Genomic DNA, 109,186 nt, shown 5'->3' on the forward strand with positions numbered 1-109,186 from the left:
GCGTTATAAAGATGTTATTTTAGGGATTGAATTGAAAGTGTGGCGGGATAAAAAACGCGATCCTCAAGGTGATGGAATTGAACAATTAGAATCTTATTTAGCACGTTTAGGGTTAGATTTTGGTTGGTTATTTATCTTTGATAGACGGAAAAATGCTTTACCAATGGAAGAAAGATTATCAACTGAGGTGGTGATGACAGAAAATCAATGTAGAATTACTGTGATTAGAGCATAAATGTTGATCTATTCCAACACCTTAAAGCTACGGAAAAGTATATAAAATCCATTTCACAGTCTGTATTGTCTCTGTGATTACCTCATCACCCCAAAGTTGTTTCATTATGGGGATTAAATTGTTAATTTCTTCCAATAAAGATTGACGATTATAAGAATATGAAGAGATTCTTGCTCTCCATAGATAATAGAAATACTCTGCATAATTACCTGCTATTTCAGGAACAATGGAGCTACAAAGCAACGCACGTTCTTCCTGTGAAATTCCTTCCATAGATGCAACTGCTTCTAGAGTTCTTAAGATTAAGTTTTCAGGTAAAACACGGGCTAAAATTTTAAGAACTTCTGTTTTTATATATTGTTTTTTTATACCCAAAGCAATGTCAAGAGCCTCTGATTTGAAAGTTTCTGGTAGGCGTGGGGCAATTTTTTCATAGGCTACTTGTTCTCGTCCATTTTCAGAAAATAACTTCAAAGTTCTAATCATTAACTTTTCTGGAACATATTCTGCAAAAGCTCCAAAATTAAGTTTCATTATAAAGTTTTTCTTCTCTGAATCATCAGTAAAATTTCTCTGTTCTAAATCATCAAGAAGCTGTTCAAACAGATTGCTAGACAGATAGGGTAATACTATCCCTGTATTAATTACGGCTTTGTTATCTTTGTTGAGTAAGGTTAACTTTAAAACTTTTGGAAGTAATTGCTGACGAACAGAATTTGATAAATAGGGTAATAGTTTTTCCAAAACTCGCTCTTTTCTGTTCATATCTGAAATATCATTAACGATCTGAAAAACGTCATTTATTAGCTGATTGCTCTGCTCATAAGGAACAAGTTCAACCAAAGCAAGAGCGCGTTTAACCCTATCCTCAATACCTAACGCAATTTCTAACATTTCTTGACGCAGACTAGGAGAAAATGATAAGAATTCAGTCAAAACTTTGACTTTCTCAGAAACGTTTTCAATTAGGCGAACATCTCTAACAGCTTCACTCCAAACATCAGGGGCAAAGTTGGCAATTTTTCTCAGTAACTTTGCTCTAAACTTAGGCTTCTTAAATGAGCGAACAATCAATAAAATTTCTGTGAGATATTTGGGTAATATTTGACCCTTTAAAGAAATAATAACTTCGTTCAAAGCTTGGCATTTATAATATTCATCATGGATTTTATCAATCTCATTTAAGAAAAGAGGAAATAAATCAATCGGTAGATGAGGACACAATAAACAAATAGCTTCTTGTTTATCTGAATCTTCATAAAGAGTAGAAAATAAATCAAAAATCTCAGGTGTAAATTCTTGTGGCGCATGAACAATCAAATTTTTGATAATAGTTAAAAAAGCTAAGTGATCGTTATTTATAGCTCTTGCTACAATTAATATTTCATCCAAAAGATCAGCACTAGCTACAGGTATTAACTTATCTAAATTTGGATTGCGCCAAATTTCTTCCTTTTGTCTTTTAACACATTCTAAGGCTTCAGGAACTAAATGGGTAAAGTTTAAAGCTAATTCTACTAATTGTTCAGTTTTATCTTTGTAATCAGTGCTTATACGAATCTCGTTTAAGGCTTGATTTAATAACTCTTGATTATTAGGATAAGCGATCGCCAAGTCTTTCAAGCTACTAGCAAGACTACTATCATAATTTAATACGTCAGGTAAAATTTCAGGATATCGTTTAGCTACTATTTTGAAAGTTAGATCTTTAATGCTTATTTCATCTATGCTGTTGGCAACTTCCCTTGTCTTTTCTTGTAGTTCATCAGGTAGAAGATGAGCAATTTGTGCAAAAACATAGTAGATCCAAAATTGATTGGGAAATACCTTAATAACATCCAATAATTCAAACCATACTTCTACAGGTAAGACTGAAATTTTAACGATATGCTTGATAAACTCGTAAATTCTGCCAAAGGTTTCAAATCCTTCTTGAATTTCTGCTTCTACCCCATCCACTCTAGGAAGACGAAGGAGTAATTCTAAGATGCCAGGTAAATTATTAGCAGAGATATGGTCACGAACTGCCCATAAAACTAGAACATTTTCTTCAATATCGTTACTAATGGCTAAATAATCAAGAAGTAACTCATTAGGTAGGTACGGACCTATCTGTATAAGTGCCTTGGCTTTGTGCTTAGGCTCTGGAATCAATGAAACCATAGACAATGCTTGAGCTAAAATATTAAAGCGTTCTTCTGCTTCTGGTTTTCTATTGCAACTCTCAATGGCTAGAATATTAGCAAATTGAGATGCCAAGTAAATCTCGTCTTGTCCAAGATCCATACTATTAGTCACTTCAGTAATAAATTCAGGAAAAAAGACATCATCAACATAGGGAAGGACTTTTTCAATACTCTCAATTTGTAGCGATAAGTCTGATAATTCTTTAATTATTTTTAGGATATTAGCAATTACAATAAGACTTTTTGGAGCAAGAGAGGCAATTTTTTCTAAAGCACTTACACGCTCTAATTCTTCTTTAATATCGTTAACTTTTTCTAAGGCAAGAAGTAAAATATCATCAGAATCGGGAATCGCTTTAGCCATGCTAGTCAATGCGTCCACCTGATAATCCAAGTCATTGATTAAAGAAAGATTATCCAAACATAATTGTTTTAATCTCTGATTCTCAGGGAAGTGAGTCAGCAACTCAATAATAGCCCATACTTTTGAGTCACTGTCAATTGATTCTGCTAACTTTAATACTTTGGACAATAACTTTTCTGGATAATAAGGAGTAATTTTTGCTAAGATTTCAAATTCTTGATCATCATTACGTCGTTGAGATATGTAGGCAAGACATTGTTCTGCTTTCCAACGCTTATTCTTTGCTAAAAATACCAGTAATTCATCGGAGTAGTCATTGGCAAAAGTCCTAAATGAAGAAGTAATTAAGGCATAACGAAGTTGAAGAGCAATTGCTTTTGACTTTGATAGATACTCACCGTTAATGTATTCCTTTTCTACTTCTTCCCAAGCTGCTATTATATTGTCTAAAAAACTATCTTTTCTATCTTTTTCTAAAAAACTATTTGCACAAACAGCAGACTCTACAGCAGACTCCAAAGCTTCTAGGTAAGCGTGCTGTCCTTTTTCGGTTGTTAATGAAAGGATTTCATGAAGTTCCTGTTTATATGGCGTTTTTATAAAATGGAAAGCTAACTTTACCAATTGACATAGATCAAATTCAGCCAAAGGATTGTTTTGAGAAACTATCATGCTTTCCTCCTATGGAGTTTATTTAACATATTTTCAACAATAAGCATATTTGCTTGTGTATCAAAACTTGTTATATCGTCAAAGTGTAATTTTCTTTTTAAGAAATCATAAAAGCTTCGATGATAAATACGATAGTGCTGTTTATTGTTTTCTATTATTTCATTAAAACAATTACGCCACAGGTTAATAATTTCTGATACTGTATTGGTTGGGAATTTACTAATTTCCGCAATGTATGAGATAGAAGCAGGTGTGTGGAGAGCAGCGATAATTCTGATAACCTTTTCATCTATTTCTCGGAATCTATCTTTATAAGATTTTTCCATAAAATCCCAATGCTTATTGTAATATCCATTCAGTCCTTGCGGTAAATCATGAATACTATCCTTAATATCTTCTGAGAGTTTTTGCTCTTTAATATCTGTCATTACATAGAATAAATACATGAAGTTGCCTTCACTTTTTTTAGTGATCTTTTCGACAAAATCAGCATCACTAACCTGCCATTTCTCGATTTGTTGCCTTACACCAGGATCATTTAAGTAACTCTCGACATATAGCCGAACATCGTTGAGATTATCTTCATCATCATCCTTGATATCTATTCGTTTATTATTATTCACATAGAAATTCTGATCGTCTGCTTCACGGGAAGTAACAATGAAAAACACACCTTGAGGTAAGGCTTTAGGCAAACCAAGAATATTAAGCTCCCCATCTAACGGACTTCTCTTTGCTTCATCTAAAGCATCCACTAAAATAACTACTGTGTTATCTTCTTTGTTATCTTTCACTTTTTCTATTGCTTGTGGCAATAGATCTTCATCTATAAAATTTCTGTAAGTAAGTATTCTTTGTTCTGGTTGACATTCAGGCAATTTTGAATAAGGTAATTCATATTTAACAATCAGTTGAGAACAAATACTAGCCAAAAAACTTTCGGTTGAATCAGTTCCTTCAGTGACAAAATGATGAATCCACTCTCTGTCTTCGACTAATTTCGCCATCAATGCTGTTTTACCAATACCAGGCTCACCTTTAAGAATAATATAGCCTGAAGGAAAACTCTCATCTTTCAAATATTCATCAATTTGATCATAGATATATTCCCTTCCGACAAATTCCCTTGTCTTGTCATCAACAATATTTTTGAAAATCTGTCTAGGAATATGTTGTTCAATTTGATTAAATTCTCCTGCTGGGTTATGAGGATTAACGGGATTTTGCAGTCTATTCCATTCGTCTGGATCGACTACTTCACTAACTGTTACTCCCAAAAAATCACAAACATCTTTAAGATTCGCTCGATCAATGTTGCGTTTCTGAAATAGTCGTTCTATAGTTTTTTCAGATAAATAACATTTTTGAGCCAATTCTGTCTGATTAATACCTAGTTCTTTGAGTCGTCTTTTTAATAGTCTCCTTCCTTCATCGGTTATCCCAATAGATCTAGGCATGGTTAATTGTTCCTTTCTTTGAAAATACGTTCTTTAGAAATACGTCACGAAAACTTTGACTGATTGAAAAAAGTTTAACTTGAGATTGAGTCAACGAGAGTCTGACATCTTGTATCAGCATAGCGCAATTCTGGGAGAGTACGTTTTCTCTCTTTCAAAACTAGCGCCGAAGGACAGAGTAACTGTTCACACTCCCCCCTATCTTTAACGAGAGATCAAGGGTTTCGATAATTTTAGAGGGGGGGAGTGAATAACTACAGGACAGAGTATTCCAATATGTCGAATCTGTCGAATCTGTCCTTTAACCTGTCGGAAGTGGTTCTTCTCAGCCTGACAGGGGGAAACGCATAATGGGGCTATCAAAACAACATTCTCTCTATTGGGAGGAAAAAATATGTCAGAAGAAAAGTCATGGGCTAATGTAGCAAAGCTCGTCGGCTTATGTGCTGCTACACTGGGCGCACTGGTTGCAGCTGGTCGTTCTACGCCACCACCACCACCGCAGCCACCAAGAAACGAATCCAAACCCTAAACTCAGTAAACCAATTTGAAACTTAAAGAGGGAGTGGTTATTCTCCATTCTCTCGACTTCACAAGCATCTCAATTCAATCAAGGAGGAACAATGGCTATTCACTTATTACCCTTCATTGGGAAAGTAACATTAGGTGTTGGGAAAGTAACAGTAGGTTTTTTTACTGCTTATATCACTATTAAAGGCTGTGAAGCCGCTGCCAAGAAGGCTAATAAGATTTTAGACGAACATTATCCTCAGGTAAAATTTCGCCTTAATGCAACAATTGTTGATTGGGGGGTTAAGTTAGTCCAATCCACTGTTTCTTCAATGGTGGCTGAGGATAAAAAAGGCGAAGTGAAAAAACAGATAGATAATTTAACTACTGATGCCCTTTTCGAGTTGATTTATCGTCTTATCAAAGATAGCTTCAATGGAGGTAATGCACCCAATGGAACAGACTCAAAGGATTCCTCGGAAGAAGAGACCATTATTGAAGCCATTGCCTATGGAGCCTACAGCTACTTCATGGAACAAACAGCTTGACGGTGATAGCTGAAACTGACTAACTAAGTTGAAACTTAAAGAGGGAGTGTTTATTCTCCATTCTCTCTTTACCCAAACCCTAAATAAAAAATAAAATGACAGCGATCGCTTACTACCCAAAGGCGATCGCTTTCACAAATTGGAGTTATGGTGATAAAAAAAATCTTAAAAAATCAACATTATATATTGTTATGTTGATTCAATAATTTTTATCCCTGCTCTAAATTCTCGCAGTGCTTGAGCATGATTTTCTATACCAATACAACGCATCAATAAACCTACATCTAAACTCGGTAAAAGTTGCGATTTACTAACAGCCTCATATCCCTCATTTCCTAAACTATAAAACAATAACTCATCATTCATCCAAAACCAAACTTCAGGAATTTTTAACCGTTTGTATGCTTCCAGTTTATTAATTCCTCCACTACTAACAACCACCTCAATTACTAAATCAGGATGCTTTCTATTTGCCCCCAACTCATAGGATTTATCACCTTCTCTTTTAACCTTTTCAAATTCATTTTCTAAGGTGACAGAACCAGTAGGAGTAAAATCTAATCCCAAAAATTCTAAATAAATTTCTAGTAAAGCACCAATACGTTCTTTGATAGTTTCGTGTTTTTTACCCGGCATTTTTCTAATCTCCAAAACTCCATCTAAAAAAGATAACCTTAACCCTGGGCGATCAATTAGCTGTTCAACAGCTTTAAATTCTCTCCAGGTTAAGTCACTAATTAAAATTGGTTCTGCTTCTGGTTCAATGAGTGTAGTTATCATAATTTAAACCCAAATTTAGAGAGTGAATTTTGTTCAATATGATATCATCTAAAAATATATTATCATAAAAAATATCATGCAAGTATAGAAACCGAGAGTAAAAAATGATCAATTTGGTAAATATGAACTAAGCTGTTGTGCATTTAATTTATATAAGTGGAACAGGCATCTTGCCTGTTAAACAAGAGTTTAGAATATTAGGATTATACAATTTAGCTGTGTAACAGCTTACCATTCCAAAATACGGCGCAGTTATCAGTTTCCAGCATCCGTAATTTTTTAATGGTAAATAACCGTTGTCTTCACTGTAATATCAACATTAAGTTTTTTCCGCAAAACATTGAAAATAGCCGTCAAATTATCCATCGTCGGATTACATTTTATTGTCCTCATTTATAATGCTAATTCCATTTTGCCAAACGGTAAATTTAGACGGCTGAATTTTGAGTTATCGCCTAGAAAAACAAGGTTGCTTTGAAACTATTACGGAAAATGGCGTTCATTACGGTGTTGAAGTTTTTGGCAAAATTTTCGACAATCTTTCCCCACAAGGACTATACCCAGATGACTGGATTCAAGATTTTACATCTCTATCTAATGAGTTTAAAATAGAAGTGATAGAAGAATTTTGAAAATTTTAATGGAGTTAATCTCAATGAGCGCATTATTTAATTTACTCGAAAAAATTAAAACCAACCCAGGCTTATATTTGGGAATAGCATCTATCAGTAATTTACGGATGTTTATTTTGGGATATCGCTTTTCTCGTTCTGAATTAGGTATTACTAATACTGAAACTGAAAGTGATTTTTATAAAAACTTTCAAACTTGGCTACAAAACCGCTTATCTATCCATACTGTTAACGCTTGGGATAAAATTATTTTACTCACCTGTATTGATGAAAAAGCTGCATTTGATTACTTTTTTCAATTACTAGATGAATTTATCCAAAGAGACAAAAGCCAAGATATTGAACCAAATCTAGCTGAACCATCCTCTAAAAATTCTCAAAAAGCTGCCTGAAGAATAACAGTGAATCTTAGTGTGTTTGGTGTACATTTGGCTCGTTATGCTGCTCATGATCGATCGCTTGTTGCGGGAATTTTAAGATGTACCAATGCTTTCTGTAACACACTGGGCTTAACACTCAACCAAATTTGATGGCGCTCATCTTCAGTATACCCAACAACAATAGCCCCAATAGGTGAACCAATATCTGGATACATTTCTGGAGTCATATCTCCACTATCAACAAAATCAGTAATCTGAACAAGACCCTTCACTACTTCATCATCTAAACTAACAAAAATCCCAAATGGCGCATGATACTCGACTCTACCGTGAATCAGTTCACCTAACCGATATTTAGATTTGATTTTTTGCCAAAACTGATCGCTCATAGCACTACCTTGGTTTTAATACTCTTGGATATTGGTTGAGGATAGGAAACAAATGATGAGGAACTGGTAATTCAAATTTATCTGTGCCTTGATAGGGTTTTTCCAGGGCTTGGAAATATTGTTCATAGATTTCTGAGTCTATTGTAACTTCCAAAATCTCATCTTTGTAATACCGATGATATTCCTCTGCTAGACTCCTACTATTGGGTGCTGCAAAGTAGCATTTGCCGTCAGCAGTTGGAGGATGGTAGGGAAAGTCATCATGATGAAATCCGTGTTCTACAAGATTTTGTCCTTTGCCTTTTTGAGTAGCTTTATAAATTGTAATAGTGTTTATCGTATTCAAACAGAAGAAAATTTATTAAGTAGAAGATTTTTTTGTAATTATAATAACATATAGCAATTTTCATAACTATTCAAAATTTTTGATCAGTAGCGATCGCTTCCCTATCCGTAAACATCGCATTTAATAATAGTTAAGGAAGTACAAAAAAAGGAAGTAGAGCGATATCGCTTTTCTCAAAGATGTTTAACAGTGAAATTATTGGGTTTTTAGCAGAAATACATAGTAAGATTAGATAAGTTAGCAGAAATTCACTCGCCACATCATGAATTACAGAGATTATATCACAATCGAACCCAATAAACGCGGTGGTAAGCCTTGTGTACGTGGCTTGCGAATTACAGTTTATGAGGTGCTTGAATACCTAGCTTCTGAGATGACGGAAGCGGAAATTCTTGATGATTTTCCCGATCTAACGCGAGAAGATTTAAAGGCTTGTATTGCTTATGCGGCTGATCGTGAACGTCGGCTGATGATTTCGACTTTATCAGCATGAAATTACTATTTGATGAAAACTTATCCCCCAAATTATCCACCCGTTTGAGCGATATTTTTCCAGGCCCGCTTCATGTTCGGGATGTAGGCATGAAAGCAACAATAGACCCGATAGTTTGGAATTATGCAAAAGATAATGATTTGATAATCGTCTCGAAAGATGCTGATATGCACGATTTGAGTTTAGTGTTTGGGAATCCTCCAAAAGTCATCTGGCTTAGACTGGGAAACTGTTCTACCTGACAAGTTGAAAATTTACTGCGTCGGGAGTTCAGTACAATCAAATTATTTTATGAAGATGAAAATTCATCCTTACTTGCTCTCTCATAATCGCACTTAAACCACAACTAGCGATCGCTTCCCTCGCCGTAGGTATCGCACTTAGTAATAGTTAGGGGTTGCTGAGAAAGTCTTTCCGTGAGGGCATAGGAGTCAGGAGTCAGGAGTCAGGAGTCAGGAGAAGATTTGAAAATTTCTTTGCCATCTCTTGAAATCCCAAAAAATGCACACTTTTTCCGGTATACCCTTCAAAACCCTTGCACTAATTTCTGTGTTTATCAGCCTCTAACCTTTGATATATCAAGGTTTTAGGTTTATTCAGCAAACCCTAGTTAAGGAAGTACAAAAAAGAAGTAGAGCGATCGCACTACCATCTATGAAATTGACTTAGTATTGAACAATTTTCATCCGAGACAAAAATTAGTCTATCAAGTTTCTCTTGAATTAGAACAACCTTACCTTTTATAGTTTACAGGTTGCCCATCTTCGAGGGTGTAAATGTCCTCTTCTGGATCGTTGAGGAAAGTAAAGCTAGGGTTGGTTGAGACTGCATCTAACCAGGTTTGTTCGTTGAGATCATCCTCCTCTGGCATTAGCAGGATAATACGCACCCGACTGGCTTTGTCTTGGGGAAGGGGATGATCTAGCTGAATTTGTCCTTGTTTATTTAAGATACCTGTGGTTTCAATCGCACGCATGGTTTCAGGCACAAAACATCATTGGGTTCAATAGACATCTCCACAACAGAATGTATTAATTTGTCATAAATTGTAGGGGCGAAGCTTATGGGCGATAATTTAACGGAAAAATCAGAGATATAGATATCCCATAAGCTTCGCCCTGCCCCCATAAATAAGTTCCATAATTTCTTTTCTGGAGATGTCTAATTTTAACACTTTCTTCCGTGCAACCAGAAGGTAATTAGGTGGAATATATTAAGAAATTAAGGTGCGTTACATTTCATTAACGCACCCTATAGAATTGGCAAACTGGCTTACCACAACGGGCTAATTTAAAAGACTTTCATATTCATCGTGATTACCGATCCAAATCCAATAATAATCGTCACCCTTTTTTAAGGCTAAGGCTCTATATCCACCAGTGACACGGGCAGACCAAAGATTTTTACTGACTTTTTTGAAGTGCAAAGAGGGATGAAGTGAGTTTTCCTGCCAAAGCTGATAAGCCTTCCGCGCTTGCTCTTGCATCTCAGGTGACAAATTAGCATAAGTTTTCCAAAACTCACTCGTTGCAAAGGATTTCATCAAGATCCCTCACGTTGTTGGCTGCAATATCTTTTTCTGCCTGAGCAATAAGGCGATCTAATTTCCCTGATGCTAAATCTGCCTCAATTTGCCGATCCCACATCTCATCAATATATTCTTGAAGCCACTTTGCCAGATCACGAACTTCACTCTCTGGCAATTGCTTGATTGCTGATTCAACTTCTAGGAGAGTAGTCATATAAGATTTTACATTTCAAGAACTTTTCTATATTATTACCAATTATAGCATTGAAACGCTATTGAGATGGTAGCTATTTGACTGATCCCACTTATTAAAGATGTTTAATGGTGAATTTATCAGGTGCATTACATTTCATTAACGCACCCCACAGAATTGGTGATCGCTTACTCATGAGATCGCAGTTAATCACAGTTAAGGAATCACAAAAAAGGAAATTGAGTGATCGCTTCTTCTGCTAAAGCCTCCAGTTTGCCGTCTGCGATGTCTTGTTCTAGCTGCTCATCCCAACGCTGGTAGTCTATGTCTAAGATCCATTGCCGGAGTCGCTGAAACTGCTCTGGTGGAAGCGTCAGAATAGCTGCTTCAATTTGTTCAATGGTTGACATTTCAGGTTATAGTTTTTTGACTTCAATCACATTATAGCTTTGTAGAGAGGAGTAATTCTAATTTTTACCTCACAGATCGCTTATAATCAATGTATTATTGTATATCTAAAAATTTAAAATATGTCACTCGCTGAGTTAATTCCTCTAGTCAATAATCTGAGTCAGTCAGATAAATTATCACTCTTGAAACTCCTAGCAAAACAAATCCCAAATGCTGAATTACAAGTGATCTTTTCTGCCTCAGAGTATCCAATTTGGTCGCCCTACGACTTAGTAGTTAACGAAGCACTAGAAAATAAAGATTGAGCGATCGCTTTTCTCAAAGATGTTAAACAGTAAATTTAGACGGCTGATATTTATAACTTAATTCAAGAGCATTGCAAAAGCTATTTAGTTGATTAAGCAAAGCATTATAGTAACTGTAAGCATCCTCTTGTTTATCTTGGAGATTAGCATATAAAGTTAACTCTGGTTCTGGTGCTAGGTGATCTTTAGGGATATCTAAACCTGCTTCAGATAACCGTGTTGAGGCAATTGCAATTAATAATGCTCCAATTGTATTAGATTCACCATTGTGAAGATCATTCAGTCCAGGTAATATTGTTTCTGCACCTGGTAATTCATTAAGATTCATGATTGATTTTCCTCCAGGTTATTTTCACAACGTTCAATAAATTTCTCAATTCTACTTCTAAGGATATCAGGGTTTAGAGAGGGAAATCTGATTAGTTCAGGTGCGATCGCTTCAAAGCAATTCCGTAAATCATTCAAAGAGAATAATTTCTGTTTATACATGGCTTCAATATCTTTAATATCACGGTCAAATCCCCTGGATAGTTTAGCAAGAGCTTGGGCGGTAAAATCATAGTGATAAAACGAAATTTGACCTCGTTTGCCAATGAATACACTTCTATCACGCCATCCAGGAAGAGGTGGTAAGAAATCCTGGGGAGATGCTAATTCGATATTAATGTTTAATTCTTGTTTGAGTTTGGCAATAGCTTGAAAAATGCCTGGTGGTTCAGGATCTAGACGAAGATCAACATCAACTGTGGAGTTACGCCATCCAATTAGTAGCGCACTAGCTCCTCCTGTAAAGTAGATGCAGCCTGAACCCTGAGCTTCTCTACCTAAGACTTGCATCAGACGTTCTAACTTTTGAGTGTCAATGTTTTCACGCATATTTTTATTGATTTATTTGTTTGGAAGTTGAGCGATCGCTTCCCTATCCGTAAACATCCCATTTAATAATAGTTAAGGAAGCACAGGAAAAGGAAGTGGAGCGATTTCTCTTTGCAAAGATGTTTATTAGATTTATTGACCTCGCCCTGGCTTACAGTCGGCAAAACTTAATGCCTCTGTGTCTAGAAAGCTGGCGATTCTCTTTCAGAGACACTACGTGAACGCCATCTCAATTATTGCTTCAACGGGATAATCAATTTCATTAGCACGAGAAATCAAGGCATCCTGAATCCAGTCTGGTAAGTGTTTTAAAATAATTTCCGCATCATCGGATGAAATTTGCTCCGAAGGTTTCACTTGCATGGGTTAGGACTCGATATGGATTTTAACATTATATGGTGGCTCAGTCGCTCTCAAAATGATCGCCTCTAGTTCTAATAGTAACGCAGGGTTTTTCGAGTAAGGTATTGTCTGCACCGCAATTCTTACATCTTCACTTTGATCCTGAAACAAGAGCAGCGATAAATACAATTATTGTCAGAGCTAACAGGATGATCGTTCCGACAACCAGATCCGGTTGCGGATTAAAATAGTTGATTTGGAAAATTCGATCAATCCCGATCAATCCCCAAGAGATCACTAGAAAACCGAAGACAGACCATGCTAGTCTTTTACTTAATGGCTCGTCGATATCCTTCCATTCCTCCTCAATCGTCCGGTGGTTCGCTAAAGTACCGTAAAACATAAAGACAAGATAAGAAACAATAAGTGTGACGAAAGTGATCGAAGATATCCAGGGATAAGTTCCAGAGATTCTAATCGCTGTGAGTCCGGCCAGCGTGTTAATACTCAAACCCCAAATGATTAACAAAACCCATTGTAAGTAACGCCGTCTTAGATTCGACTCTAGAGAGATACTGATCTCGACGAAAACATTCCAGACCAATCCACAAAATGGCATAATACTATAAAAAATAAAGACGATAATCGAAATTAGACTTATCACAATAGTAGTCAGTATTATCCTCCCTTGACAAAATAGAAAGCATAAAAAGTTAAGCACAATCCGCAGGCTTGAAATAAGGATACGAATAGTTAGCAGAATCGTTGTAATTGAAATATCGGCAACCGCGAGGGAGATCAAAACAAGTGGGTTGCGAGAGCGAAGCGATACAGTATATTTTCTCTCAGTAAAAAGTATAACTTTTTCGGCGATCAAATTGTTTACAAACATGGCATATTCAAAAGGAGTATCAAGCCATTTAAGCCCATTGAAAGCAAAATCGCTCATCCTCTCAATGACCGATAAGACAGGAGTTTCTACCAAACATCTATGGATTATATGAAATACCATCACGCCAAGATAAACTACCAAACTTCCAACCAAAAAATAATGATAATAATCTTTGATTCGGCTTGAAATCCAGAAATTCACAACATAAAAGATTGAGGCTTGAAGTGAAATAACAAACAAAAATCGCAGTGTGTCCCTAGAGGATTTCAGGGTGATTTTTCTAATGTCGAACGGTATCTTAAAGGTGGATGAATTCAAAAATATTCTCAGTTTATATTTTAAAGCTATATCTTCTTGATTTTTCATCTTTTTAAACCATAATTCCATCAATTTATCGACAGGAAATGATTGAATTTGAAGCTTTGAAGATTCTTCATTTAAAAAATCAAGAATATGAGAAAAACTCAAGTTTTCATATTGTTCTCGTAAGATTTTTTCAATTTCACTTTGTGAGCTACTGTTGATTTTTTTTATTCTTTCTAATTGTCTTTTAATTTCTTCTTTAAATTCTTTTTCTTCCAAGGAGAATAATGAACTTGTTCTATACTCACTATATCTATATGATGAACTTGTTCTACTATTTCTGTATTCATTTAGTAATTCTTCTTCAATTTCCGTTGGTGATTCTTCGTATATTTTTCCTACCATTTCTAATTGTGTTTCTATTTCTGCCGGAAAAAAAGAAGGCACATATAATAATTCATTACTAATATTCCTATTACTTATTCTTGAAATAAGTTGGCCAAATGAAGGAATGAATAAAATACTTAACTCTTTTTCCTTAATAATTGCTAGATTATATTTGTGTTGTAAAGACGCTAAATCATTAGCTATTGAATCTTCTGCTGCTTGCAAGTCTTCATATTGTTTGTTCAATTCTTGAATACGCTTTTTAGTCCAATATTCTCGAATTTCTAATTCTTTATTATATTTTTGCTGATAATCGTACTGGATAATCCCCCAAGCTACGCACCATAAAAGCAGGAATGCTGAGGGAATTAATCCATTAGCTGTCTCGACTGGCAATAGATCGAGGAAATACCCGCCTCCGATCGCAACGAGACTGGCAATAGTAATTTCAGTGGGTGTTAACTCTCGAAATTTGGGATTTACGAACAGTAGTAAGGGGATAACTAAAACGACTCTAATGATTGGTATATTAGATCGTAGGAAAGCAAAAAAATATTGTACCGATGACGCGGTAGACACGGGAAAGCGATTAAACACTACACCAACAATATCATTGATACCGATGGATAAAATCGCAACGACCAAGCAGAGAGTTAGTGCGGGAACAGTCAAAATAAATCTAGATATAGAGTAATCCACCCAAAATTCAATATCGAGTAAGGATATTTTCTTGTTTTCCTTTTGCATAGTTCATCTTTCCCCTTCCGTGAACCAATGACTCTGTTCTCTGATTGATCCATATTATACAGCATTGCCTGACAAATAAAATAGGGAGAATTCAAAGTTAAGCTACACAACCACCATGATTTATACCCAAATTCTTAATCGTGGTGATAAAGTTGTTTGCACTCCTCTACATTTTTATTCTTGTATTCCCCAACAATTTCCACCTTTCCACCTCCAACCTTAACCTTTCATTCTCCATCCTTAACGCCAAAATCTCATTCTTCTGCAACTCAATTAACGACCTTTGACTAATTACCTCACCAAAGGCTTTTTTCCGGTTTTCAATCCCAAACCATCTTTGATAAGTCTTTGTATGTTCATCAACAGTATGACCTAAATTATCTGCTGCTGCTTTAATTGGTATTCCCTGAAGATGCGCTCTAATTGCACAAGCATGGCGTAAATCATAAGGTTGAAATTCAATTCCCACTTTTCTAAACCATCTGGATATATCTCTTCGCATCCAATTAATATTTTGTACAGAAGCAATTTTTTCAAGTTTTTTTGCTAAAATATTTAATGGTTTGGGATTTTTTAAATCAAATAATTCCACCCATTCAGTCACAAAAGGAATAACTTCTCTATATCCAGTCTTTGTATTTTTATTCACCTTCCAAGTATGATCTAGATTTTGGGGAGACATCCACCAATTAATATCCGGTTCTACAAATAATTCCCTTGGTCTTAACCCATAAGTTGCCAACATTCCATATACCCATCGCCACATTTCCCAAGTGTCTATTTCATCAGTAATATTTGTATTTTTGCGGTTGACGGCGAATTTTTCAAAGAGTTCAAAAGCAGATATAATTTTTTCATCATCGGGTATTTCTCGATAAGCAGGAGTGACATGATCTCGTTTAACATCCAATTGAAATCCTAAATTAAAAGTTTTTATCAAAACTGAACTTACCGCAATTAATTCATTTTTTTTATTACCATTAACTGAATTAATCACTTCCTCAAAATTTTCTTTAGTAGCTAAAGTTGTTAAATCAAAATTTCTTTTAATCACAGATATATAGTTAGCAAAAGTATTTTCACTGGTGATGGTTTTCTGACGAGTTTGATAATATTTTTCCTCAAAGGTATCTAATAATTTCCCAATTGTTTTGATCTCTTGCTTCTCTCTAGATTTAATTCCTAAATACTTATCATTCCACTGGAAAGTATGACGAGCAATTAATTTACCCAACTCGTAACTTTCCTCAATTGCAGTTTTTAAACCCTCTAAATTTGCGGGTATTCCTAGAGATAAATCATACTGTTTTTTCTGTTTACCTACACTTTGATCACCTGGTTTTAAAGGTAATGTAGCTCGTAATTGCAGAGAATTTCCAGTTTGTTTAATACTAACTTTAATTCTCTCTCTTTTTAAATTACTATTAGCTTCAATTAACTTCTGTTCAAAAACTGCTTGATACTGTAATTCTGTTGCTTTTATTTTCGCCATTCCCTATACCTACCGTCTGTAGTGTTCTGCGGTTCAAAATCTATACAAAATCTGCAAACATATCTGCGAACCAGTCCCCGGAGTCTGTATTTGCATCCTTATGTAGAGATGGGGGATAGGTTTCCGATATTAACTTTTGGCGATGCCTGCGGCGGGCTGCGCCTACGCAATTTCCCTGATTTTACTGACTTATTCCCTAAATATTCACTTATTTATAAAAGCTGAAATAGTGAAAATAAAATGTTATGACTGAGCAAAATTACCTGAAAAAATAAGTTCTTTAGTAACATTTTCAGCATATCACCTGTTCCCATAGCAGTTATATGGTTCCTGGTGGTGTGATGTGCGCCCCCACCTTAACTGATATTACCCGTGCTTGGGGGATTTTAGAATATTTCCGCACCAATTGGTTAGAACCAGTTTGGTTAGGATGTTCTTTAGAAAGATATGAGGAAATTCAATCTTATGAGGATTTCCAAAAATGGTTAAATGAAGATATCAAACACCGAGAATCTGACTTAGGTTTATACTGGCGTATGGGTCTAGATATCGGGTTAGATAGATATGGTGTAGGTGTGGGTAAATTTGTCACTTGGGGATATTTACCCCATGAGGATAGATATAATAAACCTACCATTGAAGGACGTAACGCTGCGGTAATTATGAAAAGCGGTGTTTACGATGGTTGTAAAGATACTCATAGATTGATGGATCAGGCTTTTGCACGGGAAAATTTAACCCATTCTTGGTATAATGAAGGTACTCAAGATTGGCATCCGAGCGATCGCAAAACGTCCCCAACTATCAAAAACCAAAAAGATTTTGAAGGTGCATATTCTTGGTCAAGTGCAGTATTACACCAAGACTTAGGAAGATTAGAAGCTGGACCTTTAGCACGTCAATTAGTTGCAGGTGGAAAACATGGAGAGTCATGGCAACATTATGACCCATTTATTTTAGATGTCTTCAAAAAAATGGGCGGTGCAAATGTTCACCTCAGACAACTAGCGAGAGTTCACGAATTAGTCAAATTATATCGGCAAGCGGAACGTTGTTTGAAGGAGTTCAAATTAAACGAACCCTGGTATATTAAACCCCAAGAAAAAGACGGTAAAGGTTGGGGTGCAACAGAAGCAGCAAGGGGCGCTTTGTGTCACTGGGTGGAAATAGAACAAGGTAAGATTAAACAATACCAAGTTATTGCCCCCGGAACTTGGAATATTGGACCCCGTGACGGTGCTGGTAAACGTGGACCTGTGGAAGAAGCGTTAATAGGTACACCTATTGCTGATCCTAATGATCCTGTAGAAGTTGGCCATGTTGCCCGTTCTTTTGATTCATGTTTGGTGTGTACTGTTCACGCCCATGATGCTAAAACAGGAAAAGAATTAGCCCGTTTTCGCACTGCTTAATTTATGTTTTGAGTTATGTTTTATAGGGTGGGTTTTTCCCACCTGATTTAACTTTGAGATTGATTTATTTTTTGCCGAATAGCCTATTATATTTCTATCAATTTAACACATTTTTCAATGTAACATCTCTAGTATGTGTTTTATAGTCCCCAAATTTTACTCAAGTTACACCCATCTAATCAGAATTTTCCCCATCTCTACGCCCTAGTTCATAAATACCCGCACCCATACATGACAGTATACCTGTGCTAATTCCCCAACTCTCACCTAAACTGATTTCTAAACCCCAGTTAGATAATGCACCAAAGATGAAAAAAGGTACAATGCTAAAAAGTGAAGCGTAAAAAGCATTTTGTGATTCTCTGGCTTTGCGGGTTTTTTCAAATTCTGTTTCACTGGTGTAAAGGAATCTTTCGGCAAAATTAAACCAGCGATTTAATTGATCTATTACCCATTCTCTGGTGGATGCTAAAGCTAAATATAAAGCTAAAGACCATAAACAAGCTCCAGCGATCGCAATTTTATCTAACTCAAATCTAAAGGGCAATATATCAAACATGGTATCAGGTAACTTGGCAATAATATTTAATATTACCTCTTAATATTACCTTAAATTCCTGGGTAAATCTACATCTTTGCAGCTTTTAACCCCAAAGTTGCCCTCAAATGACTACTTCTGTCGCTGGGTGGGAAGATGAGGTGATAGGGCGGTAGGGGAAGTTAATAACCCTATCACCAGTCACCAGTCACCAATTACCATCTACCATCTAGATTTGCTACTGTAGAAGTAGTGCAAATTATGAAAATTCTTATCAGAGCAAAAATTATGACGGTATTTGAATCTAACAACCCCCGTTCCTACAGTCAAGAACAGGTGCAGCAAATTCTACAATTAGCGATCGCTCGTCAAACCGATGATCGTGATCAAGAATTTTCATATCAGCAAATTATCGAAATTGCTGCCGAGTTACAAATTTCACCAGAAGCAGTTAAACAAGCGGAATGTGATTGGATAGTCCAACAAAGCGAAGTACAACAACGCAAAGCTTTTGATCTTTACCGCCAAGGTAAATTTAAAAAGCGTCTGGGTAATTATGCAATTGTTAATAGTTTTTTCATACTTGTAGATTTGGTTGGTGGTGCTGGTCTTTCTTGGTCACTATACATTTTACTATTCTCTGGACTCACCATTGTACTTGATATTTGGAACACCTTTCAAAGCAAAGGTGAAGACTATGAAGCTGCTTTCCAAAAATGGAATCGTAAGCATCAAATTAAACAAACTATCAATACAGTTCTAAATAAATGGTTTAAAGCATTACAAACACATTAAAATTGGTAATAGGTAATGGGTAATGGGTAATTGGTGAGTGATTACTGCATTTAGTAGTATTGGTTTCAGAAATCAATAACATATAAATCAAAGATTGTCATGGCAATTTGACATGATTTTTGATTGAGCTTGCGGTATGATCAAAAGATATAAATAATGGCTCTTGTGGTTTTCCCATCTTCAGGAAAACAGAAGACATTTTAAAAACTTGGAATATAATAAGTAATTCCTCAATCCCTCACCAGGTTGATCTACCATTTCAGTCAGCAAGAAGCCATGAAATCAAGGGAAAATGCGGAAATAACTTAGCATTATTTATCATGCAGTCACTCTTCTTTGATCATGATATGCTGCTTAAATCCTGATTGCAAAAATCCTCAAAATCCAGAAGGAAAAGAGTTTTGTCAAACTTGCAATACTCCCTTAGTACCACTTTTAAGAAATCGTTTCCGTGTGATTCGGGTGCTTTCCGATGAAGGAGGTTTTGGCAGAACCTATTTATCAGAAGATACAGATAAATTAAATGATTGTTGTGTCGTTAAACAGTTAGCACCAAAATTTCAAGGAACTTGGTCACAAAAAAAAGCAATGGAGTTGTTTTGTGAAGAAGCAAAACGACTGAGAGAACTGGGAGAACATCCACAAATTCCCACTCTCTTAGCTTATTTTGAACAAGATAACTGTCTGTATTTGGTACAACAGTTTATTGATGGACAAAATTTATTACAGGAGTTGCAATTACGGAAAAACTACAAAGATTGGGATATTCAATCTATTTTGTTAGATTTGTTGCCTATTCTCAAATTTATTCACAGTCGTGGAGTTATTCACCGAGATATCAAACCGGAAAATATTATCCGCCGCAAAAGTGACGGAAGATTAACTCTCATTGATTTTGGTTCTTCTAAACAATTAACAGCTAAAGTGCAGAAAAAACATGGAACTTCTATAGGTTCACATGGTTATTCTGCCATTGAACAAATCAGAGATGGTAAAGCGTACCCTGCTAGTGATTTATTTAGTTTGGGTGCTACCTGCTTTCATTTATTAACGGGAATTTCTCCTTTTCAGTTATGGATGGAACATGGATATAGTTGGTTAAATAATTGGCAATCTTATTTGCATTCTCCTCTCAGTTATGAGTTAGCAATAATTATTGATAAGTTACTACAAATAGATATTCGGAATCGCTATCAATCTGCTGATGAAGTGATTAGAGATTTAAGTAAACAGTACACACATCTACTAGCACCAGCTAGTAATTCTTTATTATCAGCACCAGCAAAGAAAGCTAATGTTTATCCTCAAAAATATATTTTGCTGAGAAATTCAATTTTAATAGTAGGAACAATAGTATTTTTAGGGTTGGGAGAATTTGGTTATAGACACTTTCACCAACTACAAACAACTCTTTTTTCTCGCTGGAGTCCCCTGCAAAATAGGAAAAGTCAAACTAAGAGTGATACTATTGTTCAACAACCACCACAGGAGTCTTTAGAAAAAATTTCTTTATTGAAAACTATCACAGAACCAAATGAATCAATTTCCTCTGTAGCTATTACTCCAGATGCTCAAACTATTGCTAGTGCTGGTAATCGCATTATTAAACTATGGAATATTACCACAGGTCAAGAGATTTATTCACTGCAAGGACATACACAAAAAATCAATGTCGTGGCTATTAGTCCTGATGGTAAAATTTTGGTCAGTGGTAGTGATGACAAAACAATTAAAGTTTGGAATTTAGCAACAGGTCAGTTAATTCATACCTTAATTAGTCATACTGATTCAGTTCATGCTTTGGCTATTAGTAAGGATGGGAAAACTTTGGTTAGTGCTAGTGATGACACAACTATTAAAGTTTGGAATTTAGCAACAGGAAAGCTAATTATTACTCTCAAAGATCATACTTATTGGGTACGTTCTCTGGCTATTAGTCCTGATGGTTTTACTTTAGCAAGTGGTAGTTTTGATAAAAGTATTAAACTGTGGAATATCACCCAAGAAAAATCACCAGAAAAATCACCAGAAAAATCAATTCATTCATTAACTCCTAATTCCCAAACTGTGACATCTTTAGCTTTTAGTCCAGATGGTAAAATTCTCGCTAGTGCTAGTCGCGATCGCAAAATTAAACTGTGGAATCTCAATACAAAAACGGAAATTCGTACTATAACTAAACAAGATTATAATGTCACATCTTTAGCTTTTAGTCCAGATGGTAAAACTCTTGTTAGTGGTAATCGAGATTGTATAGAATGTCATCCAACTATTAAACCTAATATTAAACCTAATATTAAACTATGGGATGTGGCTACAGGTGAGGAAATTTCCTCTATTACTGGACATACTAACACCGTCACATCTTTGGTTTTTAGTGCTGATGGCAAAACTTTAGTTAGCAGTGGAGAGGATAATAAAATTAAGATTTGGCGTTTTTCACAATAATGTAGGAACTGGGTAATTGATAATTGATAATTGATAATTGATAATTGATAATTGATAATTGATAATTGATAATTGATAATTGATAATTGTTTGATGCCAAGTTTAAAACCTTTCCTTTTAATGAGAAAAAGATGTAATTGTCAATTGTCAATTGTCCATTATCAATTGTTATCGTCTATCTCTTTCCAAATCATCAATTACTGTTTGTAAATACCACTCCTCCGACATACCTGGATAAAAATCTTGCTTTTGCTCAATTAATCTTGCGGCTATTTCCCAATGTCCTCCAACCATGCGTAATAGTCTTTGACGTAATAAATTATAGGTGGCTTTGTTGGTTGCTGGGATAGATGATTGAATTTTTTGCAGACTATTTAAAACTAGTTGATAATTCTCCCAGTCTTCTTGTTCACAATAGATACTAGCTGCTTTTTGGTAATCTTCCACAGCATTGGGCATTTCTTCTAAACAAGTGTAGGCAATACCACGATTATAGTAAGCTAACGGATGCTCAGGATTCATTTGTATTGCTTGAGAATAATCTTGAATTGCTGCTAAATAATTGCCCATTGATTGATAGACATTACCTCTAGCAATATATACTAAATTGTCTTGGGGTTGTATTTTCAAGGCTTGATTGATATCAGCTAAAGCCCCTTGATAATCTCCTATTTGAGAACGAGCTTTTCCCCGATTACGATAAACAATAGCATCTTGAAAATTTAAATTTATTGCCTGATTAAAATCTGCGATCGCCTCTCGATATTGACCCATTTTACAAAGTACCACCCCACGACAGCAATAAGCTTGGGCATCTTGAGCATCAGCTTTTAATATCCAATTTAAATCAGCGATCGCCGATTTTGTATCTCCCTTTTCTGCCTTTTCTAATAATTGTGTGAAATAATCTTGAGTAGATATAATTGCTGCTGATTTATTGATTTCTTGATTTGGTTTTGGTTCAGCTTTGGGTTGTAGTTGTTTAATCTTCTCTAAACAAAGACACGCATTTTCTTTATCTTTTTGTGCTAAATATAATTCTGCTGCTTTTTTAAAATTAGCGATCGCCTCTAGAATATTTCCTTGTTTGCGCTGCACTATCCCCCGTAAATCATAAGCACCAGCATCATTAAATTTAAACTGAATCGCTTTTTCTACATCTTCTAAAGCACCAGGAAGATTTTTTAAAGTTAATTTTGCTAACGCCCGAAAATAATAAGCTTTGGCATTTTCTCCATCCAGCTTAATAGCTTCATTATAATCAAAAACTGCTTGTAAAGTCGCACCGGATTTATAATAAGCTAAACCCCTTTCTATGTAAGCTTTACTAAAGTAAGGATCTAGCTGTATAACTTGGTTAAAATCTTCAATAGCACCAGCATAGTTTTTTTGTTTCGCTTTTTCTAAGCCGCGATTGTAAAATTCAGAAGTCATAATTTAGTTTTTTCTATGAACTCGATTTAAATTGATTTAAAACAATATTATATCACAAATTTTATTATATCACAAATTTTTGTTGTTGTCGTGTTGTAGGGGTTTAGCAATGCTCAACCCCTACGGAAAATGTGATTTTTCGATATACTTGTCATCAAATATAAAGTGGATATATCCCCGACTTATTTAAGAGATCGGGGATTTGAGTATTACGTTTTTTAAGGTTGAATTAAACTGGGAGAAGTCAACACGAAAACATCCCTAGTTCCCGGTGCTGGATTTTCAGACTTAATCGGGCTAATAAAGTGGAAAAACTCATGATCATTAACTAAAAGCAGTTCTCCGGGCTGGAGTATTTTATGAAAAACTGGTTTCTCTTTTTTAGCAGTATATAAATGTGTTTCTCCACCTTGAATATTGTTCCTACCAACAGAAAAAATGCCAATAAAATCAGTTCCATCTTGATGAATACCTTCAGGTGCGGGATTTCCTAAATGACCTGGTGAACAAGTAGTTCTGATTTGATGAATACCAATTTCTGCTTCTGGATGGAGTTTGCAAGAATCAATAAATGCTAAAACCAAATTCTTAAAAATTTCCAGTTCTATCAGTCCATCTTCTAATTCTGCGAACTCTCTTTTGACATCACCCAATAAAGGATTATATTCTCGACTTTGGCACAAATATCCATGAGAAAGTTTAATTAACTTATTCTCAGCAACCATTACTCTTGATAACCTTCTAGAGCGATATTTGCCCTTAATATAAGGATCAACAGGTAAGTTCTCAAAAAATGGCTGGAAACCTTGAGTATTAATAGAATTTACCTTTCTCAGAGTAAACAGAAAAGCATATTCTAACCCCGTTACAGAAGATACTTGTTGCATAGGATTTTTCTCCTTGCATTTTATAATTATTCAGCCAGCAAAAACTCCATTTTCCAGGTAGTTTTAGCTGACTGCTGACCGCTAATAGCTGAATGCGAACTGGATTTTTAAATTCCTCCCATTTTTTACATGAGAGGTATGTAATATCTATTATAAGCAATTATTTAGTAATTGTTGTAAATGTGACTACAAAATTTATTAAGTTGGAATATTTAACAAGAACTCTAGCTACTCACTTTCCTATTCCTTATTCCCTATTCCCTATTCCCTATTCCCTGTTCCATTATCTATTCCCTGTTCCATTATATAGTTACTCATCTGGGAACAAAAATATTTTCCCAATATTTTCCCAATATTTTCAAAGCTCTCATTTCTCATTCCTCCTGCTAACCTCTTTTATCGTATATTTACTATTAATTCAAATTTATAATTTACCTAGCAGAATGAATAACTGGCTGTATCAATACCCTAAATTATACACTGGTATTTTACTCAAACGCTACAAGCGTTTTTTTGCTGATATTCAACTGGACTCCGGGGAGGTTGTAACAGCACACTGTCCCAATACAGGACCCATGACAGGAGTTTCCAAAGTAGGTAGTCCTGTACAGTTATCTAAAAGTGATAATCCTAACCGCAAATTAGCTTATACACTGGAATTGATTCAAGTAGATGATTTAGCACCAACTTGGGTCGGTGTCAATACTGCTTTACCTAATCGAGTTGTGAAACAAGCTTTAGAGAAACATCTTTTCCCAGAATTAAGTGAATATACACAAGTTAAAGGTGAAGTTGTTTATGGAAAAGATAAAAAAAGCCGGATAGATTTTTACCTGACCGGAAAAGAAGGACAACGCCCCATTTATTTAGAAGTAAAAAATACAACTTGGTCGCAGGGAACTTTAGCCCTGTTTCCCGATACAGAAACCACCAGAGGACAAAAACATTTGCGGGAATTAATGGAAGTTTTACCCCAAAGTCGGGCAGTAATGTTGTATTTTATCAATCGCGGAGATTGTACACAATTTGCCCCAGGAGATAGCACAGATCCTGTATATGGTAAATTGTTACGGGAAGCAATTAAACAAGGTTTAGAAGTTCTCCCTTGTCGGTTTGATATTTCTCCTGAAGGTATCCGTTATTTGGGGTTAGCAGAACTGAAAATTTAAGCATTTATCAGCCAGCCAAAAATGAAAGCAAAGTGCATCATTATTTACACACAAACTTTCTTTCAAGAGAATGCTAATATGAATACAAAGATTGTTCCTCACGTTTCCACAAACAGCAAAGATAAACTTCCTATTTTTGATCAGCAGTTTTTGTTGGATAAAAACAACAAACAGCAGGAAACGTGAATGATCTGAGTCATCATATCAGATTGCTATATGTTAGAAACTCTTGCGACTGAAACCACTGTGGAAATGCCACCCACCCAGGCAGAACTTCCTTATGATGACGGTATTCCGATGGAGACACAAAGACATAAATTACAATTGGATATTTTAATTGATACCATTCAGCCTTGGCTAGATCAAAGGACTGATGGATATGTAGGGGGCAATATGTTTGTCTACTACAGTTTAGCGCAATTAAAAAATCAGGATTTTCGTGGTCCAGACTTCTTTACCGTCTTAGGAGTTCCCAAAAAAGAGCGTCTTTCTTGGGTAGTTTGGGAAGAAGGAAAATCACCAGATGTAGTAATTGAATTACTTTCAGAAAGCACAGCTAAAAATGATAAAAATGAGAAAAAACTGATTTATCAAAATCAAATGCGTGTTTCTGAATATTTTTGGTTTGATCCTTTTAACCCAGATGATTTTGCAGGTTTTCACATCAATAGTGGTGTGTATGAACCGATTGCTTTTAATGAAAAAAATCAGTTAGTAAGTACAGTTTTAGGTTTAAGTTTAGTACGTTGGCAGGGTAATTATCGCGGTGTCAATGCCACTTGGTTACGCTGGGCAAATAAGATCGGTGAGTTATTTCCTACTTCTTTAGAACTTGCTGAACAAGAAAAACAACGGGCTGAACAAGCTGAAAATAAATTAAGACAAGTGGCAGTTAATTTGTTAAATAATGGAATGCCTATAGAACAAGTCACACAGTTAACAGGTTTAGAAGCAAAGCAACTTATCGGAGAGTAACCCAAATTAAATAATGGACAATTAACAATGAACAATTAACCGGCAATTTTAGATTTTACTGCCATAATCAGATTTTCGTCAAATTATATATTGTAGGGGTAATTCATGAATTGCCCCTACGGAATAGGGCAACCTCAAATAAAATCAGATACATAGGGCTTGCTGATGGCTGAATGCTTACGCTAAATCAGCCATACCCAATCCCCAATCCCCAATATTAGAGATAATTAAAAAATCAATAGTTTTAAACTGTCTATCAATAGCAGGAAGACTACAAATTTTTGCACCAATACTCAAATAAGCTTGTAAAATTTTCGGAATTTCTACATTATAGATATCTGGACAATTAGAATTAATTTCTATGGAATATTCTGGATGAGGATTCACTAAAATATGAGAATGTAAACAATGATTATAGAGAAAATAATTATAAGCACAAACAGCTTGTTTATGACATTGAGTTAACAAAGATGCACAACCGAAAAAATATTGATTACCAGTATAAATTAAATAATTAGCTAAACCTTGCCAAAGTAATAAAAGTGTATAACTATTGCGATATTCTTGAGCTATGCAAGCACGACCAATTTCTACAGAAGACTGCAATATAAAATCAGGAATTTGAGCAAGATTAAATATATCAGCAGCATCAAAACCTAAATTTTTTGCAGCCATTGTATAAGTTTGCATTCTATAAGTACCAATAGTTGCACCAGTCCTTTTACAAATCAGCAATAAATGATCACAAAAATAATCAAACTTATCCCGATCCATTTGAGAAAAATTAGAACTAGAAAAACCCAAATCCAACTCTTGATTAAAAACCTGAAACCGTAAGCGAAAAATAGATTCTAACTCTGCATCAGTTTTAGCCAGTCGCAGGATATACTTTTCACTTTCCAAGACCGGAAAATCAGTAAACTGTACAGATGAAAAAGATGAAGTGATAGGATTGTAATACATTTACATCCAGGTTAATACTTAAATTTGTGAAAAATTCTAAGAGGATTTAATATCTAATTATGAACATTTTGATCACTAAAATCTGGCAATAGAATACAAATTTTGTAATTACACAATTTATTTTTTTTGTCAATAACAAAAGCCCTAAATAGTAATAGATCCCGGACTTCTACAAGAAACCTGGGATCTTGGTATTGAGTTTTTTCAGGTGAATTGACTTTTAGCCTCAAAAGCCGACGGCTGATAGCTGATGGCTGAATACTTATTTTTAATTGTGCTGACCATGATTAGTGTAGCGAACCCTAGTACCAGCCCAAAGTAACTTTTCTCGCAGAGTTTGATAATAGGAATTATTAGCCCGCAAAACGATAAATTTAGCACGACAGTCAGCCATCCGCACATCAACACGATGATTAGGCCAAATGGAAGTAGCCAACACCCCATCCATCCATAATTTTGTAGTTAAATCATAATCCCCAAACGGCCAAACACTGACCACAGAACCAGGAGGTAAAACTAGGGGACGACTAGAAAGACTCATCGGACAAATAGGAGTAATGGTAATAGCCTCCATCCCATCGTGCATAATTGGACCATTAGCCGAAACCGTGTAACCTGTAGAACCTGTAGGAGTAGAAATAATTAACCCATCACCCACATATTGATCAACCACCTCACCATCAATTTCCATTTCCAGAATCGAGGTGATCATCCTATCAGCAGAAGCGGGTTTAATACAAAACTCATTTAAGGCGAGGTAATGTTCTGTAACTGGTTCTAAATTTGTCCGATGACCCTCATAAATAGCCGCTTGTAACATCATTCGGCGTTGGAGAGCATAGCGATCTTCAAATAACCGATCCCAAACTCGTTCCGGTTCTTGAAACTCATCCATTGACTCAGTTAAAAACCCCAAATGGCCACCCACATTTACCCCCAAAATGGGGATACCAGCCGGGGCTAAATGTCTAGCACTGGTTAAAACCGTACCATCACCACCAAGGACTAAAGCTAAATCAATTGGTTGGCTGGCAGATGCCAAAAACACTGGATAGGGGTTGTCTTTGGGTCCACTAGGTCCAACCAAAACTTGACATTGGCGGTCTTCTAATTGTTTAGCGCAGAGTTCAGCCCAGCGTTTACTTTGGGAGTCTCGCGCTTTGTAAGCTATGATTACCTGCTTTAATTGCACGTACTGTTACCACTTGAGGAGATTAAACTGCTCCATGTCAACGGTATCACGGTTACGATAAATAGCCAGTACAATCGCTAACCCTACCGCCGCTTCCGCAGCTGCCACAGTAATCACAAAAACAGTGAAAACCTGACCTTTAATTAATGTTGAGTCGAGAAAATTGGAAAATGCCATTAAATTTAGATTAACAGCATTTAACAGTAACTCAATTGACATGAGTACACGGACGGCGTTACGGCTGGTAATTAAACCATAGATGCCAATGCAAAATAAAGCTGCTGCAAGTAGTAAGAAGTATTGAAGTTGCATAGTTTGGTAATTGGTAATTGGTAATTGGTAATTGGTGATTGGTAATTGGTGATTGGTAATTGGTAATTGGTAATTGGGCATTGGGTAAATTCATATTCCCAGTCACCAGTCACCAGTCACCAGTCACCAGTACCCTAGTCCTCAGTGCCACTAGATACCAATTCTCTGGGGCGTTCTGGCAAGGTTAAGATGGTTTGTGGCAGTTCGGAAGGGGTAACTTGATCTGGTAAATATTCCCGACGTGCCAAAATAATTGCTCCTACCATTGCCATTAGCAACAATACGGAAGCTAATTCAAAGGGGAGCAAAAAGTCCGTGAAGAAATGCTCACCTATTAAAACTATGGAATTTTTAGCTGCTGGGGATGTAGAGGTATTAGCCCAAGGTGTTGCCAGTACCATTGTACTTAATAGAGCAAATAGTCCCAGACTAACTACACCGGTAATGATTTTCCGTAAACCAGCACTGGGTAAAGGGTAAAAATCCTGACGTTTGTTTACCAACATAATGGCAAACAAAATCAAGACGTTGATCGCACCCACATAAATCAGAATTTGTGCTGCTGCGACAAAATCACCATTTAGCAATAGGTAAAGTCCGGCCATGCTGATGAATACACCACCCAGCAAAAAGGCGGAATAAACGATGTTGGAAAACAACACTACTCCTAGTGCTGCGCCAATCATCATTACACCTAATATGCCAAATGAAACAGATTGTACTCCTTCGGCTAAATTCACTTTTTTCGATCCTCTTGATGTTTTGATAAATGCTGATCGGTAATTGGTAATTGGTAATTGGTAATTGGAAAAAACGATTTATTACCCATTACCTATTACCCATTACCCATTACCACTTTCAACTAAGTCTTCTGGACGAGAACCAGCACGGGGAGCATCTGCGGGGACTCCGTGGGGTTCAAGTACGCCTTTAGGTAGATAAACCAGTTCGCGCAGTGGTGTCACCATTGGATCGTCTGTCACCTTGTAGGGCAAGCGTCCTAATGCTACGCTATCGTAGTTCAATTCGTGGCGATCGTAAGTAGAAAGTTCGTATTCTTCTGTCATGGATAAACAGTTTGTGGGACAGTATTCCACGCAGTTACCACAGAAAATACAAACTCCGAAATCTATACTGTAGTGTTTGAGTTTTTTCTTCTTGGTGGCTTTGTCCATTTCCCAGTCAACTACAGGGAGGTTAATGGGACAAACACGCACACACACTTCACAAGCAATACACTTGTCAAATTCATAGTGAATCCTACCCCGAAACCGTTCACCAGGAATCAGTTTTTCATAAGGGTATTGTACGGTAACAGGGCGGCGTTGCATGTGGTCAAAGGTGACGGATAACCCTTGTCCGATATAACGCGCTGATTGTACTGCTTCTTTGGCGTAATCACCAACTTGTTTGAGGAACTTTAGCATTTTTTGTGTCTCTTCTCTAATCTTGTCAGGTGATTGGTGATTGGTGATTGGTGATTGGTAATTGGTGATTGGTGATTGGTGATTGGGTTATTTACCTCCCCATCTCTCCACTTTCCTATGCCCTACACCCTCTTTACTGTCACCTGTCACCTGTCACCTGTCACCTATTAACCACCGAAAGCGACGGGAAAGGCCAGTTTTAGTGCTGCGGTTAATAACAGGTTAACCAAGCCAACTGGTAGTAAGAACTTCCATCCTAAATCTAGCAGTTGGTCAATCCGTACCCGTGGTACTGTCCAACGAATCAGGATGGCCAGAAATACGAGAAAATACGCTTTAAGTACGGTCATTGTGATACCTAAAGCAGCTGTGATTACTTGTAAGATGGGGTTGGTTTCACTCATTCCCAAAAAGTCACCTATCAAGCTGACGGGAATGGGAAAATGCCAACCGCCCAAATATAAAATTGCTACGAGTAGGGAAGACAGGATCAGGTTGATGTATGAACCTAAGTAAAATAAACCGAATTTCATCCCTGCGTATTCGGTTTGATATCCTGCTACCAGTTCTTCTTCCGCTTCGGGTAAGTCAAAGGGTAGACGTTCGCATTCTGCTAGGGCGGCGATCCAGAAGATGATGAAACCTAGTGGTTGTCTCCAAACGTTCCAACCCAAAATCCCGAAGTTAGATTGTTGGTTTACGATGTCAATGGTGCTGAGGCTGTTAGACATCATGGCGATCGCTAATACACTCAACGCCAATGGTATTTCATAACTGATTGATTGTGCTGCTGCCCGCAAACCCCCTAACAGGGAGTATTTATTATTAGATGCGTAACCAGCCATTAATAAGCCTATGGGCTGAATACTGGATAATGCAATCCACAAAAATACGCCCATACCGACGTTAGTAATCACGATATTCTCCCCAAAGGGAACAATCAAAAATGATAAAAATACCGGAATTACAACTATTATTGGACCAATGGTAAACAACCAGGGATCTGCTTTGGCTGGTACGATATCTTCTTTAAAGATCAGCTTGAGACCATCGGCTACAGGCACTAACAAACCAAATGGACCTTGATATTCAGGACCAATCCGTTGCTGTGCGGCCGCAGAAATTTTCCGTTCTAGCCAGGTTGCAACCAGTACACCTACTGTTGCCCCAATCAGCATCAGGATCATTGGTAATGGCATCCACAGGGCTTTGGCTGCCCCTGCTGGTATGCCCAAATCCTTGACGGATTCAATAAAAGTTCCTTGAAGGTCAATTCCTGCATTCATGTTTGCTACTCTGTAATTCGTCAATTCGTCTACTCATAGTAAATTCACAAATATTATTTAATTTAATATCTGTAAATTTACTGTTGAAGAATCTCTATTGAGATGATGCGTGATTGTAGAATTGTAGATTTGTTGCTAATTCCTGAGTTTAGTATATCCTTTGATGGTTTTACCCTTTTGATCCCAGATGACAACTTCTGCTTATGGTTGAGATTGAGATTGGTGATTAGGGATTGGTGATTGGGAAAAACCTCTTTCCTACTCCTCTTCCTGTTCTCTTCTTACTGTCACCTGTCACCTGTCACCTATTCTTCTGACAAGACTCTGACAAGACAAAGTTACCGTCCCCAAATTGGTAACGGTTTTCTATTCTATGCAAATTGTCTGATTTTCCTGTACAGCAGGTTGTGATGACAATGCCAATTCCAGATTATCCATGTAAATTCGAGATTTTTGATTGTCAACCTCATCAAGCTGACAGATGACACTTATCAATCTGTCCACTTGAGAGCATCAATCTAGAATCTCAAATCTAAAATTGGGTATTTATCACCTATTCCCAGGAAAATACCTCATAACTGTCACCTGTCACCTGTCAACTTTTACCTGTCACCTTCCCAGGTAGTTAACGCTGCTCAATGGGAGTATAAGGAACTTCGTGAAGACCGTTATAGACTTGAGTGGGTCGGAAAATCCGGTTTTCTTCAAGTTGTTCTTTCCAGTGTGCTAACCAACCTGCAACACGGGCGATCGCAAATACTGGTGTAAACAAATCTGTGGGAATTCCCATTTTCCTGTACACTAAACCAGAATAAAAGTCAACATTAGGATAAATTCCTTTACTGCCAACTTTTTCGGCCATTACCCTTTCTACTTCCTGGGCAATTTCATAAAACTTGTCGTAGCCGAATTTCTCGAACAATTGCACCGCTAAACGTTGTAATATTGTCGCTCTAGGATCTTTTACCTTATACACGCGGTGTCCAAATCCCATGATTTTGGCTTTTCTTTGTAGACGATCTTCGATATAGGGGCGAACGTTATCTACAGATCCGATTTCTTCTAACATCTGTATTACTTCTTCGTTTGCTCCACCGTGCAATGGTCCGCCTAATGTCCCTACTGCACTAGCTACAACTGCATAGGGATCGGTTAAGGTGGAGGCTGTGACTCGCGCACTAAAGGTAGAAGCATTCATTGTATGCTCAACGTGCAGAATTAAGCAGATATCAAAAATCCGCGCTGCTAGGGGGTCAGGTTCTTTTTCATTGAGCATATACAAGAAGTTGGCGGCATAATCTAAGTCATCCCTTGGTTTTACAGGATCATTTCCTTTCCGCATCAACTGGAACGCTGCTACCATTGTGGGAATTGTGGCTACTAACCGGACTACAGAATTACGAATGTAGACAGGATTATGTAAGTCACGACGAGAATAAAATAAACCCAAGGCAGCAGCAGAGGCTTGGAGAGCATCCATTGGATGACCACTTTCGGGAAAACATTTCATCATGTCCCGAATACGATATTTTATCCGTCTGTGAGCGTTAACTTCACTCTCAAAAGCTGTCAATTCTTCTTTGCTGGGCAATTTTCCCCAGATTAAAAGATAAGCAGTTTCTAGGAAGGTACTTTTTTCTGCTAATTCTTCGATCCGAATGCCCCGATACTCTAGTATTCCCTTTTGCCCGTCTACATGACTAATGCTAGACTGGGCTGCGGGAATGCCTTCTAAACCAGGCTTATATTCGCACACCGTCATGGCTACACCACTTGCTTTGTGAAATATCTGAACACGCTAACTTACCAGAGATTCTTTTCACTATAACAGTTGCCGATTTAACAACTATTTTATGCGAAAGCTCGAAAAACTGTTATAGTAGGTACTTGGGAGGTGTCAACCAGAACATTTGACTACGACCCACAGGAGAACCATCATCTGGTACTTTTATTCCGATCATACCTGCTTTTTTAAGGACGAGTTGTTCTTTTGCTTCACCCCAAAGGAGAATTTCAGCCCAATTAGTTAAACAGGGTTCATGTCCCACCAGTGCTAGTTGGGTATTTTGAGGATATTTTCTCGGTTCTAACCAGTCTCTTAGCCACCATTGAAGATCGCCTTCAAAGCTGAGATAATCTGAGGTTTCTAACTGAGAACTTAATCCGGCTGCCATGAGTATTTCTGCTGTTTGTTGGGCGCGGACTAGGGAACTAGTGAGGATTAAATCAAATTTAAACCCAAGTTTTACTAATCTTTGGGCTACTTTTGCGGTTTTTTGTCTGCCTTCTTGGGTGAGCGATCGCGCTTCATCTTTTAGCCCTAGTTGATGTTCTTCGGCGATACCGTGACGGATTAAATATAGTTCCATAAATTTTCTACGGTAATCACCGTAATCACTGTAAAAATCATTAAAATTTCCTCAGAATATATGTCAATATATTAATATGCAGAATCAATATATACAAAGTTAAACCCAAAAAACAGCAATGACCTATTTAGAAACCGCAGCCCAATTTTACAGCGAAGTTGCTCAAACACCAGAAGTAGGACTTTGTTGTGTCCAAAGTACACCCCTGCAACTACCAGGATTAAAAATTCCTTTAGTCATGCAGGAAATGAATTATGGCTGCGGAACTACCGTTCATACTAACGAATTAGCAAACCAACCTACAGTATTATATGTTGGTGTTGGTGGTGGTTTAGAAGCTTTACAATTTGCTTATTTTTCCCGTCGTCCTGGTGCTGTCATCGCAGTTGAACCAGTAGCAGAAATGCGAGAAGCTGCGACAAGAAATTTAGAAATTGCTGCCCAAGAAAATCCTTGGTTTGATCCTAGTTTTGTGGAAATTATTGCCGGGGATGCTTTTAATTTACCTGTCAATGATGCCTCTGTTGATATAGTCGCCCAAAATTGTCTTTTTAATATCTTTGAACCTGCTGATTTAACCTGCGCTTTAAAAGCAGCATATCGAGTTTTAAAACCCAGTGGTAGATTACAAATGAGTGACCCCATTGCTACCCGTCCTATTCCCCAACATCTACGACAAGATGAAAGATTAAGGGCAATGTGTTTATCCGGTGCGCTCACTTATGAAGAATATACACAATTAATTATAAATGCTGGATTTGGACAACTAGAAATTCGCGCCCGTCGTCCCTATAGATTATTAGATAAACAAACTTATAACCTGGAAGAAAATCTACTTTTGGAAAGTCTTGATTCCGTTTCTTTTAAGGTGCAAATTCCTGAAGACGGTGCTTGTATTTTCACAGGTAAAACAGCGATTTATGCAGGTTCAGAATCATTTTTTGATGATGGAGCAGGACATATTTTACAAAGGGGTATTCCCGCCGCAGTTTGTGATAAAACGGCTGCTAAATTGGGAGATTTGAAACCAGAAGAAATCATGATTACTGATTCTACTTGGTATTATGATGGTGGTGGTTGCTGTTAGGGAATTTTTTATAATTATATTCTCTGTTTTGTGGTTTGGTGTTTGATGATTTTTCAGAGTATCGAACCACAGAGAGACACAGAACGCAGAGAAAGAAAAAGTAGGGGTAATTCATGAATCACCCCTACGCAATCATCGGAAAGTTTTAATATGAGGTTTTTTAGGTATTAATGATGGTAAAAATAGCGGTTACTCCTTTTCACAAACAACTTAATTCAGCTTTAGTTAAGCAAAAAATTCAGGTTTTACAAGTCAATCTCGGTAAACGTTGTAATCTTGCTTGTTCTCATTGTCATGTGGAAGCAAGTCCTAAAAGAACTGAGGAACTTTCCCCAGCAGTTTGTCAAGATTTAATTGATTTTATTCATAAATTTCCTGAAATTAAAATTGTTGATTTGACTGGGGGCGCACCAGAGATAAATTATGGTTTTAAACCATTGGTGGAAGCTGCGAGAAAAGCAGGTAAACAAGTAATTGTTAGATCAAATTTAACAATCTTTTTTGTGGAAGGTTTTGCAGATATTCCTGACTTTTTAGCTAAAAATCAAGTGCGTGTTGTTGCTTCTCTTCCCTGTTATTTAGCTGATAATGTGGATAAAATGCGGGGTCATGGTGTTTTTGTTCAGTCTATTCAAGCTTTACAATGGTTAAATAAATTGGGTTATGGTCAAGATGCAAATTTAATTTTAGATTTGGTTTATAATCCTCAGTTACCAAAGGATGAAAATTTTTCTTTAACTCCAGATCAAAAAAATCTTCAACTAGCTTATAAAAATTTCTTACAAGAACATTTTGATATTGTCTTTAATAACTTACTGACTATTACTAACTTACCTGTAGGAAGAACTAAGTTATATTTAGAAAGTAAACATCTTTATAAACAATATTTGCAGTTTTTAGAATCACATTTTAACCCTGACACCGTTGATAATTTAATGTGTCGTGAGGAAATTTCTGTTGATTATTTGGGTAATGTTTATGATTGCGATTTTAACCAAATGATGAATTTACCAGCAAGAACTCACAATGGTGAAACTTTGACAATTAGTAAATTATTAGAACTTGGTAGTTTAGATGTCATCAAAGAAGTACAAACTGCTGATTATTGTTATGGTTGTACTGCTGGATGTGGTTCTAGTTGTGGTGGTGCTTTAGTAGAATGAATCACTGATAGCTGATAGCTAAATCCTCAAATAACCTGTTACTAAAAAAATTCTGTTACCAAAATTGATACGAGTATCCCCATTCTTGATTTGGTGATCTATGATGGAGTTAGTTAAGCTCCTCACACCATACCGAAAGCCGTGACACCAACTATCTTGGTTCGCGGTTTTTTCTTATTGTACACTTAACTATACAGTTACAAACCATAAAAATCTTCATTTAATATTTGCTCTAGGGAAAATGGACAAGTATGAGGATATTCAATCTCATCAGGAACACGAACCCCAAAAGCAGCTAATTTACCTTCTCTAATAGCTAATTTTCGAGATTGAGGATATGCTTGCTCAATTGCTTCAGGAAGAAAATTTTTGAGAGATGGGGTATCTTGTAAATTGTTCAAAACTCGCTGACGGTGTTCAATAACTGAGTTGTACCAACTCATTTTCATGGTATCTGGAGCATCAAATTGAACTTTTAATTTCAGCAAATGAGCTAATAGAATCATTAGATTACTTTTAAGAGCATTCTTTTCTGATTTCCCCAAGTTTGTTAATTCCTCAATCAAATTCTCTATATCTAGTGATTCAAATTCACGTTTTTGTAAATTCTGAATTGTTGTATCAATCCAAACTTGAAAATCCTGTTCGTAAAGATATTTCATCATAGAATTGCTCACATTTTAATGATGATAAATAAGATTGCATATCAATGAGGTACGCAATCTCAATTAAAACCTATACACAAAGCCAGTTTTACTCCTGCCTTATTTACCCCCAACCTCACAACGGATGGGGAATGAGGCGATTTTTACCGAAACAGGGTAATTAAGACTGAATTGGGTTATCTTTAGGATTTACCAATTTCAATAATTTCTGCTTAATTTGAGCATCAAAAACTTCCCATTTCATTTTCGCATAAGCAGAATTTTCGTTACCGCCAGATAAGAATCCCATCGGAATCTCAAAGCCACCTGCACCAGTGCGTCCACCACCAAAAAACCGTCCTGTGCTATCTTGCCCAAAGGCTTCTTTGATAAATTCGTCAGGATCTAAGGTAAGTTTTGTGGTTCTCAGAGAACCTATGACTACTTCTAGTTCGTCATCTTCATCGTGAACTATGCCGTACACTACAGCAGTATGCACGTTTTCTTCTGTCACCAGAAAATCAGCTGCTTGGGGTATAGCATCTCGGTCGTCGTAGCGTAAATAACCTACACCAGCTATGGAAAAGTTATTTTGGACAATGCGATTTTTGAGCGATCGCTCGATCACATCCATTACACGCTTAGAACGATTGGCTTGTAAAATGGCATTGAGCAACTGAGCATCATAAAACCTGCTCAGGTAAGCAGCTGCCATAAAATCTTCTTCTTGCGCTTGCATTAACCGATTGGTGTCTGAGCGCAAACCGTGCATTAAAGCAGTTGCACATTTTACGTGCTGGCTCAGACTGCTATCTAATGTGAGTAAACCCGATTGTAAATACTGTGTAAAGATTGTGGCTGTTGCTCGTACATAAGGACGAACATCGGTAAACTCAGCTTTCAGTTCTCCTTGCAAGCTATGATGATCAACCAGCACGACTAGGGGAAGTCCAGCCTGTTGTACTGCTGCTAGTAATTGAGATGTAGTTCCCTGATTATCAATCAACACAAACCCTTGATAAGATAACAAATCTTTACTTTTTAGGGTTTGCATTGTCCAGCGTTGAGCAGGTAAAGTAGTTAGCTTAACTAAGGCAATATTCTCCTGATGGCTGAGAGTGCCAGCATAAATGATTTCACATTTGATATCGTATTGTTGGGCAATTAGTTGGTAAGCCCAAGCACAAGAAAGAGCATCAGGGTCAGGAAAATCTTGTAGAATTACCAGATGGCGCTCATGTCTATGGTTGAGCAGGGTTTTTTGTAACTCTTCTGACTTCTGAATCGCCAGGGAATTGCCACGTTGAGCTAAATAGATACCTCCATCACCATTTGCTGCTGCCCCATTTGCTGCTGGTAAGGAAGGCCGGGTAAGTGGTGGAAGTTCAAGAGCATCTCTCTCTATTTCTACTTCCTCCCCATTCGGCTCTGTGGTCAATGAAAAGCCCTCAAATTGAGTAACGGGAGAATTCAAGTACATAGGGAATTTAGTTTTCAGCTTGGTGGCTTCCACCAGTTATGCTCTGGCTCGTCCACACATTACGATCTTGACAGAAATCTACAGCTTTGGCACGGCATCATGTTTGTCTATGTTTTGTCAAGCCCATTAGTCAGGGATTGCTGACCGGGAATTTTAGATTTTAGATTTTAGATTTTAGATTTTAGATGTTAGATTAAAAAAATTTGGTACAGGTCTAGGTCTTTCAGGACGGAAAAATACTCGCTGCGCTTTTTCTTATAACCCAGCAACTTTTTCTTAACAGCTGATTTTAACTTCAATATCTATCTCAGTTTGGGTATTGTAACGTTTTTTAGTATACACAGTTTCGGAATTTTACAATACTTACTATCTAAATATATTTATTATGTTTTCTCAGCCATTAACAACTATTTTCCTCAAAAATATACCTTCAAGCTTAATTTTGTGATGATTGGGAATAATTTATAGTGACAATGATCCATGCCTCAAAAAATGAGGTATAATCGTAAATCTGTGTTTGTGTTGTCTCGCTGGAATTTGAACAAACAATCCTTCCAGCTTTGGGGAATGCCCCTGAAAAGCTGCAAAAAACACTCGCCAAGGGCAAATTTAACCCTCAACTTGTGGTATACTGTGTTGACCAAGGTCAAACAGCAACACCTACAGGTGAAGACTCATTCCCCTGCTGTCTCAATTATTTCTGTGTTAATGTCAAAGTCCTATCACATATTTTTGCCACTCCTGATGAAGTCCACTCTTGAGATGTTTTGTCACCTCAAAATAGAGGCTACTGTATGGTTGACGGGGTGGATGGCGCAAAGGCATCCGGGCTTCTTGAGGTGTACGACAGCCTTTTTTGACGTTGCAGCGTACACAGGCAGTAACGATGTTTTCCCAGGTGTCACCTCCTCCACGCGATCGCGGCATTACATGATCTAGGGTCAACTCATCACCTGTGTAGCCACAGTATTGACAAGTATGCCCATCTCGATGCAATATATTTCGGCGCGTCAGAGGAATTTCTTTATAGGGAACACGCACGTAATGACGCAACCGGATTACGGTTGGCAGAGGAAAATCCGAGTAGAGGAATTTGCCGTTGTGTTCTACGTGTTCTGCCTTGCCTTTTATCAACAAAACTATGGCACGTCGCCAACTCGTGATGTTGAGCGGTTCGTAGGAGGCGTTTAGGACTAAAACCTTCCCCATTGATATTAGCTCAAGGTATTAGTTTTAGATATTTTAACACAAATATACCTTTCTGGGGAGATGAGAATAATTTATACTTCCTTAATAATTTGGTTGCAGGTGATTGGGGACTGGGGACTGGTGACTGGGGATACAATGAAAGGATTTTGGATTTTGGATTGTTTTTGTCAATTCCAATCTAAAATCTAAAATCTAAAATCTAAAATCTAAAATTATTCTGATTCCTGACTACTTGTACAAACTCCCGGATCAACGGTACACTTTGCTGATTAAATTGATATGGCTTTAAGGGGCAAAAATTAGCACAGTCGGAGCGTCTGGAAGCTTTGCAGTGGTGTGATAGGAGTGAAGAGGAATGTTTAGTAGCAAACAAACCCCTAGTTTTGCTGATAGTCAGGAGTGCAATACTTACGCTTGGTTTTCTCAACGTGCTTGGGTGGAAATTGATTTAGGGGCGTTGTCCGATAATGTCAAGCAATTAGTAAGATTTTTATCACCACGTACACAGTTAATGGCAGTGGTAAAAGCTGATGCCTATGGACATGGGGCGGTAACTGTTGCTAAAACTGTGTTAGAAGCGGGTGCGAGTTGGTTGGGGGTAGCGACAGTTCCCGAAGGGATTCAATTACGGGAAGGTGGAATAAAAGCACCGATTTTAATTTTAGGAGCAACCAATACAGCAGAACAAATTCATGCGATCGCTCATTGGAAACTGCAACCTACACTTTGCAGCCCTAAACAAGCTTTAATATTTTCCAACACATTAGAAGCAATTAAATATAATTCTCCCTTACCTGTACACATCAAATTAGATACAGGAATGTCGAGATTAGGTACTGATTGGCAGCAAGCAGGTGATTTTGTGCAATTAGTACAAGGATTACCACATCTAAATATTGACAGTATTTATTCTCACCTAGCTACAGCAGATAGTCCTGATCCGGCGATCATGGAAGAACAGCATAGACGATTTGAGGAAGCGATCGCCCAAATCAAAGCCAGAGGTATCACAATTCCCAGTTTGCACTTAGCCAATTCAGCCGCTACCCTGGCAGATCCGAGATTACATTATGATATGGTGCGTGCAGGTTTAGCCATTTATGGACTTTATCCTGCTCCCCACCTGCAAAATCAAATCAAACTGCGACCGGTTTTACAACTCAAAGCCAGAATTACCCATGTAAAAACAATTGCTGCGGGAACTGGTGTGAGCTATGGTCATAAGTTTATCGCACCCAGAGAAATGCGGATTGCAGTAGTGGGTATTGGTTATGCGGATGGAGTTCCCCGCAGTCTTTCCCAACAAATGCAAGTTTTACTGCGTGGCCAGCGTTTGCAGCAAATTGGCGCGATTACAATGGATCAACTCATGATAGATGTCAGTTCCATACCCGATGTCCAGGAAGGGGAAATAGTCTCCTTATTGGGAGAACAAGGAAGAGAAAAAATCACAGCTGATGATTGGGCAAATCAATTAAATACCATTTCGTGGGAAATTCTTTGCGGCTTCAAGCATCGTCTACCCCGTGTTGCTGTGATGTAGGGGACTGGGGACTGGGGACTGGGGACTGGGGACTGGGGGCTGGGTAATCAATTTTATGTTTCCCAATCACCAATCACCAATTCCCTCTTGCCATTACTAATTTGTTATGCTATTATAATATCTTGATGCGGATGTGGCGGAATTGGCAGACGCGCTAGATTTAGGTTCTAGTACCGCAAGGTGTGAAGGTTCAAGTCCTTTCATCCGCATTTTAAAAAAATTGATCATAAAAAACTTCTGTTGGCGCTGATATCGAAGTTGAAAAATCGGCATGATTAAAATAATGGCTTGGATTCAGCAGAGTGTAAACAACAAGAAAGCTGGGTAAAACTTGTATTTGCTGATAAATACAGAGAGATTGGTTGAGTATACCGTGAACAGCAAGCTAAAAAGCTATTTGCGGTAAATTACAGTATTTAATAAAGTTAATAATTTTTTATAATTTGATTGTGAATATGTTTGGCGTGATTCACCCAAAATATTTGATTATCGCAGTATCTCTCAGTAAGTGATGGAAAACTTACAAATTGACTAAGATTTGATAATCTTTAAATACAGCAGGAGTCAGGAGTAAAACTCTCTTTCTGTTTATGTTTCACTTTTGATTCTGTACCTGATTGATCTGCAATCTGCTGTAACTCTGTTATTTTTGAGAGTTCATACAAAATAAAACATCTGGCTTTGTATTTATGACTACTAAATCTTTGATGTTTTATACTTGGTTTCAATTGTGATGTATCTGCTATGCAAATTCAAATCACAAGTCTTTAATTTAGCTAAAGCAAAATGATGACAACTCCTCTAGGTAGCTACAGGTTGTTTAACAAACTACATCCCCTGTCTTTGTTGGCACAGTTAAGCACAAAGAAAGTAACAGGTTGTTTAAGTGTATTTACTGGATTAGTTTCTTGGTCAATTTATTTAGAAGAAGGTAAATTAACTTACGCTACTTATTCAGATAAACTATTTGAACGTCTGGAGAGTCACTTACAACGTTTAAATCAGGAAATTCCTACTTTTAACAATGTAACTTATGAACAGATGGGTTTGATATATCAGTATGGCAATAACTGTCAATTGATACCAAACGCTGACTATCATGCGATTTGCTGGCTAGTAAATCAAAATTATATTACCCATCAACAAGCAGGGATGTTAATAGAAGAACTGTCCAAAGAAGTGCTAGAGTCTTTTATTTCTTTAAAAGAAGGTAACTATAAACTTAATACTGATAATTCCTTAAATGAACTACCAAAATACTGTCATCTGGATTTGCAATTAATAGTAGAACAGTGTCAAAAACAGTTACGTTATCGTCAACAAATTCAGTCAAAAAAATTATCTAATAGCAGTTTAACAAAACAAACAACATCTGCACCAAAAACAGAAGATGAATTAGAGGATAAATCAGCAAAATTCGCCACTGTTGAAAGGAATTTTCATAACAATTTGCCATCTGTTTTGAGTGAGCAATTATATACAATTGCCTGTATTGATGATAGCCAAGCAGTGCTGAATTCTATTAGACATTTTTTAGATGAAAAAACATTTTCTGTTGTCATGATTAATGATCCAATTAAAGCTTTAATGCAAATCATTAGAAGCAAACCAGACTTAATTTTACTAGATGTAGAAATGCCTAATTTAGATGGTTATGAACTATGTTCATTATTACGGAAGCATTCAGCATTTAAAAATACACCCATTATTATGGTTACTGGTAGAACCGGATTTGTGGATAAAGCGAAGGCGAAAATTGTCAGGTCATCTGGCTATTTAACTAAGCCTTTTACAAGATCAGATTTGCTGAAAATGGTATCTAAATACATTGGTTAATTTAATACTTTTCGTAAGTATTGAGCTATCAGTAATCAGCCAATGGCTACGCCACACTTGACTAAAAGCTTTCACCCTAAGAATGAGAATTTGTGGATGGGGAAAGTTTTTACAGAAGTCAGAAGAATATTGAAATTCTTATTATTCATGCATAATATTTTTCAATATTGAACCTGATAGAACTTTTCAAGTTCAGTAATTACGCAAAACAGAACGAAAGTAGGGGTAATTCATGAATTAACCCTACTCAAGAATCAGGTTTTTATTTTAATATTGCGTAAGTCATAAATTTTTGAGAATTTTGCCAACAAATATTTGAATTACAGTCATGAGCAATTCTAAACAAACCGTGTATTATCAAACCATTCAAAACTCTTTGGGAGATAGCTATCTTCAATTTCAAATCAATCAACAAACTACAGCTGTATTATCCGTCGCTCACACCCAAGAAGCAATTATTGTACCTATTGAAGCTGTAACATCTATGCCTAATATGCCAGCCTGTATATTAGGATTGATGAATTGGCGTAGTCGGGTAATTTGGGTAATTGATTTGCCAAAAATGTTTAATTTAGAAGGTTTAGATCATCGCCTGAGAAAGTATAATATTATCGTGACCAAAGTGGAATCAAAGCTTTTAGGTTTAGTTGTGCAAGAAATTAAAGGTACGACTAAATTGATGGCTGATGATATTCATTCTCCTGTCGGACAAGTGGCGGCTAGTTTAGTGCCTTATTTATGTGGCTGCGTGGAACAAAAAGAAGAAATATTGTTGGTATTAGATGCACATAATATTGTAAATTATTCTCATGGGGGCAGTGATTAGTTAATCAAGCTCAGAAAAATCATTTTTTGTTGTTATTATTACATAGAGTCAGGGGTATTAATTTAGGGGTATTCATTTATGTTTAATAAAACTGACACTGCTCAGACTGGTGATCCCAATAAAAAAGCATCTATTAAGACATTATCGCCCATGACAGATAAGAGAAAAGAAGTTAAAGAAGTTGTTGAACAGGAACATATAACAACTACTCATAAGTATTTTGGGAAAAATATAATTAATAAATATTTACAGCAAGTGAAATTAAGAACAAAAGCATTAATTTTTACCATTGCTATCAGTACCTTGCCAGTATTGGGAATTGGCATAATTGCTTATAGCTTTGGTAGCAATGTGATTAGTAAGCAAATTATCAAAACTCAAGAAAATAAATTAATTAGTTTAGGTGATATTATTAATCTGTTTCTGTTGGCAAGATATGGAGATATTCAAATTCTCTCAACTTTGCCATTTTTGACTAATGCTGAAGTTAGTAAAAGTACCACTCTTGCCGAAAAACAAACAGTATTAAATCGGTTCATTACAGCTTATCAAGGTTATGATCATCTGGCGGTTTTTGACTTGAATGGAAGAGTGATTATTCAATCTCAAGGTGCAACCAGTAGTCAGGAACAAAACTTGAAATATTTTCAAGATGTTATACAAAAGAATGCTCCTGTTATTAGTCAACCAGAAAGATTACAAAATAATGTAGTAGTGATTTATATTGCTGCTCCTGTGAAAGATGTAGCTACAGGAAAAGTGATTGCTGTAGTGAGAACACGCATATCCATGCAAGGGTTAATAGAAGCAATAAAAGATCAGGTAGATAATAACAAAGATTATTATTTAGTTGATCATGAGGGGAAATTTTTTCTCAGTCTTCAGAGGGAGTTATTAGGTCAAAAAGCTACAGTAATATATCCTGGTTTAGCTGACTTGCTGAACAGTGAAAATGTGGAAAATTCTACAGGAGTGCGAACCATTCATCAAACGCCACAATTGGTTAGTTATGCACCGCTAAAAAAATTAGAAGGTTTACCGGATCTCAAGTGGCAATTAATTCTGGCTGAAAATGCTGGAATTGCTTTTGAACCGCAAAGACAATTTCTCAAGCTGATTGTTAATATCACAACATTAATAGCATTAGTGATGACATTGCTGGTTGCTTGGTTAGCAAAGAGTATCATCAAGCAAAATTCGGCTGAATTAGTAGCAGTAGAAAACCTCACTAATAAAATTGAGACTCCTCTGGAAGATCAGAAAATTGCCGAATTACCTGAAGAATTACCTGCTGATGGTAAAGATTATATTCAGGTGAATCAAGAATCTATCAAAGAATCTATATCTGAGGAACAAAAGCAGCAAAAAGATACTCTGCATTTACAACTTTTGCAATTAATTAGTCAGGTAAAAAATGCGACTAGAGGTGATTTAAAAGTACAGGCGAAGGTGCAAGATGGGGAAATTGGTACTATTGCTAATGTGTTCAATTCTATTTTAGAAAGCCTCCGAGATATTGTTACCCAAGTCAAACAGAATGCTAGTGAAATTAATAGAGATATTGGCTCAAATCAAGACTATATCAAATACTTAGCAGAGTCAGCAACTACACAAATTGAAGAAATAAACCGCACCTTAGCAACTGTTGAGCAAATGACTAATTCTATCCAAGCTTTAGCAGATGGCGCTCAAGAAATTACTGCTATTGCTAATCATGCTAACCACAATGCTAACAAAAGTGGAAAAGCAATGGATTTGACAGTAGAAAATATTTTATCTTTGCAAGAAACTGTGGGTGAAACTGCCAAAAAAGTTAGGCATTTGGGAGAATCTTCTCAACAAATTTCTCGCGTGGTGTCTTTAATTAACCAAATTGCGATTCAAACTAATTTGTTGGCGATTAATGCAGGTATTGAAGCGGCACGTGCAGGAGAAGAAGGTCAAGGTTTTGCTGTTGTTGCGGAAGAGGTAGGGGAATTAGCAACACGCAGTGCGGCTGCTACTCAAGAAATTGAGCAAATTGTCGAGCAAATTAAACGAGATACAGATGAAGTTGTGAAAGCTATGGAGGTGGGGACAAATCAGGTGATTCAAAGTACGCAAATTGCCGCAGATGCGAAGCAGAGTTTAAGCGAAATTGTAGATATTTCCCAACAAATAGATGCTTTTGTTAAGTCAATTGCTACTGCTTCAGTTTCTCAAGTAGAAACATCACAGGTGATTAACCAATTAATGAAAAATGTGCTGGCTATTTCACAAAGCAATAGCGAGTCTTGCCGACACATTTCTACATCTTTACAAAAAACTGCGGAGATTTCCCAGCAATTAGAACAAAAGGTTGAGACTTTTAAAGTCAATTAATTTAAAAAATAAATAAGGAAAAATAATCTATGACTACAGATAAAGAACTAGAAATTCAAATGCAGTTTTTGGAGGAAGCAACTGATTATTTGAATACCTTAGAAAGTATCGTACTGAAAATAGATACAAGTAAACATCTAGATGTAGATAAGATTAATGCTGCTATGCGAGCTGCCCATTCTATTAAAGGTGGTGCGGCGATGATGGGTTTTAAAGTTTTGAGTAATTTGGCTCATCGTTTGGAAGATTCTTTTAAGGTTTTAAAAACTCGGAAAAAATCTTTAAAAATTGATACTCATTTACAGAGTTTATTGTTATCTGGAGTTGATTGGTTACGGCAAATTGTAGAATTATTATCAGATAGAAAATCTCTAGATGATAAATGGTTAAGAACTTTTTGTTATCCGATTTTTGATGAACTGCATGAGCGTTTGGGTGATCCTTCTCCAGAGGATATTACTACCATGCTCTCACCAGAAGATGGTCAAGAAATTATTCCTTTGCTGTTTGAAACGGAAGTAGAAGAATGTCTGCAAACTTTAGAACAAACTTTAGAACAAACTTTAGAATCTTTATCAGCAAATAGTTCTACAAATGATTTATATTCACAAGTAGAAGTGATGGCTACAGAGTTTGGTGGTTTGGGTGAAATGTTGGAGTTACCTGCTTTTACTCAGCTTTGTGATTCAGTGCGTGAACATTTAGCAAATCATCCCGATCGCTGTGTGGAAATTTCTCAGTTAGCATTGCAAGCATGGAGGCGATCGCAAGCTTTAGTATTAACAAATCAACGGGATAGAATACCAGCAAATATTGAGCTAGGTGATTTAGGGGAAGTAGTTGTTAATCCTATTCCCCCACAGGTTAATACTAGCAATATCCCTACAGAAAATCAAGAGAATACCTTAGTAGCAGAATTAGTAGCAGAAGTAGTAATTCCTGATTTTGCAGATTTAGAAATAGAATTACCCCCAGAAATCAATGCTGTCGAGTTTCCTGATCCCAATGTAGCATTTACTCAAGAAAATACATCCTTAGACTATAAACATATTGAACGCAAAAGCGAAATCATTGGAGTTACTAAAGATAAAGAAATTCATGAAAATACAGTTAGAGTTCCTAGTAAACAATTAGAAGAAATTAATGATTTATTTGGGGAAATTATCATACAGCGTAATGGTTTAAATTCCCAATTAGAAAGATTACGTAAATTGGTTTTAGGACTAGGCCAACGAGTGCAAACTTTGCATCAAGAAAATCAACAAGTGCGTGCAGTTTATGAAAAAATCATTAGCGAAGATGTAAATTCTGGAGTATCAACATCAGCAGAGACGATGAGAGAAACAGAAACATTAAATCGCTATCAAAAATTAAACTTGCTTTCTCAGGATGTGATGGAAACTATTGTTCAGGTAGCAGAAGTTGCCAGTGATATTCAACTCAGTATTGATGATACAGATCAAATTGCTCGGAAGTTGAATAAAACATCTAAGCAAGTCCAGAGAAAATTAACGCAAGTGCGAATGCGTCCTTTATCTGATTTAGTTGAACGTTTTCCCAGAGCAATTAGAGATTTAAATGTTGAATATGGTAAAAATGTTCAATTAAAAATTGAAGGGGGGAAAACCTTAATTGAACGTAGTATTTTAGAAGCTTTGAATGAACCTTTAATGCACTTGTTACGTAATGCTTTTGATCATGGAATTGAAGATCCTGCTACCCGTCGGAGTTTAGGAAAACCAGAACAAGGATTGATAGAAATTAAAGGATTTCATCGCAGCGATCGCACAATTATTACTATCAGTGATGATGGTAGAGGTATTTCTATAGAAAAAATTCGTCAACGTGCTGTAGCTATGGGTTTGGATACCACATTAATAGCTACTGCGAGTGAAGATGAACTATTATCACTAATTTTTGAACCTGGTTTTACCACTTCTGAAAAAGTGACAGCTTTATCTGGCCGTGGTGTGGGAATGGATGTAGTTCGCAATAACTTACAATCAGTTCGGGGTGATATTCAAGTTGATACACAAGCAGGAATTGGTACAACTTTTACTTTATCAGTGCCATTTACTCTTTCAGTTGCAAGAGTTTTATTAGTAGAAAGCGATACTGCCACCAGTCCACATCATCGCATGGTTTTAGCATTTCCTACAGATGTAGTTACGGAAATCTTTTTATTAGATAATAAGCAAGTTTTTTCAATGGATGGTGGAGAATTTCTCAAATGGCAAGATACCATGTTACCTTTAATGCGTTTGGGTAATTATTTTGAATTTAATTGTTCTCACTATCATCATTTAGAAATAGAAAGTCCGACGGGAATAAATGCTAGTAGTGTGTTAATTATCAAACATGATCATCAACCAATAGCTGTACAAATAGATCGTTGTTGGGGTGAACAAGAAGTAGCAATTCGTCAAGTGGAAGGAAATATACCTTTACCTGATGGTTTTAGTAACTGTACAATGCTTGGTGATGGTCGAGTAGTACCATTAGTAAATACTAATGAATTAGTATCTTGGGTAACAAACAATCAACGTCCTCATAAAACTAATCAATTGCCTACCACTAAATTAAAAACAGCTTTTCTCAAACCACAAAAACCGAAACCCATAGCTAGACCTACTCATCAAAAAGGCATGATTTTAATTGTCGATGACTCCATTAATGTACGACGTTATTTAGCCTTAACTTTGGAAAAAGGAGGGTATCAGGTTGAACAAGCTAAAGATGGTCAAGATGCTTGGGAAAAGTTAGAAAGTGGGTTAAAAGTGCAAGCAGTAATTTGTGATATTGAAATGCCCCGTCTTGATGGTTATAGCTTTTTAGAACGGGTAAAATCTCATGTTGATTTAAAAAGTATTCCCGTTGCCATGTTGACTTCTCGTAGTAGTAATAAACATCGTCAACTAGCAATGCAGTTAGGAGCGCGGGCGTATTTTTCTAAACCTTATAATGAACAAGATTTATTGAGAACATTAGAAGATATGATTTTTAGAATGACAGAAACAGATAATAATTGAAAGCTACCGGACTTCTTAAAGAAGTCCGGTATCTGAGTATTAGGATTCAATATTAAAGAGGTTATTCAGTTTTGGGTTTATCTTAAGAACCTGTTTCTTCGTTAGTTCCTTCAGCGGAGACTTCTTCTTTCTTCTTCTCCTGTTGTTGTTCTGCTTGTTGAACTTGTTGCAGGTGAATATTATTTACTTGGTTAATAAATAATTCGACTGCTTGACTTACTCTTTGTTGTTGTTCTGCTTCTCCAGAAACATCATAACAACGGTAAGCTGGTGTAATTCCCAAGACAAATTTTTCTTGTTCTGCTTCTAACAATTCAACAGTTGCGTTAGCTGCAACCCAATTTTTTTGAAATGGGAAAGAGGTGACAATACTAGCGACAATGGAAGCTACGGCCGGACAAATGACTGGTAGCCATTTCAGCCAAGGTTGTCCGGTTTCTAACTTATCCACCAATACTAAAATTGGGGTGACACCAGACAAAATTACAGTAGAAATTTGCAGGATATAGTAAAGATTTCTTGCTAAATTTCTAGTGCTTTTGTAATCATCAATCAAATCTTGGCAATACTCTAAAGCTTTGGCTCTGGCAGGAACTATGGTATTGTTTTCCAAGGAATTACTATTCTGTAATAAAGAGGTGTATAGTTCAGCTTTTTTTGCTAGTTCTGCTTTTTGAGCTTCTTTTCTAGCATTATTAACTGAGTTTCTGTTGAGGAGAAACAAAAAAATTGCAATAGCTAAAGCTCCAACTCCAGCTAGTACATACTGTTGATTACTAGAATCGAAATAAATGATGAAAGCCGCACTGATAAAAACAGCTGCTAATAGATAATCAATCAGCTTTAAGAACAAGAGCATTTTTTCACCTGGCGAAGAAAATGGATGGAATGTATAAGCATTTTCTAACTCAATTAAAAATTGAGTGAAAAGCCTGAAAATAGGTCATTTTGCAAACAATTAATTATCTTACACCAAAGTAGCATTAAATACAAGGTTGTCATCCGGCTAGTTAACAAAAATAAAAATATTTTGATGAAAAATTTAAAGTTTTGTAAAATCCATACATTTGATTTATACCTTTGTAAGTATTCAGCAATCTTCCATCGGTTTTCATCAACAAGAGGTTGAAAAAACAAATTAAAATATTCATGAAGTAATTGCACATATTTTTAAACTGTGAGAAAGAAAACCATTAATATCATGGTGATAGTCAGAGCAAAAATTAAAGCATATTCAAATCTACGACTAAAAAATCCGATAATAGTGATTAATCCTACTAATAAAATGGCAATACCAATATATTGTTCTTTTTGCAAATTTTTAGCGATTAATGAATCATTAGATCCGGAAGGAGTTTCTTCAATATTATTAGTTTTTCGTGTTGAGTATTGATATGAATTTATCTCATGCAGAGACGCAGAGACACAGAGAGTATGAATTGTTAAAATTTGCTGTTTTGTAATTTTCATAAATCCTGTATTCTTGCCAGATATAGATGATAGAGAAAAAATGTAAATATTTAGACTAATTGCCTTATAATGTTTGGGTATTATTAGGTGACAGTAAAACCGCTTATTTATAATAGTGAAGAAGAATTTACCATTGGCGGCAGCAAAATTATACACAGTTGGTAGGGGTATATTAAAAATTGAAAATTGATCTTCTCAAAATATTTCCTCGTTCCCAGTCTCAGACTGTGAATGCTATCAAGAGTCTCTGACTATTTTGTAACATTTTCGTGATATTGATCAAGGTAGAGCCTTGAGAATTCATTCCCATACAGAGTATGGGAACGAGAAATGAGAAAGAAAAAAATTACTCAATCAATTTTTTATCTATCATTAGTTATATTTCCATCAGCAACATCACTACTAAAAATTGCCTAAAATTTCCCTCCCAGTATGAGATATAAACTATAGTATATATCGCTAGAAGTCAGTCATCAGCAAGAGGAAAAATAGTCAAATTACGTCTAATGTTGTGAATAGATATTCAAAAAAATGGACATAGAATATGCCTCTTTACAAACTAGAAGAATTTGATCCAAACTATAGAGAAACCTTTGGTGGAGATGATATTAAAACCTTGAATCTCTATACCGAAGGAGGAACAGAAGTAGGTGCAGTTGCTGATGCTTTAGTCGATGAAAATGGCAGGTTTAGATATTTAGTGATTGATACAAGTTTAGATACTGTTGGCAAGAAAATATTACTACCCATTGGACTAGCTCGCATCAATTATCCCGCTGGGCGTGTCTATGTCGATGGACTGAGCAAACAGCAAGTAGAACACTTACCAGAGTACCGGGAAAACATCATTGTTGATCAATCATTTGAAGAATTGGTACGCTCTATCTATCGTTCTCACCTTGGTACCATAACTTATGAACTGGAAACTTACAACTACGAACAAGAACCAACTTTATATGGTTTAAATGAGCAATATCATCAAACTCTCAGACTTTATGAAGAACGTCTAATTGCTAACAAACATCGTGTGAAAACAGGAGAAGTAGCAGTTGGTAAACACATTGAAACTGAAACTGCACGGGTGACAGTACCTATTGAAAAAGAACGCGTTGTTATTGATAGAGTTCAAACACCAGAGATAGGTACAATAGTAGACCCCAACGAAATCAAATTTCAAGCAGGGGAAGTAGCACATATAGATGTTTATCAAGAAACTCCAGAAATTCATAAAGAAGCATTTGTTCGTGAAGAGGTGCGAGTCAGAAAAGTAGTAGATCGGGATATTGTGGAAGCAGAAGACACGATTCGCCGGGAAGAATTAGATATTGATACTTCCGGTGAATTAAATATCAATGAAAATCGTGTATAAATTCATGAATCAGGAATCAGGAGATAGTAGGGGTTTAGATCCCCGACTTCTTCAAGAAGTCCGGGATCTGGGTATTGGGTATTTTTCATTTCCACCAAATATCTGACTTTTGATAATTAGATTTTCTGGCGATTCATTCGTGAGAAAGATGGAAATATCAGCATCAATTAATATTCTTGAAGGTAAGAAATTCAGAAACACTATTAACCGTTGAGGAAAAATATAATGGTTCTTTACAAATTAGAAGATTTTGACCCTCAGTACCGCACTACTTTTGAAGACAAAGACATTAAGGGATTAGGAGTATATACAGAAAGAAATGATGAAAAAATCGGTACAGTCCATGATGCGTTAGTTGATGAAAATGGACATTTTCGCTATTTAGTAGTTGACTTAGGCTTCTGGATTTTTGGTAAAAAAGTTTTACTACCTATTGGTCGTACTCGCATCGACTATAATAATGATCGCGTTTATGCTCTTGGTTTAACAAAAGAACAGGCAGAAGATTTACCTGAATTTAACGAACGTTTAGCAGGAGATTACGACTATGAAGAACGGGTGCGTGGTGTATATCGTAAACCCGACTATCGCACCACACCGCTAGAAGCATCAGGTTCAGTAGAATCACCAACGCCCGTAGATTCCAGAGAAGTAGCAACAACCTCTACAGCCAGAACTACACCCAATTACACCCGTGATACCTACCGCTACGAACATGAACCGGAGTTATTTGGATTAAATGAGCAAGATCATCAAACTCTAAAACTGTATCAAGAACGGCTTATTGCTAATAAACATCGCCGCAAAGTGGGGGATGTAACTGTTGGTAAGCACGTAGAAACTGAAACTGCACGAGTATCAGTACCCGTTGAAAGAGAACACGTTGTTATTGAGCGTGTCACCCCTGAAAATGCTGGTAGAACAGTTTCTTCCCGTGAAGCTGACTTCCATGAAGGTGAAGTTGCTCGCATGGAAATCCACGAAGAAATCCCGGAAGTTAGAAAAGAGGCTTTTGTGCGGGAAGAAGTGAGAGTGAAAAAAGTCGTTGAGCAAGATACTGTGGAAACTCAAGACACAGTTCGTCGGGAAGAGTTAGATGTGAATGCTCCTAATCTCCCGATTGAAGAACGATAATTAGTAAGTATTCAGGAGTCAGGATTTAGGATTCAGGATTCAGGAGTTAGAATAATTGTAAAATCAGGAATCAAGAGATTCAAGATTTTATCAAATACATCAAGATAATCAAAGTTTTAATTTATTCTGGATCTGGATTTTGAATTTTGAATCCTTCTATCTTAACTATTGAAATAATATTGATTGTATTTAATGAACCACGTTATGCAAAGCATTTCCCTAAGGGTAGACACGAAGGACACGAAGGAAGAAAAGATTATCCCTCTCTTGGAAGAAAGGTTGTTTGTTGATCATAATAAACAAAAGGTAGGAGAGGTGATTGTTCGTAAGGAAATCGAAACTGAGATGATCCAAGTTCCTGTGAGACGGGAAAAATTAATTGTTGAACAAGTTAGTCCACAACACCAACAATTAGCAGAAATTGATTTAAGTCACGGGGAGATTCCTGGTATTGAGTTAATAAATGAGGAAATATCAAAAGATTCTAGTTTGGATAGAGGTTTAACGGTGAGTGGAGAGTTTATTTCCCCAAAAATTGCTAGTTTGCTTTTAAATGCGATCGCTCAAGAAAAAGATCATGGTTGTCAACAAGTCAAAATCACAATTTCTGTAGAAAATCAATCCCAACAGCAAAAGTATCAAGAATGGTTTAACCGTTGTTCTCATTCTTCTCATATTTAATTTTATGGTGGGTATTACCCACCTTTTTAATTAATTAATTAACTAATTAATTAATTAATAATTAAAAATATCAATCAATTATCAATTATCAATTATCAATTAATTGGTGTATATCTTTGACGATTATAGATTGCAAAAGCTAAAACTACAAACGTGAATATTCCTGCTAAATATAAAGGATAGCCATAAGTTAACGGCTGAGATTGCTGTACAATCATTCCCGCAATTACAGGACCAATACCATTAGAAATACTTAAATAAGAAGCATTCAATCCTAATGCAGTTCCCTGATCTTCTGGTTTAGCATTGAGAGAAATTAATGTGCTAATCATCGGTTGCACCAGAGAATTGAAGATTGAAAATAATATACCAACTACGACAAAATAATTAATATTAGCCCAAATTGGCATCAAGAAAAATGACAAACTGCGGAAAAACAAACCTAAAAATAATATTTTGACGACATCAAATTTTTCTTTTAGTATAGAAATTCCCCAAGTTTGCATAATCACGCCTAGCGTACCAAAAGTTAAAAATAAAAGAGTCAATGATTGACTATTTTGATTTAGCACTTTAATAAAGTAAGGTTGAAAAGCATAAGTAAACATTGTAAAAGTTGTACCAATCAGAAAGTTAATTAATAGTAAAATGCCCACTCCTGGCATTACTAAACCTTTAATTAAATTTCCTAAACCTAAATCAAAAATGTTTTTAGGTTTTTGAGATTGTTTTTGCAGAGTTTCTGGTAAAAATAAAGCTGTTATTAATAAAGCGATAAACGCCACTGCACCAGAAGCTAAAAACGCAGTCCCTAAAGAAATCTGCTGTGCCAACAAACTGATAGCAGGTCCTAAAACAAACCCTAATCCCATCGCCGCCCCATAAATACCAAAAGCTTGGGCGCGATTTTTTGGACTGGTAATATCAGAAATCACAGCTTGAGCAACAGAAACATTACCACCTGTAATACCATCTAAAAATCTGGCAAAAAATAGCAACCAGGCTACTGTCGCATTGCCAGCTATAAAGTTAGCAATTACAGTACCTGCTAAACTGATAATTAATAAAGGCTTACGTCCAAATCTATCAGATAATTTACCAATTACTGGAGTTGCGAAAAACTGAGATATTGAGTAAATAGAAAATAATAAACTGGTGTGAAAATCACTCAGTTCAAATTGTTTACCATAGAGGTAAATAATAGGAATTAAAATTGTCAAACTGAGGGAATTAACAAAGACAATTAAAGCAGTGATCCAAAAATGACGATTCATAAATAAGTAAGAATTCAGGAGTCAGGAGTCGTAGGGGCGAAGCATTCGGAAAATAACCTGGAACAAAAATTGATAATTGTTCGCCCGAATGCTTCGCCCTTACAGGAGTCAGGAGGCAGAAGGCAGAAGGCAGGAGGCAGAAGGTAGGAGATAGATATTTTTGCCCAGTCACCAGTCACCAGTCCCCAGTCACCTTAAAACCGCCCATCCTCAAGAGACAGGCGGTTATTTAATGTTGCTTATTAAACAGAAAAACGTATCAGGTTGTCATTACAATGAAGAACCGATTCCAGCGTAGGCTCCATAAAAGAAAATACCTACAACAGTAATTACACCCAACCCTGCGATTGTAGCCACAACCCACAGGGGAATTCTCCCACTTCCAGACATGGTTTTCTCCTCCCTTAACAACAAATCAACAGAAAGTTAATAATGATGACGATTCCAGTTAGTTAAAGAAGTAACTGGAGAACAAAATACCGAGAACGAAAATTAATAACAGTCCCAGGTACAAAGAAGTACGGTTTAGTTCAACAGGTTGTTGATTAGGATTAGGCGTTCTTTCCATGATTTGCTCCTAACGTTGAATAAACTGCATTGCTGCGATCGCACCTAAAAAGAAGACAGTAGGTACGCCTAAAGTGTGAACCGCCAGCCATCTGACAGTAAAAATAGGATAAGTAACAGGTTGATTGACGTTATTGCCGGTAGCCATGATCTCAAATTACTTTTGGATAAATGTTTCTACTTGTTTCTTAGCTTCGTAACGGTTGCTAACGATGGGTACTTCTTGACGTACTTGAGTGAAATACTCGTTAGGACGGGGTGTACCAAAAACATCGTAAGCCAGACCAGTGCTGACAAATAACCAACCAGCAATAAATAAAGCTGGGATGGTGATGCTGTGAATTACCCAGTAACGAATACTGGTAACAATGTCCGAAAATGGACGCTCTCCAGTGGTACCTGACATTTAACTACCTTCGCAAAAACTACTATTGAGTCTATTATCCTACAAAGTTTAGAAACAGTTACAAGTTGCAACTTTCTTCTCAGAAAAGGTTATCACCTAAGCGGCCTCAGCTTGATTGGCTGTTTCTGCATTGGTGGGGTTATATTTGAGCAAAACGCCGTGATCACCGATGATAAAACCTTGATCGGGGCTAAAAAATACAATTTTGTACAGATTAGCAGCGACTTCTTCCACATCACGGTCTTTTTCCCAAGTTTGGCCACCGTCGGTACTGCGTAGCAAGTTACCGCTACCACCACCAATCCAAATTTCATCAGGTGTGCGATAGGCTAAATCTAATAAACCCCAGCTAGTTGATAACTCTGGATATTCTACATCTAACCATTCATCTGATTTAGCTGGATCACTAAATTGCACTTGACCACCTCTTGCTAATAACCACAACTGGCCGTTATCAGCAAAACCCATATTTTCTAAACGACGGGAACTATTACGGTTATGGGGTTCCCAAGCTGCCATTCCTGGTTCCCAAACAGAGTAAAAACTACCTTTCGCAGAAACAGCAATATATTTACCATCGGGCGATCGCTCTAAGTTCCGCACCACACCCACAGCAGTTTCTACCTGTGCTTTCCAGTTTAGACCACCATCGGTAGTTTTATAAATCGCGCCCACATCAGTGGCCATTTCGGCTGTACCTTCACCCAGTGCAGTCACCAAAATGGGACTACCGGGTAATTTTTGACTCAAAGGTAAGCTAGACCAAGATTTCCCACCATCACTGGTATGCAGCAACAAAGAAGGTTCACCCACGATCCAACCTTCTTGACCGGCAAAACTTACCGAGTCAAAACGGGATCTTAGCTCATCCACAGCCAGTTCTAAACGTTGCCAAGTTCTACCACCATCTTTAGTTTCCAACAGAGTGGCATTACTGCCTACTAAATAACCATGATTGGGGTCATCAGTAAAAGCAATATCAAACAGTTTTTCCTCGGTTGGTACACTGATAACTTCCCAAGGATTAAAAGTTGTAGAGGGAACTTTGCTACAACCTATACAAGCTAAGACTACTATTAACGCGGCAAATATACCTTGCCACCTTTTGAAAATTGATTGCATCAGTATTTTTTAGTGTTTGTGTGAATCAAGGGAACAGGAGTCAGGAGTTAGGAGTCAGGAGTCAGGAGGTAGGAGGCAGGAGTTTTTTATTTTGGATTTTGGATTGTTTTTGTTAACTCCAATCTAAAATCTGGGGTCTAAAATCTAAAATTTTCTTCCCCAATCACCAATCACCAGTCCCCAATCACCAGTCCCCAATCACCAGTCCCCAAAAGGGATATTATTGTAGTCCGTAAAGACTGATAAAAAACAAGAAGCCAAGGGCTAAAGCACCAAATATTAAGATATTCTTTTGCGCTGGTGTCAGTTTATTTACACCCAAGCCATAACCTAAGTTTTCTTTGAAACCAGATGCCGTACCCGCAGGACCGATATTAGCAAAAGCTACCTTCTTGGCAGTGCAAACTGGACACTTCCAATTGATTGGCAGTTCTGCAAACGCTGTTCCCGCTGGGATATCATATTTATCGTCTCCCTTCTGTGGTTCATATACATAACCGCAGGCGCGACACTCATAGCGGTCTAACGCCTGAGTCTCAAGAGCTTCTTCAGCTTGTTCACTCATGGCTAGATTCTCCTAGAGGGGAAATCTTAAAGATACGTTACAAATTATGACATAATTGTTAAACTTTTCTATCAATCCTCAAACTGAATCAAATACTCCACTCTGTCTGTTTCCCAGATTTCAAAATACCTGGAAAGATATAATGTAAAAAGAAGTTACAGCTTGATTTCCACCATAATCAGTAATCAGTAGATATTTATTGTGTTTGTCCTTAGCGGTTACGAATATCTTCTAGGCTTCTTGATCCTTTGCAGCCTAGTTCCAGCCCTGGCGCTATCAGCGTCCAAACTTCTGAGACCTAGTAGCTACAGCCCTGAACGGCGCACCACCTATGAATCCGGTATGGAACCCTTTGGCGGAGCCTGGATTCAGTTCAACATTCGCTACTATATGTTTGCCTTAGTCTTTGTTGTCTTTGACGTGGAGACTGTTTTCCTATACCCTTGGGCGGTAGCCTTCCACCGTTTAGGACTATTGGCATTTATTGAAGCATTGATTTTTATTGCGATTCTCGTAATCGCGTTAGTTTACGCATGGCGTAAAGGAGCATTGGAATGGTCGTAAATTCTAATCTAACCACCCAGGACAAAGAACGAATTATTAACCCCATTGAGCGTCCTACGGTAACTCAAGAACTGTCAGAAAACGTGATTTTAACGACAGTTGATGACCTTTACAACTGGGCGCGGCTTTCTAGTTTGTGGCCTTTGTTGTTTGGTACAGCTTGCTGCTTTATTGAATTTGCGGCTTTAATTGGCTCTCGTTTTGACTTTGACCGTTTTGGTCTAATTCCCCGTTCTAGCCCCCGTCAAGCCGATTTAATCATCACTGCTGGAACAATTACCATGAAGATGGCTCCTCAATTGGTGCGTCTTTATGAACAAATGCCCGAACCCAAGTATGTAATCGCTATGGGTGCTTGTACCATTACAGGGGGTATGTTCAGCGTTGACTCTCCCAGTGCAGTACGCGGAGTTGATAAGCTGATTCCTGTAGATGTGTACTTACCTGGTTGTCCTCCCCGTCCAGAAGCGATTATTGATGCAATTATTAAATTGCGGAAGAAAATTGCTAATGATTCGATGCAAGAACGGGGTCAAATCAAACAAACCCACCGCTATTACAGTACCACCCACAATATGAAGCCAGTTCCCGAAATTTTAACTGGTAAGTATTTACAATCAGAAACTCGCTACAACCCACCCAAGGAATTAACAGAAGCGATTGGTATGCCTGTACCACCTGCGTTGTTGACATCTAAACAGAAGGAGGAAGAAAAGCGTGGCTGATGCAGAATCTCAAGAATCTAAAATAGTTCCTGCGGGTCAGGTTTCCCAGTGGTTAACAGAAAATGGTTTTGACCACGAATCTTTGGCAGCTGATGTCAATGGTGTAGAAATTATTAAGGTTGCACCTGAGTTTTTACTTCCTACCGCTACAGCTTTGTATGCTTATGGGTTTAATTGTCTCCAATTTCAAGGCGGTATTGATTTAGGACCAGGACAAGATTTAGTTAGTGTTTATCACTTGATCAAGGTGAGTGATAATGCTGATAAGCCAGCAGAAGTGCGGATCAAGGTGTTTTTGCCTAGAGAAAATCCCGTTGTTCCTTCAGTGTATTGGATTTGGCGCACTGCTGACTGGCAAGAGCGCGAGTCCTACGATATGTTTGGGATTATCTATGAAGGTCATCCTAATTTGAAGCGGATTTTGATGCCGGAAGATTGGGTAGGTTGGCCTTTACGTAAGGATTACATCTCGCCTGATTTCTATGAGTTGCAAGACGCTTATTAGGTAGTGCTAATCTGTGGTTTACCCCTTTCCAATGGTGGAGAGGGGTATTGTTTTTTTTGGGGTTAGCAAAAATCATGAGGTGCTATCAACTGGAGTTTAAGTTAATCAGAGACTTAGCGAAACTATGAATAATCTTAGGTAGGGGTTGCTGAATAAAGACAAAAGCTAGATATATTGAAGGTTTGAGGCTAATAAACAAGAAAAAGATGCAAGGATTTTGAAGGGTATACCTGAAAAAGTGTGCATTTTGGGTCTGATAAATCAGGAAATTATAGCCCACATTCCGCACTTCAATAAAATAGGTAGAGTCATGGATAAACTCTATAAATATGGATTAACTAAACTATTCTTAATCATTGCCTTAGAAGTAGTAAAAAAATATGGAATAGACACAAAATATTCCCATTTAGACTCAAGCTCATTACATTTACATGGAAAATATGATAATTGCCTAAATAATCTAGAGAAAGAATTAGGAATAAATCGAGAACATCCAATTATGATTACACAAGGATATTCTCGTGACCATCGCCCTGACCTAAAACAATGTATCTTAGAAGTTGTCTTAAAATTTTTCGGCGAATATAATTCACTACTACACAAGCAAAGTCCACCTGCGTGGACTAACGAAAAATTAAGGATTTGAAACCTGCGTAGGCAGGTTTTGTCTGTGTAGATGTGATTTCTAATCGCCCAAGTTAGACTTTTCAAACATCCTCTTAAAGGGTACTTTATCAAGGTGCTTGGGAGTATGACGTTACAAGTGGTGATAGGGTATTTTATGTTCCTGATGAGGAACAATTAAAGGTTGTTGTCTATTATGCGGGGAAACATCCTAAACAAGCTCCTGTACCATAATTTATTGTTCATAAAAAAGCAGGAAATCCATTAATTTATCTTCTATCATCTGCGTTTATCTGTGGTCATCTGCGTTTAATTATTCTTGATATATCAAACATCCTGCAAATCCTGTAATACTGGATATCCTGATTCTGACAAATAATCTCTGATTATTAACACAGATAAACTTAAAAAAATAAAAATTGCAATAAAAATAAAAATAAAATTTTGTAAATCCTCTCATCTTGTCAATACCCATTGATAAATTTGAGAATTGTAAAGAATTTGGACTTTTTGAGAAAATTGCCATTTAATGTAAAACAGATGCCATCATAGCTCAATCAGAGCCAATTGGCGGGCAATTTACCTACCAGATACAACCCAGCCGGTAAATATCCTCTACCGGGGCATCTGGTAGCATGAGAAATTGCCAATTTAATTAAATCAACCTAACAATAAAGGGAAATTTGGTAAAAAGCTGTTAATTAATAACTAGGACTTTTTGCCAAAGATGATTTTAATCCTAGACAAATTGTGATGAATATAACTAATTTCCCGTGGTTGACGACGATTATTCTTTTACCAATAGCCGCGTCACTGCTCATTCCTATCATCCCCGATAAGGAAGGTAAAACCATCCGTTGGTATGCCTTAATTGTCGGTTTGATTGATTTTGCCCTCATCATTGCCGCTTTCTACTTGGGTTATGATTTCTCTAACCCTGACTTACAATTGGTAGAAAGTTATTCTTGGCTACCACAAATAGATTTGAAGTGGTCCGTGGGGGCTGATGGTTTATCCATGCCTCTGATTATTTTGACGGGTTTTATTACCACTTTAGCGGCTTTGGCAGCATGGCCTGTTACCTTCAAACCCAGGCTATTTTACTTTTTACTTTTAGCCATGTACGGTGGCCAAATTGCCGTGTTTGCAGTCCAGGATATGCTTTTATTCTTCCTGGTGTGGGAATTGGAGTTAATTCCGGTTTACCTACTGCTGGCTATTTGGGGTGGTAAAAAACGCCATTATGCAGCGACGAAGTTTATTCTCTACACCGCCGGCGGTTCGCTGTTTATTCTTCTCGGTTCTTTGACGATGGCGTTTTATGGTGATAATGTCACCTTTGATATGCAGTCACTCGCCCTCAAAGACTACGCCCTCAATTTACAACTGTTACTATACGCTGGTTTCTTAATTGCTTACGCTGTTAAGTTACCTATCATCCCTCTGCACACTTGGCTACCAGATGCCCACGGGGAAGCTACCGCACCTGTGCATATGCTATTAGCAGGTATTCTGCTGAAAATGGGCGGTTATGCCTTAATTCGCATGAATGCCCAAATGTTGCCTGATGCCCATGCTTATTTTGCCCCGGTGTTGGTAATTTTGGGGGTAGTCAATATTATCTATGCGGCTTTAACGTCTTTTGCCCAACGTAACCTGAAGCGGAAAATTGCCTACTCTTCAATATCTCACATGGGCTTTGTTACCATTGGGATAGCCTCTTTTACCGATTTAGGTTTAAGTGGTGCAGTTTTACAAATGGTTTCTCACGGGTTAATAGGTGCAAGTTTATTTTTCTTGGTTGGTGCAACTTATGACCGGACACACACCCTGATGTTAGATGAAATGGGTGGTGTTGGTAAGCGGATGAAGAAGATTTTTGCGATGTTTACTACTTGTTCAATGGCTTCTTTAGCATTGCCAGGAATGAGTGGTTTTGTAGCAGAATTAATGGTGTTTGTGGGTTTTGCCACTAGCGATGCTTATAACCCTACATTTAAAGTCATCGTTATTTTCTTGATGGCAATTGGTGTGATTTTAACCCCAATTTATTTGCTGTCAATGTTGCGAGAAATTTTCTACGGACAAGAAAACGAAGAGTTAGTTTCTCACCAAGCTTTAATTGATGCTGAACCTCGTGAAGTGTTTATCATTGCTTGTTTGTTAGTTCCTATTATTGGGATTGGTTTTTATCCCAAACTGCTAACTCAAATGTACGATTCTACTACTGTACAATTGACGGCAAGATTACGGGATTCCGTACCAACTTTAGCTGCTAAGAAAGCGGTGGAACAGGTTTCTTTAAGTGCGCCTGTGATTGGTGAATAGTTCTGAGTTACAATTTATCATTAGGGTGGGTTTAAGACCTGCCCTTTTTTATGTCAATTCTACTATTGAAAATTATTGAAAATACTTAATTTTTTTATCTCACGCAAAGGTGCAAAGACGCAAAGAAGGAAAGGTTAGGGTTTATATAGAAGGACGAACTACTCTAATTAGTTTTCCTGCTAGATTTCCTGCTTGAGAAATAGCTTCATGAAGGCGTTGTGACATTCTGTTTCTATCACTATCATTTGTACAAACAATAATACCTGAATGATTTGGTTGTAAGCGGTGAAGTCGAATAAAATCATAGCGATTTAGTGTTAAAATCGCCCTTTCTTCTTGAATAGCAAAATTTAAAACTTCTTCATCAGGAATACTTTGATTAGCTTTCCCTGCTTCTTGCACTGTTAATACATCATGACCAAAATTGCGTAATAATTCGCTGACTACGCGGGGAAATTGTTCATCTGCATAAAGACGTACCACAATTTACGCTGCCTCATTTTTTTGAATTGCTGTTTCAATTTCTTCAGAATGTGCATTTGCATAAGCCCAAGCATTGACTAAATCAGCAGCAGTTAAATGAGGATAATCATCTAAAAGTTGTGCTTCACTAATACCTAAACGTCGAGATTCTACTAATAACCAAATAGGAATACGCGTGTTAGCAATACACGCTTCACCACCGCAAACTCCAGGGGTTTTGGTAATGGGATATGTAGTTTGATTTAAGGTTTTAGTTAATATTTGTATGGCTTGTGCTTTTTCGGTTGGGGTTAGTGCTAGGAGTTGGGTTTCTAAGTCTTGGTTTGTCATATTTTTTAAGTAATTAATTTATTGCTGTGAAATCATTAGCCTATCCGTTTTAATTCTTCTCGTAATACTCGCCTTAATGTATCTTCTAAAGGTTCACGACGCTGTTGGATATATTCTTTTAAAGCATCGTTAATTAATGTTTGGTAGTTGCCACCACCTGCTTGATGAACTTGATCTCGAAACCATGCGAGTATTTCATCATCTAAACGAATAGTAATTCTGGTTTTTCCGGGTGCTGTTGGTTCTATTGCTCCCCTTTTTCCTTGGCTAAAATCATATTCTGATTCCATAATTTATCTTTACGCTGCTATGCTATCTAATTCTATTGTATGTACATTAGTACATATTATCATTATCAGAAGAGAAATATTCAATTTATGGAAAAATTTTGGCAATTCGCTCTTTTTTTGTTTCACGCAAAATCATATTAACTTAATTTAATAAAGTGTCAAAACTCCTAAATCTGAATTTTCTGCAAAGGCTTGGATATCCTCTAAATGTAATTGCAAAATTTCCTCTATTTGATTTGTTGAACAATTACCACGTCTCACCCAAATTACTTTAGGTGGATATCCACGCAGTATACTTAATTCATTAAAATCTGCATCTCTGGTAACAATTATAAATTTATTTTGTTTTGCAAATTCCCACAGAATTCTATCATCCGCTTGATCTAAACCTAAGAGAAAAACGTGCTGAGAGTTGGGGTAAATAGCAGCGAGTTTATCTACTAACCGGGGTGATAGATTATGATCAAATAATAACTTCATGCTTGCACCATCAACATTTGTCTTTCTCTATCTGCTGCATAGCTAAGACAAGCTAAAATATCTTCTTGTGTTAAATAAGGAAAATCATGCAGTATTTCCTCATAAGTCATGCCAGATGCAAGGTATGATAGAACGTCATATACTGTAATTCTCATCCCCCGAATACAAGGTTTACCTCCTCGTTTTCCTGGTTCAATGGTAATTATATTTTGATACTGCATATTGTTTAAAGGGGTAGGTTTTGTTTTCTATTTTAGCGTTAGAGGTTGTTTGAAAAGTTTTAGATGGTGACTTTATACACTTGCAGATCCCCCCTAACCCCCCTTAATAAGGGGGGAAATAGAATTAAAGTCCCCCTTTTCAAGGGGGATTTAGGGGGATCTAAAATTTTTGATACATCATGAGGGACTTTTCAAACATCCTCTAAAATGTGCAGATAAAAAAGACCCACAAGAAAAGAAAATAGTATAATAATACATTTGCATAGCTTGAGTAGTCAAATAAGAGTTTCTTTCTAACAATATGCCAGCAAAAAACCACTGCCAAGCATTTAACATTTGTAGAAAACTAACTGTAAATGACCATTTTTTGTAGATGACAATTTTTGCTTGATCATAAACTTTATTTTCTGCTGTTCGGTCTCCTCCTAATAAATTTAGTTCTTTTAATTGACTAGCTAATCTATCATTATATAAATTATAATACCCTTCAAGGTTATTAAATTCACTTGATAACCGTTTAAATGTAAAAGTTGTTTCTCTGCCGTCGTTAGACATATCTTTATATAATTAAATTTCCAATAACATATTTAATCTAAAAAAAGCCACTGTCAATGATTTTATCTAAATTGCAATATAATTTATAGGACTTACGCACTGTACAAATTCACCATGATGTGCATGAACGAAAATCCGTCGTTTCAGGCTTTTGGCGATTAACTTCCGATCAATAGCGATCGCCCAAAAATAATTAAAAAATCACGTTAAAATGCCCGAAACCCATACCTCATATTTGGTTGATTCTGTCAATGCGTAAGTCCTAATTTAATACAAAAGGTTTCTAATAAAAAATTACATTGTTATATTATATAATATAATGCAATACGAAAGATTCTTACAAAACCATGAGTAAAGAAAATATTACATTTAGAATAGACAGCAGCAAGAAAGCCGTTATTGACGCATTAGCAAAAGGCATAAACCGCGATAGAAGCTATATTCTCAATGAAGCGATAAACGCTTATTTAGAGATGTATCAATGGCAAATCGAAGAAATCCAAAAAGGCATTACTGAAGCGGATGCTGGAGATTTTGCTAGTGATGAAGAAGTAAAAGGGACATTTGCAAGGCTAAGTAATGCAGATTAAATGGCTACGTCGGGCGCTGCGTAACTTAGAACAGGCGCATAACTACGTTTTTCAAGAAAATCCTACAGCAGCACAGGAATTAATAATCAAAATTCAAAATGCTGCCAACCAATTAGAAAAATATCCATTTATGGGTAAAAATGGCAGAATTGAAGGTACAAGAGAATTGATAATTTCTCACTCACCGTATATTCTGATTTACCGAGTTAAAGAAGAATCTGTAGAAATTCTGCGAATTTTGCATACATCAAAACGCTATCCAGAATAACCAGAGAATAAATTAAGAGTCTAAAAGCGAAAGTCGGTTTTAACCGACTATATTTATTTTTTATTATCACTCTATTTCATCAGGATTCACACCTAAAGCCCTTAACTTTTCAGCTAAAAGTTGCGTTTTTCTCCTTTCTGCGGCTAATGCTGTTTCTGCTTGTTCCAAAAGTTGAGAAATTTCCAGATATGAAGAAAACTTATTACCATCGGGACGATAAATTTGTAATTCTTCCCCTGATAAATCAAACTTAATTCCTAACTTGGGACTAACCCAATTTTCCATTTCTGAAATGACATCTAAACCATCTTCCGTTCTTAACCATCCTCTCAACTGATTATTTTGAGGATTATAAATATAATATTCTTCTACTCCATATCTTTCATAAAATATCAATTTCCTCTCCATTTCGGTTTGAGAATTGCTAGGAGAAAGAATTTCAAAAACTACCTGGGGCGCAATATTATTTTCTTGCCATTGTAAATAAGAACCGCGTTTACCTTTTGGTCGTCCAAATACAACCATAACATCAGGTGCATTGACTATATAATTTTTCCCTTCAATGGGATACCAAAATAAATCACCAGCCACAAAAACATCAGGGTTATCTGCAAATAACCAATCTAAATTTTGTTGAATAACTAATATCCAACGAAACTGTTCTGTATTATTAGCCATTGGTTGTCCATCACTGTCTGGGTAGATGACCTCTGATGTATTTAAGGGTAGAGGTTGAGTAACCATAACTTTAAATTAGTTAGTTGTTTACTTTACCAATATCTTAGCACTAAATAATAGATACCCTAATTTTTAATAAGAGCCAGGGAATAAATTCCCTGTCTAAAAGCAAAAGTCGGTTAAAACCGACTCATAAAAAAACTTTGTTCTTCCTCTTTGCGCCTTTGCGTCTTTGCGTGAGAAAACTACTAAAAATTCTCATCATCAATAAAAAAATCCATCAAACTTACTTAACCTCAGACACAGAAAAAGCCTTATTTGCTTCAGCATAAATCTTTAAAGCAACCGCCATTTGTTGTTTAGCATTATCTCCCTGTGCTTGAAACCAAGCCAAAGTTTCAGGATCAACTTCAATCATAATTTTTACAGGTGATTGAGGCATTCGCAACTGTGCTTTCTCAAAAAACTCATCCGACAAAGGAGGAATATCAGAAGTATCAATTTCCTCATCACTCATCGCATCAATTCTAGCCCAATCTGTTTTTGATGTATTGTTCATAGCGTTTTCGTTCATGAGAAATTGCCTTTCTTAATGAAATAATCCTAACTATATTCACATCAGGTTCAGTGTAAATAACAACTATAACCCTACCATCAAGTAGTCCAATACCAATATATCTTTCTTCACCATAATCTTGTCGTTCATCAATATAGACAAGCATCGGTAAATTAAAAATTCGGTAAGCATCAGCAAAATCAAAACCATGCTTTGTGATATTACTTTGGTTTTTACGCTCATCCCATTCAAACTTCATAAACTCAATCTACCACACCAATTGCTAACTCTCTCTTCCTCTTTGCGCCTTTGCGTCTTTGCGTGAGAAAAACCCTAAAAATCCTCATCATCAATAAAAAATTCCGCCTCCTCATCAACCCCAGACTTCAACTCACCCAAACCCCAAAGAGACTGCAAAACCACCCCACCAACCAAACCCACCGCTACCCAAAAAGCCAACATCAAACCAAAAGGAATTTGTATTGATTGAAAAACCAAAAACTTTAAAGATACAAGTGTGGCATTCTGCACAGAAATTAGTGCGATCGCCAACACCCAACCAGCTATAACTATAGAAATAAATAAATTCACAAACATTTTCATAATTTTATATATAAAAAAGGAGTCAGGAGTTATTAATTTTGGATTTTGGATTTTGGATTTTGGATTGTTTTTGTCAAATCCAATCTAAAATCTAAAATCTAAAATCTAAAATTTTCTTCCCCAGTCCCCAGTCCCCAGTCCCCAGTCCCCAGTCCCCAGTCCCCAGTCACCTATCCTAACTTAGCAATTTCAGCTTCCATCGTCGCTGCAATCTGACTAAGTTTATCCGGTGAGTTGGTTTCCATGTACACTCTCACCAAAGGTTCTGTACCAGAAGGACGCAATAACACCCAACTACCTTCTTCTAAATACAGTTTAATCCCATCCTTTCTTCCCACTTCCTTCACTTTAATTCCCGCTACTTCGGAAGGAGGATTTTTGATATAGGCATCAATCACAGCGTTTTTGTGAGCTTCCGTCAGGTGTAAATCCAAACGGTTGTTATATAAAGGACCATCAGCTTCAGCAATAGCTTCCTGAACCAACATACTTAAAGGTTTACCTTCATAGGCGATCGCCTCAGCCACCAGCATATCAGCCAAAACCCCATCCTTCTCAGGAATATGGCCAATAACACTTAAACCACCAGACTCTTCACCACCAATTAAAACGGTGGTTTCTCGCATTTTCTCACCAATGTATTTAAAACCAACCGCAGTTTCATAAATTGGTAAATTATACTTAGCCGCGAAATTATCCAGCAAGTGAGTAGTCGCCACAGTTCTCACTATCGCACCACTCTTACCTTTGTTTTTGATTAAATGTCTTGCTAAAACCAACAGCACTGTATTGGGAGTGAGAACATTTCCTAGTTCATCAACGATCCCAAAGCGATCGCTATCTCCATCCGTTGCTAAACCCAAGTCAGCTTTATCAGCTTTTACAGCTTCCACCAACTCCACCAACTGTTCACCCTTAGGTTCTGGCATACCACCGCCAAAAAGTACATCTCTCCAAGTGTGGAAACTTTCCAACTGAGTACCGCAATGTTGCAGCACCTCATCTAAATAGCCACGAGATGTAGAATAGAGAGCATCGTACTTAACTTTTAAATTTGCACCCTTAATTTTTTCCACATCCAGCAATGTGTAGATAAAATGCAAATAATCGGGCTTCGGATCAAAAGTAGAAATCGTACCAGATGGGTTACTTCCTGGTAACTCATCCGATGCCGTTTCTATATTGGCCACAATAGTATCAGTAATTTCTGGAGTGGCAGGACCAGCATAGTCTGGGATATATTTAATCCCACAATAAGGTGCAGGATTATGACTAGCAGTAAACATCAAAGCCCCTGCGGAATTAAGGTGTTTCGCATTGTAGGCAATCACAGGAGTCGGACAATCCCGATCCGTAATTTTCACATTCCACCCTAAATCTGCCAAAACCGCAGCAGATGTCCGTGCAAACTCATCAGCCAAAAATCTTGTATCGTAGGCAATTAAAACTGGTCTGTCTTTACTATAGGCAGTTTCCAGATAACTAGCGATCGCCCTAGTTACTTTCCGCACATTAGGAAACGTAAAATCATCGGCAATAATGCCACGCCAGCCATCAGTACCGAATTTTATTTTACCAGAATTGTTAGGGTTACTCATTTTGCTACTCTCTCCCGTGCATCATCACTACTATGAGGAAGCATCCCGCAAAGCTTGTGGAACAACCACCATCCTGCAAGTATCCCCAAGGTAATTTCTCTCACTGTACCTGAGCAATGTCAATCCCTGCTAGACCCTTTGTAAGTTACCACCTTTGGTCTCTAGTTTCCCCCAAAAGAGGCCAAGAACATTGGCATTGTCAAATGAGAAGGGGATTCATTAAAGCACGACAACATGAACCAGAGGTAAAAGCTTTATTATCCCAAGCTACACCACCACAGCGGATTGGTATGCTTGCCCAAAAGGGTATCTATGAATTTCATCATCATCTCCATTGGTTAACTCAATCGGATGGTGTGGAAAAAGTAGCCCAGTTGTTAAAATTAAGTAATTTTACTTTTCAAGTCAAGCAACGGGTACTGCACATTTTACAAAAATATCAAAAATCGCCTTTGCTGTTAAATAAACGCATTCTGCAATTAACTCCTGGTGATGAAGGTTTTCCTAAACCAATTTTCATTGAAAAAGCTAATTATTGTTTTCGGTTATATGCAGCTATGGACTGTGTTTTTATTGAGTCTGATAGCACTTTGCATATTTTAGATTTTAAAACTGGTAAGTCAGATTTTGATCAAAGACAAGCTTTAGTTTATTTATTAGCTGCACGTTATCTTTATCCTGGGAAAACTGCCGTAGCATCATTTTATAATTTGGAAATTGGTAAAAAATCTGATTTAATTACTATTAATAATCATGAGTTAGCATCTTTGGAATTTGAGTTGGCTAATGTAGCAAATAAACACCAACTTGATTTACAAAACTATGCAGCTACAAGCAATAACTTTAGTAAAATCTTTCCACCTAACCCCGGTTATCACTGTCGTTTTTGTCCGTTTAATTCAATCTGTGAATTTTCTCAATTTAACCCGGAAAAATCACATTCAACGCCAATAATTCGTAATTCGTAATTTTGTAATTTAAAACATCCTGCCTTTTTACTGTCACCGTGGCGTAGCACCTGTCACCCTCTAACAAAATCTCTTAAAAAACGATAAATCAATATTACCAAAGTGAATACTCATAGCAATATTTAATTGTTCTAAAGTTGCTACTAACCAATCAATAGCATCTGTAGTTGCATTTTCATAATGATTAAATAAAATTCCAAATCTCTTCTCTAGATAGGGTTTTACTTTCCTGCAAATTAACACCACTTTTAGCAACAACCCAATAGTTTCTAGAGAACTTTGATTACTAATTAAATCTAAAAAAGTTGCGTGTTGTGGTGATGCTTGGCTATTAACAACCAAAAAATCATTTATCTTTTGATCATCAGCATCCGGTAATATATTTTGTAAATGATTTGACAAACGTTGATTAAATTGACGTTGACCATATTTACTATCAATGGAAGATATTAGATACTCATGTAAATCTTTCTTAAAATTATGGAAATTATTGCCCCTGTGATTCATATATTTTAAGAACTGCTGCGCTCTCTCTTGATAAGTATAGTTACTATCTGTTTTACCAATAAATTGTTTTACCGTACTGTAGAGATCCCTATCACTCAATAATGTAGAATTATCAACAGGGCGTAATATCCTATTAGCTTCCACTGGGGAAACTTTTATTACCGTTTACAAATTACTTAAATGTCAAGGCGAATAAATTCGCCGTTGGCACTTCCTCCACTGTAAGACAGCCAAGTGGCTTCCGTGCTTTTCAGCGATTTTCTTGTGAACTTGACTGATACAGTTTTAACAAACAATGGTTGAATAAAGTTTATTTTCCATATTTCCTGATGAGCAGTTCATATCACCATTTTACAGCTTAACCCGAAAAATTACTGATATTTTCATTCAAGGCTACATAAAAAATTTTTACCTAAACCTTAAACTTTTGATTAACTTAGGCAGATCAGCCGTATCCAGGGGCGTTAGGAGCTAATTCTGCTCCTACCTGATACCCCATTACTAAATACAATTTGTCAATTTTGAAGTCCCAAATTAAATAGGTGGTAATTCTTTAAGAATTGTAAACCGAATATGGTTAATCGCCAAATTGCCAATGGATATTTCTTCTTTGGTTAGTCTTTCACCATTACTGGTAAGAGTTTCAAAGGAAACACCTTTGCCAATTTCAATATGATACCAGCATAAACCCATAAAGAAGCGTGTAGGATAGGGACCATAATCACCTATATCATCGGGATTAGATTCCATTGGTAGCCAACCAAAATTAGGAATGTAAAACTCTAGCCAAACATGATTAAAGTCAGGTTGTAGGGGAACTCCCTGTTGTTCACCGTAGGGAGGGCATTTATACCTGCCGACAGTCCGACAAGGAATACCATTTAAACGACACAAAGCCAGCAATACGCCTACATATTCCCCACAAGAACCAACGCCTCGTTCTAAAACTATGTCTGGTGTATCTATGTGGGGTTTAATGCCATAGGATAACTCATCATAGACATAGTTGCGGATATTATACATTTTTCGTAACATATTGGTTTCCGAACCAACAGCATCACGAGCAGCACGGCGGACAATGGTTGTATCCATTGCTAAATCATCATCATCCACCAAATAGCGACTTTGCAATTCTGGTGTTAGTTCAGGGAGGTCTTCTACATCTTTGGGTGTAATGCGATACTTAATACCGCGAACTTCTAAAAGTGCCTTCCAGCCAAATAGATGACGTTCACCGGGAACGAGAGTATCAAAGTTAAATACAGCTACCCGTTGTCCTTCAATAATTTCTTCTGTGAAGGGTAAACCAATAGCTTCAACTTGTTTCACCTTTTGGCGTTCTGTTTCTGAGGGGAGAGCAATACGCCATTCCACATTGGGTAAATAAACTTCTTCTAAGGGTGAAATTTCCTCTATGTATGACATTTCCACTAAATAACCATTAGATAAGGCGTAGCGTTTATCTGGGTTGTAGTGATAGTAGAGAGGATGAATAAAAGTGATATCCCGATAAGTTAGCTCATGATTGGGATCAGCATTGGGATTATCACGAATATAAGGCTCTTCTGTAGAGTAAGCAACGTAGAGCAGATCCTTACCTGTTGTTTGATCCTGACTGTGGATAGCAATACCTGTAGGAGAAGCAAAAGAAGTCAGGACACTAAAACGAACTTCTCCAGTTGCCCGATCCATAGAGTAAACTGTTTGCTCAGTGCGATCGCAAACCCAGAGAGTTTCTGCGCTGACTGCCAAATTTTCTCTCCCCACCCCTGGGGCATAAAATCTAGTAATCTCTTTGCGTGTATCTTGGTCAAAAATCAGAATATAACCTAGTCTTTGGCAGCTAACATAGACAGTAGATTCCCAAACCGCAACACCATCAGCCGCATAAGGTAAAGTAACAAAATGCTCCAAACCCCAAGAACCCAACTTACACAAATAAACGCTATTACCACGGCTGACCCACAGTGTATCTTCCCACACAGCTAAACCAGTAACATCTGTAAATTCCTTAACTTGGTGGGGATTAAGAATTTTACTGTTATCAGAGATGGGGTCAATCTCTAGTAGATGTCCCTTGATAGAGTCAATAGCAATGAGTTTATCTTTAATGAAAGCAATACCATAGAGGGTAGCAGCAGTAAACGGTCGAATAGTTTTTTGCCCAAACATCTGGCTAACATTCAAACTAGGGAGTGTCAAACTTATATTATTAGTCATTAGTCATTAGTCATTAGTTATTAGTCATTAGTCATTAGTTATTAGTCATGGTAGGGAAAAGAGAACAGGGAACAGGGAACAAGGAAATTTTAGATTTTAGATTTTCGATTGGAGTTGAGAAAAACAATCCAAAATCCAAAATCCAAAATCCAAAATTGCATCACCAGTCCCCAGTCCCCAGTCCCCAGTCCCCAGTCCCCAGTCCCCGATCCCTAATACATGATTGATGGAAATCCTGCCATCACTAAATTATGATCGAATTTTGTAACCATTTCCTGTAACCTACACGATGTCTGCTCATTCTTTACCTGAAAGTGCCGCAGTTTGGCATGGTTTGGAGGTTGATAAAGCTTTAGAACTGCTTGATAGCAATGCAGACAGCGGCTTAACACCCCAAGAAGTTGAACAACGTTTGCAAAAATACGGTCCCAACGAACTAGAAGAACAGGGTGGCCGTAGCCCTTGGGAGATTCTCCTAGATCAGTTCACTAACATTATGTTATTGATGCTGATTGGTGTGGCTTTTATTTCTGGTTTCTTAGATTTTTTGGCGTTGCAACAAGGTACATTAAAACCTGGTGAAGTTCCATTTAAAGACACAATTGCGATTATGGCAATTGTAATTCTCAATGGCATTCTCGGTTATGTCCAGGAAAGCCGTGCTGAAAAAGCTCTAGCCGCCCTGAAAAAACTCTCTTCGCCCTCAGTGCGCGTGATCCGTAATGGTAAACTGACGGATGTAGCGGGGAAGGATCTTGTACCTGGGGATGTGATGCTACTGGAAGCGGGGGTACAGGTTTCTGCTGATGGACGCTTAATAGAACAGTCTAATTTGCAAGTGCGAGAGTCAGCATTGACTGGTGAAGCTGAAGCTGTCAATAAGCAAGCCATACTTACATTACCAGAAGATACGTCACTTGGCGATCGCATTAATTTGGTTTTTCAAGGTACTGAAGTTGTTCAAGGCCGGGCTAAGGTGCTTGTTACCAATACCGGCATGACAACGGAACTGGGCAAAATTGCCACCATGTTACAGTCGGTGGAGAGTGAACCTACTCCCCTACAACAACGCATGACTCAACTGGGTAATGTGTTGGTATCTGGTTCTTTGGTGCTGGTTGCTCTAGTTGTCGGTGGTGGTCTGATCCATGATTTAGTGAAGGGAATAGGCTGGAAAAATTTACAAGAGTTGGTAGAAGTTTCTCTCAGTATGGCGGTGGCGGTAGTTCCTGAAGGTTTACCTGCGGTTATTACTGTAACTCTGGCTTTGGGAACTCAGCGTATGGTGCGCCATCATGCTTTAATTCGTAAACTTCCAGCCGTAGAAACTCTTGGTTCTGTAACTACCATCTGTTCTGATAAAACCGGGACTTTAACTCAAAATAAAATGGTGGTGCAGTCAGTCTACACCAATCAAAAAACTTTTAGGGTGACAGGAGAAGGTTATGCTCCTGTTGGTGATTTTCAGTTAGATGGACAAAAAGCCGATTTAGAAGAACATCCAGAAATATCCGCCCTGTTGGTTGCTTGTGCTGTGTGTAATGACTCGGTACTGCAAAAAGAAGCGGGAGAATGGGCAATTTTAGGCGACCCCACCGAAGGCGCTTTGATGACTTTGGCGGGTAAAGCTGGTATTGAAAAAGATCAATGGAATAGTAAGTTACCCCGTGTGTCTGAGTTTCCCTTTTCTTCTGAAAGAAAACGCATGAGTGTTATTTCTCAAGTGGAAGCAGTGGCCACTGGTGATCCGGGGATGACTGGGGTTGATCCGGTAATAGCTGGTTTTGTGGACTCAAAACAGTATTTAATGTTTACTAAGGGTTCACCAGAATTAACTTTAGCTCGTTGCACACACATTTATTTAGGCGATCGCTCTATTCCTATTGATGAAGAACAACACGCCCAAATTCTGGCTGCTAATGACCAAATGGCTTCTCAAGGTTTGCGGGTGTTGGGTTTTGCTTATAAACCTTTAACAGAAATACCCCCCGAAGCTTCAGAAGACACTTCTGAAAATGATTTGGTGTGGTTGGGTTTGGTGGGAATGTTGGATGCTCCACGCCCCGAAGTACGGGCGGCTGTGGCAGAATGTCGTCAAGCTGGTATTCGTCCAATCATGATTACTGGTGATCATCAATTAACAGCTAGGGCGATCGCTCTTGACTTGGGTATAGCTGATGCTGATGCTAGAGTTCTCACAGGTCAAGAATTACAGCGCATGAGTGACACTGAACTAGAACAACAAGTTGATTTAGTCAGTATTTATGCTAGAGTCTCCCCAGAACACAAACTGCGAATTGTTCAAGCCTTGCAACGTCGTGGTAGATTTGTGGCCATGACTGGAGACGGCGTTAACGATGCACCCGCCCTCAAACAAGCTGATATTGGTATCGCTATGGGCATCACCGGTACAGATGTCAGTAAAGAAGCCAGCGATATGGTGCTATTAGATGATAACTTTGCCACCATTGTCGCAGCTACGAAAGAAGGTAGAGTTGTTTATACCAATATTCGGCGGTTTATCAAATACATTCTCGGCAGTAATATCGGTGAAGTTCTCACCATTGCTTCAGCGCCACTTTTAGGTTTGGGTGGTGTTCCCCTCTCACCTTTGCAAATTCTCTGGATGAACTTGGTGACAGATGGTTTACCAGCTTTAGCTTTAGCTGTCGAACCCCCAGAACCAGATGTGATGCAACGTCCCCCTTTTAGTCCCCGTGAAAGTATTTTTGCCAGGGGTTTGGGTGCTTACATGGTGCGGATTGGGATTGTATTTGCGATTATTACAATTATTCTCATGCAATGGGCTTATTCTCACGTCCAAATAGCTACCGGAGAAGGTCTAAATCCCGAACGCTGGAAGACAATGGTCTTTACTACTTTATGTCTCGCCCAAATGGGTCATGCGATCGCTATTCGTTCTAACAATCAGCTAACAATAGAGATGAATCCTCTTTCTAATAAATTCGTATTGGGGGCTGTTCTTGCCACTACGATTTTACAGTTAATGCTGGTTTATGTTCCACCACTGCGAGCCTTTTTTGGTACTCATTATCTGCCTTTTAATGAGTTACTAATTTGTATTGGTTTCAGTGCCTTGATGTTTGTTTGGATTGAAGGAGAAAAGATTTTCTTCCGAGTTATGGGCAAGAAGAATGTTTGATTGGTAATTGGTAATTGGTAATAGGTAATAATCAATCAATATTACCTATTACTATGTTTAAATGACTAAAATGGTTTGCTGAACAAATTTTTTACTAATTCCTAAATAAGAGAATATAGTAAATAGTCAAAATTTGATGATTTTTCTCCTGACTCCTGACTCTTGAGGGCAACCACAGGGGGTTTGCCCCTACTGACTCCTGACTCTTGAGGGCAACTACAGGGGGTTTGCCCCTACTAACTCCTGACTCTTGAGGGCAACCACAGGGGGTTTGCCCCTACTAACTCCTGACTCTTGAGGGCAACCACAGGGGGTTTGCCCCTACTGACTCCTGACTCCTTAATGCTTAAATATGTATCTTAAAAATATACACCTAAGAAATTATCGGAATTACCAAGAGCAAAAAATTGATTTTACTGCCCCTAAAACAATTTTAGTGGGTAACAATGCTCAGGGAAAATCTAATTTATTGGAGGCGGTAGAGTTGTTAGCTACATTGCGATCGCACCGTATGGCAAAAGATCGTGATTTAATTAAAGATGGTGAAGATATCGCTCAAATTAATGCTACCCTAGAAAGAAGCTCAGGAATAAGTGATTTAACTTTAACTTTACGCCGAAATGGCCGCCGTAGTGTAGCTATAAATAGTGAAATAGTCCGCAGACAAATGGATTTTCTTGGTGTTTTAAATGCTGTAGAATTTTCTAGTTTAGATTTAGAATTAGTGCGGGGTAGTCCTGAAGTTCGTCGTAATTGGTTAGATACTCTTTTAATGCAACTCGAACCAGTTTATGCTCACATTTTACATCAATATAACCAAGTATTACGACAGCGCAATGCTTTCTTAAAAAGAAGTCAGGAGTCAGGAGTCAGGAGTCAGGAGAAAGAATTAGCTATCTGGGATGCACAGTTAGTTAACGCCGGCACAAAGGTAATTAGAAGACGCAACAGAGCTATTCAAAGATTAACACCTATCGCTGCCAAATGGCACGCTAGTATTAGTGGCAGTACAGAAATTCTGGAAATTAATTATTCTCCTAATGTGCCAATAGGAAAAGATGATAATGAAGATATTACACAATCTTTTTTCGGGAAAATTCAACAACGTTCTGTTATTGAATTACACCGAGGTACTACCCTTGTTGGACCGCACAGGGATGAGTTAGAATTAATTATTAATCAAACTCCTGCTCGTCAATATGGTTCTCAAGGTCAACAACGTACTTTAGTTTTAGCTTTAAAATTAGCAGAATTACAATTAATTGAAGAAGTCGTGAATGAAGCTCCTTTACTTTTATTAGATGATGTTTTAGCAGAATTAGATTTATCCCGTCAAAATCAATTACTTGATGCTATTCAAGATCGGTTTCAGACTTTAATTACTACTACTCATTTGGGTGCTTTTGACTCTCAATGGTTAAAATCTTCACAAGTTCTCTTTGTCAAATCAGGAGAAATAGAGTTTCCTGAAAAAGTCTTTTCGTGAGGGAGTTAGGAGTTCCAGAAATTTTTTTATTTTGAAATTGTCTAAATAGGGGTTGCTGAGAAAGTCTTTCCGTGAGGGCATAGGAGTCAGGAGTCAGGAGTCAGGAGTCAGGAGTCAGGAGGAGATTGGAAAATTTCTTTGCCATCTCTTGAAATCCCAAAAAATGCACACTTTTTCCGGTATACCCTTCAAAACCCTTGCACTAATTTCTGTGTTTATCAGCCTCTAACCTTTGATATATCAAGGTTTTAGGTTTATTCAGCAAACCCTAAATATCAACAAGGTGCAAGCTTTTTTAGCTTTACGTTTCCATTCAATTAATATCCCCAGCGAGTGGGGACTGTTGAGTTAGCCGATATCTCCAATAATGGCGAACAAAATTACATGTTTCCATTCAATTAATATCCCCAGCGAGTGGGGACGAAATAATTATTGATGGATTGTACCAATACAGTGCTGCGTTTCCATTCAATTAATATCCCCAGCGAGTGGGGACTACTGAGCGCCCCATACAAACAGACCATCAAAAAGTTTCCATTCAATTAATATCCCCAGCGAGTGGGGACCTACCAGAGCCCCTTGAGACAAGGGCAACTTCAAACCGCCTTGGCAGTAAGAAGTCAGCGCACAGCTATCTTGCGATAACCGCGTACTCTTGTAGGGTAGACCTAAAGCCTTCCACTAACAGAAAGTTTCCATTCAATTAATATCCCCAGCGAGTGGGGACACAACGCGAAGGGAGGAAAAGTGCAAAACGTACCCGTTTCCATTCAATTAATATCCCCAGCGAGTGGGGACTGTCAGGAAGAGGAGGCAAGAAACCTAATCAGGTCTTACTCCTACAAAGTTTCCATTCAATTAATATCCCCAGCGAGTGGGGACACTTCCCTCTACAAAAGTGATTAAGCTGTTCGCTTATGGTTTCCATTCAATTAATATCCCCAGCGAGTGGGGACGTGAATCTAGCTCCAAAACCATCTCAGGAATGAATCCAGTTTCCATTCAATTAATATCCCCAGCGAGTGGGGACGAACAATAAGCTTGAAACTCTTGTAAAGTCAACAAAAAAGTTTCCATTCAATTAATATCCCCAGCGAGTGGGGACGACAAGTGGTTGCTGGTCTCCTAGAGACAGCTACATAGTTGTTTCCATTCAATTAATATCCCCAGCGAGTGGGGACTAAGGAGCAAATTTACAATGGCTGTATTAATTCTTGTTTCCATTCAATTAATATCCCCAGCGAGTGGGGACGAATTTTTGATAGGTAAGCCCGTCGCAAGTATCCGATGTTTCCATTCAATTAATATCCCCAGCGAGTGGGGACCATTTCTCTGTTGCTGCTTCCTCTTTTTCTAAATCATGTTTCCATTCAATTAATATCCCCAGCGAGTGGGGACCACGATTCCCGCGTTAGCCCGACAACCCCACCCGCAAGAGGGTGTTTCCATTCAATTAATATCCCCAGCGAGTGGGGACCCCTCCATTTTAAACCCTTACCCAGTAAAGTGTCCAGAGGCAGTTTCCGAAGGTCAGGAAAAAAAGTGGTGAAACAACTAACCAACAGCGGTAAAAAATCCCTGAAACCGTTACCCAGTAAGCGACCGAAGTTCGCAACGAAAAAATCAATATTTCAGCCATTTTACCTGACCTTCGGAAAAACTACACAATAATCAAGGAGTCAGAAGTTCCAGGAGTTCCTCACTGACTACTTCAAACCTTTGATTTATCAAGGTTTTAGTTTTATTCAGCAACCCCTATTGAGCTAAAAACCGTATTATATCTTACTTGAATTAGTAATGTAATTGTAAAAACTCAATTTTTAATAATATTTATTTATATAAGATATTTATATTTATTGCTTTGAAATAGTGTATTAAAGAAATAATCAAAAATGTAGCGTTTGTATCTTACCATAAAAACAGTAGGTCGATAATTGACAAATAATACGTAAAACTTGCACAAATGACACCTAACACTTGAGTGGATAAACTCTACCGCTTAGACAACATTAAACCACAAGACCGCGCCCAAGTTGGGGATAAGGCGTTTTACTTGAGTAAAATTATGCAAAGGGGCTATCCTGTAGTACCTGGTTTTGTAGTCTCCGCAGATGTGTGGCGAGAATTTCTAGAAACTCTCAATAGTTCAGAGTCATTAGTTGCGGACTTACCCTATTCTTCTCTACATTTAGATGTAAGTAATTGGCAACAACTGCAACAGGTGGCTGGCCGTTTGCGTCAGGAAATAATTGCTGGTAGTGTACCACATTATTGGGTAAGTGAGATTTTCCAAGCTGCTAAAACCTGGGAAGGGAAATGTTTAATTTTGCGTCCGAGTTTGAGTATATCATCTGGTAATCAGGTGATGGGAAATATTTCTGGGTTGCTGGAGTCGGTGTTTTGTGTTTGTAATGAGGAAGCTATAGTTGAAGGTTTAAAACAAATTTGGAGTCAGTTGTTTCGTGCTAGAAGTTTACTATATTGGCAGAGTGTCGGCATTAATTTACAACACATTAATTTTGCGGTATTAGTGCAACCGGTAGAAAATGCGATCGCCTCCGGTTCATTCCAAGCTGATACATCAGGAGCAGAAATAGAAGCAACTTATGGATTAGGAATAGCTATTAACAAGGGTGAAGTATTACCAGATGTTTACTACATTGAAGAAAACACCGAAGTTATTCAAGAACAACAATTAGGAAATAAAATTCTCGCCTATTCTGTACATGATCCTATATCTGTGACTGCTGAAGAATTACAATCTAGATTAATCACAGATCATAATTGTTTATTCTCCTATCTGCTCAGTGAGGAACAACAAAAGAAGTATGCACTTCCAGAAGAATTGCTACAACAAATCATTATTTTAGGCAATCAATTATTTAGTGAAATAGGGACAAAATTAACAATAAAATGGACAATTACAATTAATATTCCTACCCCAAAACTTTACATTACTCAAGTTAATGTTCCACCGTCTTTAATTCCTAACTTGCTCCTCAAAGGAATAGGAGCGGCTAGGGGGCGGATAACTGCTACTGCGTATGTCATTCTTGGTTCACAACCCAAACCTTCACAAATACCCAAAGGAGTAATTTTAATCGCTCCTGCTATTACTCCTGATTGGTTGCCTTTATTACATCAGGTTAGTGGTATTATTACAGAAAGAGGAGGATTAACCAGTCATGGGGCAATTTTAGCTAGGGAGTTGGGTATTCCTGCTATAGTCAGTGCTAAAAATGCGACTAATTTAATTCAAACTGGTGAAAGTCTCTTGCTTGATGGTGATAGGGGAGAAGTTTATCGTGGTCTAAAAGAGGGTAATATCTTGAAAGATGGAGAAAAAATTTCATTAACCGAGAATAAAAAAGAACAATTTGATCATCATTCAAATCAACCTCATTATGGGTTGAGTAATACTAAAATATTACCGATGATTGCTACCCAATTATTAGTTAATCTTAGTCAAGTAAATTTGATTGAAACAGTACGGGGTTTACCTGTGGATGGGGTAGGTTTGTTACGTTCAGAATTGATGATTTTGAATATTTTGCAGGGACAAAATCCTCATGTTTGGCTTTCAAATGGTAGACAAAGAGAATTATTAGAAAGTTTATCTGAGGAGATTAAAAAATTTGCCATTGGTTTTGCACCACGACCTATTTTATATCGTTCTTTAGATTGGCGATCACAGGATTTTCCTTCGTTTAATTATGGTGTAAACTCTGCATCAAGTTCAATTTTAGGTGAACATGGTACTTGGAGTTATGTGAAAAATTCGGCGGTTTTTGAATTAGAATTACAGGCTTTAGCAAGGTTACAAAAAAATGGTTATAGTAATATTCATTTGATGTTGCCTTTTGTGCGGACTGTGGAAGAATTTGTATTTTGTCGTCGTCAAGTTGAAGAAGCTGGTTTAACTGAAAATCCCCATTTTCAATTATGGATCATGGCAGAAGTTCCGAGTATATTATTTTTACTACCTGAATATATTAAAGCTGGGGTAGCGGGTATTTCTATTGGTACTAATGATTTGACACAATTAATTTTAGGCGTGGATCGAGAAAAAGGAGAATTAGCAAGTATATTTGATGAACGTCATCCTGCGGTGATGGGTGCGATTTTTCAATTAATTAAAATGGCTAAAGATGGGGGTATTCCTTGTTCTATTTGTGGTCAAGCACCTGCTTTATATCCAGAAATTATTGATAAATTGGTGGAATGGGGTATTAGTTCTATTTCTGTAGAACCGGAAGCGGTGGAAAGGACTTATCAAGCGATCGCTCGTGCTGAACAACGTTTGATTTTAGCAGCAGCGCGGAAACTTTTGGGGAATTGAAAATTGAAAATTGAAAATTACAGCAATTGTTGGGTGATGGGACTAAGTTTTTTTATCTCACGCAAAGGCGCAAAGGAAGACAGGAATTTCAATAATGGACAATTAACAATGAACAATTGACAATTAACTCTCCCTTAAAGCCAAAGGATTGAAAAGTGGAATTTTTGGCTTTTTTCCGCTGGTAAGGGGAGGTTTTAAACCTTAAATGAAACAATTATCAATTATCAATTGTCAATTATCAATTGATAAATATGCTGTCATAGCAGGTGGATAAGATTGTTAAAAATTGTATGGGAAAATGATAAATTTTGGGATAAGTTATATATAAGTTATATAATTAGGGTTTGCTGAATAAACCTAAAACCTTGATATATCAAAGGTTAGAGGCTGATAAACACAGAAATTAGTGCAAGGGTTTTGAAGGGTATACCGGAAAAAGTGTGCATTTTTTGGGATTTCAAGAGATGGCAAAGAAATTTTCCAATCTCCTCCTGACTCCTGACTCCTGACTCCTGACTCCTATGCCCTCACGGAAATACTTTCTCAGCAACCCCTAATTAAAATATCATTGCAGATAAAGATCAAATTATCTGAATATGGATCAATCTCAATCTTCTTCTTTGTATCATCAAGATTTCTATTGTTGGACACAACAACAAGCTAAAGCTTTAGAAGAAAGGCTAGTTTTAGAATTAGACTGGCAACATTTACAAGAGGAAATTCAATCTTTGGGAAGGCAGGAATATCGAGAATTAGCAAGTCGTTTGGGTGTATTATTAGGTCATCTCTTAAAATGGGAATATCAACCGGAAAACCGTTCTCGCAGTTGGTTTTTAACAATTAGAGAACAACGTCGCGCTATTCTGCGACATCTGCGACAAAACCCTAGTTTAAAATCTCGTATGGAAGAAGCTATGTTAGATGGTTTTGAAGCAGGAGTTGATTTAGCTTTACGGGAAACTAATTTACCGTTAAGAACTTTTCCCGAAAATTGTCCTTATTTATTTGATGATATTATTGCTGATGATTTTTTGTGTGATACCAGTCAGGACTGGGAAGGATAATTTTTGAAGATGCTCCAGTTATAAGTTATATCACTAAGAGAATTTATCAAGCGATCGCTTGGCAAAATCTCAAGGCAAAATAGAGAAACAGCAAACACCAAGAAGGTATTTATGGAAATTTCACCATACATCAGCATAGACCCTGCTATTCATCACGGCACACCCTTTTTTCAGCAAGCCCCACATAAGTTTTTATGGGTTGTCTCTAAAAAAGCAACTTTGAAAGGGTGATTTATCATTCCTGTCCACACTTTACGCCGCAAATTTATAAACTGGAATTTGCATAAACCGAACTGGTTGAGTTTTCTGCAAAATAATTTGCTGTAACTGTTCAACAGTTTCAGGAGAAAAGAATTGCTCACCAGTTTCTATGTTGACTCTAGCTGGTACATTTTCGACTATAAAAAATTGACCATCTTTTTCTAATGAGTAAGTAACTCTTTGCTCTACAAAGTTTTCGTTAAAATTGTTATTCTGCATTACTTTTCCTCCTAGTAAAATCATCACTCCAGCGATGAGAGTCAGGCTCGTACACTGTAATAATTTTAATCAATGAACGTGACGGATAACTACATTGTACATGAATAGGGCGACCATTTTGGGTAAAACCATGAATTAGACAACTAGCTCCATACTTATCATTTGGATAATCTTCAATTATTTTTCCGTTTTGAATTGCCTTTTTAATTTCCTTGACTCCAATACCTCTGAGTATAGACTGATCAACTCCATGTTTAGAAAACTCGAATTGATCCTGAGAAAATTTCGTTTGTATTTCTTCAAGAGAAACTGACATTATTTTATCTCTTTGCTCAAGAACTTAACAATCCCAGAGGTTTGACTATTGTAAATTTTGTAAACCCATAGCAATTTTACTGTGTTTTTCAATTTGTCCCATTACCTGTTTTGCACGCTTGATAACCACCGCAGGTAAACCCGCTAACCTTCCCGCTTCAATACCATAAGACTTATCAGCACCACCGGGTTGCACTTGATGTAAAAAGATAATTTGATCAGGTAATTCTTTCACCGTAACTTGATAATTTGCCACATTATTAATAATACTCGCTAACTCATTTAACTCATGATAATGGGTAGCGAAAATAGTCCGAGCTTTAATCTCCACTGCTAAATATTCTGCCACAGCCCAAGCAATAGATAAACCATCAAAAGTTGCAGTACCCCGACCAATTTCATCCAATAAAACCAAAGATTTCGCAGTTGCATGATTTAAAATATTAGCAGTTTCATTCATTTCTACCATAAAAGTAGACTGACCAGTAGCCAAATCATCAACAGCACCCACACGGGTAAAAATGCGATCGCAAACTCCCAAGCGTGCCGACATAGCAGGTACAAAACTTCCAATTTGCGCCATTAACTGAATTAAACCCACCTGCCGTAAATAACAACTCTTACCACTAGCATTAGGACCAGTCAAAATCACCAAATCAGGGTAAGATGTATCCTTCTTTCCTTCCTTCCCTCTTCTCTTCTCTTCTTCCTTCGCTTCCTTCGTTCCTTCGTGGTTCATTCCTCCGTAATTCTTCCCACCTAACCAAGTAGAATTAGGAACAAAAAACCCAGAAGGTAAAGATTGTTCAACCACCGGATGACGACCATCAATAACCTCAACCTCCCGTCCCTCCACCATTTCCGGCCGACAATAACCCTGATGTACCGCTAACTCCGCCAACCCACATAATACATCAGCAGCAGCCACCGCACGGGAAATATTGCGAATAGTATCCGCGTGTTCAGCCACTTCATCCCGTAAAGCGGCAAAAATCTCATATTCTAGCTGATTTAAGTCATCTCGCGCCGTTAATATCCGCGCTTCTCGCTCTTTCAACTCAGGAGTAATGTAACGTTCCTCATTCGTCAACGTTTGCTTACGGATGTAATTCTCAGGAACTTGATCTGATTTAGAACGTGAAATACTAATATAATACCCAAAAGTCTTATTAAACCCGACCTTTAAATTAGGAATACTCGTTCTCGCTCTTTCATCAACTTCTAACGTTGCGATCCATTGTTGATCTGCTTCTACTGTTGCTTTTCTTTCATCCAATAGGGGATTTATACCAGGACGAATTAAACCGCCTTCCTTTAAATGATTAGGTGGTGATTCTACGATGTGCAATTGTATTTTTTTTGCTAATTCTTCCAGTACGGGAGGTACTTTTTGCAAAGCTTTTAAAAAAGGCGATCGCCCTTCTGCTGCTATGTTAGCTAATTCAGGTAAAAGAGAGATAGAATCAGCTAACGCGACTAAATCCCGTGCATTTGCCCTTCCTGAACCTGCGCGACCTGCTAACCTTTCTAAATCGTATATTTTCCTTAATAATGTTCGTAAATCTTGCCGTAAAGGTGTATTCTCAACTAATTCCTGAATACTATCTTGTCTAGCTTTAATACCTTTGATATCAAGTAGCGGTTGTAACAACCATCTTCTTAACGCCCGACTACCCATAGCGGTGCTGGTTCGGTTTAAAGCCCATAATAAAGAACCGTGAAATGTGCCATCGCGGACAGTTTGGGTAATTTCTAGGTTGCGACGGGTTTGATGATCTACGATGAGGTAATCGGTTAAGGTATAGGTGCGTAATAATTGCAGAGATACGGGGTTTTGTTTTTGGGTATCTTCCAGATATTCCAACAGTCCACCAGCAGCGCGGACTGCAAGGGGAAGATGTTCACAACCGATACCTTCGAGCGATCGCAATTTGAATTTCTGCAATATTTTACTTCTAGCTTCGGCTTGAGAAAAGGGAAGTTGCGATCGCAAACTATAACAAAATGTGGGTGGTAAACACTGAGGAAGGGAAGGGGAAGTTTCCCCCGGACGTAGTAAAGTACCTAAATTCGGTGCATTGGTGGGGAAAAGCACTTCAGAAGGTTGCAACCTCATTAATTCTTGGGTTAGGTGTTCTAAATCACTGCCTTGAGTAGTGAGAAATTCCCCAGTTGATATATCAGCATAAGCTAAACCCCAATGATTCACCGCAATTACCACAGCCGCTAAGTAATTATTGCGACTAGCTTTGAGCATTCCTTCTTCTAACAAAGTTCCCGGTGTGAGGATGCGGGTAACTTCCCGTTTCACTAAACCTACTGCTTCTGATGCGTCTTCAACTTGATCACAAATAACTACAGCATAACCTTTTTCTACCAACATGGTTGTGTAGCGTTCCCATGCGTGATGAGGTACACCAGTCATAGCTACCCGACCCACATCACCCCCGTGTTTACTGGTGAGGACTAATTCTAATTCTCTGGAAACGGTTACAGCGTCTTGAAAGAAGGTTTCAAAGAAGTCACCAACACGATACAGCAGCAACGCATGGGGGTATTTATCTTTCATTTCTACGTAGTGCTGATACATTTTACTCAGCTTGCTGCGGTCTTCTACCAGTTTTGTATCGCTGAGAGGTGTGTTTTGTGATTGGGGTTCTGGTGTGGTCATGGTAGATGCTGCGATTTTTGGCACTATTCTTGATGATAGCGTGATGTGGGGTGGTTGTTTAAGGTTTTTTAATTTTTTTTCTCACGCAGAGACGCAGAGGCGCAGAGAGAGACGCAAAGAGAGATATTATTATTTTTTGCGACTACTGCGACGGGTGGGTGAGGTTGGTGGTGGTGGTTCTTGAGATTTTAATTTATCATCATCAGTGAGAAATTCTACATGAAACCCTTTTTCACTATAATAATACCAACCTAAGACGACAATACTGGCATCACCCATAGAGGTGTTTTGTACAGCTTGGTTGGGAAATGTAGCAGCTAACTTTTTCAATCCTTCTGTTTCCCATAATACAATTTGTTCACGAAAAGCAGCCCAAGGACTTGTTTCATCAGCAGCAAAAATCATAATTTCTGCAAATTTTTCCGCAGATGTCCATTTATCGCCGGTTTTCGCTTGTGCAATGTGATTTCCGGTTTCAATAACTGTAGCTAAGGGAAGTATCAAAGTTGTTCCTTTTTTAATTTCTGTGTGAATTTTCTCATTTACAAGTTCAAAATCCCATTTATTATTACCCGCAGTTTCTTTACCTGGAACTTTTAACCAGACGCACAATAAAGAGGTATCTATTAATAAAACTTTTCTCATTTTTTTAAATTAATCCCCCAATTATACACCATGAGAAAGACTGCGTTCAATTGCGCCTTTTGTTGTCATTTGTCCCAAGGAATAAGAAGCAAATAATTTAGGGAAGTTTTCAATATCTTCTAATAAGGTAAGTTTACTTTCTCCGGTTTCTGAATCTCGATGTGCAACAACTACAAAAGGAACTATTTCTGAACCAAAAGCATCTAGTAAAGCTGGGTTATGGGTGGTTAGTAAAATATCAATATTGCGTTTACTGCCAATTTCTTTTAATATTTTTACTAATAATGCTGCACGGGAAGGATGTAAACCATTATCTATTTCTTCAATGACAATTTGACTACCTTCAGGACGGGTTAATAATGCTGTGAGTATTGCTAGAAATCGCAATGTTCCATCTGACATACTTCTAGCATCAATTTCTGTAATTTCTCCTGGTTTCCATTCTTCTTGACAGTACAGCATTGCATCTGTTTTCAGTCTTCCTACTGGTTCAGACCATACTTTTTTAATATCACCTTCTGGTAAATATTTAATATATTCAGATAGGGTATTTTCAACTTCTGATTTTTTATCGTCTGGTAATGCTGCTAATACTCCAGCAATATTTGAACCATCGCTTTCTAGGTTTTCAGAAAGTCGGGAATAGTCACGCATTGTAGATGGAATTGGATTAAGAGTTAACATATTTTCTAAATTAGATACTACAAACTCTTGAACTTTCTTTTTTGCGGGTAAGAATATATCTTTAACATCTTTACTAAAAACCATGTTACCTCCTTCAGTAGTGTTATATAGAATGTTGTTTTCAAATAAATCGCTCAAACTAAAACTATTACCTGTATTATTGAGATTACTTCTATTGTTGTGTCCTGTCTTTAAAGTAAACTTTTTTAAGTAAATCCCTTGTTCGTGATAATATAAATCACTTTTAATATCTTCTTGTAGTATTTGACAATCAGGTAATGTTTGTATTTTCAAATTATATAAATAATCATCATCTTCACTTCCAATTAACACCTTTAAACTAAACTCTTTTTCACCATGTCTTGCAGCACCTTGAACACCACCACGAATAGCAGGAAGTGTTTTATCTCCTGCTAAAGCTGTTTCAACATTTTCACCATTAGCTATTCTTTGTAAAAATTCCAATGCTTCAACCACATTAGATTTACCACTTGCATTAGTTCCAATAAGTACAGTTAAAGGATCAAGGGGAAGTTCAGCATAACGGAAACTTTTCCAATTTTCGAGAATCAGTTTTTTCAGCATAATTAACAACAAATATATTTTAGTGATTTAATCATTGTAATATAAATCAAATGTTTTTATTCTATGTCAGTGTTTCTGGTTTATGGTGTTACTCCTAATCTTTAAGTATATGTTTGGTTGATAACATTTTTATTTGTTATAGCAAATTATTACATAATAATACTTATTTAAAAACATGGTTGATGATTTTATGGGGTAATGGAGGCGATCGCTTAAAGTTGTTGATGTTTAATTTTTTTTTCTCACGCAGAGACGCAGAGGCGCAGAGAGAGACACAAAGAGAGATTATCGGTTATTATAGACAAAAACAGGGTTAGAAAGATAACATCTTATGATTGGTAAGATTCTCCGTCAACGTTACCAGATTATCAAACAATTAGGTGCAGGTGGGTTTGGGGAAACTTACCTTGCAGAAGATTTAGATATTCCTGTTACTCCTAAACCGGTTTGTGTCGTTAAACGGTTACAACCTACGGTTATTGATCCAGAAATTATTAGATTATTTGAACAGGAAGCACAAATATTATATCAATTAGGACAAAATCACGATCAAATTCCTAAATTGTATGCTTATTTTCAGGAAGGTCAAAATTTTTATTTGATTCAAGAATTTATTGATGGATATGATTTAACTCAAGAAATAACAACTGGTAAAAACTTGAGTGAAGGTGATGTAATTCAACTTTTGCGAGATGTTTTAGAAATATTGGTTTATGTCCATGAAAATAAGGTGATTCATCGGGATATTAAACCTGCCAATATTATGAGACGTAAGGATGGGAAGTTAGTATTAATTGATTTTGGGGTAGTGAAACAAATTAATACTACTATTGCCATGAAATCAGGGTTAACAAGTAAAACTGTAGGTGTTGGTACTCATGGGTATATGCCACCAGAACAGGGTTTTGGTAAGCCTAAATATAGTAGTGATATTTATGCTTTAGGAATGACAACCATTGAAGGATTAACTGGAATTTCTCCTAATACGTTATCAGAAGATGAGGAAGGAGAAATCATTTGGACTAATTTGGTTTCAGTTAGTCATCAATTAGAGAATTTTATTAATAAAATGGTGCGTTATGATTGGCGACAACGTTATAAAGTTGCCAAGGAAGCATTAGAAGAATTAAATCAAGTTTTTTCAACTGTTAAACAACAGAATAGACAGTCATTAACACAAAATCAGTCCAGTGAATATTGGTTTAAACAAGGAGTTAAATTATTTGATCCAGAAAGGTATGAAGAAGCAATTTCATCCTTTGATAAGGCAATTGCTATTCAACATGACAAACATGAAGCCTGGTTTTGCAGAGGTTATTGCCTAAATAAGTTAAAAAAACATGAAGAAGCAATCTCATCTTTTGATCAAGCCATTGCTATTAAAACTGACTTCTACAAAGCTTGGTATAACCGGGGTAATTCCCTATACAATTTAGAAAGATATCAAGAAGCAATTTCATCTTATAAAAAAGCTATTACCATTCAACCTGACTATGCTAATGCTTGGAATGGCCGCGCTAATTCCTTATGGTGTCTAGGAAGGTACGAAGAAGCACTAAAATGTTATGAAAAGGCAATTAGTATTCAACCAGATGATGAACTTTATATCAATAATCGTAATGATTTATTAAAACAATTAGGGCGTTCCAGTTAGTAAATTGCAGTAAAGAAATTATGTTAAATTATACCATCAGTTCCGGCAATATCTTTCAAGATTTAGGTTTTGCAAATGCAGAAGAAAAACTAGCCAAAGTTAAATTAGCTTCTGTCATTGCCGATATTTTAAAACAACAACAAATCACACCAAAGCTGGACAAATTTTAGGTTTATAACTTGCACAAGTCAATAATTTAAGTAACGGTATTCTCAAAGAATTTACCATTGAAAATTTATTAAGTTATTTAATAAAATTGGGTCAAAATGTAGAAATCATGGTAACAAATCAACAAACGGAAACTTAGAGGATAAACTAATGCGTGAAATCAAATGTAACTTTTGCGGAAGTCCCCATTATGAACAACGCCAAATTGATTATTTATATCGCCATCAAGGACAATATTTATTAGTTCCTAATACTCCGGTGCAAATTTGTCTTGATTGTGGCATGATTTATTATGATGCCAAAATTTTGAAGAAAATTGAACAGTATTTTTTTGACATCTATCAAAATCATCAACAACCTGATGAATATTTATCTATTCCTACTAAGGTTTTTTGATAAGTGAAATAATTAGGTAAATTAGGAAATATATGCAAGCTGAAGAGTTTGATACTAAATTTGACAATGATGAAGATATCACTGAGTTTTTAGACCTATATCAAGCACGTCGTCCCAGTTATGAACAAAAAAGAGTGAATATTGATTTTCCTGTGTGGATGATAGAAGCATTGGAAAAAGAAGCAAAACGTTTAGGTGTCACTTCTGATTCTATACAGGACTTACGCAAAAGGAAACGAAAGTAGGGGTAATTCATGAATTACCCCTACGCAAGAATAAGGTTTTCAGTCACATCTTGCGTAAGTCCTACTATAATTAAATTATGGCTTGCTGAACGTCTTGATAAAAAGGTAATTACTGGTTAGTTTCATTAGTTATGAAACACCAAAAATGATCCATTTTTAGGTTATGCTAGGAATTAAATACAATCATTAGACTAACAAACTGAGGTAAAAATGACAGATTTAGAAATACATGAAAAAATTAAACAACAAATATCCCAACTTCCACCAGAACAACTTTCCTTATTAAGTGAATTTCTCGACTCTCTCCTCACCAAAAACACCGTAAACCAAAAGCAATTACTCCGTATTTCTCCTATAAAAAGAGGCAAAAAAGCAGGTGATTTGTTACAGTATGCGGGAACTTGGCAAGGTGATGATTTAGAAGATTGTTTGCGTTTTGTTCAAGAAACCCGTTCTCAAACGCAGTTTTAATTTTTATTACTATCTATGTCTTATTTACTGGATACTAACCACTGTAGTTACATTATCAACGGTAATCCTCAAGTTACCAATATCTTAAAATCCTATGCTGGTTTAACAATTGGTGTGAGTATTATAACATATTCTGAACTGCTATATATGACAGAAAAATCAGAACTAAAATATCAAAATCTTAGTGCAGTTCAGAAATTTTTATCTCAAGTCGATCTGTATTTTCTGGATGAAGAAACGGCTATTATTTACAGTCGTCTCAAAGCATCTGTTTTTAATTATTTTGCACCCAAAGAAAAAAGCAAACGTCGTAGTTTCAAAATTGAAAATCTGGGATTTAGTGATCATGATCTTTGGATAGCAGCAACAGCTATTCAATACAATCTTACTCTAGTTTCTGCTGATAGCGATTTTAGGCGCATTCATGAAGTAGAGAATTTTTCCCTAGAATCATGGATATAAAATGATGAAGCATTACGAAAAGCGCCTCTACTCAAGAGATTAACAAAAAATCACACTTTTTTATCCTCAAACAAATCTCACCTTACCTCTAAACCTTCCTTAACTTCACCCACAATACCATCAACATCATCAACCTTCTTCAACTCCCCCGCTTTCCAACTATCAGCAATATCTTTAATAAAACTAGCAATAGGAATCGCTACCAACAAACCTAAAACCCCGCCTAATTTTGCCCCAATTAATAAAGAAATTACCACCCAAACAGGATTTAAACCAGTTAAATTTCCTAACAATCTCGGTGCAACAATATTAGAATTAATTTGGTCAATTGCTACAGCTATAGCCGCAACTTCTACCCCTTCCCAAAAGTTCTCTAAAGCTACCAACAAACTCACAATACCAATACCTATTCCCGTACCAAAAGGGAAAAGAGAGAAAAACCCAATTGCAATACCAAATAATAACGCTAAAGGAATCCTTAAAGCCACAAATGCTAAAGTAACTGTGACAGCTAAAATCGCTCCTAATGTTGCTTGTCCAATAAAATAATTTTGGAAATCTTCTTTTAGTAATGCTCTCACTTTTATGCTAATATAACTGGGAAACCATTGGTAAATACCATCCCATAATTTTTCACCATTTAATATTAGGTAAATAGTTAAAACGATAGCTAAAAGAAAATTCACTAAAAATCCAATAGTATCAAAAGCAAAACCCAAAATTTTACCGGTAAAAGATTGAAATTGACTGGAAATTTTTTCTAACAACTGCGTAGCTAAACCACTAATATTAACAGGTAAATCTTGTTGTGTAGCTGCCCAATTTAAAAAAGCTTGTAATTGTTGAGTTCCTGAATCTATCCAAACAGGAAGAATATTAACTAATTCGTTGAGTTGTTGAAAAATCAAAGGTACTAAAATTACACCAACTGCTCCTAAAATTACTATTGCTAAAAGCAGCACTCCTGCAATAGCTAAATTACGTGGTACTCCCTTTTGATTGAAAAATTTGATGGGATAGTCTAAAACAAAAGATAATAAAATAGCGACAGAAACAACGCTTACCAAAGGTTGAAAATATTGGACAACCTGAATTAATAACCATCCGTTCAGAATGATCAGAGGAAAAGCCAAACCAAAAGTTAACCAGCGGGGAAGTTTATTTACTATTTGCATAAAATACTATGATGATTCTCTCTACAATTTCTAAATAATTTCTTCTGTCACCTGTCACCTGTCACCTGTCACCTGTCACCTGTCACCTACTATAAAATCAAGCATAATCCGTTGATGAATAATTCCTAAAGGTCTAAATTCTCCAGCTATTGCCGAATAACAACTACCCCTTTCAATATCTTCCCTTGTTAATAATCCCATATCCCAACCTTCATTTAAAACCAGTTGATCTAATCCTACTAATAATGGTGCTTGAAAAACATAACGAATAACTCTCTCATCGGAATAGATTCCAAATTTAACAAAAGAAGGTAACTCATAACTGATTTCTTCTTTTACTTCCCGCACCAGTGCTATTTCTGGGGTTTCATCTGCTTCTAAATGTCCACCGAATAAACCCCAACACCCAGCAGCAGCTATGGTGGGGATATTGTCCCGTAGCTGCATGAGATATTTATTGTCTTGGTAGAGAATAACAATCGCTACTTGTGGAATTTGATCATTCATATATTATTCTTCCTCTAAGTAAACTTCCCCAAACTCTTGCCCAGCCAAGGGAATACTTTTGTATCTTACCTTACCCTTTAATACTACCTCTTGTCCCACCTTTAAATTACTTTGATTAGTTACAACCCAAATTTTACCGCTGGCATCAGCAATTTGATATGCTTGCTGCTTGAGCAAAGGAGCGTGTTTTTCTATCTTTCCTTGGATGTAAACAGTAGCTTGATTATCCTGTGCTGGTTTAATTTCCTGAATTGGTGTAACATTTGCGCCAATCCTCAGATTTTGTAAATTCATTTCACCAGATTTACCGTTAGCACAACTACACAGTCCCACCACCAAAAAAAAGGCTAATCCTTGATGAAAAGATTTCAAAGAAGTACGTTGTATTTGTTGTTGAACAGCAAGCAATTGAGAGAATTTTTGCATTAATCCTTACCTTGTTACCAGTTTCTTCAAGTTTCTATTAATACTAGCTATGTTGCACTGATAAAAAAAGGCTTGAGGTCATCCTTTTATTCTTTATCCTTCAGTTGACGCAGTTAATCTGAGAAAATAGTTAAGGCAATAGGCGACTGGTGATTGGTGATTGGTGATTGGTGATTGGTGATTGGTGACTAGTGATAGAGAAATAGATTATTTTTCTGCTCCCTGTTCCCTGCTCCCTGTTCCCTGCCCCCTGTTCCCTGTTCCCTGTTCCCTAATAACTAATAACTAATGACAATGACAACACCAACCGCCAAAATCCTGGATGGTAAAGCATTAGCCGCTAAAATTCAAACAGAATTAGCTGCCACCATCACAGAAGTACAACCGAAAATTGGCCGCCCTCCAGGTTTAGCAGTGTTGATGGTGGGAGATAACCCCGCCTCAGCAGCTTATGTCAGCAACAAAGAAAAAGCTTGTGCTAAAGTGGGAATTGCTTCTTTTGGTAAATATTTTCCCACCCACACCAACCAAACTGAACTAGAAGAAGTCATTGCAGAACTTAACCAAGATCAACGGGTAGATGGAATTTTAGTACAGTTACCCCTACCTAATCATTTGGATGCTATAAGTCTTTTACATAAAATCGCCCCAGATAAAGACGCTGATGGACTGCATCCAGTGAACTTAGGGCGTTTGGTGCGAACTGAGGCAGGTTTACGCAGTTGCACACCAGCGGGAGTAATGCGACTACTAGAAGAATATAAAATTCCCCTGGTGGGAAAAAAAGCAGTAGTAGTAGGACGTAGTATCTTAGTGGGTAAGCCAATGGCGTTAATGCTATTAGATGCTGATGCTACAGTTACCATTGCCCACTCCCGCACCCAAAACCTCAAAACCATCACCCAAAACGCTGATATTCTCGTTGCAGCAGCAGGTATTCCCAGATTAATCACTGCCGACATGGTGAAACCAGGCGCTGTTGTGGTAGATGTGGGAATAAATCGCGTCACCGATAGCAGTGGTAAAAGTCGTTTAGTGGGCGATATTGATTTTGCGCCAACTGCTAATGTGGCAGAATATATTACCCCCGTTCCTGGTGGTATTGGTCCGATGACAGTCGCCATGTTACTGCAAAATACAGTCTCTAGCTATTTACGGACAAACAGTAACTAAGCAAATTTCAGATTTATGGAATCAATCCAAAATCCAAAATCCAAAATCCAAAATCGAGAAGTGAGTGTTTCTGCTCCTCTACACCGTAAAATTGTCACACAGATCAGCATCAATCGAAAACTTTAGGAATTCTCAGTTATGGTAGCAACGGATAATTTTCAAAAGACATCAGAACCAGTCCAGTTTAACCTCGCTGCCTATCTCAAAGAACGACAAAAGCTTTGTGATACTGCTTTGGATCAATCTATTCCCGTGGTTTATCCAGAGAAGATTTACGATGCTATGCGCTACTCCCTCTTAGCAGGAGGTAAGCGTGTACGTCCTATCCTATGCCTTGCTACCTGTGAAATGATTGGTGGCAGCATTGAAATGGCCATGCCAACAGCTTGTGCTGTGGAAATGATCCACACCATGTCTCTAATTCATGATGACTTACCCGCAATGGATAATGATGATTACCGTCGTGGTAAGTTGACAAATCATAAAGTCTACGGCGAAGATATCGCCATTTTAGCCGGGGATGGCTTGTTAGCATTGGCTTTTGAGTTCGTAGCCTCCCAAACCCCCGAAAATGTCCCTACACAAAGAACTTTACAAGTAATTGCCCGTCTCGGTAAGGCTTTAGGTGCTGCCGGTTTAGTTGGTGGTCAAGTGGTAGATTTAGAATCAGAAGGAAAATCAGATATTTCCCTAGAAACTTTGAATTTTATTCATAACCACAAAACCGCCGCCCTCTTAGAAGCTTGTGTAGTGTGTGGGGGAATAATTGCTGGCGCATCCCCAGAAGATGTACAAAAATTAACTCGTTATTCTCAAAATATTGGTCTAGCCTTCCAAATCATTGATGATATTCTGGATATAACCGCTACTCAAGAACAACTAGGTAAAACCGCAGGTAAAGACCTTACAGCACAAAAAGTTACCTATCCCAGCTTATGGGGAATTGAAGAATCACGCGCTAAAGCACAACAGCTAGTTGAAGAAGCTTGTGCAGAACTAGAAAGTTTTGGTGAAAAAGCAGTACCCTTACAAGCGATCGCTCACTTTATTATCAATCGCAATCACTAGGGAGAATTTTGGATTTTGGATTTTGGATTTTGGATTTTAGGATTTTAGGATTTTAGGATTTTAGGATTTTGGATTGCACAATCCCAAATTTAAAATCACAACCACAAAACTGCCAAATTTTAGTTACAAAATCATCCACCACAATCATGTTATGGCGACGGTCAATGTTGTACTTCATGAACAGATGATCAAACTTCAACACATACAGACTTTATACTCTGACACCTGTCACCTGTCACCTGTCACCTGTTATACTGCTAATGGCTGAAAGCTGAAGGCTGACTGCTAAAAAAACTGTTCCTCAACACACAAGTGCTGCTCTTATTCAATCACCTAACCAAAAAACCATGCAGGACTTATGCGACATTTTCAACAACCGGGTGCTACTGGTTGCACTTGTGGCTTGTTTTGTTGCTCAAGGATTAAAACTCATCGTTGAAGTCATCAAACATCAAAAAGTGGATCTGCGTGTCTTAGTGACTACCGGAGGTATGCCTAGCGCCCATTCAGCTTTAGTCACAGCTTTAGCCACAGGAGTTGGGCAAACTATCGGTTGGTCATCTCCAGATTTTGCTGTAGCTGCGGTATTTGCCATCATTGTTATGTACGATGCAGCTGGAGTTCGCCAAGCAGCAGGTAAGCAAGCTCGCATACTCAATCAAATGATTGATGAATTATTTCATGAAAAACCAGACTTTTTCCAAGACCGTCTCAAAGAACTACTCGGACATACACCAGTTCAAGTCATAGCTGGTTCAGTTTTAGGTGTCACCATTTCCTGGTTAGCTAGAGCCGCTTATTAGTAAGGTGACAGGTGACAGTTGACAGTTGACAGTTGACAGTAAGAAGGGAAGAGAGAATAGGTAATAGGTAATGGGTAATGGGTAATAGGTAATGGGTAATAGGTAATTAATTATATTTGTCCCAATCACCAATCACCAATCACCAATCACCAGTCCCCAATCACCTTACTGTGACAACTGAACGCAGTAACATGACTTTTCTACCATCTGCTAACAGGGCAAAAAAACCATTCTCCGTCAGTTTTTGCAATGTCCTGTATGCCTCTGTTTGGTTGGTAGTATAAACAGCCAGTAGATAGGGGCGTTGTCCATAGGAAACTAAACCAACATTACCTCCTACCGTTCTTTGTACATTTTTGGCTAGTTCCGGGCGGTTGAAATAATCTACCAACACAGCAAAACCTTCTCCCAAAACTCTGGGATTATAACTAACTGTCTGATTTGGTAGAGTTGCTGATGGGATTATTGCTGGTGTTACCGTTGCTGTTGTTGGTGCTGTTGATGCTGTTGCTGCTGTTGGTCGAGTCGTAATAATAGCAGACAAGCCAACAACGTTGTTAACATATCTTGCCCAACGGTTAGCATCTTCAATCTTGTTAAAACCACCAACTCGCGTTACTGTTTCATTCAGATATTTACAAGTAACAGTTTTTAGGTCAGATGGTAAGGCACTACGTAACTGCTGTTGATTATTAACCGTAGGACTAACAACCAACAACAGATACTCCCCCGCACTGGGAGGTTGACAGGCAGGAATGGTTTGTTGGGATAAAACAGGACTAATACCAGTAATTATTGGAGCTACTGCTAATAATAAAGCACTTGGTAAATAATGAACTTTTGGTAAAAACATTTGGTGTATACCTAGTATTGTATAATTTATAACTTATTTCAGGAAATAGGAAATAGGGAATAGGGAATAGGGAATAGAGAACAAAAGGCAAAAGTTAATATTCTTCCCCAGCCTTTCCTGCCTCCCCTGCTCCCTCTGCGCCTCCTACCTTTCCTGCCTCCCGCCCCCTGCCTTCATTAAGACACAGTTGTTAAAGATGCCAAAGGATTAGGAATTGTTGCCGAAGGAGCTGGAAATTCTCCAGTGATGACATACTCTAAACGTAATTTTAACCAAGTAATAAATTGAGAATTGGTAGAAATAATTGCTACCGGAGGTTTAGGACATTTAGCTTTATTTGCTGCCATTTCCGGTGCTTCCAGGAAAGCTGGGTTTTTCACTAACCAAAAATCTATTTCTTTTTCTTGTTCGTGGTAGTTACGGGTACGTTCTTTGAGAACTTCCTCTAGAGGTTCTTCTTCTAGTAAAAAGTGTTGACTAGCTAAAACGTAATAGTATGTTGTCATTTTCATCCTTGAGTCACTATCTAATAATTTATAGGGTACAGCAGCAACACTGTACCCTAATAGGTTAACTTTTCTTCACGCCTTTGAACCAAGAACCGAAAGGACAACCACTACTCTTATTTTCACTATTGGCAGCATTTTCCATTTTGCCACCTGCTGTCAATTTCTCTAAAAACAGGTTGTTGTCAAAATAGTGTTCCAAAGAGATAATCTTCAAATCATCGGTAACACGAGCTACACTGATACCGACAATTTCTACTGTTTCCCCTGTGGGTGCAAAGTCTTTATATGGACCACGAAAATGTCCCCAGTGTCTCCACTTAAATGTAACCACTGGTGGACCTGAGTAAACTTCAAGCAGTTCCCAAGGAAAACCTTGAGGAAAGGTACTATGAAAAAGTTTCGCTGATGATTCAAAAGTTTCTTCTGAAGCTTTGTAATGTTCAGAATCAGCCATAAATGTGTTATAAGTACCCTGGGTGTATACATCTGTGGCTGTAAACTCTTGTCCCCCATTTGTACTGACGCGAAACTTATCCTGCACAACAGCTAACCACTGTTTAGGATTACTCTTAAAAGATACCTCCATTTCAAAGGTTCTCACTAAATTCTGTACAATAGCTTCTAGTGAACCTTCTGCGTGATTACAGGTACTTTCTTTGGCTAGATTTTCTTTAGAACGGGTATAATCTGGGGGTGTCTGATAGCGCCATTCGGCCTGTTTACTGTATTCAATTACAGTATCTCTATTTTGTACCCAAAGAGGTAGGTTGTTAGGCTGTGTGGAAGTCATAAAAGTTTTACGTTACCAATGTGACTCTAATTTTTCAGGATTACGCAGCTACAACCCCTCTTGTGAAAGGATATCAAGGAGTCAGGAGTCAGGAGTCAGGAGAATTTTAGATTTTAGATTTTAGATTTTAGATTGGATTCATGAAATACAATCCAAAATCCAAAATCCAAAATCCAAAATTGTATCCCCAATCACCAGTCACCAGTCACCAGTCCCCAGTCATTGCTTGTTTCATCTCTCGTACTGCTCTTTCCATTCCTACCAAGGCAGCCCGACTGATGATAGTATGGCCAATATTGAGTTCTTCCATACCTGGAAGCGCCGCTACTGGGTAAACGTTCCAGTATGTGAGTCCGTGACCGGCATTGACTCGCAAACCTGCTTTTATAGCTTGTTCGCATCCTTTGGCTAATAAGCCTAATTCATGCTGGCTAGTTGTTTCATCTTTAGCTTCAGCATATTTTCCGGTATGCAGTTCAATAAACTTCGCTTGCACCTTGACAGAAGCTTCGATTTGTGCAGGTTCGGCATCAATAAACAAACTCACGGGAATGCCAGCATTTTGCAATTTATCAACTATATCCCCTATTCTAGCAATTTGTCCGACAATATCTAAACCCCCTTCTGTGGTGATTTCTTCTCTTTTTTCGGGAACTAATGTTACATAATCAGGTTTGATATCCAGGGCGATCGCTAACATTTCATCAGTGGCAGCCATTTCTAAGTTTAAGTGGGTTCTTACTGTTTGTCGCAATAACCGCACATCTCGATCTTGAATATGTCTTCTGTCTTCCCGCAAATGGGCGGTAATGCCATCAGCACCGGCTAATTCTGCTAATACTGCTGCGGCGATGGGATCTGGTTCTACTGTCCTTCTGGCTTGGCGGATGGTAGCTATATGATCAATGTTTACACCGAGTGTAGGCACGCCTGTGTTTCTCCTGGTTCACTGTGTTTTAGATTTTGATTTTAACTAATTTAGGAGATGTGAGCAGGTTGGTGTTAAAAATTTTGGTTATGATTAGGTAAGGAGCAAGAGGAGAGCCATAAATAATTACAAATTATCAATTATCAATTATCAATTATCAATTATTAAAGAGGTAATATGTTGTTAGAATTGCAACAAATTATTGTTCATCCAGGCCAACAAATGTTACTCAAAGATATTAGTTGGCAGCAACTAGAAAATATTTTAGAAGAAATGGGGGAAAAGCGTGCTGCACGTATTTCCTATAGCAATGGATGGTTAGAAATTATGGTGCCTTTACCTGAACATGAAAAAGATAAAGAAATTGTTGGTGATTTGGTGAAAATCTTGTTAGAAATACTGAATGTTGATTTTGAACCCTTTGGTTCTACAACTCTGAAAAATGAGAGAATGAGGCAAGCCGTAGAACCAGATACCAGTTTTTACATTCAAAATCAAGCCGCTGTAATTGGTAAAAATCGAATTGATTTAAATATAGATCCACCACCAGATTTAGCTATTGAAATTGATATTACTTCTCGGACTCAATTTGAAAATTATCAAATTTTGGGAGTTCCTGAACTTTGGCGATATAAAAAACAAGGTTTAGAAATTTTCTTGTTACAGGATGGGAAATATGTAAAATCTCCATCTAGTCCTAATTTTCCTCATATTCCCATTGTGGATTTAGTTAATGAGTATGTACAGCAGTGTTTAACTATTGGCAGAAGTCAGGCAATGCGAAATTTTAGGAGTTGGGTGCAGGAGAATTTACAGTAAAAGGTTGCTTAAATATAGCACTCCCTGAACAGTTACTTTTATGGCAAGTATTCAGCTATCAGTAATCAGTAATCAGCCAAGAGTAGCAATAGCAAGGATGCAGAAGTGTTAATTTCAGGAATGTTATCTGCATCTGTTTTTTCATTCCTTGGATTTCACTATTTCAGGTACATAGCTGATGGCTGACTGCTGACGACTGAATGCTTACCTTTTATGTTGTCCCAAATGAGCGATCGCCAGCATTGCCTACATAATTTTTTTAAAAAATAGTATGAATCAATACAAAATATTGCCAGAATTTTTAATCAAGATCGGAGAATACCGTGATGACTATTAACATAAATTAGGAGATAATCTTCTGCACAAGGTAAGAATTCAAAAGTCAAAAGTCAGAATTTTTGATTAATTGCTTGATGAGCAAATAAGTATTTTTGGCGTAATTGTTAAAAAGCTGACTGCTGATGTTTGAATACTTACTGCACAAGTAACTGGCAATATAAACTTACCTATCTCAACTGCATGGATTCTTTATCTATCAATTCTTTACTGGAAGACTTGAAAAATCCTGATGCTTTAGTTCGTGAGCAAGCAACTCGCAAAATTTGGCGCTTCTGGTTTCAGCAAAAGGGTATATATGGGCTAGAAAAGATTGATTATAGTCAAAAACTAATGGATGCTGGGGAAACAGCCAAAGCTGAAGCAGTTTTAACAGAACTTATTAAAACACAACCAGATTTTGCTGAAGCTTGGAATAGACGCGCTTTTTTATATTACAGCATAGGCAATTATCAAAAATCTCTAGCTGACTGTCAAATGGTTGTGCAGCTAAATCCAGTACACTTTGGCGCACTTCATGGTATGGGTTTGTGTTACGCAGCAATAGGAAAGTATGGTGAAGCTATTGAAGCTTTTCAAAAAGCGTTGAAAATTCAACCTTATTCCTTGGTTAACCAGAAATTGATTCTTGAATGTACTCTTAAACTCAGTTAAACATGAAATTTCCAGGAGTCAGGAGTTGTAGGGGCGAAGTAGGGGCGAAGCATTCGGAAAATAGCCTTAAACAAAAATTGATAATTTATCGCCCGAATGCTTCGCCCTTACAGGAAAATAACCTGTGATAAAAATTGATAATTTATCGCCCGAATGCTTCGCCCTTACAGGAAAATAACCTGTGATAAAAATTGATAATTTATCGCCCGAATGCTTCGCCCTTACAGGAAAATAACCTGTGATAAAAATTGATAATTTATCGCCCGAATGCTTCGCCCTTACAGGAAAATAACCTGTGATAAAAATTGATAATTTATCGCCTGAATGCTTCGCCCTTACAGGAGTCAGGAGTAAAACCCTCTTTTAGTGGTAGTTTTATTATCCATTGATTTTCTGGTCAGCCTGTCAAAATCTATAACAACATATAAAAACATAAAATAACACTTTTCCCTATTTCCTGTTCCCTTAAAGACCTTCTAAATAACTTAAAAGGTCTGCCATTTCTTGGGCGCTGGGCTGGAATTTGGGCATGGGAGGAGTTTCACCGCTAATAACTTGATGAATCAATCCATATTGAGATTTGCGTTTCGAGACAGCTTGTAAGCTCGGTCCAACGAGTCCATGAGCTTCCCAACCATGACACCCAGCGCAGTTGGTTTGAAAGATAGCCTTTCCCTGTACTGGGTTGCCTGTCAGTGATAAAACATTTTTGACGTAAGGATCAGAGGTTTGAACTATCTGAACACCAAAAATAGTTACGGGTATGGCTATGAGTATGGCCAAAACCGACAAAGTGATCCACTGACTCCAAGTTTCAGTTTTGATAAGCTGGTTATTCAAGAGTTTGCTTTTACAGTCTAGGTGTACGAAAAACTGTAAGCATTCAGCTATCAGTGTTCAGCAGTCAGCTTTTTAACGGTTAAACTAATAATCACTATTTGAGTAACCGCTAGATGAGCAAATCTTCTGACTCCTGAATCCTGACTTCTGAATTCTTACAAAAAAATATTTCATCTTCTACACATAGCTTAAAATTTCTTGATTCTACCTGCAACCACAGATGAAAATTTTTAGATAGTATTTATAATCCAAAAACGGCTTAGGGCGCTGGATTGATGCGGGATTTGGTAAGATTAAAAACGGGAAACGAAACTTGAAAATTTGTAAAGAGGAGATTTACAGTGGTTGAACCCCTACTCTCAGGTATTGTTCTGGGTCTGATTTTCGTCACTCTTAGCGGACTATTTTACGCTGCCTATAAGCAATACAAGCGTCCTACCGAGTTGGGCGGCTAAGGGTTAATAGCTAGTTCTCGTAGGGGTTTAGCAATGCTAAACCCCTAGTCACATATAGGCGTGTGTGTTTGTATATTAATTTTAATATGTCCGCCCAATTACTTACGATATAGCTGTTTAATTAGTAATTGTCCCCAATTACCAATTACCAATTACCAATTACAAGTCTCAACAGATATGATAAGTATTCAACCGTAGATGATATCACTCGCTTTCCGATACTTCCATTGTTCTGTAAAAAGTTAGTGCTGTGTTGCCATAAACTTTTTGGCGGCTGATTTCCCAAGTTGGGATGATTGGTGGTGTAAAATTAGGACTATGTTCTACTGCTATTTCCCCTTGAGGATCTAAAAGTTGATAGTGAGCGATCGCTTCTAAAACAGGCTCATATAAACCACTGGCATAAGGTGGATCAAAATATATTTTGTCAAATTTTTGACCTGATAATTTTTTTAATTGTTGCAGGACATTTCCCCGCAATAATTGAAATTTTTGTTCATTATTCGCTATCTGCTGCCAATTTTGTTGAATAATGGCACAGGCTCGACTTGCTTGTTCAATTCCTACTACTAAACAGGCTCCCCTACATAAAGCCTCTGCACCCATTGAACCACTACCGGCACATAAATCTAACCAGCGACAATGATCAATTTCTCCCTGCCAAATATTAAAAACGGCCTCCCGTACTCGCGCACTGGTGGGTCTAGTCTCTTGCCCTGGTAAAGTTTTTAACAGACGATTCCCGTAAATTCTTAAACTCATTAATTAGTCATTGATCATTAGTTATTAGTCATTAGTCATTAGTCATTAGACAACTGACGACTAACAAAGAAAGCAAATTTTTATTAAGCAGGGATTTTTTCACGGACTTGAGCCACAAAATTAGATAAAACTTGCAATCCAATATTAGAGGATTTTTCGGGGTGGAATTGAACCGCCATGAGATTTTCATGAGCGATCGCTGCTGTCACAGTTTGACTACCATGAGTCACTGTTGCTGCTCTAATTTGCGGTTCAGTTGGTTCAACATAGTAGGAATGGACAAAATAAACCCAAGGTTGATGGGGTAAATGTTCCCACAAAATGCTTCTTGGTTGAGTCAGTTGCAGTTGATTCCAACCCATGTGGGGAATAGCTATTCCTGGTTCTGGACGAAATCGCCGCACTTTTCCCCGTACTATTCCTAGTCCTGGTTGAGTTCCTTCGGCGCTAGATTCAAATAAAATTTGCAGTCCTAGACAAATACCTAAGAACGGTTTACCAGATGCGATCACATCTTTAATTGGTTGTTCTAAACCGCGTGAACGTAAATGTTGCATGGCAGGATCAAAAGCTCCCACTCCTGGCAAAACTATAGCATCTGCTTGTTCTAACTCCTTGGCAGAATAAGTTACTTTAGGAATTGCACCAGCTTTTTCTAAACCTTTACAGACTGAGTGCAAATTTCCCATATCATAATCTACGACCGCAATGACTGGCATTTACTTGCTCCTTGTAAATTTATTAGGGAAGCATTTATATTCTAATTCTAAATAATATTCTAAATAATATTTATTATGCAGAAAAAAATATTATTAACTTCTTTTGACACTTGGCTGAGTGAACAACAGTCAAATTCTTCTGATGACTTGTTACTCGAACTAGCCAAAATGGCTGATATCTATCATGACTTAACTTTTTTGCGACGATTACCTGTAGATGTTCCCCTTGCCAGTTCTCGCGTCATTGCCAAAATCAATGAACTCAAACCAGATTATGTTATCTGTTGTGGTATGGCTGCTAGTCGGCAAAATTTAAGTGTGGAAGTTGTTGCTAGTAGCGAGTCTATACAGACTACTGATATTTCATTTAGAGATGGTGGAGAAAATTTTGGGATAATAACTTTGCACACAATTGTTAATGTTGAACAATTAATAGCTGAGACAGCGGCAGTTGAGATTAGTTACGACTGTGGTAAATTTGTGTGCGAAGGTCTTTATTATTCAGTGTTGGACTACTTGAATCAATCTCAACTACCCATTCCTTGTATTTTTGTCCATGTTCCGATTTTGCATCAAGAAAATTTGCTAGACATTCTTGCTGATTTTGTTTTAATCATGAATAATTTGGTTATTTTTGAATCAAGGGAACAGGGAACAGGGAATAGGGAATAGGGAATGGGGAATGGGGAACAGTAAATCATAAACTCCACTCACTAATAACTGTTAACTGTTAACTGTCACCTGTCACCAGTCACCAGTCCCCAGTCAGTTATAAATTTTGAATTTTAAATTTCCTATGTTGTCAGCATTACTCGGTTTGACTCTCGCGCAAGCAACTCCAACCGCACCACCACCAGAAGAAGTGGTAATACCTCAAGAGGTGCGAGCTTTACCAGGCAGGTTGGATACTGTTCCAGTATTTAATAGTAATAGTCCAGAATTGGTATTAAAGGAAGGTATTTTACTTTCTACCTTTCCTTCAGAGGATAAAAAAGTACCTACTGCACATTTAAACTTTCCTTTTCAGGGGCGGTTTGATGTCTTTTCCCATCATATTGCTAGAGCAGAACCACCAGAAGATTTACGTTCTCTTTACCACGGAATAATCTTACATAACCCTGGTACTACACCGGTAACTGTGAATATATTGCAAGGTGCAAGTTATTTAAGTCAACCAGATGCACCTTTTTTACCATTAGATTCTTTTATTCCTAATGATGCGGGAAATGTGTTTGCAGGTCCGGGTAGTAGGGTGATGTCTGATATTTTGAGAGGGAGAAGACAAAATATTTTCCCAGCGCAAATAGTCATTCCTCCTGGGGAAAGTCAGATGTTATTAAATTTACCTATTCCCGTGCGAGAATTGACACCACCTTTAAATGGTCGTTCTACTTATATGCGTTTGCGGAGTAATGGGACGGTGTATGCTGCTAGTTTAGCGATGTTTGCAAAAACTAATGCTGATGGTAGTGAACGAGTGCCAACTTTAGCAGAATGGGAAGATTTATTAAAGAATGGTGATTTATCAACACCGAGAGATAAAACCCCGACTCCCATACAGGGAACTGGTAAACCTGCAATTTATGGAAGAGTTGCGGGTGTGTCCCGTGGGTCACAATGGCGATCGCTTTTAACAGATAATTCTAACAGCAGGTATTTAACTATTCCCCAACCTGGTCAAGCTTTTTCTTATGCTTTAAGTTCTTTACATGGGGGAACTTTTGGTACAGGTCAAATTCAAACAGCACCGATGTTAGTGCGTTATCCTGATACAGCTTATTTTGCACATGGTAATTATGGCATTCAATATAGTTTAAGGTTGCCTTTGTTGAATAATTCCCAAAGTGCAAAAAATGTCACTGTATCTCTGCAAACTCCCATTAAAGAAAATGAGTTAACAAAATCAGGTTTAAGGTTTTTTACAACTCCTGCGCGTCAGGTTTTCTTTAGGGGAACTGTCCGAGTTCGTTATCGAGATGATCAGGGTAAACCGGCGACTAAGTTTGTACATTTAGTGCAAAAAAGAGGTGAACCTGGTCAACCTTTGGTGTCTTTAAATATGAAACCAGGGGATAATTCTTGGGTAGAGGTTGATTTTCTTTATCCTCCTGATGCTTCTCCTCCGCAGGTTTTGACGGTTGCGACACAGGAGTAATTTAGGTGACAGGTGACAGGTGACAGGTGACAGGTGACAGGTGACAGTAAATAGTTCATTACTTATTACCTATTCTCGTTATTCTCGTTCCCAGTCTCCAGACTGGGAATGCAGTTTTAGAGTCTCTGACTCTACTATAAACGTTTGTTGTCAGAATCAGGATGTCCAGGATTTGAGGATTTACAGGATTAAAGGATTTTCGGTTTAGTCTTTAGTGCTTGGTGCGATCGCTTTGCTCTGGACTTTAGACTAAAAGAGAGCGATCGTTAGTGAAAGGGACTGCAAAAAAATTAAGGGATGCCTGTAAGAACAGACACCCCCATAGCGGAAAATGAAAAAAGCACAACTAATTCTCATATAACCGCTATGGATGTTTTTACACAACTTATGGAATTCCGTCAAGCAGCTTATGATTGTTTATGTAGGGCAAAAGACGCAACATTTGAAATGACGGATGCAATATTGCTGACACGCAACGCCTACAGTCTGGCAGACTTATCACTGTCTCCAGTATTTCGTCGTAAGTGGTCAAGTATTTATGAAACAACACAGGATACCAGACCACAACGCAATAAATTGATGAAACTGTACAATCAAAAGATACCAAAACAAGGACGTATAATTTTGGGAGGAGACCACACAGCGTGGTCAAGACCAGATGCTCCCACCCTGAAAGAGAGAACCTACGAACACTATGCCCAAGGAGGAAAAGGAGGTCATCCTGTTACCCCTGGATACGGATACAGTACCATAGCGTGGATACCAGAAACAGAAGGGAGTTGGGCATTACCACTCAGACATGAAAGAATTACAAGTTGGGAAAATCCTATAGACAAGGCGGTATGGCAGTTAAAACAGGTATGTCAAGAATTACCATCAAGACCAATCACACTATGAGACATTGAATACGGATGTGCGCCATTCGTGATCAAAACGGCTGAGATTAATGCAGATAAACTGATGCGCTTGCGTTCCAACCTGTGTTTATGGGGAGAACCACCACAATATTCAGGTCGGGGAAAACCAAGAATACACGGTGATAAATTTAAACTCAATGATGAAAGTACCTGGTCTGACCCAGAACAAACTATTGAACTTGAAGATAACAAACTGGGTAGGGTGAGGATTCGTCTGTGGACAAAAAAGCATTTTCGTCTTTCTCCACACCATCCGATGTCAATTATACTGGTGGAAAGACTTCAAATTGATGGTTCACCACGAGTTCTTAAACCAATGTGGTTGGCTTTTGTCGGTGAAGAAATGCCACCTCTAAATGAAGTTTGGAAACTGTACTTGCGACGCTTTGCTGTTGACCATTGGTATCGGTTTATTAAACAACGCTTGCATTGGACGCTACCAAAATTATCAACTCCCCAACAATGTGACCGATGGAGTGACTTAATGCCGCTCATCACTTGGGAGTTATGGCTGGCTCGTGATATCGTCAATGATCATCCTCTCCCGTGGCAGAAACAAATCACTAAACTTACCCCTGGAAGGGTTGCACAAGCGATGCCTGGGATTTTAGTCAGGGTTTCCACTCCTGCCCAACCGCCAAAACCACGGGGTAAATCTCCCGGCTGGAAGACCGGACAGAACAGACAACGTAGAATTCGCTATCCTATCGTTAAAAAGCGTACTTTACCTTCACGTAAAGCCCAGCCAAAAACTGCTTGATTTCTCATTTTTTGAATTTTTTACTTTGCTTTTTTTCAACTCAGCTTCCCTGAGTCATTTTGTGTTTTTAGTCTAAAGTTCAGTTTTAAGACAACCTCTAGGAGAGCCATTATTTTTCCCTATTCCCAGCATTTATTTGCATAATAGCGATTGACAAGTAGAATAAAAGACACTAACTAACAAATTTGCGGCTTGTGGAAAAAATTCATGTAGCTAAAAAGACGTTAGGCTAGATGCGATGGGTGAAATATTTATACCTATTGCCTGGAAATAACAACCCATGCTAACAAAAACACCAAACACCAGCGGCGAATTGGCCACCAACTTATTAGTCCATTATAGTTTTGACCTCAATGGGTATAGTGCCAGTGAGTTAATTAACCATTGGCGAAAAGACTACCCGCTTGATTGGCTACATTTAGCAGTTATTGAAGCTCTGTATCAAGGACGCTATAAAGCGATATCAGTACAACAAATATTAACCTTTTGGCAAAGGCGTGGGCAGGTGTCTCATCATTTCAACATGGAATTTGAACGGATGATTTGTAGCAAATTTCCAGAAAGTCTAACCAAAACATCTGCACCCGTTTTACCAGCCATACCACAAGCAACGCCAATGCACCCAGCCAAGACGACCCAAAAATTACCTGCTTCATCTAGTAATTATTACATCGAGAGTCACACTGCATCAGGATATCAAGGAGATCAAGAACAACAAGTTCGAGCATTAACAACCCCCTCGTTTAAAGTTGCTGCGGATACCAGTAAGAGACAGTTAGCCGCATCTGTGAGTCAAAAGCTCATGACTCAGGGAACTTTATCTACACCTAAGGAACTACCCCAATTAATGCCAGCAAATGCCAATAATCCCCCAATTGGACAATTTACTCCCCAAAGGAGCGATCGCTCTGATTCCTTTACATCTAAACTCAAAGCCATGACTAGCGAACAGCCAGAATTTACTATTTAGGGGACTGGTGATTGGTGATTGGTGATTGGTGACTGGGGAAGATTAATAACCCAATGCCCAATGCCCAATGCCCAATTAATTAGGGTTTGCTGATAGCGTAGCGTGGCGTTAGCCATATAAATCCGAAAACTTTACAGGTAAAGGGTTTTAGCTATTTTGACTTGTACTGAGCGACTTGTACTGAGCCTGTCCTGAGCCTGTCCTG

At 37.5% G+C, this 109,186-nt stretch carries 115 protein-coding genes, 1 tRNA gene, 4 pseudogenes and 1 CRISPR repeat array; of the genes and pseudogenes, 55 read left to right on the forward strand and 65 right to left on the reverse strand.

Translation table 11 applies throughout. The annotated features are described in order from the left end of the window. A pseudogene (locus tag H6F47_RS01210) lies at nucleotides 1-235 on the forward strand (ATP-binding protein); the annotation flags it as partial. A gap of 27 nt (nucleotides 236-262) precedes the next feature. Here H6F47_RS01210 and H6F47_RS01215 read toward each other — a convergent pair. Together H6F47_RS01215 and H6F47_RS01220 are read right to left on the reverse strand one after the other, a co-directional pair. Next, the gene (locus H6F47_RS01215; protein WP_137668978.1) at nucleotides 263-3,457 is read right to left on the reverse strand and encodes a hypothetical protein; all 3,195 of its coding nucleotides are present in this window, start codon (nucleotides 3,455-3,457) and stop codon (nucleotides 263-265) included. After that, a complete protein-coding gene (locus H6F47_RS01220) occupies nucleotides 3,454-4,914 on the reverse strand; it encodes an AAA family ATPase (protein ID WP_137668979.1) in 1,461 nt (486 codons plus the stop codon). The genes H6F47_RS01215 and H6F47_RS01220 overlap by 4 nt, the downstream gene beginning before the upstream one ends. A gap of 623 nt (nucleotides 4,915-5,537) precedes the next feature. Between H6F47_RS01220 and H6F47_RS01225 the strand changes: the two genes are divergently transcribed. Further along, nucleotides 5,538-5,972, forward strand: a complete 435-nt coding sequence (locus H6F47_RS01225) for a hypothetical protein (protein WP_137668980.1) — start codon at nucleotides 5,538-5,540, stop codon at nucleotides 5,970-5,972. 189 nt (nucleotides 5,973-6,161) lie between these two features. Here H6F47_RS01225 and H6F47_RS01230 read toward each other — a convergent pair whose 3' ends face one another. Continuing rightward, nucleotides 6,162-6,752: a Uma2 family endonuclease gene (locus H6F47_RS01230; RefSeq protein ID WP_137668981.1), complete on the reverse strand. Its 591-nt coding sequence runs from the start codon at nucleotides 6,750-6,752 to the stop codon at nucleotides 6,162-6,164. A gap of 443 nt (nucleotides 6,753-7,195) precedes the next feature. On the opposite strand from H6F47_RS01230, the gene H6F47_RS01235 reads away from it, so the two are divergent. Beyond that, complete coding sequence (locus H6F47_RS01235) at nucleotides 7,196-7,384, forward strand: papain fold toxin domain-containing protein (protein WP_217359423.1); 189 nt, start codon at nucleotides 7,196-7,198, stop codon at nucleotides 7,382-7,384. Nucleotides 7,385-7,407: 23 nt separating this feature from the next. After that, nucleotides 7,408-7,776, forward strand: coding sequence for a hypothetical protein (locus H6F47_RS01240; protein WP_190647387.1), 369 nt, complete (start codon nucleotides 7,408-7,410; stop codon nucleotides 7,774-7,776). A 53-nt stretch (nucleotides 7,777-7,829) separates the two neighbouring features. On the opposite strand, the gene H6F47_RS01245 is transcribed toward H6F47_RS01240, so the two are convergent. Together H6F47_RS01245 and H6F47_RS01250 are read right to left on the reverse strand one after the other, a co-directional pair. Continuing rightward, the gene (locus H6F47_RS01245; protein WP_137668684.1) at nucleotides 7,830-8,153 is read right to left on the reverse strand and encodes an RNA-binding protein; all 324 of its coding nucleotides are present in this window, start codon (nucleotides 8,151-8,153) and stop codon (nucleotides 7,830-7,832) included. Nucleotides 8,154-8,157: 4 nt separating this feature from the next. Then, on the reverse strand, nucleotides 8,158-8,499 hold the full coding sequence (locus H6F47_RS01250; RefSeq protein ID WP_190647390.1) for a hypothetical protein: 342 nt from the start codon (nucleotides 8,497-8,499) through the stop codon (nucleotides 8,158-8,160). Nucleotides 8,500-8,761: 262 nt separating this feature from the next. Between H6F47_RS01250 and H6F47_RS01255 the strand changes: the two genes are divergently transcribed. Both H6F47_RS01255 and H6F47_RS01260 read left to right on the forward strand, forming a co-directional pair. Next, nucleotides 8,762-8,992, forward strand: a complete 231-nt coding sequence (locus H6F47_RS01255; RefSeq protein ID WP_027402180.1) for a DUF433 domain-containing protein — start codon at nucleotides 8,762-8,764, stop codon at nucleotides 8,990-8,992. Then, a complete protein-coding gene (locus H6F47_RS01260; RefSeq protein ID WP_242027306.1) occupies nucleotides 8,989-9,234 on the forward strand; it encodes a DUF5615 family PIN-like protein in 246 nt (81 codons plus the stop codon). Before H6F47_RS01255 ends, H6F47_RS01260 begins: the two co-directional genes overlap by 4 nt. Before the next feature lie 491 nt (nucleotides 9,235-9,725). Here H6F47_RS01260 and H6F47_RS01265 read toward each other — a convergent pair whose 3' ends face one another. From H6F47_RS01265 to H6F47_RS01280, 4 genes are all read right to left on the reverse strand, one after another. After that, nucleotides 9,726-9,968 (reverse strand): hypothetical protein, encoded by a 243-nt coding sequence (locus H6F47_RS01265; RefSeq protein WP_137668693.1) that lies wholly within the window; start codon nucleotides 9,966-9,968, stop codon nucleotides 9,726-9,728. 309 nt (nucleotides 9,969-10,277) lie between these two features. Then, a complete protein-coding gene (locus H6F47_RS01270; RefSeq protein ID WP_190346904.1) occupies nucleotides 10,278-10,535 on the reverse strand; it encodes a hypothetical protein in 258 nt (85 codons plus the stop codon). Beyond that, complete coding sequence (locus H6F47_RS01275; protein WP_190346903.1) at nucleotides 10,513-10,734, reverse strand: hypothetical protein; 222 nt, start codon at nucleotides 10,732-10,734, stop codon at nucleotides 10,513-10,515. Before H6F47_RS01275 ends, H6F47_RS01270 begins: the two co-directional genes overlap by 23 nt. 203 nt (nucleotides 10,735-10,937) lie before the next feature. After that, nucleotides 10,938-11,123 (reverse strand): hypothetical protein, encoded by a 186-nt coding sequence (locus H6F47_RS01280; RefSeq protein WP_190647392.1) that lies wholly within the window; start codon nucleotides 11,121-11,123, stop codon nucleotides 10,938-10,940. A 120-nt stretch (nucleotides 11,124-11,243) separates the two neighbouring features. Here H6F47_RS01280 and H6F47_RS01285 point away from each other — a divergent pair, with 120 nt between their 5' ends. Then, nucleotides 11,244-11,429 carry a hypothetical protein gene (locus H6F47_RS01285; RefSeq protein ID WP_096570894.1) on the forward strand — a complete coding sequence of 62 codons (186 nt, stop codon included), beginning with the start codon at nucleotides 11,244-11,246 and terminating at the stop codon, nucleotides 11,427-11,429. A 22-nt stretch (nucleotides 11,430-11,451) separates the two neighbouring features. Here the strand turns inward: H6F47_RS01285 and H6F47_RS01290 are convergent, their stop codons facing one another. The 5 genes and pseudogenes from H6F47_RS01290 to H6F47_RS01310 all read right to left on the reverse strand — a co-directional run bounded on the left by H6F47_RS01290 (nucleotide 11,452) and on the right by H6F47_RS01310 (nucleotide 16,529). Beyond that, nucleotides 11,452-11,757, reverse strand: coding sequence for a hypothetical protein (locus tag H6F47_RS01290; protein WP_096570896.1), 306 nt, complete (start codon nucleotides 11,755-11,757; stop codon nucleotides 11,452-11,454). After that, the gene (locus H6F47_RS01295; RefSeq protein WP_096570898.1) at nucleotides 11,754-12,305 is read right to left on the reverse strand and encodes a DUF6036 family nucleotidyltransferase; all 552 of its coding nucleotides are present in this window, start codon (nucleotides 12,303-12,305) and stop codon (nucleotides 11,754-11,756) included. Before H6F47_RS01295 ends, H6F47_RS01290 begins: the two co-directional genes overlap by 4 nt. Nucleotides 12,306-12,437: 132 nt before the next feature. Then, nucleotides 12,438-12,668: pseudogene (locus tag H6F47_RS28770) on the reverse strand (hypothetical protein). Between the two features lie 130 nt (nucleotides 12,669-12,798). Beyond that, on the reverse strand, nucleotides 12,799-14,976 hold the full coding sequence (locus H6F47_RS01305; RefSeq protein WP_190647394.1) for a hypothetical protein: 2,178 nt from the start codon (nucleotides 14,974-14,976) through the stop codon (nucleotides 12,799-12,801). 134 nt (nucleotides 14,977-15,110) lie between these two features. Then, a pseudogene (locus H6F47_RS01310) lies at nucleotides 15,111-16,529 on the reverse strand (tyrosine-type recombinase/integrase). A 250-nt stretch (nucleotides 16,530-16,779) separates the two neighbouring features. On the opposite strand from H6F47_RS01310, the pseudogene H6F47_RS01315 reads away from it, so the two are divergent. Next, nucleotides 16,780-17,880 (forward strand): annotated as a pseudogene (locus H6F47_RS01315) (nickel-dependent hydrogenase large subunit); the annotation flags it as partial. A gap of 175 nt (nucleotides 17,881-18,055) precedes the next feature. On the opposite strand, the gene H6F47_RS01320 reads toward H6F47_RS01315, so the two are convergent. Then, nucleotides 18,056-18,439 (reverse strand): hypothetical protein, encoded by a 384-nt coding sequence (locus tag H6F47_RS01320; protein WP_187038586.1) that lies wholly within the window; start codon nucleotides 18,437-18,439, stop codon nucleotides 18,056-18,058. Nucleotides 18,440-18,706: 267 nt separating this feature from the next. On the opposite strand from H6F47_RS01320, the gene H6F47_RS01325 reads away from it, so the two are divergent. Both H6F47_RS01325 and H6F47_RS01330 read left to right on the forward strand, forming a co-directional pair. Next, entirely contained in the window at nucleotides 18,707-19,213 is a 507-nt protein-coding gene (locus tag H6F47_RS01325) for a 2TM domain-containing protein (protein WP_137667287.1), read from the forward strand. A gap of 342 nt (nucleotides 19,214-19,555) precedes the next feature. Further along, nucleotides 19,556-21,661 (forward strand): serine/threonine-protein kinase, encoded by a 2,106-nt coding sequence (locus H6F47_RS01330; protein WP_137667283.1) that lies wholly within the window; start codon nucleotides 19,556-19,558, stop codon nucleotides 21,659-21,661. Nucleotides 21,662-21,829: 168 nt separating this feature from the next. On the opposite strand, the gene H6F47_RS01335 is transcribed toward H6F47_RS01330, so the two are convergent. Beyond that, complete coding sequence (locus H6F47_RS01335; protein ID WP_190647396.1) at nucleotides 21,830-23,095, reverse strand: tetratricopeptide repeat protein; 1,266 nt, start codon at nucleotides 23,093-23,095, stop codon at nucleotides 21,830-21,832. A 218-nt stretch (nucleotides 23,096-23,313) separates the two neighbouring features. Further along, nucleotides 23,314-23,982: a 2OG-Fe dioxygenase family protein gene (locus H6F47_RS01340; RefSeq protein WP_137667281.1), complete on the reverse strand. Its 669-nt coding sequence runs from the start codon at nucleotides 23,980-23,982 to the stop codon at nucleotides 23,314-23,316. Between the two features lie 443 nt (nucleotides 23,983-24,425). Here H6F47_RS01340 and sfsA point away from each other — a divergent pair, with 443 nt between their 5' ends. Next, nucleotides 24,426-25,151, forward strand: coding sequence for a DNA/RNA nuclease SfsA (gene sfsA, locus H6F47_RS01345; RefSeq protein ID WP_137667280.1), 726 nt, complete (start codon nucleotides 24,426-24,428; stop codon nucleotides 25,149-25,151). Between the two features lie 216 nt (nucleotides 25,152-25,367). Further along, nucleotides 25,368-26,126, forward strand: a complete 759-nt coding sequence (locus H6F47_RS01350; protein WP_190647398.1) for a Uma2 family endonuclease — start codon at nucleotides 25,368-25,370, stop codon at nucleotides 26,124-26,126. A gap of 177 nt (nucleotides 26,127-26,303) precedes the next feature. On the opposite strand, the gene H6F47_RS01355 is transcribed toward H6F47_RS01350, so the two are convergent. The 8 genes from H6F47_RS01355 to sixA form a co-directional block, all read right to left on the reverse strand. Next, a complete protein-coding gene (locus tag H6F47_RS01355) occupies nucleotides 26,304-27,089 on the reverse strand; it encodes a GNAT family N-acyltransferase (protein ID WP_096570922.1) in 786 nt (261 codons plus the stop codon). A 268-nt stretch (nucleotides 27,090-27,357) separates the two neighbouring features. Next, complete coding sequence (locus H6F47_RS01360; protein WP_096570924.1) at nucleotides 27,358-28,281, reverse strand: NAD(+) kinase; 924 nt, start codon at nucleotides 28,279-28,281, stop codon at nucleotides 27,358-27,360. Between the two features lie 6 nt (nucleotides 28,282-28,287). Further along, nucleotides 28,288-28,593 carry an NADH-quinone oxidoreductase subunit NuoK gene (nuoK, locus tag H6F47_RS01365; protein WP_006199065.1) on the reverse strand — a complete coding sequence of 102 codons (306 nt, stop codon included), beginning with the start codon at nucleotides 28,591-28,593 and terminating at the stop codon, nucleotides 28,288-28,290. Nucleotides 28,594-28,727: 134 nt separating this feature from the next. Beyond that, nucleotides 28,728-29,333, reverse strand: coding sequence for an NADH-quinone oxidoreductase subunit J (locus H6F47_RS01370; protein WP_096570926.1), 606 nt, complete (start codon nucleotides 29,331-29,333; stop codon nucleotides 28,728-28,730). A 102-nt stretch (nucleotides 29,334-29,435) separates the two neighbouring features. Further along, the gene (ndhI, locus tag H6F47_RS01375) at nucleotides 29,436-30,020 is read right to left on the reverse strand and encodes an NAD(P)H-quinone oxidoreductase subunit I (RefSeq protein WP_096572790.1); all 585 of its coding nucleotides are present in this window, start codon (nucleotides 30,018-30,020) and stop codon (nucleotides 29,436-29,438) included. 167 nt (nucleotides 30,021-30,187) lie between these two features. Then, on the reverse strand, nucleotides 30,188-31,306 hold the full coding sequence (gene nuoH, locus H6F47_RS01380) for an NADH-quinone oxidoreductase subunit NuoH (RefSeq protein WP_096570928.1): 1,119 nt from the start codon (nucleotides 31,304-31,306) through the stop codon (nucleotides 30,188-30,190). A gap of 625 nt (nucleotides 31,307-31,931) precedes the next feature. Further along, the gene (locus H6F47_RS01385) at nucleotides 31,932-33,068 is read right to left on the reverse strand and encodes a citrate synthase (protein ID WP_096570930.1); all 1,137 of its coding nucleotides are present in this window, start codon (nucleotides 33,066-33,068) and stop codon (nucleotides 31,932-31,934) included. Nucleotides 33,069-33,180: 112 nt separating this feature from the next. After that, a complete protein-coding gene (gene sixA / locus H6F47_RS01390) occupies nucleotides 33,181-33,675 on the reverse strand; it encodes a phosphohistidine phosphatase SixA (RefSeq protein ID WP_137667276.1) in 495 nt (164 codons plus the stop codon). A 118-nt stretch (nucleotides 33,676-33,793) separates the two neighbouring features. Here sixA and arsM point away from each other — a divergent pair, with 118 nt between their 5' ends. Together arsM and arsS are read left to right on the forward strand one after the other, a co-directional pair. After that, the gene (gene arsM, locus H6F47_RS01395; protein ID WP_190346897.1) at nucleotides 33,794-34,762 is read left to right on the forward strand and encodes an arsenosugar biosynthesis arsenite methyltransferase ArsM; all 969 of its coding nucleotides are present in this window, start codon (nucleotides 33,794-33,796) and stop codon (nucleotides 34,760-34,762) included. Nucleotides 34,763-34,935: 173 nt separating this feature from the next. Then, nucleotides 34,936-35,925, forward strand: coding sequence for an arsenosugar biosynthesis radical SAM (seleno)protein ArsS (gene arsS, locus H6F47_RS01400; protein WP_137667286.1), 990 nt, complete (start codon nucleotides 34,936-34,938; stop codon nucleotides 35,923-35,925). 197 nt (nucleotides 35,926-36,122) lie between these two features. Here arsS and H6F47_RS01405 read toward each other — a convergent pair whose 3' ends face one another. From H6F47_RS01405 to H6F47_RS01415, 3 genes are all read right to left on the reverse strand, one after another. After that, complete coding sequence (locus tag H6F47_RS01405) at nucleotides 36,123-36,590, reverse strand: DUF29 domain-containing protein (protein ID WP_137667274.1); 468 nt, start codon at nucleotides 36,588-36,590, stop codon at nucleotides 36,123-36,125. A 160-nt stretch (nucleotides 36,591-36,750) separates the two neighbouring features. Further along, nucleotides 36,751-38,049 carry a bifunctional oligoribonuclease/PAP phosphatase NrnA gene (locus tag H6F47_RS01410; protein WP_096570940.1) on the reverse strand — a complete coding sequence of 433 codons (1,299 nt, stop codon included), beginning with the start codon at nucleotides 38,047-38,049 and terminating at the stop codon, nucleotides 36,751-36,753. A 711-nt stretch (nucleotides 38,050-38,760) separates the two neighbouring features. Continuing rightward, nucleotides 38,761-39,258 (reverse strand): HNH endonuclease, encoded by a 498-nt coding sequence (locus H6F47_RS01415; RefSeq protein WP_096570942.1) that lies wholly within the window; start codon nucleotides 39,256-39,258, stop codon nucleotides 38,761-38,763. A gap of 355 nt (nucleotides 39,259-39,613) precedes the next feature. Between H6F47_RS01415 and alr the strand changes: the two genes are divergently transcribed. The 6 genes from alr to H6F47_RS01445 all read left to right on the forward strand — a co-directional run bounded on the left by alr (nucleotide 39,614) and on the right by H6F47_RS01445 (nucleotide 48,853). After that, nucleotides 39,614-40,801, forward strand: coding sequence for an alanine racemase (gene alr / locus H6F47_RS01420; protein ID WP_137667272.1), 1,188 nt, complete (start codon nucleotides 39,614-39,616; stop codon nucleotides 40,799-40,801). Nucleotides 40,802-40,928: 127 nt separating this feature from the next. Then, nucleotides 40,929-41,010: transfer RNA gene (locus H6F47_RS01425), tRNA-Leu, on the forward strand. A gap of 577 nt (nucleotides 41,011-41,587) precedes the next feature. Next, on the forward strand, nucleotides 41,588-42,637 hold the full coding sequence (locus H6F47_RS01430) for a response regulator (protein ID WP_137668457.1): 1,050 nt from the start codon (nucleotides 41,588-41,590) through the stop codon (nucleotides 42,635-42,637). A gap of 328 nt (nucleotides 42,638-42,965) precedes the next feature. Further along, nucleotides 42,966-43,463, forward strand: coding sequence for a chemotaxis protein CheW (locus tag H6F47_RS01435; protein ID WP_096570950.1), 498 nt, complete (start codon nucleotides 42,966-42,968; stop codon nucleotides 43,461-43,463). 78 nt (nucleotides 43,464-43,541) lie between these two features. Next, the gene (locus tag H6F47_RS01440) at nucleotides 43,542-45,824 is read left to right on the forward strand and encodes a methyl-accepting chemotaxis protein (protein ID WP_190647400.1); all 2,283 of its coding nucleotides are present in this window, start codon (nucleotides 43,542-43,544) and stop codon (nucleotides 45,822-45,824) included. A 29-nt stretch (nucleotides 45,825-45,853) separates the two neighbouring features. Then, nucleotides 45,854-48,853 (forward strand): hybrid sensor histidine kinase/response regulator, encoded by a 3,000-nt coding sequence (locus tag H6F47_RS01445; RefSeq protein WP_190647402.1) that lies wholly within the window; start codon nucleotides 45,854-45,856, stop codon nucleotides 48,851-48,853. A gap of 82 nt (nucleotides 48,854-48,935) precedes the next feature. Here the strand turns inward: H6F47_RS01445 and H6F47_RS01450 are convergent, their stop codons facing one another. After that, on the reverse strand, nucleotides 48,936-49,712 hold the full coding sequence (locus tag H6F47_RS01450) for a DUF4231 domain-containing protein (protein WP_137668454.1): 777 nt from the start codon (nucleotides 49,710-49,712) through the stop codon (nucleotides 48,936-48,938). A 311-nt stretch (nucleotides 49,713-50,023) separates the two neighbouring features. Then, nucleotides 50,024-50,323 (reverse strand): hypothetical protein, encoded by a 300-nt coding sequence (locus H6F47_RS01455; protein ID WP_242027307.1) that lies wholly within the window; start codon nucleotides 50,321-50,323, stop codon nucleotides 50,024-50,026. 544 nt (nucleotides 50,324-50,867) lie between these two features. On the opposite strand from H6F47_RS01455, the gene H6F47_RS01460 reads away from it, so the two are divergent. From H6F47_RS01460 to H6F47_RS01470, 3 genes are all read left to right on the forward strand, one after another. Then, nucleotides 50,868-51,692, forward strand: coding sequence for a DUF2382 domain-containing protein (locus H6F47_RS01460; protein WP_137668453.1), 825 nt, complete (start codon nucleotides 50,868-50,870; stop codon nucleotides 51,690-51,692). A 225-nt stretch (nucleotides 51,693-51,917) separates the two neighbouring features. Then, nucleotides 51,918-52,826, forward strand: coding sequence for a DUF2382 domain-containing protein (locus H6F47_RS01465; RefSeq protein ID WP_137668452.1), 909 nt, complete (start codon nucleotides 51,918-51,920; stop codon nucleotides 52,824-52,826). Between the two features lie 204 nt (nucleotides 52,827-53,030). Next, nucleotides 53,031-53,507 (forward strand): DUF2382 domain-containing protein, encoded by a 477-nt coding sequence (locus H6F47_RS01470; protein ID WP_242027308.1) that lies wholly within the window; start codon nucleotides 53,031-53,033, stop codon nucleotides 53,505-53,507. A gap of 95 nt (nucleotides 53,508-53,602) precedes the next feature. Here H6F47_RS01470 and H6F47_RS01475 read toward each other — a convergent pair whose 3' ends face one another. Continuing rightward, nucleotides 53,603-54,781: an MFS transporter gene (locus H6F47_RS01475; RefSeq protein ID WP_096570963.1), complete on the reverse strand. Its 1,179-nt coding sequence runs from the start codon at nucleotides 54,779-54,781 to the stop codon at nucleotides 53,603-53,605. Nucleotides 54,782-54,941: 160 nt separating this feature from the next. Here H6F47_RS01475 and H6F47_RS01480 point away from each other — a divergent pair, with 160 nt between their 5' ends. Further along, a complete protein-coding gene (locus H6F47_RS01480) occupies nucleotides 54,942-55,079 on the forward strand; it encodes a hypothetical protein (RefSeq protein ID WP_190647405.1) in 138 nt (45 codons plus the stop codon). Here H6F47_RS01480 and H6F47_RS01485 read toward each other — a convergent pair. The 6 genes from H6F47_RS01485 to H6F47_RS01510 all read right to left on the reverse strand — a co-directional run bounded on the left by H6F47_RS01485 (nucleotide 55,052) and on the right by H6F47_RS01510 (nucleotide 57,441). Further along, nucleotides 55,052-55,171, reverse strand: a complete 120-nt coding sequence (locus tag H6F47_RS01485; RefSeq protein WP_013190555.1) for a photosystem II reaction center protein J — start codon at nucleotides 55,169-55,171, stop codon at nucleotides 55,052-55,054. The genes H6F47_RS01480 and H6F47_RS01485 overlap by 28 nt on opposite strands. A 58-nt stretch (nucleotides 55,172-55,229) precedes the next feature. Then, nucleotides 55,230-55,349 (reverse strand): photosystem II reaction center protein L, encoded by a 120-nt coding sequence (locus H6F47_RS01490; RefSeq protein ID WP_197704893.1) that lies wholly within the window; start codon nucleotides 55,347-55,349, stop codon nucleotides 55,230-55,232. 9 nt (nucleotides 55,350-55,358) lie between these two features. Continuing rightward, nucleotides 55,359-55,496, reverse strand: coding sequence for a cytochrome b559 subunit beta (gene psbF, locus H6F47_RS01495; RefSeq protein ID WP_096570965.1), 138 nt, complete (start codon nucleotides 55,494-55,496; stop codon nucleotides 55,359-55,361). 9 nt (nucleotides 55,497-55,505) lie between these two features. After that, entirely contained in the window at nucleotides 55,506-55,754 is a 249-nt protein-coding gene (gene psbE / locus H6F47_RS01500) for a cytochrome b559 subunit alpha (RefSeq protein WP_096570967.1), read from the reverse strand. Nucleotides 55,755-55,850: 96 nt separating this feature from the next. Further along, a complete protein-coding gene (locus H6F47_RS01505; RefSeq protein ID WP_137668670.1) occupies nucleotides 55,851-56,876 on the reverse strand; it encodes a photosynthesis system II assembly factor Ycf48 in 1,026 nt (341 codons plus the stop codon). A gap of 220 nt (nucleotides 56,877-57,096) precedes the next feature. Beyond that, a complete protein-coding gene (locus tag H6F47_RS01510; protein ID WP_096570971.1) occupies nucleotides 57,097-57,441 on the reverse strand; it encodes a rubredoxin in 345 nt (114 codons plus the stop codon). A gap of 201 nt (nucleotides 57,442-57,642) precedes the next feature. Here H6F47_RS01510 and ndhC point away from each other — a divergent pair, with 201 nt between their 5' ends. The 5 genes from ndhC to ndhD1 all read left to right on the forward strand — a co-directional run bounded on the left by ndhC (nucleotide 57,643) and on the right by ndhD1 (nucleotide 62,187). Beyond that, a complete protein-coding gene (ndhC, locus tag H6F47_RS01515) occupies nucleotides 57,643-58,005 on the forward strand; it encodes a photosynthetic/respiratory NAD(P)H-quinone oxidoreductase subunit C (RefSeq protein ID WP_096570973.1) in 363 nt (120 codons plus the stop codon). Further along, on the forward strand, nucleotides 57,996-58,730 hold the full coding sequence (gene ndhK / locus H6F47_RS01520; protein WP_137668669.1) for a photosynthetic/respiratory NAD(P)H-quinone oxidoreductase subunit K: 735 nt from the start codon (nucleotides 57,996-57,998) through the stop codon (nucleotides 58,728-58,730). The genes ndhC and ndhK overlap by 10 nt, the downstream gene beginning before the upstream one ends. Then, a complete protein-coding gene (locus H6F47_RS01525) occupies nucleotides 58,723-59,235 on the forward strand; it encodes an NAD(P)H-quinone oxidoreductase subunit J (protein ID WP_096570977.1) in 513 nt (170 codons plus the stop codon). The genes ndhK and H6F47_RS01525 overlap by 8 nt, the downstream gene beginning before the upstream one ends. A gap of 310 nt (nucleotides 59,236-59,545) precedes the next feature. Next, nucleotides 59,546-59,881 (forward strand): hypothetical protein, encoded by a 336-nt coding sequence (locus tag H6F47_RS01530; RefSeq protein ID WP_190647407.1) that lies wholly within the window; start codon nucleotides 59,546-59,548, stop codon nucleotides 59,879-59,881. A gap of 731 nt (nucleotides 59,882-60,612) precedes the next feature. Further along, entirely contained in the window at nucleotides 60,613-62,187 is a 1,575-nt protein-coding gene (ndhD1, locus tag H6F47_RS01535) for a photosynthetic/respiratory NAD(P)H-quinone oxidoreductase subunit D1 (RefSeq protein WP_096570979.1), read from the forward strand. Nucleotides 62,188-62,328: 141 nt separating this feature from the next. On the opposite strand, the gene H6F47_RS01540 is transcribed toward ndhD1, so the two are convergent. The 6 genes from H6F47_RS01540 to H6F47_RS01565 form a co-directional block, all read right to left on the reverse strand. After that, nucleotides 62,329-62,670 carry a DUF5615 family PIN-like protein gene (locus H6F47_RS01540; protein ID WP_096570981.1) on the reverse strand — a complete coding sequence of 114 codons (342 nt, stop codon included), beginning with the start codon at nucleotides 62,668-62,670 and terminating at the stop codon, nucleotides 62,329-62,331. 3 nt (nucleotides 62,671-62,673) lie between these two features. Next, nucleotides 62,674-63,000, reverse strand: coding sequence for a DUF433 domain-containing protein (locus H6F47_RS01545; RefSeq protein WP_137668666.1), 327 nt, complete (start codon nucleotides 62,998-63,000; stop codon nucleotides 62,674-62,676). A 35-nt stretch (nucleotides 63,001-63,035) separates the two neighbouring features. After that, nucleotides 63,036-63,290 (reverse strand): BrnA antitoxin family protein, encoded by a 255-nt coding sequence (locus tag H6F47_RS01550; protein WP_096570985.1) that lies wholly within the window; start codon nucleotides 63,288-63,290, stop codon nucleotides 63,036-63,038. 147 nt (nucleotides 63,291-63,437) lie between these two features. Continuing rightward, nucleotides 63,438-63,770, reverse strand: a complete 333-nt coding sequence (locus H6F47_RS01555) for a DUF5615 family PIN-like protein (RefSeq protein ID WP_096570987.1) — start codon at nucleotides 63,768-63,770, stop codon at nucleotides 63,438-63,440. Beyond that, a complete protein-coding gene (locus tag H6F47_RS01560) occupies nucleotides 63,767-63,991 on the reverse strand; it encodes a DUF433 domain-containing protein (protein ID WP_096570989.1) in 225 nt (74 codons plus the stop codon). Before H6F47_RS01560 ends, H6F47_RS01555 begins: the two co-directional genes overlap by 4 nt. A gap of 177 nt (nucleotides 63,992-64,168) precedes the next feature. Continuing rightward, entirely contained in the window at nucleotides 64,169-64,546 is a 378-nt protein-coding gene (locus H6F47_RS01565) for a hypothetical protein (protein WP_190647409.1), read from the reverse strand. A gap of 347 nt (nucleotides 64,547-64,893) precedes the next feature. Here H6F47_RS01565 and H6F47_RS01570 point away from each other — a divergent pair, with 347 nt between their 5' ends. Further along, nucleotides 64,894-65,136 (forward strand): ribbon-helix-helix protein, CopG family, encoded by a 243-nt coding sequence (locus tag H6F47_RS01570; protein ID WP_137669193.1) that lies wholly within the window; start codon nucleotides 64,894-64,896, stop codon nucleotides 65,134-65,136. Beyond that, nucleotides 65,126-65,404, forward strand: a complete 279-nt coding sequence (locus H6F47_RS01575; protein ID WP_190647412.1) for a type II toxin-antitoxin system RelE/ParE family toxin — start codon at nucleotides 65,126-65,128, stop codon at nucleotides 65,402-65,404. Before H6F47_RS01570 ends, H6F47_RS01575 begins: the two co-directional genes overlap by 11 nt. A gap of 66 nt (nucleotides 65,405-65,470) precedes the next feature. Here the strand turns inward: H6F47_RS01575 and H6F47_RS01580 are convergent, their stop codons facing one another. The 5 genes from H6F47_RS01580 to H6F47_RS01600 all read right to left on the reverse strand — a co-directional run bounded on the left by H6F47_RS01580 (nucleotide 65,471) and on the right by H6F47_RS01600 (nucleotide 68,839). Then, nucleotides 65,471-66,148, reverse strand: coding sequence for a Uma2 family endonuclease (locus H6F47_RS01580; protein ID WP_096570995.1), 678 nt, complete (start codon nucleotides 66,146-66,148; stop codon nucleotides 65,471-65,473). A 220-nt stretch (nucleotides 66,149-66,368) separates the two neighbouring features. Further along, on the reverse strand, nucleotides 66,369-66,641 hold the full coding sequence (locus tag H6F47_RS01585; protein ID WP_199291020.1) for a hypothetical protein: 273 nt from the start codon (nucleotides 66,639-66,641) through the stop codon (nucleotides 66,369-66,371). Next, nucleotides 66,610-66,897, reverse strand: a complete 288-nt coding sequence (locus H6F47_RS01590; RefSeq protein WP_190647415.1) for a BrnT family toxin — start codon at nucleotides 66,895-66,897, stop codon at nucleotides 66,610-66,612. Before H6F47_RS01590 ends, H6F47_RS01585 begins: the two co-directional genes overlap by 32 nt. 74 nt (nucleotides 66,898-66,971) lie before the next feature. After that, nucleotides 66,972-67,241 carry a DUF1049 domain-containing protein gene (locus H6F47_RS01595; protein WP_096571001.1) on the reverse strand — a complete coding sequence of 90 codons (270 nt, stop codon included), beginning with the start codon at nucleotides 67,239-67,241 and terminating at the stop codon, nucleotides 66,972-66,974. Nucleotides 67,242-67,411: 170 nt separating this feature from the next. Further along, nucleotides 67,412-68,839, reverse strand: a complete 1,428-nt coding sequence (locus tag H6F47_RS01600) for a phosphoglucomutase/phosphomannomutase family protein (RefSeq protein WP_190647417.1) — start codon at nucleotides 68,837-68,839, stop codon at nucleotides 67,412-67,414. 116 nt (nucleotides 68,840-68,955) lie between these two features. Between H6F47_RS01600 and H6F47_RS01605 the strand changes: the two genes are divergently transcribed. Continuing rightward, complete coding sequence (locus tag H6F47_RS01605; RefSeq protein WP_190346884.1) at nucleotides 68,956-69,807, forward strand: PD-(D/E)XK nuclease family protein; 852 nt, start codon at nucleotides 68,956-68,958, stop codon at nucleotides 69,805-69,807. Between the two features lie 60 nt (nucleotides 69,808-69,867). Here H6F47_RS01605 and H6F47_RS01610 read toward each other — a convergent pair whose 3' ends face one another. Together H6F47_RS01610 and H6F47_RS01615 are read right to left on the reverse strand one after the other, a co-directional pair. Beyond that, nucleotides 69,868-70,458 (reverse strand): hypothetical protein, encoded by a 591-nt coding sequence (locus H6F47_RS01610; protein WP_347239057.1) that lies wholly within the window; start codon nucleotides 70,456-70,458, stop codon nucleotides 69,868-69,870. A 390-nt stretch (nucleotides 70,459-70,848) separates the two neighbouring features. Further along, entirely contained in the window at nucleotides 70,849-72,534 is a 1,686-nt protein-coding gene (locus H6F47_RS01615) for a transglutaminase family protein (protein WP_199291021.1), read from the reverse strand. A 47-nt stretch (nucleotides 72,535-72,581) separates the two neighbouring features. On the opposite strand from H6F47_RS01615, the gene H6F47_RS01620 reads away from it, so the two are divergent. From H6F47_RS01620 to H6F47_RS01640, 5 genes are all read left to right on the forward strand, one after another. Further along, entirely contained in the window at nucleotides 72,582-72,761 is a 180-nt protein-coding gene (locus tag H6F47_RS01620; protein ID WP_190647419.1) for a hypothetical protein, read from the forward strand. 62 nt (nucleotides 72,762-72,823) lie between these two features. After that, nucleotides 72,824-75,697, forward strand: a complete 2,874-nt coding sequence (locus tag H6F47_RS01625; RefSeq protein WP_096571007.1) for a cation-translocating P-type ATPase — start codon at nucleotides 72,824-72,826, stop codon at nucleotides 75,695-75,697. A 352-nt stretch (nucleotides 75,698-76,049) separates the two neighbouring features. Further along, nucleotides 76,050-77,183 (forward strand): DNA replication/repair protein RecF, encoded by a 1,134-nt coding sequence (recF, locus tag H6F47_RS01630; RefSeq protein WP_190346882.1) that lies wholly within the window; start codon nucleotides 76,050-76,052, stop codon nucleotides 77,181-77,183. Nucleotides 77,184-77,874: 691 nt separating this feature from the next. Further along, nucleotides 77,875-78,660: direct repeats of the CRISPR family, unit length 36 nt; unit sequence GTTTCCATTCAATTAATATCCCCAGCGAGTGGGGAC. Nucleotides 78,661-79,164: 504 nt separating this feature from the next. Continuing rightward, entirely contained in the window at nucleotides 79,165-81,522 is a 2,358-nt protein-coding gene (locus tag H6F47_RS01635) for a putative PEP-binding protein (protein ID WP_190647420.1), read from the forward strand. Nucleotides 81,523-82,118: 596 nt separating this feature from the next. Next, nucleotides 82,119-82,586: a DUF29 domain-containing protein gene (locus H6F47_RS01640; RefSeq protein WP_190346879.1), complete on the forward strand. Its 468-nt coding sequence runs from the start codon at nucleotides 82,119-82,121 to the stop codon at nucleotides 82,584-82,586. A gap of 252 nt (nucleotides 82,587-82,838) precedes the next feature. On the opposite strand, the gene H6F47_RS01645 is transcribed toward H6F47_RS01640, so the two are convergent. The 5 genes from H6F47_RS01645 to H6F47_RS01665 all read right to left on the reverse strand — a co-directional run bounded on the left by H6F47_RS01645 (nucleotide 82,839) and on the right by H6F47_RS01665 (nucleotide 87,966). Continuing rightward, on the reverse strand, nucleotides 82,839-83,066 hold the full coding sequence (locus tag H6F47_RS01645) for a hypothetical protein (protein ID WP_096571015.1): 228 nt from the start codon (nucleotides 83,064-83,066) through the stop codon (nucleotides 82,839-82,841). Then, a complete protein-coding gene (locus tag H6F47_RS01650; protein ID WP_096571017.1) occupies nucleotides 83,056-83,382 on the reverse strand; it encodes a DUF4258 domain-containing protein in 327 nt (108 codons plus the stop codon). The genes H6F47_RS01645 and H6F47_RS01650 overlap by 11 nt, the downstream gene beginning before the upstream one ends. A gap of 45 nt (nucleotides 83,383-83,427) precedes the next feature. Next, nucleotides 83,428-86,052, reverse strand: a complete 2,625-nt coding sequence (mutS, locus tag H6F47_RS01655; protein ID WP_190647435.1) for a DNA mismatch repair protein MutS — start codon at nucleotides 86,050-86,052, stop codon at nucleotides 83,428-83,430. Between the two features lie 129 nt (nucleotides 86,053-86,181). Further along, complete coding sequence (locus H6F47_RS01660) at nucleotides 86,182-86,697, reverse strand: hypothetical protein (RefSeq protein WP_137667628.1); 516 nt, start codon at nucleotides 86,695-86,697, stop codon at nucleotides 86,182-86,184. A 21-nt stretch (nucleotides 86,698-86,718) separates the two neighbouring features. Next, nucleotides 86,719-87,966: an ATP-binding protein gene (locus tag H6F47_RS01665; RefSeq protein ID WP_190647422.1), complete on the reverse strand. Its 1,248-nt coding sequence runs from the start codon at nucleotides 87,964-87,966 to the stop codon at nucleotides 86,719-86,721. Between the two features lie 113 nt (nucleotides 87,967-88,079). Here H6F47_RS01665 and H6F47_RS01670 point away from each other — a divergent pair, with 113 nt between their 5' ends. The 7 genes from H6F47_RS01670 to H6F47_RS01700 all read left to right on the forward strand — a co-directional run bounded on the left by H6F47_RS01670 (nucleotide 88,080) and on the right by H6F47_RS01700 (nucleotide 91,362). Next, the gene (locus H6F47_RS01670; protein ID WP_190647425.1) at nucleotides 88,080-88,283 is read left to right on the forward strand and encodes a hypothetical protein; all 204 of its coding nucleotides are present in this window, start codon (nucleotides 88,080-88,082) and stop codon (nucleotides 88,281-88,283) included. Between the two features lie 14 nt (nucleotides 88,284-88,297). Then, on the forward strand, nucleotides 88,298-89,620 hold the full coding sequence (locus tag H6F47_RS01675; protein WP_190647427.1) for a serine/threonine-protein kinase: 1,323 nt from the start codon (nucleotides 88,298-88,300) through the stop codon (nucleotides 89,618-89,620). A 20-nt stretch (nucleotides 89,621-89,640) separates the two neighbouring features. Next, nucleotides 89,641-89,790, forward strand: coding sequence for an XRE family transcriptional regulator (locus tag H6F47_RS28335; RefSeq protein WP_199291022.1), 150 nt, complete (start codon nucleotides 89,641-89,643; stop codon nucleotides 89,788-89,790). 148 nt (nucleotides 89,791-89,938) lie between these two features. Next, nucleotides 89,939-90,184: a type II toxin-antitoxin system MqsA family antitoxin gene (locus tag H6F47_RS01685; RefSeq protein ID WP_096571031.1), complete on the forward strand. Its 246-nt coding sequence runs from the start codon at nucleotides 89,939-89,941 to the stop codon at nucleotides 90,182-90,184. A gap of 32 nt (nucleotides 90,185-90,216) precedes the next feature. Next, complete coding sequence (locus tag H6F47_RS01690; RefSeq protein WP_096571033.1) at nucleotides 90,217-90,429, forward strand: CopG family transcriptional regulator; 213 nt, start codon at nucleotides 90,217-90,219, stop codon at nucleotides 90,427-90,429. A 210-nt stretch (nucleotides 90,430-90,639) separates the two neighbouring features. Beyond that, nucleotides 90,640-90,900 carry a hypothetical protein gene (locus H6F47_RS01695; RefSeq protein ID WP_096571035.1) on the forward strand — a complete coding sequence of 87 codons (261 nt, stop codon included), beginning with the start codon at nucleotides 90,640-90,642 and terminating at the stop codon, nucleotides 90,898-90,900. A 15-nt stretch (nucleotides 90,901-90,915) separates the two neighbouring features. Continuing rightward, entirely contained in the window at nucleotides 90,916-91,362 is a 447-nt protein-coding gene (locus H6F47_RS01700) for a type II toxin-antitoxin system VapC family toxin (RefSeq protein ID WP_096571037.1), read from the forward strand. A 77-nt stretch (nucleotides 91,363-91,439) separates the two neighbouring features. On the opposite strand, the gene H6F47_RS01705 is transcribed toward H6F47_RS01700, so the two are convergent. The 3 genes from H6F47_RS01705 to H6F47_RS01715 all read right to left on the reverse strand — a co-directional run bounded on the left by H6F47_RS01705 (nucleotide 91,440) and on the right by H6F47_RS01715 (nucleotide 93,470). Then, a complete protein-coding gene (locus tag H6F47_RS01705) occupies nucleotides 91,440-92,537 on the reverse strand; it encodes an AI-2E family transporter (RefSeq protein WP_096571039.1) in 1,098 nt (365 codons plus the stop codon). A gap of 75 nt (nucleotides 92,538-92,612) precedes the next feature. After that, on the reverse strand, nucleotides 92,613-93,044 hold the full coding sequence (locus H6F47_RS01710; RefSeq protein WP_096571041.1) for an NUDIX hydrolase: 432 nt from the start codon (nucleotides 93,042-93,044) through the stop codon (nucleotides 92,613-92,615). A gap of 3 nt (nucleotides 93,045-93,047) precedes the next feature. Next, a complete protein-coding gene (locus H6F47_RS01715) occupies nucleotides 93,048-93,470 on the reverse strand; it encodes a hypothetical protein (RefSeq protein WP_190346876.1) in 423 nt (140 codons plus the stop codon). Nucleotides 93,471-93,764: 294 nt separating this feature from the next. Between H6F47_RS01715 and folD the strand changes: the two genes are divergently transcribed. The 3 genes from folD (at nucleotide 93,765) to H6F47_RS01730 (ending at nucleotide 96,514) form a co-directional block, all read left to right on the forward strand. Beyond that, a complete protein-coding gene (gene folD, locus H6F47_RS01720; RefSeq protein WP_190647429.1) occupies nucleotides 93,765-94,643 on the forward strand; it encodes a bifunctional methylenetetrahydrofolate dehydrogenase/methenyltetrahydrofolate cyclohydrolase FolD in 879 nt (292 codons plus the stop codon). A gap of 138 nt (nucleotides 94,644-94,781) precedes the next feature. Then, nucleotides 94,782-95,711: a geranylgeranyl diphosphate synthase CrtE gene (crtE, locus tag H6F47_RS01725; RefSeq protein ID WP_190647431.1), complete on the forward strand. Its 930-nt coding sequence runs from the start codon at nucleotides 94,782-94,784 to the stop codon at nucleotides 95,709-95,711. A 347-nt stretch (nucleotides 95,712-96,058) separates the two neighbouring features. After that, entirely contained in the window at nucleotides 96,059-96,514 is a 456-nt protein-coding gene (locus H6F47_RS01730; protein ID WP_096571049.1) for a divergent PAP2 family protein, read from the forward strand. A gap of 160 nt (nucleotides 96,515-96,674) precedes the next feature. Here the strand turns inward: H6F47_RS01730 and H6F47_RS01735 are convergent, their stop codons facing one another. The 4 genes from H6F47_RS01735 to H6F47_RS01750 all read right to left on the reverse strand — a co-directional run bounded on the left by H6F47_RS01735 (nucleotide 96,675) and on the right by H6F47_RS01750 (nucleotide 99,594). After that, nucleotides 96,675-97,367 carry a hypothetical protein gene (locus H6F47_RS01735; RefSeq protein WP_190647433.1) on the reverse strand — a complete coding sequence of 231 codons (693 nt, stop codon included), beginning with the start codon at nucleotides 97,365-97,367 and terminating at the stop codon, nucleotides 96,675-96,677. Nucleotides 97,368-97,543: 176 nt separating this feature from the next. Next, nucleotides 97,544-97,873: an MgPME-cyclase complex family protein gene (locus H6F47_RS01740; RefSeq protein ID WP_096572795.1), complete on the reverse strand. Its 330-nt coding sequence runs from the start codon at nucleotides 97,871-97,873 to the stop codon at nucleotides 97,544-97,546. 64 nt (nucleotides 97,874-97,937) lie between these two features. Further along, a complete protein-coding gene (locus tag H6F47_RS01745) occupies nucleotides 97,938-98,666 on the reverse strand; it encodes a SnoaL-like polyketide cyclase (protein ID WP_096571053.1) in 729 nt (242 codons plus the stop codon). Between the two features lie 205 nt (nucleotides 98,667-98,871). Continuing rightward, the gene (locus H6F47_RS01750; protein ID WP_096571055.1) at nucleotides 98,872-99,594 is read right to left on the reverse strand and encodes a pyridoxine 5'-phosphate synthase; all 723 of its coding nucleotides are present in this window, start codon (nucleotides 99,592-99,594) and stop codon (nucleotides 98,872-98,874) included. A 177-nt stretch (nucleotides 99,595-99,771) separates the two neighbouring features. On the opposite strand from H6F47_RS01750, the gene H6F47_RS01755 reads away from it, so the two are divergent. Together H6F47_RS01755 and H6F47_RS01760 are read left to right on the forward strand one after the other, a co-directional pair. Further along, a complete protein-coding gene (locus H6F47_RS01755) occupies nucleotides 99,772-100,413 on the forward strand; it encodes a Uma2 family endonuclease (protein ID WP_096571057.1) in 642 nt (213 codons plus the stop codon). A 519-nt stretch (nucleotides 100,414-100,932) separates the two neighbouring features. Then, entirely contained in the window at nucleotides 100,933-101,403 is a 471-nt protein-coding gene (locus H6F47_RS01760; protein WP_096571058.1) for a tetratricopeptide repeat protein, read from the forward strand. A gap of 465 nt (nucleotides 101,404-101,868) precedes the next feature. Here the strand turns inward: H6F47_RS01760 and H6F47_RS01765 are convergent, their stop codons facing one another. Next, nucleotides 101,869-102,243, reverse strand: coding sequence for a cytochrome c (locus H6F47_RS01765; RefSeq protein ID WP_096571060.1), 375 nt, complete (start codon nucleotides 102,241-102,243; stop codon nucleotides 101,869-101,871). Between the two features lie 341 nt (nucleotides 102,244-102,584). Between H6F47_RS01765 and petG the strand changes: the two genes are divergently transcribed. Beyond that, entirely contained in the window at nucleotides 102,585-102,698 is a 114-nt protein-coding gene (gene petG, locus H6F47_RS01770) for a cytochrome b6-f complex subunit V (protein WP_013191177.1), read from the forward strand. 204 nt (nucleotides 102,699-102,902) lie between these two features. Here the strand turns inward: petG and rsmD are convergent, their stop codons facing one another. Beyond that, the gene (gene rsmD, locus H6F47_RS01775) at nucleotides 102,903-103,460 is read right to left on the reverse strand and encodes a 16S rRNA (guanine(966)-N(2))-methyltransferase RsmD (protein ID WP_137669303.1); all 558 of its coding nucleotides are present in this window, start codon (nucleotides 103,458-103,460) and stop codon (nucleotides 102,903-102,905) included. An 83-nt stretch (nucleotides 103,461-103,543) separates the two neighbouring features. Then, a complete protein-coding gene (gene hisH, locus H6F47_RS01780; RefSeq protein ID WP_096571064.1) occupies nucleotides 103,544-104,179 on the reverse strand; it encodes an imidazole glycerol phosphate synthase subunit HisH in 636 nt (211 codons plus the stop codon). Nucleotides 104,180-104,254: 75 nt separating this feature from the next. Between hisH and H6F47_RS01785 the strand changes: the two genes are divergently transcribed. From H6F47_RS01785 to H6F47_RS01800, 5 genes are all read left to right on the forward strand, one after another. Continuing rightward, nucleotides 104,255-104,851: a peptidase C15 gene (locus tag H6F47_RS01785; RefSeq protein ID WP_137669302.1), complete on the forward strand. Its 597-nt coding sequence runs from the start codon at nucleotides 104,255-104,257 to the stop codon at nucleotides 104,849-104,851. 124 nt (nucleotides 104,852-104,975) lie between these two features. After that, complete coding sequence (locus H6F47_RS01790; protein ID WP_190346871.1) at nucleotides 104,976-106,334, forward strand: DUF3370 domain-containing protein; 1,359 nt, start codon at nucleotides 104,976-104,978, stop codon at nucleotides 106,332-106,334. Between the two features lie 297 nt (nucleotides 106,335-106,631). After that, nucleotides 106,632-107,231, forward strand: a complete 600-nt coding sequence (locus tag H6F47_RS27690) for a transposase (RefSeq protein WP_242027309.1) — start codon at nucleotides 106,632-106,634, stop codon at nucleotides 107,229-107,231. A gap of 27 nt (nucleotides 107,232-107,258) precedes the next feature. Next, the gene (locus H6F47_RS27695) at nucleotides 107,259-108,011 is read left to right on the forward strand and encodes a hypothetical protein (RefSeq protein ID WP_347239058.1); all 753 of its coding nucleotides are present in this window, start codon (nucleotides 107,259-107,261) and stop codon (nucleotides 108,009-108,011) included. Between the two features lie 280 nt (nucleotides 108,012-108,291). Continuing rightward, a complete protein-coding gene (locus H6F47_RS01800; protein ID WP_190348506.1) occupies nucleotides 108,292-108,981 on the forward strand; it encodes a hypothetical protein in 690 nt (229 codons plus the stop codon). Nucleotides 108,982-109,186: the final 205 nt, after the last annotated feature.

The sequence above is a fragment of the Sphaerospermopsis sp. FACHB-1094 genome, from assembly GCF_014696195.1.
GTDB classification, from domain to species: Bacteria; Cyanobacteriota; Cyanobacteriia; order Cyanobacteriales; family Nostocaceae; genus Sphaerospermopsis; species Sphaerospermopsis kisseleviana.

What these genes read in the sequence shown, in the direction of transcription:
- H6F47_RS01760 (WP_096571058.1), top strand. Translation starts at nt 100,933, where the DNA reads ATGGATTCTTTATCTATCAATTCTTTACTGGAAGACTTGAAAAATCCT.
- psbE (WP_096570967.1), bottom strand. Translation starts at nt 55,754, where the DNA reads ATGTCAGGTACCACTGGAGAGCGTCCATTTTCGGACATTGTTACCAGT.
- H6F47_RS01640 (WP_190346879.1), top strand. Translation starts at nt 82,119, where the DNA reads ATGGATCAATCTCAATCTTCTTCTTTGTATCATCAAGATTTCTATTGT.
- psbF (WP_096570965.1), bottom strand. Translation starts at nt 55,496, where the DNA reads ATGGCTACCGGCAATAACGTCAATCAACCTGTTACTTATCCTATTTTT.
- H6F47_RS01715 (WP_190346876.1), bottom strand. Translation starts at nt 93,470, where the DNA reads ATGCAAAAATTCTCTCAATTGCTTGCTGTTCAACAACAAATACAACGT.
- H6F47_RS01620 (WP_190647419.1), top strand. Translation starts at nt 72,582, where the DNA reads ATGGTAGGGAAAAGAGAACAGGGAACAGGGAACAAGGAAATTTTAGAT.
- H6F47_RS01730 (WP_096571049.1), top strand. Translation starts at nt 96,059, where the DNA reads ATGCAGGACTTATGCGACATTTTCAACAACCGGGTGCTACTGGTTGCA.
- folD (WP_190647429.1), top strand. Translation starts at nt 93,765, where the DNA reads ATGACAACACCAACCGCCAAAATCCTGGATGGTAAAGCATTAGCCGCT.
- H6F47_RS01350 (WP_190647398.1), top strand. Translation starts at nt 25,368, where the DNA reads ATGTTAGAAACTCTTGCGACTGAAACCACTGTGGAAATGCCACCCACC.
- H6F47_RS01330 (WP_137667283.1), top strand. Translation starts at nt 19,556, where the DNA reads ATGATATGCTGCTTAAATCCTGATTGCAAAAATCCTCAAAATCCAGAA.
- H6F47_RS01565 (WP_190647409.1), bottom strand. Translation starts at nt 64,546, where the DNA reads ATGTCTAACGACGGCAGAGAAACAACTTTTACATTTAAACGGTTATCA.
- arsS (WP_137667286.1), top strand. Translation starts at nt 34,936, where the DNA reads ATGGTAAAAATAGCGGTTACTCCTTTTCACAAACAACTTAATTCAGCT.
- H6F47_RS01475 (WP_096570963.1), bottom strand. Translation starts at nt 54,781, where the DNA reads ATGAATCGTCATTTTTGGATCACTGCTTTAATTGTCTTTGTTAATTCC.
- H6F47_RS01645 (WP_096571015.1), bottom strand. Translation starts at nt 83,066, where the DNA reads ATGCAGAATAACAATTTTAACGAAAACTTTGTAGAGCAAAGAGTTACT.
- H6F47_RS01560 (WP_096570989.1), bottom strand. Translation starts at nt 63,991, where the DNA reads ATGCAGTATCAAAATATAATTACCATTGAACCAGGAAAACGAGGAGGT.
- H6F47_RS01745 (WP_096571053.1), bottom strand. Translation starts at nt 98,666, where the DNA reads ATGACTTCCACACAGCCTAACAACCTACCTCTTTGGGTACAAAATAGA.
- H6F47_RS01450 (WP_137668454.1), bottom strand. Translation starts at nt 49,712, where the DNA reads ATGCTCTTGTTCTTAAAGCTGATTGATTATCTATTAGCAGCTGTTTTT.
- H6F47_RS01305 (WP_190647394.1), bottom strand. Translation starts at nt 14,976, where the DNA reads ATGCAAAAGGAAAACAAGAAAATATCCTTACTCGATATTGAATTTTGG.
- H6F47_RS01650 (WP_096571017.1), bottom strand. Translation starts at nt 83,382, where the DNA reads ATGTCAGTTTCTCTTGAAGAAATACAAACGAAATTTTCTCAGGATCAA.
- H6F47_RS01385 (WP_096570930.1), bottom strand. Translation starts at nt 33,068, where the DNA reads ATGACGGTGTGCGAATATAAGCCTGGTTTAGAAGGCATTCCCGCAGCC.
- H6F47_RS01590 (WP_190647415.1), bottom strand. Translation starts at nt 66,897, where the DNA reads ATGAAGTTTGAATGGGATGAGCGTAAAAACCAAAGTAATATCACAAAG.
- ndhK (WP_137668669.1), top strand. Translation starts at nt 57,996, where the DNA reads ATGGTCGTAAATTCTAATCTAACCACCCAGGACAAAGAACGAATTATT.
- H6F47_RS01340 (WP_137667281.1), bottom strand. Translation starts at nt 23,982, where the DNA reads ATGCAACAAGTATCTTCTGTAACGGGGTTAGAATATGCTTTTCTGTTT.
- H6F47_RS01465 (WP_137668452.1), top strand. Translation starts at nt 51,918, where the DNA reads ATGGTTCTTTACAAATTAGAAGATTTTGACCCTCAGTACCGCACTACT.
- H6F47_RS01470 (WP_242027308.1), top strand. Translation starts at nt 53,031, where the DNA reads ATGCAAAGCATTTCCCTAAGGGTAGACACGAAGGACACGAAGGAAGAA.
- H6F47_RS01575 (WP_190647412.1), top strand. Translation starts at nt 65,126, where the DNA reads ATGCAGATTAAATGGCTACGTCGGGCGCTGCGTAACTTAGAACAGGCG.
- H6F47_RS01510 (WP_096570971.1), bottom strand. Translation starts at nt 57,441, where the DNA reads ATGAGTGAACAAGCTGAAGAAGCTCTTGAGACTCAGGCGTTAGACCGC.
- H6F47_RS01785 (WP_137669302.1), top strand. Translation starts at nt 104,255, where the DNA reads ATGCAGAAAAAAATATTATTAACTTCTTTTGACACTTGGCTGAGTGAA.
- H6F47_RS01685 (WP_096571031.1), top strand. Translation starts at nt 89,939, where the DNA reads ATGCGTGAAATCAAATGTAACTTTTGCGGAAGTCCCCATTATGAACAA.
- recF (WP_190346882.1), top strand. Translation starts at nt 76,050, where the DNA reads ATGTATCTTAAAAATATACACCTAAGAAATTATCGGAATTACCAAGAG.
- H6F47_RS01615 (WP_199291021.1), bottom strand. Translation starts at nt 72,534, where the DNA reads ATGACTAATAATATAAGTTTGACACTCCCTAGTTTGAATGTTAGCCAG.
- H6F47_RS01215 (WP_137668978.1), bottom strand. Translation starts at nt 3,457, where the DNA reads ATGATAGTTTCTCAAAACAATCCTTTGGCTGAATTTGATCTATGTCAA.
- sfsA (WP_137667280.1), top strand. Translation starts at nt 24,426, where the DNA reads ATGAATAACTGGCTGTATCAATACCCTAAATTATACACTGGTATTTTA.
- H6F47_RS01625 (WP_096571007.1), top strand. Translation starts at nt 72,824, where the DNA reads ATGTCTGCTCATTCTTTACCTGAAAGTGCCGCAGTTTGGCATGGTTTG.
- arsM (WP_190346897.1), top strand. Translation starts at nt 33,794, where the DNA reads ATGACCTATTTAGAAACCGCAGCCCAATTTTACAGCGAAGTTGCTCAA.
- alr (WP_137667272.1), top strand. Translation starts at nt 39,614, where the DNA reads ATGTTTAGTAGCAAACAAACCCCTAGTTTTGCTGATAGTCAGGAGTGC.
- H6F47_RS01545 (WP_137668666.1), bottom strand. Translation starts at nt 63,000, where the DNA reads ATGACAAACCAAGACTTAGAAACCCAACTCCTAGCACTAACCCCAACC.
- H6F47_RS01460 (WP_137668453.1), top strand. Translation starts at nt 50,868, where the DNA reads ATGCCTCTTTACAAACTAGAAGAATTTGATCCAAACTATAGAGAAACC.
- H6F47_RS01740 (WP_096572795.1), bottom strand. Translation starts at nt 97,873, where the DNA reads ATGACAACATACTATTACGTTTTAGCTAGTCAACACTTTTTACTAGAA.
- H6F47_RS27690 (WP_242027309.1), top strand. Translation starts at nt 106,632, where the DNA reads ATGCCTGTAAGAACAGACACCCCCATAGCGGAAAATGAAAAAAGCACA.
- H6F47_RS01405 (WP_137667274.1), bottom strand. Translation starts at nt 36,590, where the DNA reads ATGATGAAATATCTTTACGAACAGGATTTTCAAGTTTGGATTGATACA.
- H6F47_RS01435 (WP_096570950.1), top strand. Translation starts at nt 42,966, where the DNA reads ATGAGCAATTCTAAACAAACCGTGTATTATCAAACCATTCAAAACTCT.
- H6F47_RS01700 (WP_096571037.1), top strand. Translation starts at nt 90,916, where the DNA reads ATGTCTTATTTACTGGATACTAACCACTGTAGTTACATTATCAACGGT.
- H6F47_RS01600 (WP_190647417.1), bottom strand. Translation starts at nt 68,839, where the DNA reads ATGAGTAACCCTAACAATTCTGGTAAAATAAAATTCGGTACTGATGGC.
- H6F47_RS01225 (WP_137668980.1), top strand. Translation starts at nt 5,538, where the DNA reads ATGGCTATTCACTTATTACCCTTCATTGGGAAAGTAACATTAGGTGTT.
- H6F47_RS01735 (WP_190647433.1), bottom strand. Translation starts at nt 97,367, where the DNA reads ATGTTTTTACCAAAAGTTCATTATTTACCAAGTGCTTTATTATTAGCA.
- H6F47_RS01325 (WP_137667287.1), top strand. Translation starts at nt 18,707, where the DNA reads ATGACGGTATTTGAATCTAACAACCCCCGTTCCTACAGTCAAGAACAG.
- H6F47_RS01690 (WP_096571033.1), top strand. Translation starts at nt 90,217, where the DNA reads ATGCAAGCTGAAGAGTTTGATACTAAATTTGACAATGATGAAGATATC.
- H6F47_RS01660 (WP_137667628.1), bottom strand. Translation starts at nt 86,697, where the DNA reads ATGAGAAAAGTTTTATTAATAGATACCTCTTTATTGTGCGTCTGGTTA.
- H6F47_RS01430 (WP_137668457.1), top strand. Translation starts at nt 41,588, where the DNA reads ATGATGACAACTCCTCTAGGTAGCTACAGGTTGTTTAACAAACTACAT.
- H6F47_RS01455 (WP_242027307.1), bottom strand. Translation starts at nt 50,323, where the DNA reads ATGAAAATTACAAAACAGCAAATTTTAACAATTCATACTCTCTGTGTC.
- ndhD1 (WP_096570979.1), top strand. Translation starts at nt 60,613, where the DNA reads ATGAATATAACTAATTTCCCGTGGTTGACGACGATTATTCTTTTACCA.
- H6F47_RS01530 (WP_190647407.1), top strand. Translation starts at nt 59,546, where the DNA reads ATGGATAAACTCTATAAATATGGATTAACTAAACTATTCTTAATCATT.
- ndhI (WP_096572790.1), bottom strand. Translation starts at nt 30,020, where the DNA reads ATGCTAAAGTTCCTCAAACAAGTTGGTGATTACGCCAAAGAAGCAGTA.
- H6F47_RS01710 (WP_096571041.1), bottom strand. Translation starts at nt 93,044, where the DNA reads ATGAATGATCAAATTCCACAAGTAGCGATTGTTATTCTCTACCAAGAC.
- H6F47_RS01695 (WP_096571035.1), top strand. Translation starts at nt 90,640, where the DNA reads ATGACAGATTTAGAAATACATGAAAAAATTAAACAACAAATATCCCAA.
- mutS (WP_190647435.1), bottom strand. Translation starts at nt 86,052, where the DNA reads ATGACCACACCAGAACCCCAATCACAAAACACACCTCTCAGCGATACA.
- H6F47_RS01605 (WP_190346884.1), top strand. Translation starts at nt 68,956, where the DNA reads ATGTCAATCCCTGCTAGACCCTTTGTAAGTTACCACCTTTGGTCTCTA.
- H6F47_RS01265 (WP_137668693.1), bottom strand. Translation starts at nt 9,968, where the DNA reads ATGCGTGCGATTGAAACCACAGGTATCTTAAATAAACAAGGACAAATT.
- H6F47_RS01275 (WP_190346903.1), bottom strand. Translation starts at nt 10,734, where the DNA reads ATGACTACTCTCCTAGAAGTTGAATCAGCAATCAAGCAATTGCCAGAG.
- H6F47_RS01240 (WP_190647387.1), top strand. Translation starts at nt 7,408, where the DNA reads ATGAGCGCATTATTTAATTTACTCGAAAAAATTAAAACCAACCCAGGC.
- H6F47_RS01555 (WP_096570987.1), bottom strand. Translation starts at nt 63,770, where the DNA reads ATGAAGTTATTATTTGATCATAATCTATCACCCCGGTTAGTAGATAAA.
- H6F47_RS01295 (WP_096570898.1), bottom strand. Translation starts at nt 12,305, where the DNA reads ATGCGTGAAAACATTGACACTCAAAAGTTAGAACGTCTGATGCAAGTC.
- H6F47_RS01595 (WP_096571001.1), bottom strand. Translation starts at nt 67,241, where the DNA reads ATGAAAATGTTTGTGAATTTATTTATTTCTATAGTTATAGCTGGTTGG.
- H6F47_RS01570 (WP_137669193.1), top strand. Translation starts at nt 64,894, where the DNA reads ATGAGTAAAGAAAATATTACATTTAGAATAGACAGCAGCAAGAAAGCC.
- H6F47_RS01230 (WP_137668981.1), bottom strand. Translation starts at nt 6,752, where the DNA reads ATGATAACTACACTCATTGAACCAGAAGCAGAACCAATTTTAATTAGT.
- H6F47_RS01675 (WP_190647427.1), top strand. Translation starts at nt 88,298, where the DNA reads ATGATTGGTAAGATTCTCCGTCAACGTTACCAGATTATCAAACAATTA.
- H6F47_RS01665 (WP_190647422.1), bottom strand. Translation starts at nt 87,966, where the DNA reads ATGCTGAAAAAACTGATTCTCGAAAATTGGAAAAGTTTCCGTTATGCT.
- H6F47_RS01320 (WP_187038586.1), bottom strand. Translation starts at nt 18,439, where the DNA reads ATGTTTGATATATTGCCCTTTAGATTTGAGTTAGATAAAATTGCGATC.
- H6F47_RS01505 (WP_137668670.1), bottom strand. Translation starts at nt 56,876, where the DNA reads ATGCAATCAATTTTCAAAAGGTGGCAAGGTATATTTGCCGCGTTAATA.
- nuoK (WP_006199065.1), bottom strand. Translation starts at nt 28,593, where the DNA reads ATGCAACTTCAATACTTCTTACTACTTGCAGCAGCTTTATTTTGCATT.
- H6F47_RS01335 (WP_190647396.1), bottom strand. Translation starts at nt 23,095, where the DNA reads ATGACTTCTGAATTTTACAATCGCGGCTTAGAAAAAGCGAAACAAAAA.
- H6F47_RS01490 (WP_197704893.1), bottom strand. Translation starts at nt 55,349, where the DNA reads ATGGAAAGAACGCCTAATCCTAATCAACAACCTGTTGAACTAAACCGT.
- H6F47_RS01485 (WP_013190555.1), bottom strand. Translation starts at nt 55,171, where the DNA reads ATGTCTGGAAGTGGGAGAATTCCCCTGTGGGTTGTGGCTACAATCGCA.
- H6F47_RS01410 (WP_096570940.1), bottom strand. Translation starts at nt 38,049, where the DNA reads ATGTACTTGAATTCTCCCGTTACTCAATTTGAGGGCTTTTCATTGACC.
- hisH (WP_096571064.1), bottom strand. Translation starts at nt 104,179, where the DNA reads ATGCCAGTCATTGCGGTCGTAGATTATGATATGGGAAATTTGCACTCA.
- H6F47_RS01585 (WP_199291020.1), bottom strand. Translation starts at nt 66,641, where the DNA reads ATGAACAATACATCAAAAACAGATTGGGCTAGAATTGATGCGATGAGT.
- H6F47_RS01285 (WP_096570894.1), top strand. Translation starts at nt 11,244, where the DNA reads ATGTCACTCGCTGAGTTAATTCCTCTAGTCAATAATCTGAGTCAGTCA.
- H6F47_RS01220 (WP_137668979.1), bottom strand. Translation starts at nt 4,914, where the DNA reads ATGCCTAGATCTATTGGGATAACCGATGAAGGAAGGAGACTATTAAAA.
- H6F47_RS01270 (WP_190346904.1), bottom strand. Translation starts at nt 10,535, where the DNA reads ATGAAATCCTTTGCAACGAGTGAGTTTTGGAAAACTTATGCTAATTTG.
- H6F47_RS01245 (WP_137668684.1), bottom strand. Translation starts at nt 8,153, where the DNA reads ATGAGCGATCAGTTTTGGCAAAAAATCAAATCTAAATATCGGTTAGGT.
- H6F47_RS01280 (WP_190647392.1), bottom strand. Translation starts at nt 11,123, where the DNA reads ATGTCAACCATTGAACAAATTGAAGCAGCTATTCTGACGCTTCCACCA.
- H6F47_RS01755 (WP_096571057.1), top strand. Translation starts at nt 99,772, where the DNA reads ATGTTGTTAGAATTGCAACAAATTATTGTTCATCCAGGCCAACAAATG.
- H6F47_RS01440 (WP_190647400.1), top strand. Translation starts at nt 43,542, where the DNA reads ATGTTTAATAAAACTGACACTGCTCAGACTGGTGATCCCAATAAAAAA.
- rsmD (WP_137669303.1), bottom strand. Translation starts at nt 103,460, where the DNA reads ATGAGTTTAAGAATTTACGGGAATCGTCTGTTAAAAACTTTACCAGGG.
- H6F47_RS01705 (WP_096571039.1), bottom strand. Translation starts at nt 92,537, where the DNA reads ATGCAAATAGTAAATAAACTTCCCCGCTGGTTAACTTTTGGTTTGGCT.
- H6F47_RS01355 (WP_096570922.1), bottom strand. Translation starts at nt 27,089, where the DNA reads ATGTATTACAATCCTATCACTTCATCTTTTTCATCTGTACAGTTTACT.
- H6F47_RS01260 (WP_242027306.1), top strand. Translation starts at nt 8,989, where the DNA reads ATGAAATTACTATTTGATGAAAACTTATCCCCCAAATTATCCACCCGT.
- H6F47_RS01790 (WP_190346871.1), top strand. Translation starts at nt 104,976, where the DNA reads ATGTTGTCAGCATTACTCGGTTTGACTCTCGCGCAAGCAACTCCAACC.
- H6F47_RS01580 (WP_096570995.1), bottom strand. Translation starts at nt 66,148, where the DNA reads ATGGTTACTCAACCTCTACCCTTAAATACATCAGAGGTCATCTACCCA.
- H6F47_RS01255 (WP_027402180.1), top strand. Translation starts at nt 8,762, where the DNA reads ATGAATTACAGAGATTATATCACAATCGAACCCAATAAACGCGGTGGT.
- H6F47_RS01290 (WP_096570896.1), bottom strand. Translation starts at nt 11,757, where the DNA reads ATGAATCTTAATGAATTACCAGGTGCAGAAACAATATTACCTGGACTG.
- crtE (WP_190647431.1), top strand. Translation starts at nt 94,782, where the DNA reads ATGGTAGCAACGGATAATTTTCAAAAGACATCAGAACCAGTCCAGTTT.
- H6F47_RS01800 (WP_190348506.1), top strand. Translation starts at nt 108,292, where the DNA reads ATGCTAACAAAAACACCAAACACCAGCGGCGAATTGGCCACCAACTTA.
- H6F47_RS01415 (WP_096570942.1), bottom strand. Translation starts at nt 39,258, where the DNA reads ATGGGGAAGGTTTTAGTCCTAAACGCCTCCTACGAACCGCTCAACATC.
- H6F47_RS01550 (WP_096570985.1), bottom strand. Translation starts at nt 63,290, where the DNA reads ATGGAATCAGAATATGATTTTAGCCAAGGAAAAAGGGGAGCAATAGAA.
- sixA (WP_137667276.1), bottom strand. Translation starts at nt 33,675, where the DNA reads ATGGAACTATATTTAATCCGTCACGGTATCGCCGAAGAACATCAACTA.
- H6F47_RS28335 (WP_199291022.1), top strand. Translation starts at nt 89,641, where the DNA reads ATGTTAAATTATACCATCAGTTCCGGCAATATCTTTCAAGATTTAGGT.
- H6F47_RS01445 (WP_190647402.1), top strand. Translation starts at nt 45,854, where the DNA reads ATGACTACAGATAAAGAACTAGAAATTCAAATGCAGTTTTTGGAGGAA.
- nuoH (WP_096570928.1), bottom strand. Translation starts at nt 31,306, where the DNA reads ATGAATGCAGGAATTGACCTTCAAGGAACTTTTATTGAATCCGTCAAG.